The organism is Bradyrhizobium sp. 215_C5_N1_1 (assembly GCF_052075935.1).
GTDB classification, from domain to species: Bacteria; Pseudomonadota; Alphaproteobacteria; order Rhizobiales; family Xanthobacteraceae; genus Bradyrhizobium; species Bradyrhizobium barranii.
This window is the reverse complement of the sequence record NZ_CP197228.1, coordinates 563,199-678,541: the sequence shown is the minus strand read 5'-3', so window position 1 is coordinate 678,541 and position 115,343 is coordinate 563,199. Positions and strand designations below refer to the sequence as shown.

At 61.0% G+C, this 115,343-nt stretch carries 94 protein-coding genes, 1 tRNA gene and 2 pseudogenes (2 of these 97 cut by a window edge); 44 read left to right on the top strand and 53 right to left on the bottom strand.

Annotated features, from left to right (window positions below; all coding sequences use genetic code 11):
* Window positions 1-960 carry the 5' portion of an MFS transporter gene (locus tag AB7G19_RS03155; protein WP_063986014.1) on the bottom strand. The gene continues 222 nt to the left of window position 1, outside the view, so only the first 960 of its 1,182 coding nucleotides appear in the window; the start codon lies at window positions 958-960; its stop codon lies beyond the left edge, outside the window.
* Window positions 961-1,058: 98 nt separating this feature from the next.
* On the opposite strand from AB7G19_RS03155, the gene AB7G19_RS03150 reads away from it, so the two are divergent.
* Window positions 1,059-2,009, top strand: a complete 951-nt coding sequence (locus tag AB7G19_RS03150; protein WP_063980543.1) for a LysR family transcriptional regulator — start codon at window positions 1,059-1,061, stop codon at window positions 2,007-2,009.
* Between the two features lie 47 nt (window positions 2,010-2,056).
* Here AB7G19_RS03150 and AB7G19_RS03145 read toward each other — a convergent pair whose 3' ends face one another.
* From AB7G19_RS03145 to AB7G19_RS03135, 3 genes are all read right to left on the bottom strand, one after another.
* Window positions 2,057-2,491, bottom strand: a complete 435-nt coding sequence (locus tag AB7G19_RS03145; protein WP_063980542.1) for a cupin domain-containing protein — start codon at window positions 2,489-2,491, stop codon at window positions 2,057-2,059.
* Between the two features lie 186 nt (window positions 2,492-2,677).
* Complete coding sequence (locus AB7G19_RS03140; RefSeq protein WP_187387881.1) at window positions 2,678-3,643, bottom strand: LysR family transcriptional regulator; 966 nt, start codon at window positions 3,641-3,643, stop codon at window positions 2,678-2,680.
* 228 nt (window positions 3,644-3,871) lie between these two features.
* Window positions 3,872-5,281, bottom strand: coding sequence for an amidase (locus AB7G19_RS03135; RefSeq protein ID WP_283017952.1), 1,410 nt, complete (start codon window positions 5,279-5,281; stop codon window positions 3,872-3,874).
* A gap of 100 nt (window positions 5,282-5,381) precedes the next feature.
* Here AB7G19_RS03135 and AB7G19_RS03130 point away from each other — a divergent pair, with 100 nt between their 5' ends.
* Window positions 5,382-5,942: a TetR/AcrR family transcriptional regulator gene (locus tag AB7G19_RS03130; RefSeq protein ID WP_063986013.1), complete on the top strand. Its 561-nt coding sequence runs from the start codon at window positions 5,382-5,384 to the stop codon at window positions 5,940-5,942.
* A 94-nt stretch (window positions 5,943-6,036) separates the two neighbouring features.
* On the opposite strand, the gene AB7G19_RS03125 is transcribed toward AB7G19_RS03130, so the two are convergent.
* The 10 genes from AB7G19_RS03125 to AB7G19_RS03080 form a co-directional block, all read right to left on the bottom strand.
* Window positions 6,037-6,363: a hypothetical protein gene (locus AB7G19_RS03125; RefSeq protein ID WP_063980539.1), complete on the bottom strand. Its 327-nt coding sequence runs from the start codon at window positions 6,361-6,363 to the stop codon at window positions 6,037-6,039.
* Complete coding sequence (locus tag AB7G19_RS03120) at window positions 6,296-8,029, bottom strand: long-chain-fatty-acid--CoA ligase (RefSeq protein ID WP_084794930.1); 1,734 nt, start codon at window positions 8,027-8,029, stop codon at window positions 6,296-6,298. Before AB7G19_RS03120 ends, AB7G19_RS03125 begins: the two co-directional genes overlap by 68 nt.
* 360 nt (window positions 8,030-8,389) lie before the next feature.
* Window positions 8,390-9,448, bottom strand: coding sequence for an HAD family hydrolase (locus AB7G19_RS03115; protein ID WP_063980537.1), 1,059 nt, complete (start codon window positions 9,446-9,448; stop codon window positions 8,390-8,392).
* A gap of 138 nt (window positions 9,449-9,586) precedes the next feature.
* Window positions 9,587-10,810, bottom strand: a complete 1,224-nt coding sequence (locus tag AB7G19_RS03110) for a cytochrome P450 (RefSeq protein ID WP_441267718.1) — start codon at window positions 10,808-10,810, stop codon at window positions 9,587-9,589.
* 23 nt (window positions 10,811-10,833) lie between these two features.
* Window positions 10,834-12,117: a multidrug effflux MFS transporter gene (locus AB7G19_RS03105; protein ID WP_283017950.1), complete on the bottom strand. Its 1,284-nt coding sequence runs from the start codon at window positions 12,115-12,117 to the stop codon at window positions 10,834-10,836.
* A 131-nt stretch (window positions 12,118-12,248) separates the two neighbouring features.
* On the bottom strand, window positions 12,249-13,601 hold the full coding sequence (locus AB7G19_RS03100) for a glycosyltransferase (protein ID WP_063986012.1): 1,353 nt from the start codon (window positions 13,599-13,601) through the stop codon (window positions 12,249-12,251).
* Window positions 13,602-13,772: 171 nt separating this feature from the next.
* Complete coding sequence (locus AB7G19_RS03095) at window positions 13,773-14,204, bottom strand: hypothetical protein (RefSeq protein WP_231143783.1); 432 nt, start codon at window positions 14,202-14,204, stop codon at window positions 13,773-13,775.
* A gap of 77 nt (window positions 14,205-14,281) precedes the next feature.
* Window positions 14,282-14,704 (bottom strand): tautomerase family protein, encoded by a 423-nt coding sequence (locus tag AB7G19_RS03090; RefSeq protein WP_063980534.1) that lies wholly within the window; start codon window positions 14,702-14,704, stop codon window positions 14,282-14,284.
* A 96-nt stretch (window positions 14,705-14,800) separates the two neighbouring features.
* A complete protein-coding gene (locus AB7G19_RS03085; protein WP_063980533.1) occupies window positions 14,801-15,661 on the bottom strand; it encodes an SDR family oxidoreductase in 861 nt (286 codons plus the stop codon).
* A gap of 157 nt (window positions 15,662-15,818) precedes the next feature.
* Window positions 15,819-16,352, bottom strand: coding sequence for a PaaI family thioesterase (locus AB7G19_RS03080; protein ID WP_187387880.1), 534 nt, complete (start codon window positions 16,350-16,352; stop codon window positions 15,819-15,821).
* Window positions 16,353-16,652: 300 nt separating this feature from the next.
* Here AB7G19_RS03080 and AB7G19_RS03075 point away from each other — a divergent pair, with 300 nt between their 5' ends.
* A complete protein-coding gene (locus AB7G19_RS03075; protein WP_187387879.1) occupies window positions 16,653-17,615 on the top strand; it encodes a helix-turn-helix domain-containing protein in 963 nt (320 codons plus the stop codon).
* 1,129 nt (window positions 17,616-18,744) lie between these two features.
* Here AB7G19_RS03075 and AB7G19_RS03070 read toward each other — a convergent pair.
* Both AB7G19_RS03070 and AB7G19_RS03065 read right to left on the bottom strand, forming a co-directional pair.
* Window positions 18,745-22,311 carry a hypothetical protein gene (locus AB7G19_RS03070; RefSeq protein ID WP_441267717.1) on the bottom strand — a complete coding sequence of 1,189 codons (3,567 nt, stop codon included), beginning with the start codon at window positions 22,309-22,311 and terminating at the stop codon, window positions 18,745-18,747.
* A gap of 367 nt (window positions 22,312-22,678) precedes the next feature.
* Window positions 22,679-23,302, bottom strand: a complete 624-nt coding sequence (locus AB7G19_RS03065; protein ID WP_441267716.1) for a patatin-like phospholipase family protein — start codon at window positions 23,300-23,302, stop codon at window positions 22,679-22,681.
* 485 nt (window positions 23,303-23,787) lie between these two features.
* Here AB7G19_RS03065 and AB7G19_RS03060 point away from each other — a divergent pair, with 485 nt between their 5' ends.
* The 3 genes from AB7G19_RS03060 (at window position 23,788) to AB7G19_RS03050 (ending at window position 24,825) form a co-directional block, all read left to right on the top strand.
* Window positions 23,788-24,069, top strand: coding sequence for a hypothetical protein (locus tag AB7G19_RS03060; protein WP_441267715.1), 282 nt, complete (start codon window positions 23,788-23,790; stop codon window positions 24,067-24,069).
* A 47-nt stretch (window positions 24,070-24,116) separates the two neighbouring features.
* On the top strand, window positions 24,117-24,392 hold the full coding sequence (locus AB7G19_RS03055) for a hypothetical protein (protein WP_441267714.1): 276 nt from the start codon (window positions 24,117-24,119) through the stop codon (window positions 24,390-24,392).
* A 76-nt stretch (window positions 24,393-24,468) separates the two neighbouring features.
* Window positions 24,469-24,825 carry a plasmid partitioning protein RepB C-terminal domain-containing protein gene (locus AB7G19_RS03050; protein ID WP_441268815.1) on the top strand — a complete coding sequence of 119 codons (357 nt, stop codon included), beginning with the start codon at window positions 24,469-24,471 and terminating at the stop codon, window positions 24,823-24,825.
* Window positions 24,826-24,960: 135 nt separating this feature from the next.
* Here the strand turns inward: AB7G19_RS03050 and AB7G19_RS03045 are convergent.
* The 7 genes and pseudogenes from AB7G19_RS03045 to AB7G19_RS03015 form a co-directional block, all read right to left on the bottom strand.
* Window positions 24,961-25,361: pseudogene (locus AB7G19_RS03045) on the bottom strand (IS30 family transposase); the annotation flags it as partial.
* A 45-nt stretch (window positions 25,362-25,406) separates the two neighbouring features.
* Window positions 25,407-26,474, bottom strand: a complete 1,068-nt coding sequence (locus AB7G19_RS03040; protein WP_231142186.1) for an IS3 family transposase — start codon at window positions 26,472-26,474, stop codon at window positions 25,407-25,409.
* Window positions 26,441-26,593: pseudogene (locus AB7G19_RS03035) on the bottom strand (transposase); the annotation flags it as partial. The pseudogene AB7G19_RS03035 and the gene AB7G19_RS03040, both read right to left, overlap by 34 nt.
* A 307-nt stretch (window positions 26,594-26,900) precedes the next feature.
* Window positions 26,901-28,091, bottom strand: a complete 1,191-nt coding sequence (locus tag AB7G19_RS03030) for a patatin-like phospholipase family protein (protein WP_441267713.1) — start codon at window positions 28,089-28,091, stop codon at window positions 26,901-26,903.
* A 10-nt stretch (window positions 28,092-28,101) separates the two neighbouring features.
* Window positions 28,102-29,436, bottom strand: a complete 1,335-nt coding sequence (locus AB7G19_RS03025) for a tetratricopeptide repeat-containing protein (RefSeq protein ID WP_441267712.1) — start codon at window positions 29,434-29,436, stop codon at window positions 28,102-28,104.
* A gap of 1,484 nt (window positions 29,437-30,920) precedes the next feature.
* On the bottom strand, window positions 30,921-32,234 hold the full coding sequence (locus AB7G19_RS03020; RefSeq protein ID WP_441267711.1) for a toll/interleukin-1 receptor domain-containing protein: 1,314 nt from the start codon (window positions 32,232-32,234) through the stop codon (window positions 30,921-30,923).
* 43 nt (window positions 32,235-32,277) lie between these two features.
* Window positions 32,278-33,603 carry a hypothetical protein gene (locus AB7G19_RS03015; RefSeq protein ID WP_441267710.1) on the bottom strand — a complete coding sequence of 442 codons (1,326 nt, stop codon included), beginning with the start codon at window positions 33,601-33,603 and terminating at the stop codon, window positions 32,278-32,280.
* Window positions 33,604-34,014: 411 nt separating this feature from the next.
* Between AB7G19_RS03015 and AB7G19_RS03010 the strand changes: the two genes are divergently transcribed.
* On the top strand, window positions 34,015-34,425 hold the full coding sequence (locus tag AB7G19_RS03010) for a hypothetical protein (protein WP_441267709.1): 411 nt from the start codon (window positions 34,015-34,017) through the stop codon (window positions 34,423-34,425).
* Window positions 34,426-34,621: 196 nt separating this feature from the next.
* On the opposite strand, the gene AB7G19_RS03005 is transcribed toward AB7G19_RS03010, so the two are convergent.
* The 3 genes from AB7G19_RS03005 to AB7G19_RS02995 form a co-directional block, all read right to left on the bottom strand.
* Entirely contained in the window at window positions 34,622-35,278 is a 657-nt protein-coding gene (locus AB7G19_RS03005; protein WP_441267708.1) for a phosphoribosylanthranilate isomerase, read from the bottom strand.
* Between the two features lie 239 nt (window positions 35,279-35,517).
* On the bottom strand, window positions 35,518-36,276 hold the full coding sequence (locus tag AB7G19_RS03000) for a methyltransferase domain-containing protein (RefSeq protein ID WP_441268814.1): 759 nt from the start codon (window positions 36,274-36,276) through the stop codon (window positions 35,518-35,520).
* Window positions 36,277-36,624: 348 nt separating this feature from the next.
* Window positions 36,625-36,894 carry an antibiotic biosynthesis monooxygenase gene (locus AB7G19_RS02995; protein ID WP_135177051.1) on the bottom strand — a complete coding sequence of 90 codons (270 nt, stop codon included), beginning with the start codon at window positions 36,892-36,894 and terminating at the stop codon, window positions 36,625-36,627.
* Between the two features lie 605 nt (window positions 36,895-37,499).
* Between AB7G19_RS02995 and AB7G19_RS02990 the strand changes: the two genes are divergently transcribed.
* From AB7G19_RS02990 to AB7G19_RS02965, 6 genes are all read left to right on the top strand, one after another.
* Window positions 37,500-37,907 (top strand): hypothetical protein, encoded by a 408-nt coding sequence (locus AB7G19_RS02990; RefSeq protein ID WP_063980524.1) that lies wholly within the window; start codon window positions 37,500-37,502, stop codon window positions 37,905-37,907.
* A gap of 265 nt (window positions 37,908-38,172) precedes the next feature.
* A complete protein-coding gene (locus tag AB7G19_RS02985) occupies window positions 38,173-38,499 on the top strand; it encodes a DUF3303 domain-containing protein (protein ID WP_441267707.1) in 327 nt (108 codons plus the stop codon).
* A gap of 144 nt (window positions 38,500-38,643) precedes the next feature.
* Complete coding sequence (tnpA, locus tag AB7G19_RS02980) at window positions 38,644-39,069, top strand: IS66-like element accessory protein TnpA (RefSeq protein ID WP_283017312.1); 426 nt, start codon at window positions 38,644-38,646, stop codon at window positions 39,067-39,069.
* On the top strand, window positions 39,066-39,413 hold the full coding sequence (gene tnpB / locus AB7G19_RS02975) for an IS66 family insertion sequence element accessory protein TnpB (RefSeq protein WP_283017311.1): 348 nt from the start codon (window positions 39,066-39,068) through the stop codon (window positions 39,411-39,413). Before tnpA ends, tnpB begins: the two co-directional genes overlap by 4 nt.
* A 69-nt stretch (window positions 39,414-39,482) precedes the next feature.
* Window positions 39,483-41,132, top strand: coding sequence for an IS66 family transposase (gene tnpC, locus AB7G19_RS02970; protein ID WP_283017310.1), 1,650 nt, complete (start codon window positions 39,483-39,485; stop codon window positions 41,130-41,132).
* On the top strand, window positions 41,129-41,380 hold the full coding sequence (locus AB7G19_RS02965; protein ID WP_283017309.1) for a hypothetical protein: 252 nt from the start codon (window positions 41,129-41,131) through the stop codon (window positions 41,378-41,380). The genes tnpC and AB7G19_RS02965 overlap by 4 nt, the downstream gene beginning before the upstream one ends.
* Window positions 41,381-41,668: 288 nt before the next feature.
* On the opposite strand, the gene AB7G19_RS02960 is transcribed toward AB7G19_RS02965, so the two are convergent.
* The 4 genes from AB7G19_RS02960 to AB7G19_RS02945 form a co-directional block, all read right to left on the bottom strand.
* A complete protein-coding gene (locus AB7G19_RS02960; RefSeq protein ID WP_441267706.1) occupies window positions 41,669-42,178 on the bottom strand; it encodes a phasin family protein in 510 nt (169 codons plus the stop codon).
* 437 nt (window positions 42,179-42,615) lie between these two features.
* Window positions 42,616-43,806 carry an extracellular catalytic domain type 1 short-chain-length polyhydroxyalkanoate depolymerase gene (locus AB7G19_RS02955; RefSeq protein WP_063980522.1) on the bottom strand — a complete coding sequence of 397 codons (1,191 nt, stop codon included), beginning with the start codon at window positions 43,804-43,806 and terminating at the stop codon, window positions 42,616-42,618.
* A 3-nt stretch (window positions 43,807-43,809) separates the two neighbouring features.
* Entirely contained in the window at window positions 43,810-44,229 is a 420-nt protein-coding gene (locus tag AB7G19_RS02950) for a hypothetical protein (protein WP_063980521.1), read from the bottom strand.
* Window positions 44,230-45,195: 966 nt separating this feature from the next.
* Window positions 45,196-45,801: a hypothetical protein gene (locus AB7G19_RS02945; RefSeq protein WP_441267705.1), complete on the bottom strand. Its 606-nt coding sequence runs from the start codon at window positions 45,799-45,801 to the stop codon at window positions 45,196-45,198.
* Window positions 45,802-46,149: 348 nt separating this feature from the next.
* On the opposite strand from AB7G19_RS02945, the gene AB7G19_RS02940 reads away from it, so the two are divergent.
* From AB7G19_RS02940 to AB7G19_RS02920, 5 genes are all read left to right on the top strand, one after another.
* The gene (locus AB7G19_RS02940; protein WP_441267704.1) at window positions 46,150-46,875 is read left to right on the top strand and encodes a thermonuclease family protein; all 726 of its coding nucleotides are present in this window, start codon (window positions 46,150-46,152) and stop codon (window positions 46,873-46,875) included.
* Between the two features lie 12 nt (window positions 46,876-46,887).
* A complete protein-coding gene (locus tag AB7G19_RS02935; protein WP_441267703.1) occupies window positions 46,888-48,342 on the top strand; it encodes a hypothetical protein in 1,455 nt (484 codons plus the stop codon).
* A 133-nt stretch (window positions 48,343-48,475) separates the two neighbouring features.
* Entirely contained in the window at window positions 48,476-49,171 is a 696-nt protein-coding gene (locus tag AB7G19_RS02930) for a hypothetical protein (RefSeq protein ID WP_441267702.1), read from the top strand.
* A 3-nt stretch (window positions 49,172-49,174) separates the two neighbouring features.
* Entirely contained in the window at window positions 49,175-50,194 is a 1,020-nt protein-coding gene (locus tag AB7G19_RS02925; protein ID WP_441267701.1) for a hypothetical protein, read from the top strand.
* Between the two features lie 9 nt (window positions 50,195-50,203).
* The gene (locus AB7G19_RS02920) at window positions 50,204-51,436 is read left to right on the top strand and encodes a hypothetical protein (protein ID WP_441267700.1); all 1,233 of its coding nucleotides are present in this window, start codon (window positions 50,204-50,206) and stop codon (window positions 51,434-51,436) included.
* Window positions 51,437-51,749: 313 nt separating this feature from the next.
* Here AB7G19_RS02920 and AB7G19_RS02915 read toward each other — a convergent pair whose 3' ends face one another.
* The 3 genes from AB7G19_RS02915 to AB7G19_RS02905 are packed head-to-tail and all read right to left on the bottom strand — an operon-like array spanning window position 51,750 to window position 54,193.
* Window positions 51,750-52,025: a DUF6998 domain-containing protein gene (locus tag AB7G19_RS02915; RefSeq protein ID WP_441267699.1), complete on the bottom strand. Its 276-nt coding sequence runs from the start codon at window positions 52,023-52,025 to the stop codon at window positions 51,750-51,752.
* Window positions 51,982-52,167 carry a DUF6998 domain-containing protein gene (locus AB7G19_RS02910; RefSeq protein WP_441267698.1) on the bottom strand — a complete coding sequence of 62 codons (186 nt, stop codon included), beginning with the start codon at window positions 52,165-52,167 and terminating at the stop codon, window positions 51,982-51,984. The genes AB7G19_RS02915 and AB7G19_RS02910 overlap by 44 nt, the downstream gene beginning before the upstream one ends.
* Window positions 52,145-54,193 (bottom strand): DUF2075 domain-containing protein, encoded by a 2,049-nt coding sequence (locus AB7G19_RS02905; protein ID WP_441267697.1) that lies wholly within the window; start codon window positions 54,191-54,193, stop codon window positions 52,145-52,147. Before AB7G19_RS02905 ends, AB7G19_RS02910 begins: the two co-directional genes overlap by 23 nt.
* Before the next feature lie 306 nt (window positions 54,194-54,499).
* On the opposite strand from AB7G19_RS02905, the gene AB7G19_RS02900 reads away from it, so the two are divergent.
* Window positions 54,500-54,934 (top strand): exonuclease domain-containing protein, encoded by a 435-nt coding sequence (locus AB7G19_RS02900; protein WP_441268813.1) that lies wholly within the window; start codon window positions 54,500-54,502, stop codon window positions 54,932-54,934.
* The gene (locus AB7G19_RS02895; RefSeq protein WP_441267696.1) at window positions 54,886-55,116 is read left to right on the top strand and encodes a hypothetical protein; all 231 of its coding nucleotides are present in this window, start codon (window positions 54,886-54,888) and stop codon (window positions 55,114-55,116) included. The genes AB7G19_RS02900 and AB7G19_RS02895 overlap by 49 nt, the downstream gene beginning before the upstream one ends.
* 52 nt (window positions 55,117-55,168) lie before the next feature.
* Here AB7G19_RS02895 and AB7G19_RS02890 read toward each other — a convergent pair whose 3' ends face one another.
* Window positions 55,169-55,615, bottom strand: a complete 447-nt coding sequence (locus AB7G19_RS02890) for a phage terminase small subunit P27 family (RefSeq protein ID WP_441267695.1) — start codon at window positions 55,613-55,615, stop codon at window positions 55,169-55,171.
* A gap of 38 nt (window positions 55,616-55,653) precedes the next feature.
* Window positions 55,654-56,898: a site-specific DNA-methyltransferase gene (locus AB7G19_RS02885; protein WP_441268812.1), complete on the bottom strand. Its 1,245-nt coding sequence runs from the start codon at window positions 56,896-56,898 to the stop codon at window positions 55,654-55,656.
* Window positions 56,899-57,539: 641 nt separating this feature from the next.
* On the opposite strand from AB7G19_RS02885, the gene AB7G19_RS02880 reads away from it, so the two are divergent.
* The 5 genes from AB7G19_RS02880 to AB7G19_RS02860 all read left to right on the top strand — a co-directional run bounded on the left by AB7G19_RS02880 (window position 57,540) and on the right by AB7G19_RS02860 (window position 60,842).
* Window positions 57,540-58,103: a hypothetical protein gene (locus AB7G19_RS02880; RefSeq protein ID WP_441267694.1), complete on the top strand. Its 564-nt coding sequence runs from the start codon at window positions 57,540-57,542 to the stop codon at window positions 58,101-58,103.
* 52 nt (window positions 58,104-58,155) lie between these two features.
* On the top strand, window positions 58,156-58,368 hold the full coding sequence (locus AB7G19_RS02875) for a helix-turn-helix transcriptional regulator (protein ID WP_441267693.1): 213 nt from the start codon (window positions 58,156-58,158) through the stop codon (window positions 58,366-58,368).
* A gap of 202 nt (window positions 58,369-58,570) precedes the next feature.
* The gene (locus AB7G19_RS02870) at window positions 58,571-59,014 is read left to right on the top strand and encodes a DUF2924 domain-containing protein (RefSeq protein WP_441267692.1); all 444 of its coding nucleotides are present in this window, start codon (window positions 58,571-58,573) and stop codon (window positions 59,012-59,014) included.
* Window positions 59,011-60,390, top strand: a complete 1,380-nt coding sequence (locus AB7G19_RS02865; protein WP_441267691.1) for a recombinase family protein — start codon at window positions 59,011-59,013, stop codon at window positions 60,388-60,390. Before AB7G19_RS02870 ends, AB7G19_RS02865 begins: the two co-directional genes overlap by 4 nt.
* A gap of 65 nt (window positions 60,391-60,455) precedes the next feature.
* Complete coding sequence (locus AB7G19_RS02860; RefSeq protein WP_441267690.1) at window positions 60,456-60,842, top strand: hypothetical protein; 387 nt, start codon at window positions 60,456-60,458, stop codon at window positions 60,840-60,842.
* 208 nt (window positions 60,843-61,050) lie between these two features.
* Here the strand turns inward: AB7G19_RS02860 and AB7G19_RS02855 are convergent, their stop codons facing one another.
* Together AB7G19_RS02855 and AB7G19_RS02850 are read right to left on the bottom strand one after the other, a co-directional pair.
* On the bottom strand, window positions 61,051-66,354 hold the full coding sequence (locus AB7G19_RS02855) for an NACHT domain-containing protein (protein WP_441267689.1): 5,304 nt from the start codon (window positions 66,352-66,354) through the stop codon (window positions 61,051-61,053).
* A 708-nt stretch (window positions 66,355-67,062) separates the two neighbouring features.
* Window positions 67,063-67,152: transfer RNA gene (locus AB7G19_RS02850), tRNA-Ser, on the bottom strand.
* A 196-nt stretch (window positions 67,153-67,348) separates the two neighbouring features.
* Here AB7G19_RS02850 and AB7G19_RS02845 point away from each other — a divergent pair.
* On the top strand, window positions 67,349-67,690 hold the full coding sequence (locus AB7G19_RS02845; protein ID WP_063980509.1) for a hypothetical protein: 342 nt from the start codon (window positions 67,349-67,351) through the stop codon (window positions 67,688-67,690).
* A gap of 37 nt (window positions 67,691-67,727) precedes the next feature.
* Here AB7G19_RS02845 and AB7G19_RS02840 read toward each other — a convergent pair whose 3' ends face one another.
* From AB7G19_RS02840 to AB7G19_RS02820, 5 genes are all read right to left on the bottom strand, one after another.
* Complete coding sequence (locus tag AB7G19_RS02840; RefSeq protein WP_028170078.1) at window positions 67,728-69,191, bottom strand: trehalose-6-phosphate synthase; 1,464 nt, start codon at window positions 69,189-69,191, stop codon at window positions 67,728-67,730.
* A gap of 235 nt (window positions 69,192-69,426) precedes the next feature.
* The gene (gene otsB / locus AB7G19_RS02835) at window positions 69,427-70,248 is read right to left on the bottom strand and encodes a trehalose-phosphatase (protein ID WP_063980508.1); all 822 of its coding nucleotides are present in this window, start codon (window positions 70,246-70,248) and stop codon (window positions 69,427-69,429) included.
* A 3-nt stretch (window positions 70,249-70,251) separates the two neighbouring features.
* A complete protein-coding gene (locus AB7G19_RS02830) occupies window positions 70,252-71,739 on the bottom strand; it encodes an MFS transporter (protein WP_063980507.1) in 1,488 nt (495 codons plus the stop codon).
* A 502-nt stretch (window positions 71,740-72,241) separates the two neighbouring features.
* Window positions 72,242-74,275 (bottom strand): methyl-accepting chemotaxis protein, encoded by a 2,034-nt coding sequence (locus tag AB7G19_RS02825; protein ID WP_063980506.1) that lies wholly within the window; start codon window positions 74,273-74,275, stop codon window positions 72,242-72,244.
* A 234-nt stretch (window positions 74,276-74,509) separates the two neighbouring features.
* Window positions 74,510-76,549, bottom strand: a complete 2,040-nt coding sequence (locus AB7G19_RS02820) for a methyl-accepting chemotaxis protein (RefSeq protein ID WP_231143781.1) — start codon at window positions 76,547-76,549, stop codon at window positions 74,510-74,512.
* Between the two features lie 332 nt (window positions 76,550-76,881).
* Here AB7G19_RS02820 and AB7G19_RS02815 point away from each other — a divergent pair, with 332 nt between their 5' ends.
* From AB7G19_RS02815 to AB7G19_RS02800, 4 genes are all read left to right on the top strand, one after another.
* Window positions 76,882-77,367: a (2Fe-2S)-binding protein gene (locus AB7G19_RS02815; protein ID WP_063980504.1), complete on the top strand. Its 486-nt coding sequence runs from the start codon at window positions 76,882-76,884 to the stop codon at window positions 77,365-77,367.
* An 85-nt stretch (window positions 77,368-77,452) separates the two neighbouring features.
* A complete protein-coding gene (locus AB7G19_RS02810) occupies window positions 77,453-79,795 on the top strand; it encodes a xanthine dehydrogenase family protein molybdopterin-binding subunit (protein WP_063980503.1) in 2,343 nt (780 codons plus the stop codon).
* Window positions 79,796-79,808: 13 nt separating this feature from the next.
* Window positions 79,809-80,609, top strand: a complete 801-nt coding sequence (locus AB7G19_RS02805; RefSeq protein ID WP_028149283.1) for an FAD binding domain-containing protein — start codon at window positions 79,809-79,811, stop codon at window positions 80,607-80,609.
* Window positions 80,610-80,841: 232 nt separating this feature from the next.
* Window positions 80,842-81,948 (top strand): CaiB/BaiF CoA transferase family protein, encoded by a 1,107-nt coding sequence (locus AB7G19_RS02800; protein WP_063986007.1) that lies wholly within the window; start codon window positions 80,842-80,844, stop codon window positions 81,946-81,948.
* Window positions 81,949-82,084: 136 nt separating this feature from the next.
* Here AB7G19_RS02800 and hppD read toward each other — a convergent pair whose 3' ends face one another.
* The gene (hppD, locus tag AB7G19_RS02795) at window positions 82,085-83,203 is read right to left on the bottom strand and encodes a 4-hydroxyphenylpyruvate dioxygenase (protein ID WP_231143779.1); all 1,119 of its coding nucleotides are present in this window, start codon (window positions 83,201-83,203) and stop codon (window positions 82,085-82,087) included.
* Between the two features lie 119 nt (window positions 83,204-83,322).
* On the opposite strand from hppD, the gene AB7G19_RS02790 reads away from it, so the two are divergent.
* Both AB7G19_RS02790 and AB7G19_RS02785 read left to right on the top strand, forming a co-directional pair.
* Entirely contained in the window at window positions 83,323-83,802 is a 480-nt protein-coding gene (locus tag AB7G19_RS02790; protein WP_038959069.1) for an Lrp/AsnC family transcriptional regulator, read from the top strand.
* Window positions 83,803-83,875: 73 nt separating this feature from the next.
* Entirely contained in the window at window positions 83,876-84,187 is a 312-nt protein-coding gene (locus tag AB7G19_RS02785) for a DUF1272 domain-containing protein (RefSeq protein WP_063980502.1), read from the top strand.
* Between the two features lie 113 nt (window positions 84,188-84,300).
* Here the strand turns inward: AB7G19_RS02785 and fahA are convergent, their stop codons facing one another.
* The 5 genes from fahA to AB7G19_RS02760 form a co-directional block, all read right to left on the bottom strand.
* Window positions 84,301-85,572, bottom strand: coding sequence for a fumarylacetoacetase (gene fahA / locus AB7G19_RS02780; RefSeq protein WP_231143778.1), 1,272 nt, complete (start codon window positions 85,570-85,572; stop codon window positions 84,301-84,303).
* Between the two features lie 217 nt (window positions 85,573-85,789).
* Window positions 85,790-87,136, bottom strand: a complete 1,347-nt coding sequence (gene hmgA, locus AB7G19_RS02775; RefSeq protein ID WP_063980501.1) for a homogentisate 1,2-dioxygenase — start codon at window positions 87,134-87,136, stop codon at window positions 85,790-85,792.
* Window positions 87,137-87,138: 2 nt separating this feature from the next.
* The gene (locus AB7G19_RS02770) at window positions 87,139-88,095 is read right to left on the bottom strand and encodes an MBL fold metallo-hydrolase (protein WP_014490504.1); all 957 of its coding nucleotides are present in this window, start codon (window positions 88,093-88,095) and stop codon (window positions 87,139-87,141) included.
* A 23-nt stretch (window positions 88,096-88,118) separates the two neighbouring features.
* Complete coding sequence (locus AB7G19_RS02765) at window positions 88,119-88,343, bottom strand: DUF2783 domain-containing protein (protein ID WP_014490505.1); 225 nt, start codon at window positions 88,341-88,343, stop codon at window positions 88,119-88,121.
* Between the two features lie 8 nt (window positions 88,344-88,351).
* A complete protein-coding gene (locus tag AB7G19_RS02760) occupies window positions 88,352-89,968 on the bottom strand; it encodes an FAD-dependent oxidoreductase (RefSeq protein WP_063980500.1) in 1,617 nt (538 codons plus the stop codon).
* Window positions 89,969-90,078: 110 nt separating this feature from the next.
* On the opposite strand from AB7G19_RS02760, the gene AB7G19_RS02755 reads away from it, so the two are divergent.
* Both AB7G19_RS02755 and AB7G19_RS02750 read left to right on the top strand, forming a co-directional pair.
* Window positions 90,079-90,621: a MarR family winged helix-turn-helix transcriptional regulator gene (locus AB7G19_RS02755; RefSeq protein WP_063980499.1), complete on the top strand. Its 543-nt coding sequence runs from the start codon at window positions 90,079-90,081 to the stop codon at window positions 90,619-90,621.
* A 66-nt stretch (window positions 90,622-90,687) separates the two neighbouring features.
* Window positions 90,688-91,431 carry a class I SAM-dependent methyltransferase gene (locus AB7G19_RS02750; protein WP_084794927.1) on the top strand — a complete coding sequence of 248 codons (744 nt, stop codon included), beginning with the start codon at window positions 90,688-90,690 and terminating at the stop codon, window positions 91,429-91,431.
* A gap of 19 nt (window positions 91,432-91,450) precedes the next feature.
* Here AB7G19_RS02750 and AB7G19_RS02745 read toward each other — a convergent pair whose 3' ends face one another.
* Window positions 91,451-92,257, bottom strand: coding sequence for an N-acyl homoserine lactonase family protein (locus AB7G19_RS02745; RefSeq protein WP_063980498.1), 807 nt, complete (start codon window positions 92,255-92,257; stop codon window positions 91,451-91,453).
* A 367-nt stretch (window positions 92,258-92,624) separates the two neighbouring features.
* On the opposite strand from AB7G19_RS02745, the gene AB7G19_RS02740 reads away from it, so the two are divergent.
* The 4 genes from AB7G19_RS02740 (at window position 92,625) to AB7G19_RS02725 (ending at window position 99,201) form a co-directional block, all read left to right on the top strand.
* Entirely contained in the window at window positions 92,625-94,142 is a 1,518-nt protein-coding gene (locus AB7G19_RS02740) for a caspase family protein (RefSeq protein WP_283017922.1), read from the top strand.
* A 146-nt stretch (window positions 94,143-94,288) separates the two neighbouring features.
* The gene (locus tag AB7G19_RS02735; RefSeq protein WP_063980496.1) at window positions 94,289-94,960 is read left to right on the top strand and encodes an OmpA family protein; all 672 of its coding nucleotides are present in this window, start codon (window positions 94,289-94,291) and stop codon (window positions 94,958-94,960) included.
* Window positions 94,961-95,137: 177 nt separating this feature from the next.
* Complete coding sequence (locus AB7G19_RS02730) at window positions 95,138-96,067, top strand: efflux RND transporter periplasmic adaptor subunit (RefSeq protein WP_063980495.1); 930 nt, start codon at window positions 95,138-95,140, stop codon at window positions 96,065-96,067.
* Entirely contained in the window at window positions 96,067-99,201 is a 3,135-nt protein-coding gene (locus AB7G19_RS02725; protein ID WP_063980494.1) for an efflux RND transporter permease subunit, read from the top strand. The genes AB7G19_RS02730 and AB7G19_RS02725 overlap by 1 nt, the downstream gene beginning before the upstream one ends.
* A 141-nt stretch (window positions 99,202-99,342) precedes the next feature.
* On the opposite strand, the gene AB7G19_RS02720 is transcribed toward AB7G19_RS02725, so the two are convergent.
* Window positions 99,343-100,017 (bottom strand): Crp/Fnr family transcriptional regulator, encoded by a 675-nt coding sequence (locus AB7G19_RS02720; protein WP_063980493.1) that lies wholly within the window; start codon window positions 100,015-100,017, stop codon window positions 99,343-99,345.
* A gap of 247 nt (window positions 100,018-100,264) precedes the next feature.
* On the opposite strand from AB7G19_RS02720, the gene AB7G19_RS02715 reads away from it, so the two are divergent.
* The 3 genes from AB7G19_RS02715 to AB7G19_RS02705 all read left to right on the top strand — a co-directional run bounded on the left by AB7G19_RS02715 (window position 100,265) and on the right by AB7G19_RS02705 (window position 106,079).
* Window positions 100,265-102,307 (top strand): AsmA family protein, encoded by a 2,043-nt coding sequence (locus tag AB7G19_RS02715; RefSeq protein ID WP_231143776.1) that lies wholly within the window; start codon window positions 100,265-100,267, stop codon window positions 102,305-102,307.
* A 247-nt stretch (window positions 102,308-102,554) separates the two neighbouring features.
* Window positions 102,555-105,002 carry an adenylate/guanylate cyclase domain-containing protein gene (locus AB7G19_RS02710; protein ID WP_063980491.1) on the top strand — a complete coding sequence of 816 codons (2,448 nt, stop codon included), beginning with the start codon at window positions 102,555-102,557 and terminating at the stop codon, window positions 105,000-105,002.
* A 210-nt stretch (window positions 105,003-105,212) separates the two neighbouring features.
* Window positions 105,213-106,079 carry a hypothetical protein gene (locus tag AB7G19_RS02705; RefSeq protein WP_063986003.1) on the top strand — a complete coding sequence of 289 codons (867 nt, stop codon included), beginning with the start codon at window positions 105,213-105,215 and terminating at the stop codon, window positions 106,077-106,079.
* Here AB7G19_RS02705 and AB7G19_RS02700 read toward each other — a convergent pair whose 3' ends face one another.
* A complete protein-coding gene (locus AB7G19_RS02700) occupies window positions 106,080-107,348 on the bottom strand; it encodes a Spy/CpxP family protein refolding chaperone (protein ID WP_063986002.1) in 1,269 nt (422 codons plus the stop codon).
* A 142-nt stretch (window positions 107,349-107,490) separates the two neighbouring features.
* Window positions 107,491-108,516: a LysM peptidoglycan-binding domain-containing protein gene (locus AB7G19_RS02695; protein ID WP_063980490.1), complete on the bottom strand. Its 1,026-nt coding sequence runs from the start codon at window positions 108,514-108,516 to the stop codon at window positions 107,491-107,493.
* Window positions 108,517-108,703: 187 nt separating this feature from the next.
* Here AB7G19_RS02695 and AB7G19_RS02690 point away from each other — a divergent pair, with 187 nt between their 5' ends.
* The 3 genes from AB7G19_RS02690 (at window position 108,704) to AB7G19_RS02680 (ending at window position 112,896) form a co-directional block, all read left to right on the top strand.
* A complete protein-coding gene (locus tag AB7G19_RS02690) occupies window positions 108,704-109,399 on the top strand; it encodes a hypothetical protein (protein ID WP_231143775.1) in 696 nt (231 codons plus the stop codon).
* A gap of 158 nt (window positions 109,400-109,557) precedes the next feature.
* Window positions 109,558-112,221, top strand: coding sequence for a bifunctional diguanylate cyclase/phosphodiesterase (locus AB7G19_RS02685; RefSeq protein ID WP_441267688.1), 2,664 nt, complete (start codon window positions 109,558-109,560; stop codon window positions 112,219-112,221).
* 282 nt (window positions 112,222-112,503) lie between these two features.
* A complete protein-coding gene (locus AB7G19_RS02680; protein WP_283017920.1) occupies window positions 112,504-112,896 on the top strand; it encodes a hypothetical protein in 393 nt (130 codons plus the stop codon).
* 2,251 nt (window positions 112,897-115,147) lie between these two features.
* Here the strand turns inward: AB7G19_RS02680 and AB7G19_RS02675 are convergent.
* Window positions 115,148-115,343, bottom strand: partial view of a hypothetical protein gene (locus AB7G19_RS02675; RefSeq protein ID WP_354095961.1) — the 3' portion only. It continues 104 nt past the right edge of the window; only the last 196 of its 300 coding nucleotides appear in the window; the start codon falls outside the window, past its right edge; it ends in the stop codon at window positions 115,148-115,150.

Below are 115,343 nucleotides of genomic sequence, written 5' to 3'. Positions count from 1 at the left end.
CCCCGCCGCCTCCAGCACGCGAAGCTGGAGCGGCGCGACGGTCGCAAAGGCCGCAATGCCGAGCAGCAGGATCAGCGCAATGGCTGCGATCTTGACCGACAGCACGGCGGCAAGGCCAAGCAGCACGATGGCGAGCGCAGCGAGCGTGCCGATCAGGGCACGCGCGAGGCCGCGATCGGCGAGCTTGCCGCCGGCGACGTTGCCGATTGCGAGACCTGTACCGAACACCAGCAGGATCGGCGACACCGCGGCTTCCGAAAAACCGGTGAAGCGCGTCAGGATCGGCTGGATATAGGTAAAGACGACGAACAGGCCGGCAAAGCCGAACACGGTCATGGCAAGGCCGAGCAGCACCTGCGGACGGCCGAGCACCGCGACCTCCTCGGAGAGCGAGATCGGCTTGTCGCCATTGCCGACATCGCCGGGCACGAATGTGGCCACCACTGCGAAGGCGATCACGCCGATCACCGTCACCGCCCAGAATGCCGCGCGCCAGCCGAGCATCAGGCCGAACCAGGCGCCGAAGGGCACGCCCAGGAGCGTCGCGACCGTCAGGCCGATGAACATGGTCGCAATCGCCGACGCGCGCTTGTCCTCCGCGACGAGGCTGGTCGCAACGACCGACCCGACGCCGAAGAAGGTGCCGTGGGCGAGCGAGGTCAGCACCCGCGCCGCCATCAGCCATTCGTAGTTCGGCGCCAGCGCGCAAGCGGCATTGCCGAGCGTGAAGATCGCCATCAGGGCGAGAAGAACGGTTTTCCGCGGCATCCGCCGCGTCGCCAGCGTCAGGACAGGCGCGCCGACGAAGACGCCGAGCGCATAGCCGGAGATCAGCAGCCCCGCGACCGGCACGGAGACGTGCATGTCGGCGGCGACCTGGAGCAACAGGCCCATGATGATGAACTCGGTGGTGCCGATGCCGAAGGCACCGGCGGTGAGGGCGAGGACGGCGGGAGGCATGCGTGGCTCCAATGCGAGGGACGAGCCACGCAGATAGCCGCAGCGCAGCAAAACCATTAGGATGTCCGCAATCCAATCATTTGTGACGTGAATTCAACATGGCCCGTTTCGACACCAACCGCTCCGCCGAGATGGAGGTTTTCGTCCGCGTCGTCGAACTCGGCGGATTCACCCAGGCCGCGCGAAACCTGCGCCTGACGCCGTCGGGCGTCAGCAAGCTGATCTCGCGGCTGGAGACGCGCCTCGGCTCGCGGCTGATCAACCGCACCACGCGCAAGCTGACGCTGACGGAGGAGGGCCAGGCCTTCTACCAGCGCACCGTGCGCATCCTCGGAGAGATGGAGGAAGCTGAGCGCGAGGCGGCTTCAGGCGCGGCGCCGCGCGGCCACCTCACGGTCAACTGCAACATCCCTTTCGGCATGCTGCACGTCCTACCGCTGATTCCCCGCTTCCTGGAACGGCATCCCGAGATCACACTCGACCTCGTGCTGACCGACACGCTGATCGACCTGATGCAGGAACGGGCCGATATTGCCATCCGCGTCGGGCCCCTGAAAGCGTCACGCCTGGTCGCGCGAAAGCTCGGCACCAGCCGCATGGTCGTCGTCGGCACCCCGAACTATCTGGCGCGCTTCGGCACGCCGAAGACGCCGGCGGATCTCACCCAGCATCGCGGCATCGGCTGGACCTTTCCGCGCATCCGCGGCGGCTGGCCATTCCGGCGCGGCGACCACACCGAGGAAGCCATGCCGCCACCGGCCGCCCGCGCCAGTGACGGCGAAATCGCCCGCCGCCTCGCCCTCGGCGGCGTCGGCCTCGCCCGCCTCGCCCTCTTCCACATCGGCCCCGACATCGAATCGGGCCGTCTCGTTCCGGTCTTGCAGAACTACAATCCCGGCGACCGCGAAGACATCCACGCCGTCTATGTCGGCCACACCGCGCCCCTGCCCGCGCGCGTGCGCGCGTTCATCGATTTTCTCGCCGAGCATGTGCGGGTGAGCGACCCCGCGCTGAAGCGCGCGGGGGACGGGAGGTGGAGGGTGGCCTAGGGACGTCGAAATCGCGGCGATAGGTGCGTTCGGTGCTGCCCATCGTGTCATGGGAGCGGACCAACTATCCGTTGGCCGTTGCGCGCTGCGATCTTCGGCAGCATGTCCATGTGCTGCTCGCGCGGCTCGGGGATCCTGTGCAGATCGCGGAAGAATTCCTCGTGACGACGCGGCGTGGAGACGAGGATGTGTCTCGCGTCGGCCGGCCCCTCATTGGTGAAGCCGTGAACAACTCCTCTCGGCACGAGAATCCGCGAACCGGGTCCAGCGACCTCGGTCTGGTCTCCCACGAGGTATTTCACCTGGCCCTCCAGGAGGACGAACAGCTTGTCCTCCTCCTCGGAGATGTGGGCGGGTGCGCCGAAGCCCGGCTTGATGGTCATGTCCAGCACCGTGAACAGGCTTTCCTGCGGATTGATAATTTTCGTCGTGAGACCGGCAAATTCGGTCGTTTCGAACTTCGTCGTGATGACGCTCTGCATTGGCCAAGGCTCCATTGACTTCGGAGCTCGATAGATTGCATGCGGGAGGGCTGCGGATTAGTCCCCTTCCGCAAGCCACAGCGGCTGTAGTTCTGGCCAATTGGCATCGGAGTTTCCCGAAGACCAGTTCAGCTGCCCGAACGGTCCACCTCAAACTGTCGGCATGAACAACGACAACAACGAAAATCACCGCCCCGCAGCTGCAAGCTGTCGCTCGAACACACGGGTAAAATCCGCGACCTTGGCGCTCAGATCGGCCCGCGACGGATATGTGAGATGCAGGCGGATCGTCCCGGAGAACTGCTCTGGCAAAACCGGCACGACGAGCCCCGATGCGTATTCCACTCTGCAGAGGGCTTCCGGAAGCAGACCAATCCCCTGGTGATTCAGCACAAGCTCACGAGCAAGAGCGAAGGAGTCGACCGCGAGATGAAAGGCGGGCCACGTCGCCCCGCCCGGCAAGGAGCGGGATAGAAGGCGCAGCAATTCCGGCCTCGATGGCCCGATCAAGGTCGACGCGTCGCGAATATCGACGGGGATCCCGTGACGGCTCACATAGTCTGAGCTCGCATAAAGACCGAACTTCATGTCGATTGCGCCCTTGATCAGGGCTTCCTGAGGATTGGCCGCTCCGATGCGGAGCGCAATATCAATATCCCGGGAGATGAGATCGAGCACGTCGTTAGTGAGCGACACCTCAAAGCGCACATTGGGGTGATCGTTTCTGAAATCCCCGATCGCGGCTGCCACGATCCTGACCGGAAAGTCGGCCGGCAGCGTGATGCGGATTTCGCCGGCATACGGGTCGTCAGCACCGCTTACCCCCCGGAGCGCGTTGACAAGCAGGGCAAGCGCGCCAGCCGAACGCTGGTAGAGTTCTCGTCCTGCGGCCGTGAGGGCAAAAGCGCGCGTGGACCTCTTGAAGAGCCGCGCACCGAGCGCCGCCTCCAGGCTGCGGATGCGCAAGCTGACGGACGACCTCGGCGTGTTGGTTTCGCGGGCTGCCGCCGCAAATCCGCCGGCGCGCACGACAGCGACGAATGTCTGCAGGGAATTCAGGTCGATCGGCTGCGCGTCGGTGTGAGCGAGACTTGAATGTTCATTCCGATCATCCTTCTCGGCCTCTTCGAGAACGCTGCTGTGTGCCTTCATGACGTCCTGTTTCCGGTGATGGTCCGGCGCGCGCGGGAACTTCATGAGGGAAGGGAGCGGCAACCGATAGCGAACCTATGGACGGCAACAATGACCGGAGCGCACCAGGACTTGCGATGCAATTGAACGTGACCGTCGATTGATTGAGCAAGCCGCGATATCGTCAGCTCATCGTTCATGGTGGATGCTCTCAGGGGAGAGGGCGGGATGAATCCCGCCCTTTCATCGTCAAATGGTCGGATGAAGGTTGCGGACCGGGCTCACCTCCTCGAGGAGCGAGGCGACCTTGAGCACCGTCGATTCCGCCAGCCAGGAGGAGACTATTTGTACGCCGATCGGAAGGCCGTCGTGGCTCGTTCCAAACCGCATTGATAGAGCGGGCATTCCCGTCAAGCTGAACGGTGATGTGGCGCTCATGACGTGAAAGGGTGAAACCGTCACACCATCGACCACGAGGTCGTTGAGACCGTGTTTGGTCGCCGGGAACGGGGTCACCGGGCATAGCAGCGCATCGTAGCGCTGGAAGTATTCGGCGAAGCTGTCGCGAAGGCGCTCTATGGCCTGCTCGGCGGCGACGAAGTCGGCTATCGGCGTGTCAGGTGTATCGAGGACCAATTTGGCGTGCCTGAAGATCTGGGCCTCATGGCCGGCAGTGACGTTCTCGAACTCGCGCCGGGATTCCATCTGCTGGAGCTGCCAGAGGACGCTGTTGGCATCGGTCTGCTCCACCACCGGCAACCGGACCTGTTCGACGTGGTAGCCGGCATTGCTCAGCGCATGTGCCGCTGCCTTCACGATCGCGACCACTTCCGGATCGATGGGTCCGAAGAAGCCCGGAGAGGCCATCCAGCCTACGCGAAGCTCACGGGTCGATTTCGTACCTAGCCCTGTATCGAGGCTGGGCGAGCTGACCGAGAAGCCGTCGGCACCGTCAGGTCCTGCCATCAAGGAATAAGCGAGCGCCACATCGCGAACGGAACGCGCCATCGGACCGATGTGCCAGAAACGGCGCGGTACCCGAGGCCAGTGGCCCGTCATCGGCATTCGACCGTGAGTCGCTTTAAATCCGACGACACCGGTATGCGCTGCCGGGCCGCGCAACGAGATTGAGAGATCGCTGCCCACACCGAGTGGCGACATGCCCGCTGCGATGGCAGCGGATTCACCGCCGCTCGATCCGCCCGGAGTGTAATCGAGGTTCCAGGGGTTGTTCGTCTGGCCGGTCAGGAGATTGTCGGTTTCGATTGAGTAGGAAAATTCCGGGGGATTCGTTTTTGCGATGAGGATGGCGCCGGCGGCCTTCAGCCTGGCCACGACGGTGGCATCAGTATCAGGCACGCGCCCTCTGAAAATCGGCGAACCGCGCTGTGTCAGCACGCCCGCCGTGTCGATTCCATCCTTGGCCGTGAACGGAACGCCATGGAGAGGGCCGAGCTGGGCGCCCGATATCACCGCCGCTTCGGCCGTCCTGGCGCCTTCCATCGCGCCGTCGGCCAGCGTCACGATCGCATTCAGCTTGGGATTGACCGCCGCGATGCGGTCGAGATGCGCCTGCATGACCTCGACGGGCGAAAGCTCCCGTTGAGCGATCAGCTGGGCGATGCGGGTGGCGTCCATTCTAACGATGTTATCCATCATATCTGTCCTACCTGCCATTTGGTAGGCTGGACATGTCCCTCGCATTTATGGACTTCAATCCCTACCTGCCATTTGGTAGGGACACGTTGAGGTGATCACGATGAGCGAAAATGCGAAGGAAGCGATCCTGGCTGCAGCGCGCAGGACAGCGCAGGCCCACGGGTATGGCGGGTTGAACTTCCGCGACATCGGGGCTGAAGTCGGCATCAAGGCTGCGAGCATCTATCATCACTTCCCCGGCAAGGCCGAGCTGGGTGCGGCGGTGGCGAGACGCTACTGGGAGGATACGGCGGCGAACCTCGAAGCTCTTTCAAAAGCGAACGGAGATCCAAGAAAGGCGCTCCGCGCCTATCCGGGACTTTTTCGTCGATCGCTCGAGCAGGACAATCGCATGTGCCTCTGCAGCTTCATGGCGGCCGAATATGATGATCTGCCGGACGCCGTCAAAACCGAGGTGCAAGCCTTCGCCGATGTCAACGTGGCCTGGCTGACCAGGATGCTCGCTGCGGCTTCAGTTCCCGCCAGCAAGCGTGAAGCAAGGGCGCGCGCGATCTACGCGGCCGTTGCCGGCGCGCAGCTGATGGCACGGAGCCGCGCCGACCTGAAATTGTTCGATGCGCTGATCGAAAGCTATCGCGGATCAGGCTTGATCCCGACTTGAGAGCCGATCCTGCCTGCGCCGTCCAAATGGCTGGCGGAGATGTATCTGGACATCTTTGGCTCCTTGACGCCGACGCTTGCGTGCCAATTGACGGTCAATTGGAGAACGTGCTCGCCTTGCGGACGAGCAGTTCATCACCCTTTCGGCTGATTTCGAGCGCGGGTGCCTGGTATGGCGTTGAGACAACGACGCGCTGACCGGGCGCCAGTACTGTCACAAAGCGGATCGGCGTTCCCGCTGCACCCTGTGCAAGAGTCGTGACGACGCGGAATCCATCGGGCTCGACCGTGTAGTAGGCGACGCCGGATACATCGCCGAGATTGATGCTCAGGCCCTCGATCGGCCGCAGGCCGTTAGCGTGTGCGGCCCCGAGTGAGGCGAAGGTGACGGCGGCTGCGAGAAGCGAGCTGCGGACTGACATAGGAACCTCCGTTGGCTTCGGCGGCGGGCGGGTTGCCCGTCTGGCTGATCGCGGCGGAATCGCGGTTTCCGTAAAGCTCGCGCAATTTGGTCTTCAGGACTTTTCCGGTCGCCCCGTGCGGAAGCTCGTCGACGAACAGAACATCGTCCGGCATCCACCACTTCGCGATCTTGCCCTCGTAAAAGGTCAGGAGATCTTGCGCCTCGAGCCTCGCCCCCTGGCGCCGGACCGCAAGCACGAGCGGGCGTTCGTCCCATTTTGGATGCGCAATACCAATCACCGCCGCTTCGACGATTTCGGGGTGGGCCATCGCCAGGTTTTCGAGCTCGATAGACGATATCCATTCGCCTCCGGACTTGATGACGTCCTTCGAGCGATCCGTAACCTGCATATAACCGTCGCTGTCGATCGTGACGACATCACCCGTGAAAAACCAGCCATCGGCACGCTCGCTTTCCGGCATCTTGTAATAAGCGCGGGCAATCCAGGGCCCCCGAACCACGAGGTCGCCAACTGCCTTGCCATCGTGGGGGAGTTTTCTGTTGTTGCCATCGCGAATGCCGATTTCGACCCCGAAAAGCGCACGTCCTTGTTTGACCTGGCGAGACCGCCGTTCAGCTCTCGACGAGGTCATGTGCTTGCGCAGTGGCTTCGAGATCGTCGCGAGCGGGCTGGTTTCCGTCATGCCCCAGCCATGCAGAACTTCTACTCCGTATTCGTCCTGCAGCGTTTCCATCAGGGAGGCCGGACATGCCGTGCCACCGATCAGCGCGCGATTGAGCGTCGTCGGCTTCACGCCGGCGCTTTGCAGGTATCGAACATAGCCCAGCCAGACCGTCGGCACGCCGCCGGCGAAAGTCACCCCGTGGTCCTCGAACAACCTGTGCAGGCTCTCACCGTCGACGTTTTGGCCGGCCATCACCAGCTTCGAACCCGTCGCCGTTGCACAATACGGCATTCCCCAAGACATTGCGTGGAACATCGGCGAGACAAGCGCGACCGTGTCATCCAGAGAAATGCGACAAGCGTCTGGGAGCGCTGCGGCGCAGGAATGCAGCACCGCGCTGCGATGGCTATACAGCACACCCTTTGGGTTTCCTGTCGTTCCCGACGTATAGCAAAGTCCGCATGCCGTGTTCTCGTCGAACTCGGGCCATGCATAAGCTTCCGAGCACCCGGAGAGAAATCCTTCATAGGATGGGAAGCCTTTGGCTCCCACGATCTTTGCGTCGCCCGCCTCGCCCAGATATATCCACGCTTCAACAGTCGGACATTGCGGCATTAAAGAGTGTACGAGATCGATAAAAGCCAGATCGAAGAATACAACCGCATCTTCGGCGTGGTTGATGATGTATATGATCTGGTCCACGAACAGCCTTGGATTGATCGTGTGGCAAACGGCTCCCATTCCGGAAATGCCGAAGTATAGCTCCAGATGCCGATAGCTATTCCAGGCTAAGGTCGCCACGCGATCGCCTGGCTTAATGCCGATCGAGTCCAATGCATTTGCGAGCCGAGAGCTGCGCTCGAGAAGGCCGCTGTAGCTCGTGATGTGATCGGGCTTGTCGGGAGTTCGGGAGACGATCTCAACATCGGGAAAGGAGCGCGCCGCGTGCATGAGAATGGACGACAGGAGCAACGGAGTTTGCATCATTAAGCCAAGCATGGCGAATGTTCCCTCGGTTTCAACGCCTTCACTTCAGCCGCAAGCGACTGTTCGTGCGGGCAGGAGATGGTCCGCACGGGTATCCATTGCGCCCTTGGGTGCCCGGTCCCCGAACACGCGCCTTCGCGCGAGACCTGAGAAGGATGGCGAGCTTGAAGTGAACGACTAGCAGCCTGATCGCAAAGGACGTGACGAGCCATATGACTGACAGGGGCATTTGTCTTCCAAACACGATTTAGATTCGATGCTGTGAATGAAGCTAAGACTCTGGAAGCTGGATGTCGTGAGCCGCCGGCGCCCTTTCACCGGTACTGGCACGCACCGCTCACTGCCACGTCGCGCCACCAACTCAGCCATCAGCTATTGGAACGAAAAGATATTCTTCCAGTCGTTCTTCATGCTGATGATGGTCCAGTTTTTCTTCCTGGCCTCAGCGTAGAGCGCGGGGGTGAAGGAACCGATCTTGGTATAGGGTAGCCCCTGCGCCGGACCATAAGCGTACTCACGTATTCCATCGTCGTGCAGTACAAGCATCGATAGTCGCGCGCCCTCCCCGGCACCCGTATATTCCAGCATCTGCTGGTCTCCAGTCGAGTTGCCAAATGAAGCGTTCGGACGCCGACCAATCATCAAGTGAATGCCCTCCGGTTTCCCGGCAGCGCTGTCATACAGCATGAGCCTGGGTTCACTAATGAGGACCGGCTTGCCGTCCTTGTCATAATCATATTTGACGGCAAGCGCCGACCCGACCACCTGCTCCGGTGGGATGCCGTAGACCTGCTGTGAATACAGGCGCACAAAATCCTGACCGAAGCCTGTGACAATGTAGGTCTTAAAGCCATTCGCCCGCAGGTAGGTCATCACCTCCAGCATCGGTTGGTAGACGAGTTCGGTATAGGGCCGCTTCCAGCGTGGGTCCTTCGCGGAGGAAAGCCATTTCTTTCCTTCGGCCTCGAACTCGTCAGTTGTTATGCCGGCGAGCGTGGCAAGGACGATCTTTTCGAGGTCTCGCATCGAAAGCCCGGCTATCGCTTCCCGGTTTCCCGAGAGCACCGTCTTGAATGGCTCAACGTCCTTTAGCGCCGGCTCTTGCGCGACCAACACCGGGACCCGGTCGAGGCAATACACCATTTGGCTATAAATCGGCTGCTCCACCCAAAGCGTGCCATCCTGATCAAAAGTGGCAATGCGTTCCTCGGGAGGCACGAACTTCGGACTTGCCCGGTCTGTCGTGTCTCGGACGAAGTCGAGGATCGCTTGTTTGGCGGATCCGTTATTCCACGATGGCAATGGGCCGCTCGAAGCGGTCTGGGCCAACGCGGAGACGGATAAGGGCGGCGCGGATAGGGCTGGAAGCAGCGCCAACGTCGTGAGCAGGGTGCGACGGTCGATGCCGGAGCGCAGAATAGTTTCTTTCATGGTCGGCTATTCCTAGTTCAAATACATCGGGTGTGAGCATGTTCGGTGAAATGCGACGGTCCGCACTGCTGATGGGGCTTGCAAGCGCCATCAGGTCGGCCGTGGGGGACAAAGGCTCATGGTGACTGGAACGCAGTGCTAGTCCGCGCGCACCCAAAGCGCCTCTAATCCATTGAAGTTGAGCATCGTCCGGCGCTCCAAGGGGTGCTCGGCACTCAGGCGGAGCTTCGGGAACCGCTCGAAAAGCACCGAAAGAGCGATCTGTGCCTCGGCCCGGGCCAATGGCGCGCCAAGACAGAAATGAGCGCCGCCGCCAAATGAGATGTGACGCTTATCCGGCCGTTCGATGTCAAACCGCTTTGGGTCGGGATGCGCCTCTGAGTCGTGGTTCGCTGCGTAGAGCACGGCATTGATCGTCTGCCCCGCCGCGACCGGGCACCCGTCGATCTGCATCGCTTCGGTTGCGATCCGAGTGCCTTGCACGACTGGCGCGTCATAGCGCAACACTTCCTCGACGGCGCTACGAACCAGGCTCGGATTAGCGAGCAGTTTGCTGAGTTCACCGGGATGCTGTAGCAGGGCTAGTACGGCGTTACCGATAAGATCAGTCGTCGTCACGTTGCCCGCAAAGAGCAAACTATGGCAAACGTTTGTGATCTCCGCTTCGTCGAGCTGCTCGCCGTCCTCTTCGGCGTCGATCAGGCTGCTTATCAGATCGGCCCGTCGTTCCTTACGACGCTTTTGGATTACCTCAGCGAAGTAGCTGGTGAGAGCAGCATTGCAGGATGCCAGGATGGCCTCCTGCTCCGGCGTGCGTTGCGGGTTGAACATTTGTAGTTTGCCGTCAGACCACTGCTTGAAGTCGTCGCAGCGGGCGGTATCGACGCCCAACATCAGCGCGATGGCGATCGTCGGCAACGGTCGGGCATAAGCCTCCATAATATCGAAGCAGGATGGATCGTCGATGTCGTCCAGCAAGCCGCATGCGACCTCAGTGATACGCGGGCGCATCGCATCGACCGCGACCTGGTTGAACGCCTTGACGACCAGGGAGCGCAGGCGCTTATGGTCCGGGTCATCCATATGCAGTATGAGCGGCTGAAATGTCTCATCCACCTTCAGTTGCACCCGAGAGAACGAACCCGGGCGGGATTTCCATGGATCGGAGGCCAGTTCGCGATTATTCATGACGGCATCGACATCGACCGCACGGGTCAGCACCACCCGATCGAACATCCGGTCCTGGTGCACCGGCTCGCGCGACCTCAGCATATCGAGATATTCGTCTGGCCGCTCCCGAAAGACGGGATCCAAGTGGGTCAGGGAAATTCCCGTTGGCACCGCAGTCTCGTCGTTACTCATGGATCTCGTCCTTTCGCTAGGGTTTAGTTCCGATCGGCTTGGAACGAGCGAAGCCTCCGCGCATGGCAGCATCGTCGCCGAAGGTGATCGAGGCCATCCAGCGCGGGCATGACGCTAACTTGCGAAAACGCGACGCTCGGCGGGACAGAGGCCAGCGCCAGAAGCGAACACGGCGTCATGACCGCGGCCATCGATAGCGCTGATCGTCCGTCATAAAGACACGCAACGAGCCCGCTTGAGACGGCGCCTGCCATCATCTGAATGCTTCCGGACACAGCGCCTACCGCGCCGGCGATCTGCGGCAACGGATGCATCGTCGCGCGGATGGCGTTCGGTATGGTCAATCCGAAGGCAAGACCAACAGCGACCAGAAGTGAAACAACAAGGAGTAGCGGTACCCAGCCGACCAGTGTCGTGGCAAGCAATAGCCCTGAAGCCACCGCCGAGACTGTCAAACCCCTCATCAGCACATAAGCTGGTGAGACGTTCCAAGCGACGAGCCGGCGATCGAGGAAAGCCCCGGCCATGACCGATCCGGAGCACGCACTGAAAATCAGGCCATACCGATTAGGCCGTAGCCCCATGCTGTTGATGAAGAACAGGGAGGACCCGGTGACATAAGCCATAACGGTCCCGCCGGCGGCTGCACCGACCAGAATGTATGCGAACGAGATCGGATGCCTCAGGACTTGAAGATAGCTGCGGCCAATGATTGATGGTGCAAGGCGATTGGTCTGATCGATCTTTGCACTTTCGGCAAAGCCGGTGACCAATGCGATCAACAAAACCAGACCCATTACGAACTGAATCGTGTAAATCAGGCGCCAGCTGCCCAGCGCCAGTAGAGCCGCGCCAGCGGTCGGCGCGATCAATGTGACTACATTTATGGCAATGACAACGTTGGCCATCTTCGCACGCGCATTATCCCCCTCGAACAGGTCGCGGATGATTGCAAACGTCAACGTTGTGCTGGCCGCGCCGCAGCCTTGGCCGAAGCGGCACACCAGCAGCACCGGCAATGATTGGGCGAGCGCGCAAGCGAGACTGCCGACGACAAAGAGCGTGACGCCGAATACCACGACGGGCCTGCGACCGTACCGATCGGATACCGGCCCATAGACAAGCGGCGCCGTCGCCAGACTGAGCATGAAAACACTCATCGTAAAGCCGACATCCGCGGGCGGCGCGCCGAGAGCGGCGCCAGTGGCCGCCAGTGCCGGTAAGCTCATGTCAATGCCCGAATACGGAACTGAGGCAAGAAGGCCCAGCAACAGCGTGAAGGCAAACGATGCGGGTTGAATACGCATGGGTTGAATATCCGATACGTTGCTGATCCCGCGCGTCGTCAGATGCGGCGCGTGTCCGCGGAGATATCGATCGCCTCCCAGACGAAGGACGGAAGAATCAACCTTCCATCCTTCCCGGGAGCGGAAGCAAGTCACCGATTGGCGGCGACACGTCGACCTTGCTTAGCGACCGTGGTGCCGCCCGGGTCGCTTATCTCATTCGACCCTTGCGCGACTTGGTTGATGATCCGCAGGATTTCGGAGCGAGTGTCGATCGTCTTGAACTCGTCGGCCATAGCTGAGGCACCCGAACGATAGTCCGGCTTGTCGAGCACGCTCCGCACGGCCTCGCGCAACGCTTGCGGTGTCGGATTGTTGGTCGCAAGATTGATTCCGACCCCGGACCATGCCACACGCGCGTTCACGTCCGCCTTGTCTTCCGTCAACCCTGCGGTCACAAGCGGAATTCCAAAGCTCATCGCCTGGTTGACACTCCCATATCCACCGTTGGTGACGAGCACGTCGACCTTGGGCAGAAGCCACTCGAACGGCAGATAGCTGGAGAGACGCGCATTGCCGGGAATTGGGCCGGGAATGTCGCCGACCGCGCGACCGCCTGCTGTGACGACCACAAGCAAGTCAGGTTCGTTCGCGAGTCCCGCGAGCGCCGGCGCGATCAACAGGTCGAAATCGTGGTTTGCCAACGTACCCTGCGTCACCAGCACAACCTTGCGCGAGCCGTCCAGTTCGTGCGCCCACGACGGAAGCGGGACCTGGTTGGGTATAATCGGAGGGGTGCCAACAAAAGTCACCGAGGAAGGGATATCGCGTGGAAACTCAAAACGCGGCACCGTCAGCTGCATATAGGCATCTGCAAGCTCTACGACGGATTCAAAGAGAGGCTTGGTCACCGGTCCAACGCCCAGCTCCCTCAGGTACCGATTGACGCAAAGGCCGAGAGGCCCGTCGACGATCTTGTCCTGTTCTCGCGCGAAGGCGGCATATTCGTCGAGTTGCGCTCGGGTGGCTGCGGGCGGCAGACCCGCAAAAACTGGCGCTTTGTCGTCGCGTTGCCAGTGCAAGATGGATGTGCCGCAAAGAACGATGGGCGGGCGTTTCGAGCGCGGTCCGAGCAGCATCGGCAGGACGCCAAAAAACATGTCGTCGCCGATGATGACGTCGGCGGGGAATTCCCGCAGGACCTTGAGCATGCCGCTGTGCTGACCGGGAATGGGATCGACGAAGAGGCGTTCGATTACTAAGCGCCGCCATTGTGGCCCGAGTGGCGCGGCCTTTACTTCGTCGGACATGACAATTTCGTTTGCATTAATATCCGCCTCTTTGGGGAGCGGACAGAAATTTGCTTTGAACCGCGCGACACGGCTACGCAGGGGGCTCCCGGTCAAAAAGGCAAGTTCGTGGCCCTCCGCGATCAAGATGTGGCCGATCGCAAGCAGCGGATTGAGATGGCCGGTCATGGGGGTCGAAACGACGAGAATCTTCATATGATCGTCTCGTCCGATTGTCGACATAGCGATCTCCTTTGGATTGCGACGCAAAACCTGTAAGGCGTCGAGGCTGAAGAGCACTGCGGCGGGCCGGCCGGGCGGCATTGCGTTCGCCCGTCCCCTTTCCGCATTGGAATCATCGTGAGAAGGCGCCAATTCGCTCGAAATTTAGTTCGAGACCGATTTCACCTTGCGGACGAGCACGCTGTCGCCGTTCCGGCTGATTTCGAGCGCATCTGCCTGGTACGGTGTTGAGAACGCCACACGCTGACCCGGTGCAAGAACAGACACAATACGGATCGGCGTTCCCGCCATGCCTTGTGCGAGGGTCGTGACAACATGGAATCCGTCGCGCCCGACGGTGTAGTAGGCGACACCGGACACTTCGCCGAGGTCGATGCTCATACCATCAATCGGACGCAGGCCATCGGCGTGGGCGGCCTCCAGAGAGGCCAAGGCGAATGCTGCGGCTACAAACATGCTACGGATCGACATAGCGATCTCCTTTGGGTTGCGACATAAAACCTGTAAAACGTCGAGGCTGAAGAACACTGCGACGAGCCGGCCGGGCGTATTGCGTCCGCCCGCGCCTTTCGGCATTTAGGCGTTCGCGCCGCCGAAGCTTGGCGGATTGATACCCATTGCTGCGATCGGCTCGCTGAAGGCTGCGCCCACACTCAGCTATATGCTGACGGGCGGTCCTCTTTGACCCAGTGCTTTTCAGCCTCAGAATCGGGGTTAGGCGGCTTCATTCCTTGGATGGTCCAGAAATCGATTGGCGTTTCGTCAATGTGGACCTCCCAGCGATAACCCCGCTCGCGTGCGAAGGGATTGAGCGTAGTGTTGACGCGCTCCAGCCACCACGCTCGCCGCTCGGGAGCAGTTGCGCGAGCAATCTGATCAATCCAAATCCGGACAAAATCGTTCGTTGCCTTTCCGCCGACAAAGAACGAGTTCTTTGGCAATTCGTGAAAGACAATGCTTGCATAGAACCGGGGCAGGCCGACATCCGCGTAGAGGTCCGTGATACGCGTCGCAAGCGCGCGCTTGTCCTCGGCTGAGTACGCATTTTCCGGGCAGTAAATATGCCACAGAGGCATTTGAGTTCTCCTTGTTAAGCTCCTGGCAGGGCGCGCCCGCCAGCATGCTGCCGCGTGAGGACGGGTCGACGGCAGGCGCCGACCCGGAACGCTCCATCACGCGAGTTCTTCGAGATGCCCGAGGCCCAGACCGTCGACGACGGCCTTCTGGACGGGCGCGATGTCGGCATTGATCTTGTCAGCACCGAACGACGTGCCCACCACCGTCCGAGCGGCGCGACTGCCCTTCGCCTGGCCGACGAGCTTGGCGACGGCCTCGGCAATGTCGTGAGGCTTCGGAGCGTTCTTTCCCTGCAGCATTGACGTGAAGGTCTTGTAGATGGCGTCGGGAATCTGGCCGACCTCGCCGTAGGACTTCGTGATGTCGCCGTCGGCAGGCCTCTGGATGCTCGAGTACAGGCTTGTCGGGTAAGCGCCAGGTTGAACTTCCACCACGTCTACGCCGAGTTGGGAGACCTCCAGCCGAATGCTGTCGGTCAAAGCTTCGATCGCCATCTTGCTCGCGCCGTAGATGCCGACGAAGGGGAACGTCACGCGGCCGAGGACCGAGCCCATGTTGATAATGAGGCCGTCGCGCTCCCGACGCATCGAAGGCAGCACTGCCCGTGTAACGCGGAGGAGCCCGATGACGTTGGTGTCGAAGATCGCCTTCGCCTGATCCGCCGTGAAGGCTTCGGTCACGCCGACCGACGCAATGCCGGCGTTGTTGACCAGCACGTTGATCTTGCCGGCCTCGGCGAGGATAGAAGCAATGGCGCGATCGACCGAGCCGTCATCGGTAACGTCGAGTTCCACGACGCCTATTTTCTGGCTTCGTAGCGCGTCGGCGTGCCTGCGATTGCGGCTGGCGATGTCGCGCATCGCGGCGAACACGCGATAGCCGTCGCGCGCCAGCCTTTCCGCGGTTTCGCGGCCGAAGCCGCTCGATGTGCCGGTGATGAGAATAGTCCTGGTCATGGTTTGCCTCCGGTGGTGAGGGTTGCGGGTCAATGCGAGATGATCAGCCGGTATGGCTGGTCAGGAACTGGCGGAGTACCGCGACCGGGATGTCCGAGAACGAGCTTCAACAGACGTCAGGAGCGGCGGGTTGGGGTGATGAAGCCTTGGATGCGAGTCAGAAGGCGAATTCCAGGCTGGCGTGTGCAACCAACGTTCCCGTAGACGCAAACGAAACGCGGGTTTCCGTGAAGGCCGACGCTTTGCCAAAGCGCAATGCTTCCGCTCGTACATGATAGTCATCGTTGACGGCTGGACGCAGGAAGTGAGTGTGCTGATACACGGTGCCTTTAGTGATGCGCCCCGTCGTGCCCGCGGACAGTGATGCAACCGAGTCAATGGCCGCCATAATTGCCTGGCCACACACCGCACAGCTTGACAATTTGAGCGCATCATTTTGTGGAAGCATCGCGGACACGATGCCCGGGCAGACCTTGAACTCACGAAGGCCGAGCATTTTCACCCAAGGCGCGAAAACATATTCGTACAACTCAAGAACGGTGGCATCCGTCACGGGCAAACAATGAAGCGGAACCGGAATTCCAAGCCGCCCAACTCCCAAGGCAGGATCGGACTCGTTTTGCGTTGCCTGCTCGGTCACAAGAGCCCGGTTCCCCGTTAGCGTCATTGTATTCTGAACTTCTGCAATCATTGTTGCCTCCGATTCTCGTCAAAGCGTGACTACCAGGATCGGAATCTAGGCGGCTGGACCTCAGGTGTCGTGAGACGATCGCGCCCAATCGTCCGTACTGGCGCGCACCGCCTGGCGCGCCTCGCGGCGATGCTGACACGATCTCGGGGGCGTGATTTGGCGTGACGCAGAGTTGAGTGGGACTCGTCCCGGGCCACGCTAGCTTGATCGACGTCTGCCCGTGGTTTCCGGCGCAGGCCATTACAAACCGTGCGATTAGGCTTGCCAAGGCTCGTTTTACCAAGACCCGTGGAGGTGATGATGCGCCCGAACGACGATTTTCTCAGCGCTCCAGAATTGGACTATGACGGTTTCCGATCTGCAATGCGCGAGGATTGGGGATGGTTTACTCCTGCTCGCGAAACCAACATCTTCGCCAGCAAGGTGCGCACGCGGCGCGTCTTCGGATTCGCTGCAGTGGATCTCACCTGCAGCGCTACCCGCCTTGAGCGGACGGAACAGGACATTCGCCGTGATAACATGGAGTACTATTTCGTCACAGTTCAGGATACCGGCGAATCGATCATCATTCACAACGACCGAGTCGTAAATATCACTGCTGGCGATGTCATCCTGCTCGATTCCACAAAACCCGTGACATTCATCTCGCGGGCCGAAGACAGCGCGCAATGGCTTGGTGTGCAAGTGCCGCGCCAGAAGCTGGCGTCGCATCTCGGCTTCGAACCGCAGGGTGGCGTGTGCGGTCCTCGGCAGGCGCAAGCGTCACGTCTGCTCTGTCAACTCGCTCTTGACCCGATCAGCGATGCAGAACCGGCGTTCGCGTCGACTGATCAATTTATGCATCTGGTGGTCTACGATCTCCTCGGCGCACTGTTTGCACCTCCCGCCCCGCTTGGCTCGCGTCACAACGACAAGCTGTTCATGCGCGTCTGCGGCATCATAAAGGACCGCTTTGCCGATCCGGACATCTCTCCGCGGGAGGTGGCTGCCGAGGCGGGAATTTCACTGCGCTATTTGCAGAAGCTGTTCACGGCCCGTGGGTCGACATGCGGTCACCACATATGTTCGGCCCGTCTGGATCATGCGGCGCGTCTGATCGAACGACGCGCGTTGATGAAGACAGGTCAGCCTCTCAGCGATATTGCCTACGCCTGCGGCTTTCGCGACTACACGCATTTTGCGCGCGGCTTCCGCCGGCGTTTCGGCACCGCGCCGGGCGCCGTCGGAGCAGGCGCCACCGGTAACGACAGCGCACGGGTGTGAAGGCTGCAGAAACAGAGGCAAGCGCAGTTAAGCTCGGCTCTCGACCGAATTCAGAAAGGATCTCGCTTTCCAACCCCTGTCGCGCCCAGAAGCAATCCGGGGGGGCGACCGTCGAAAACAGAGATCTACCTTACATTTCGATAGGAGCTGGCGGAGGGAGAGAAACTAGAAAAAAACTTGCTCCTTCCCTGCGTCTCAGGTCCTCTCGGTCCAGCGAGAGCAAAGCGCAGAGAAGCTCTCGACGTCCACACCTTAAGCCGTTCGAGCCAGAGGCCTTCAGTCTAAGTCGTTCCGTAGGACGAGCTGACACATCGGAAGTCGGTAGCCCCAGAATGTGGACTGACGCGGCCTGCGAAGGGTCGGGGAGCATCCCGCGGGCGGTGTATGCAGGCTGCGATGGAGAACATCGAGGCGTTTGGTCGTCCTGCCAGCCCGGGGAACTCTAACGGCCAAACTTCGCTGCCTAGCAGGATGCCATAGTGCCGAGCGAAGGAACGCAATGGCAGCCTTGAGCATGAACTTCGTCAGAAGTCACGGGAGCTTGGCCCACCTCTAAGATTCCAGGATACGCCCGTAACACGACCTCCCGTAGACAATGTCCGTACATATTTCCCAGTTATCTTTGTCAATTCGAACGAACTCCCCCGGGCAATAGGCGTCCCGCCAAATTTTCTTGCCAGCATCCAAAATAGAGGGGTTTCATCAAAGCAGTATTGCTGCGCCGTGGACGCTACCGACCCGTTAAATGAATCCGGGATGAACCTCAATTCGACCTTAAACACGAAACCTCTGTTGAAAAACAACAAGAACATGCTGTAGGCCGACACGCAATATTTGTCGGGCAAGAAATCCCATCCCTTCATATAGTCATGCAAATCTCGCCGAGCAAAAACGCCATATCTTAAACTGGGATCCTTATATTCCTCAGGGACCGGCAGTTTTTCCAAAACCTCGCTTGGTACAACTTCACTGATGTGCCTGCCAAGTAGTTGATCCAATTCGTGAGGACGATCCCGCAGAAACTGCGAGAACTCAAACGGATACCCGTTAGACGCAATCGATTGAGCTCGTGCGGGTGTTATCGACAAGACCAACACGAATGCGAGAGGGTATATATGTCGAATAACCTTCATTGTCGGGCCAGCAAACGGGACGCGGCGATCGAGCGCCTCGCAGAGATGAACAATCCGCTCAGTTCTTCCGGTGGCAGCAGACGGGACAGCATCGCGCGGTGTTCGGCAACTTGTTGAGCGAACGCGAGATCCCCATCCCTCTCATACGCGGACTGAGCCTTAATGTAGTTGACAAACGCATCCTCTCTATCCTCAGAAGAGTGACCAAATCTCTCGCTGATCCATGCCAAACCCGCGAACGCATCGGCATCACCATCTTTGCTGCCATCCTCGAAATACTGCTTAGCTCGATTGATGTTGTTCGACGCGCCCCCTGCGAGCAACAACCAGCCCAACCTCGAAGCGGCGCGTGGGATCTTGTGCTCTAGAGCCCGACTGTAGTGGATACGTGCATTATCAAAATCCATTCCACTGAGGCTGTCTAGAAAGCTAAGATCACCCAGGCCAATATCAGCAGCAAACTGCCCCTGAGCAACTGCAGCTAGGAATCCTGCTTTGGCCTTTGCCGGATCTCCCGCTACTTCCGCAACCAGTCCCTCTAGGTAGGTACTTCCCTCCACCCTTTCTGAACGGAGATTGCAGGCGGCTGGAATGCTCACATGTTGGCGCGCGCGCGCGGCCCCTGAGAGATTTTGCGGAGGTAGTCCGACGTTGTGCCCCCGCAGCAACGGACAGACCTCAGAAACGTTGGGAAGCGCAGTTGCAGGCAGTCCTGTCATACCCATCAAAGCGCCGGACGTGGGCACCACGCCCCGCGCGAAACCTAGCAGAGATTCATCATTGAAAGCGAGCTCCGGCAACATTTTCCAAGAGAGAAGACGGCCAGCGTGCGTCGTTGCTGTTAACTGCAAACCACCCGGATGAAACTGCATATTCTGAGTGGGCTCGCCGGCATCTAAGATAGCCCGCAATGTTCCGTCAGGCACATGCCAGAGGTAGACGTCGCCATTCGGACTTGACCCGGCCAATAGACTGCCGCCGAGCCCGAACTGTATTTGGGCGACCGGTAACTTGTCTGAGACAAGAACGCTTTTATTTGTCTCCAGGACGATTGTCGGAGTTGAAATATTCGGATCAGGAATCTCCCACAGCCGCAGAGTCTTCTCGTTTGACGAGGTCGCAACCCACTTTCCATCTGGACTGAAGCCAGCAGTCGCAATGCGGCCGATCGGTTCAACCAACCGAACAACCTCTTTACCTGAAGAAATGCTCCAAATACGGGACGTACCATCCCAGGACGCGGTAATAACTCTAGTTGCTTTCGGATCAAATTGAATTCTCCCAACGCGGTCCGTGTGTCCCTTGAGAAAGGTCGTCTTCTTCGTATTGAGGTCGAGGATAAGAGCGTGTCCAATTTCCTTCTCGACTCCTGAGGCTGCCCCCATCCAATGGCCGTCTTCACTAAAAGCTACAGAGTAACCCCAGCCTCCAAGAGCAACCACTTCGCACTCTGGCTGAGGACCAATTTTGCAAAGCAAAGGATTTCCTTGAACACCAATGGCCGCAAGCATCTTCTGGTCCGGTGAAATCACCACGGATCCCACGACGCCAAGATCATGAAAAATGGGAGTCTGAAGAGCGGTTGGTGTACTCCATCCAAGAAGGTCACCTCTATCCGTTCCAATGAACACGTTCCGCCCGTCGTCAGAGATAGCCAAGGCCGTGGGTTGATCCTCAAGATAAATCGACTTTCCGGGGCTCCACTCCGCTCCAATCCAAATCTGAATCTTCTTGTCAGCTCCGCCGCTTACTAGATACCGTCCATTATTTGACACGGCATGGAAGGTCGTGGCTTGATGTGCTTGCGCTACACTGGGCCGTCGGGGGGGACGGCATTGCCAAATGCGCACCGTCAGGTCCGAAGAGGCGCTCGCAAGCCACATTCCGTCGGCAGTGAATACGAGATCTAGAACGGCACCCGTGTGACCGCGCATCGCATACACTTCCGAAGGCTCCGAATTGGCGTCACCCACATCCCAAACTGCAACAGCCCCGTCACCGGATCCCAACGCAATCCGATCGCCATCAGGAGAAAGCGATGCGCTACTGAGGCCGGCACCCCCTAGCCTAATTCGTTTCCATGGTTGCCGCTTCCGCAGATCCCACACCCATGCAGTCCCATCCATGCTTGTTGTTGCAGCCCATCTTTGGTTCATAGAGACGACAAGGGCAGTAACTAAGCGATCGTGTTGGCCAATATTCAAAGGCGTTTGCCACGTCGGGGCGGACGTTAGCCAAACGCGGCAATCATCCGTAACGAAGAGAAATTGACCATCCTGTGCAAAGACGCCCTTCAACATTTGCCCAGATGATCCGTGAACAACGAGAGGATCTTTTCGATCGAGTGACCAAACGAATAGATCACCGCTTGTCGTTCCGACAACTAAGCAGCCGCAACTGGAGCCGAGCGTGACAGTGCCCCCCCCAGAAACGCGGTCCGCCGGTGTCCACGAGATGCTACCCTTCATGAAGTTCCATACAGCTAACTTGCCGTCCTCGCCCAAGGCCGCGATGGACTGCCCGTCATCGCCAAAAGCAAGAGCCCTTACGCGCTCACCGAAATTGAACGGTTCGAAGATCAGGTCAGGTCTAGCGGGATTCCAGAACTTGATGTACCCATCTGGCGAGCCAGATGCGATCAAGCCGCTATGTTCTGCGATCGAAAAAATACCGCCTGCCAGCGTTGTCGATGCAGTTGGTCGAAAGGCGGAGTTCTCGCTCTTGGACCATGAAATAGCCCTTCCGTCGGCAGCGACGGTGACAGCGGAGCTCGCCCCGGCTCCTAGTGAAACCCTTAGTACTGCGTCCGTATGGTCCTGCAGCGTTGCGACAAACACTTGACTAACAAGGCTAATACCCGTTGCCGTGATTGACTCCGGAATGACCTTTTTATCTGTATCAGCCATGTCTGGAGTCTCGACCCCGGCCAACGCCGTAGCCAAAGATCGCGCCGGGTCCTTCTTCTGCAATTCCTCCGTAGCAAGCCTAACGGACATCTGCGCCTGCGTGATTCGTACATTCCTCAGAGCGGCCACTGCGTTTGCGCGCTCGACGACGCCCCAAATCGCGAGCCCGGTCGTTAGAGCTGCGATAGAAAGTCCGCCAATAGCAAAGCCGGCGATAGCCCGGTTACGTCGGAGGCGTTCCTCTCGACGCAGATCTGGAAGAAATCGGTCTGGGATATCGTATAGGCTCGCCACAAGCTTTGCGACGGCTCCATCCAGCGCCTCACTGAACCACCGGGCCCGCCAAGCAGCAAAAGTGCGAAAGTCTATCCAATCCCAGCGTGGTCTCTCGGAAAGTCTGCCCGGATAACTTCCCTCGACAGCCCCGGGACCAAACACTACGTCGATCGGCCTATCTAGCTCCTCGGCACGCGATATCGATAAGAAGCGATCGACTTCTCGTACCAGCCAATTGTCCTGAACAGTTCCGTCCCTCTCAAGGATGCGTTCTAGCGCGGCGGGCGTGCATATGACGATAAGGCGCGCCGATCTGTCGAGCGCCGGAAAGATCTTCTTCAAGAGAAAGTCGTCGCTGGACTTCTCATACGAAGAATCCAACCAAACGCGCGGTCCGCGGCGGTGGAGCTCCTGTTTATCGTGCGACAACTCCCGAAGGATCTCTGGAGGCAGGCGGAAGTGCTGAAGCTTGCTTCGCATCCACTGCGCAAGTCTGGTGGCGTCTCGACGACGATACGATAAGAACGCATCATACTCAAAGCGTTGTGGCGCAATGAGCTGTCCGGCCACTGTGGGGACGTCTGACCGCGGTGGGTCTGAGTGGTTCTCTTCGTTGACCATAGAATGTGCGACCTTGCCGCGCTAATGTTGATCAACCCGAACGTTAAACCTAATGTATTGGCTTATGTCAGTTATTCCGTGTCACCCGCGTGTGCGCAAAAACGAAATGCAGCGAACTCGACTAGGATCAACAATTGAGCAGACGACACTCAAGCTTAGTTGGATCAATTACTACGGGTTGACGACCGGTGACGCTTTTAACCTGCTGTATCATATTTTCGGTCCCACCTGGACCATCGCCAGCTTCGCCATTCCATAGAGCAACAAATGACGATCCACTTAGTCCATGCGATAGCGTAGAATAGAGCATCCATCGGTTACAGCGATCATAGTCCGAGCCAAAAGTGGTCGCCGCGCCAAACACGTTTTGTAATTTCTCGGCAAGCGGCTCGCTCTCGAACTTGTAACGAAGCCGGCGCAGGAGATTCGCTTTAACGAACATTTGGGCCCCGGCCTCCCTATAGAAGACGAGGATTTCGTCTACGGTCTTACCGAGAGCTAAACCGGCGGCGATGATGCCGCCGGTGCTTGTGTCCGATATGTAGTCGAAATAATCGGACAACCGAAAGTCACCGCGACCGCAACGCCTTTTGAGAAGATCCTCAATGCGGCGCAGAATGCCCAGTGCAAGCACACCCCGAATTCCGCCACCGTCGATTGAAAGCAGGCGCTTCTGTCCCGATCGGGCAATACGGTCAAGCCGGGGCATGAGCACCCCGCACAATTTAAACAGGAAGATATAAAATGACACTATCTTAGGAGAAGCCGCTTAACAAGCACAATGGTAGAGACTCCGTTCGCTGCAAGCGCCCTGGCAGCTTTTCTTTCAGAAACGCTATTCACGATGGCATGCACAATCGATGCACTAAACGCTGGTCGTGGCAGCTAAATAGCTTGTGTAGTCATTTGACGCTCCGAGCCTGCCGCGTCCCATTCATGACGCACTCGATAACCGTTCCCTTATGCAATCTCGTTCATTGTCTGAATAAAGGCGGTCTCAAAATGCATGCCATCGGGCCGGCTTCCAAAATGTCCGCCTTAATAGAACCCATGCCTGTTTGCGAGTGGCACCAGCTCTCGCGTCGAGCGGCGAGTGCCAACGAGCGCTGGTCGAGCGCCCAATCTATTTTCGCTCGCGTTTATGTCGAAGGCACTTCCGAACGCGTGGTTTCTTACGCGAAATGCAATGGACAAAGAAGGCTTTGTCGCTGCTAGCGGATCGGCCGTACGAAGAGCTTGAAAAAAGAATTCCAAGCCCTCGCTCAACTCGATGACACACCCGTCTGGTCAATCGGTCATTTCAGAGGGGTGATATCGAAGATCGACCTCCTTTACACGATTGCTGGGTCGATGACAGCGACGGACTTTAAGCAGCGCTACTTTTCGATGGCGCGCATGGTCTTGGGCGAGGACGATCCGTCGCTCGATCTCGCAGAAGATGAACGCTGGGCAGCATCCATTCACGGCAAGGTCCGAGAATTTCGGAGATGTTCCGTGAAGGCATCTCAGAGACGCTAGTGTTATTGGCCGTTCACGGCAACAACCTCTTCAAATCGTGACTTGGCGTGGACACCGAGATCGAAGCGACCCACGTGGTTCGCGATCTTCTGGATACGCCTTTGACCACCCGTACCGGCGTCTACAATTCGCGCGGCGTGCATTGGCGAGGTGAAGGCGGCGAAGAACGGGAGCTGGCCGCCAAATACCGTAAGTGGGGCGAAGCACTCCAATTCTCGCATCCGTTCGTATCTTCTAATCTGTCGATGAAGTTAGCTCAGACCTACGAGCACGAGGCGGGCAGCCACGATACGGAGGCTGGAATTCGGCGTCGCCTACGGTGATACTCCGCTCAAACCTGCGTCCCTCGCTGTCGACTCAGGTGTGTCATACGGCGAATGACAAACGGTATGAGCGGTAATTCACGAGGCTAATACCTCGTGCGGAGTACTACGACTGGCGCAGGCGCCAGCGGAGCTCCTCACTCGCCAGAACGTAGATGAACTACGGGACCTGTTCGACTACACGCCGCGCGCGCCGAAGGTATTGTCGGATGAGCAGCTGGCGCTGATGGAGCGGGAGTCAGCTTCCCTCGCGCGGGAATTCAAGGTGGCCGAACAGACCTATGGGACCGATCATCTCGACTTGGTGCTGGCGGTCGGCTATTTGTCGAAACTGCTGCGCAATGGCAAGGTGGTCGGCTATCTCACCAAGCATTCCCAGGAGTTGCTGTTTGAATTCCAACGGATCACGGAGTCGGAGGCGAGCGCGGCCTGACTGTCGATCTCTCCCAATTCAGGTCAATTTGACTGCGTTCGCGTATGCGTTGTTATGGCATAAGTTTGCCGACGAGCGAGCGGACCGCTTGTTGGGCCACTCGCAGTCCAAAATGTCCGTCAAGTGCCTGCCGGCTCAACCGGTCGAGGCGTTAAATCTCTCCGCTGGGGTTTCAAATTGCAAGGTCTCACGTAGTCGTTCGTTTAGCTGACGAGCCACTTTGTTCAGATAGGCTTGCGAGTGCATCGACAAGTCGGTGCCCTTTGGAAAGTACTGTCTTAGCAGGCCATTGGTGCTCACGTTCGATCCGCGTTGCCACGGGCTCGCGGATCGCAAAAATACACGTCGATGTTGGTCGCCAACGTAAAGCGACGATGATCCGTAAGTTCCTTTCCCCGGTCCCAGGTCAGAGACTTATACAGCTCCTTTGGCAGCTTCTGCGCCTGTTTGATCAGCGCGGTGACTACCGTTCGGGTGTCCTTACTGGCCACCTTGGCCAACATCACATAGCGCGTATGACGCTCGACGAAGGTTGCGGAAGTGCAGCGCAAAGCGGAAGAAGCTGACCTGCCCCTGAAGTTTCACCCAGTAGCGGTTAGAGTCTCGGCGGATGTTACGCCGTTTGGCGCGGTGTGAGCAACGTGCGATCGGCGGAGCTGGTCGGGGTTGCGCAGCCGATCGCACGTTGCGGTGAGGTAGGCGGCATAGGCCGCAGGGGTCAGATAGCCGAGCGAGGAATGCGGGCGTTGGCCGTTGTAGTCGCCGACCCAATCCGCAATCTTGGCGCGGGCGTGATCGAGGCCGAAGAACAAGGTTTCGTTGAGAAGCTCGTCCCGCATCCGGCCGTTGAAGCTTTCACAGAAGCCGTTCTGCATCGGCTTGCCCGGCGCAATGAAGTGCCAGTCGATCTTGTTCTCCTCCGACCAGGCCAGCATGGCATTGCAGGTGAACTCGGTGCCGTTGTCGGAGACGATCATGCCCGGCTTGCCGCGCTGATTGATCAGCGCCGTCAGTTCGCGTGCCACCCGCCGCCCCTGGATCGAGGTGTCGGGGATGGCCGCCAGACATTCCCGGGTCACGTCATCGACGATATTCAGGACCCGGAAGCGACGGCCGCTGGCGAACTGGTCGTGGACAAAATCCAGCGACCACCGGGCGTTCGGCCGAGCCTCGACCAGTATCGGCGCTCGGGTGCCCACGGCGCGGCGGCGGGCCCGGCGCTTGCGCACGCTGAGGCCTTCCTCTCGATACAGACGGTAGATCCGGTTCCGCCCGGACGGCTCGCCCTGCTGGCGAAGCAGCACGAACAGCCGGCGGTAGCCGAACCGCCGACGGGCATTAGCAAGCTCGCGCAAGTGGCCGCGTAGTTCGGTGTCCGGCGGTCGGCACGATCGGTACCGAACCATCTTGCGGTCAGCGCCGACGATGCCGCAGGCCCGCCGCTCCGCCAGACCCATGACGGCCTGCAGGTGCGCGACGGCTTCGCGCTTGGCGACGGGCCCTACCATTTTTTTGACAAAAGCTCGCGTAGCGCTGCAGCATCCAGCATCTGCTCGGCCAGCAGCTTCTTCAGCTTGGCGTTCTCGTCCTCGAGTTGCCGCAACCGCTTGGCATCGGAGACGTCCAGACCGCCGAACTTCGCCTTCCAATTGTACAGCGTCGCTTCAGAGACGCCATGCTTCCGCGCCAAATCGGCAGCCTTCGCACCCGCCTCATGCTCACGCAGCACGCCAATAATCTGCTCTTCCGTAAACCTGGCTCGCTTCATCTGTCCGTCCTTCAGAAGGCCGGACTCTAACTTCAACTGGAGGAAATCGGCAGGGGCAGGTCAAAGCTGAGCAGCAGCGACTAGCGGCCTTAAAGGCATTGGTGGATGGCCGGGCATTGGTTTGGCGGCGGGCCTGAGCGACCCAACCGATGGATTGGGCGCGGTGGGCGCATTTGCAGCGCTGAACAACTATACGTCCCCGAAGGGCAGCGCACTGTCTTCGCACTACCGAAGTCGTCGGGTCTTGTTATAGAATTTTGGCAAGACGATTGCGAGCACTCCCGAATTTGCAATCACGGAAGGAATTTTAATTGGGTTGTGCAGAAGGCTCGACTGGTCTGAACGTCTCGAACTTGAAATGAGATTCACTGACGCCATTATGCGCCACTTGTTGACCGATCCGCTCAAGGGCGTCGATTGAGTCTACTGCGTCCAACCGCTGAACTCGCTCCGGAACCAAATCTGAACAGCCGATCCTTGATAGGCCAGCCTCCGTTAAGTCGGCGTTGTATCGAACAAACCGAAACGCCTTATTGGAAAATGGTCCAACAGAGCCAATCATGTCACCGATCTCGCGATCCAACGGCGCGCCCGCGACGCATTGACCGAACACACGACAAAGGAAATCCTGCTCGTTCAGGGCAGCCGACATCAGTGCTGAAGGGATGTTGGTGGCATTATAAAGTATATTCATCTCCTCGGCCGTAAGGCTCAAATTTTCGCCCGCGCTGGTGCCGGTACCAACTGAAACAATTAACATCTCGTCCACCCCCGTTTTCCAACCACGTTTTTCAGGCGGAGCGAGAGGCCAATAATTGCTGACAGTTGCCATCAGGAACATCTGAAATGCGGGATTGTTGTACATCGTTACACCGCCATCGACGAAAATGAACGGCTTATCACCGCAGACTAGAGTCTCGGGTGGAAAATATATCGGCGCCGCAGTGCTTGCTCTCGCCAGCTGCCAGAGATGCATGTTGAGATTACAAGCTGGATGTCGAGGGTCGTTATACTTGGCGAAAGGATTATTACAGATAGGCCACGGTGAGTCGGTCGTGGCGTTTCGCATCACAAGGAGAAGTAAAGTCTCGATTTCTCCTGAGCCGAGGGTTGTGGTCTCACCAAACACCTCCCGCAGCTTCTCTGCTAATGGCTCACTATTGAACTGATATCGAAGTCGGCGAACGATCGACGCCTTATTAAATATGTCTTTTCCATTGTCGGTATAAAAGGAAAGTATGTCATCCACTTTCATTCCGAGAGACAGGCCTGCGGCGATGATGCCGCCCGTGCTCGTTCCTGCTATATAGTCAAAAAAGTCGGCGAGGCGGTATTGAGGGTTGTCGCTTTTTTCAATCAAAATCTGTTCAACGCGCTCCAGAATTTTGAGTGAGATGATCCCGCGAATTCCGCCCCCATCAATAGCCAGCATTTTGCGAGGGCCATCTTTCGCAAGCCGCGCAGCAAGATCGTTCTTTTTCCTGGTTAAGCTTGTCATTTTCGGTACCTCAATTTTTGAGGAGGTCCATTAGCTTGCTCGTTTGCTTCTTTGTCACGTCCACCATCCAATCAGACGGCGCGCGCGAGAAGGCGTCTTGTGAAATTGCGGCTCCCGTAGGATCACTCAGGACCGTCAAGGCTTCCCCCAAACTAGCTTGGGTCCAATACGCCTCTTCACTGAGCAGCAAGGACTTTCCGTTCTGGTTCTCCAGGAACTCGAGCCGTTGTCTGCAGATGTCCACGATACGGCGCCGCACCCTCGAAGCGAGCGTTTGGTCCGTTACAGCGTCGTCGCCTTCGCTTAGAGTCGCCCGGAAGTTCAACAGGTAGGCCAGATTGCCACCCGTATAGTAGTCGTTTCTGATCAGAAACCCCCGCTCAGCAGCCAAGATCGCAATACTTAAATTTTCTAGCTTCGATTCTCTGGTGGCGCCTGGTAGTTCCGCCTTTCGTTTGTGGATCGCACTCCACAGGCCAAGCGTCTCTGGATCCGTCGTTACATCCGGAGAGAGATCACACAACAGATGAATGGCCACATCATATTCCGAAGTAGGATCAGTCACCCCAGCACTCTGCGTAAAGACCTTATCCGCCGCCTTATAGGTCGCCAGCGCGAGTTCCTGAATTACTCTAGGGCGAGCCTGATTTGCCTTCCGCCCGGGATCCGCGCGGGTTTGCTCCGCATAAATCCGCGATAAGGTTTCTTTCGCTGCGTTGAAGTCCCCATTGTTCCGAGCATCTACCGCCCTTCGGAAGAGCGCCGCATACGTTTCCTGGTCGTCAGGAGCGGAACTATTTCCCGATGAAAAAATGCCGCCTTGATAGGTAGTGTGCGAAGAAGGGGCTCGTAAAGATGGAGCGTGTAACCCCGGGACGTAAATGTATACGGGGCTATCGCTCGTTTGGCCTTGTCCAATTGCGCCTATTAAATCTGTTAGCGCTTTCTGCATGCGGACCACCTCATCGTAACCGATGTCGGGTCCCAAGTGGGTATAACGACGTATGACGACGTGATTGACGTCGAACGGGCTTCGAAATTCTTGCTCCGCAATAACGATTGTCGATCGCGGTTTTAAAGCGTGTCTGATCCCCAGCTCGAAAATGGCATTCAGGTTAGAGGTCGACAAATCAGCGATAACGAGATCGGCCTTGAGCAATTGCTCGTACATTGGAACGTCAATTACACCAGAATGCTGAATTTCGTCGGCCCTTACGCAATCATATCCGCATGAAGCTACAGCCGGCTTGATCACGTTCTTGTAAGTTTGATCAAGGTTTAGTTTTCGACCCGTAGCAGGATCAGATTTCTCACCGAAGCCCATGATCACGAAACATGACGGCATCTTTTTGATCCCAGTTCTAACAGAACAATCTGGATCTAATTCGGCGACAGTATTTCAAATCGCTCATTCGGTCTAAGGGCAGCAATCATACTTGCTGGGCCCCCGAGCCCATCACCCTTTTCGCCGTTCCACAACGCAATCAACCGGACATGTCCGTTCGATCGCGCCAGCTGAACAAGACGCAGGTTACATTCAACATAGGACCAGTCTGTATCTGGCAAACCAAGGGCGCGTCGATCTTCGGCGCGCGTTTTGTTCCATAGATCCCAAAATCTTGAGGTCCATTGATCGTCTGGATCAATCTCGACGGAGTTTTTCACGAACTGCTCGGGTCCAAATGGCAACACGATTACGGTTCTTAGTGACAGACGCCGAGATTCCTCGTGGAATAGAATGTCGCCGCCCCGCGCCGCACTAGCGAACCCAACGATTTGAGGATCCCGCTCTTGGGTGGCGCAATCGGATGCGAAGCTGGCAATCGCACCTGAAATCCGATCTCGTGCCCTGCTCTCGAGATCAGGTGGAAATCTGGGATGAGGTCGATCTGGCTTATCGATCATGTGTCCCGTAAACAGCAAAGAGAAAGCCATGCAACCCTCTGACAACTAAAGACCGAACTTCATACATTGATTGTCGATATAAACCCGAGCACCCTGCACTCTTGCAGGAGCCTGCATCTTTTTGAATTCGCCGGGCCAGTTAGTCCCGCCGCATTGAATCGCGCTTGGCGACCCAGACATTAGATCCACTTCTTTTAGTCGATCAGGCGGTGCTAGACTGAGAAAGCAGGTTCAACATCTTCTCATAGTACATTTCTATGAGCCGCCGTCTGACAAACCAACTGACATTAACAAGATGAAACAGCTTTGTTTCCGACTTGTCTTGGGTGTCTTCTGGCAGCCAGTACGATTCTACGTCCATGGGAGCGGCCGTAAAGTAAAATCTCTGCACCTCTGAATCTAGCGCTCGCTCGAAGCGTCGAAGTGATAGTCGAAAGATCAATGGAGAATTGGGTCGTCGAAGATAACATCCCTTATCGGCGGGCATCTTGTGGCTGATGAAGATTTTCAAGGCATCCTCGCCAGGCTAGGACATTGTTCTGCGGCGCCTACTGAAGCACGAAGCCGGCTCACGAACACACATCGTGTGGCGATCTGAGATTTGATTATGTTTGAAACTAGAACGCCCCCCAACGTCCGAAACCGCGCCATAAGATCGATAACTACGAGCTCGACTCTTTGAATCATCAAAGCGACCTCAGGATAAAGCGAGTAACGACCTTGGATCAGCAATCTCGGTACTAGTTTGCCCTACCAATTCGCAAGCCACAACTTAAAAGTGCGCCTTGGCCGAAGCAGCCGTAGGTCGGATCTTCGCTTTTTTTGCACGGAGCCCCATCCGAGCGCCCATGATCTGCGGCCGGATCTGGCGCTGCGCTATCTTCGTTATCGTGGCTTCCATTCGCCGGCTCATAAGAATACCCGTCACGGACGCGGGCTTTGCGCTTTGCGGTCACCTTTCACAGAACCGAATACATCGGCCGCCATGTTAGCGAGATTGTCACGAAGCCTACCCCAGCTCTGATCGGAATTTAGTGTCATGATCTGTAGGTCTTGAAACATGAGTCGTAGGCCGTCGCTCCAAGTCACCGGATCTCGGGCGACTGGAAGAATTTTTTTGCCCAGAAGATCCGCAAACTTGAGTTCGCGGCGGCAATATTTGCTACTCTGATAATCTGTAGAGAGGCAGGCGATGAGAAGGCAGCAATTGCTGACTCTCTCTTCGAGCGCTTCGTCCCAGACCGAGCCCGGCTGGATGCCGTCATCCCACCAGAAGCTCACGCCGGCTGACGTGAGAAATTGCATGACGCCCATTGCGAAATCCCAGTTCTTATGGGCGTAGCTGAGGAAGACATAAGGCCCGGTCTGGGTTGGGACTGGTGTCCGCACGTGAGGAAACGCCAGTGGCCGACGAACAGGCTGAGACCGACTCGACGAGTTGTCGATTGCCGTTCGTACATAGTCGCGCGGCCGCAAGCCGAGTGCGAAGCTGTCGAGATCGTCGGCCTCGATCGAAACGCCGTTGCGCGGGAGCCAGCGCATGGCGATGATGTCGCGGCGCAAGATAGGTATCGCGTCGGTAACATTTTGGAGGATCGCTTCCTCGAGCCAAGCTCTGACGACGCCGTTTGTGTCTGCCGTCCCAAATGATTCTGTGGCATGCCATCCCTCCCTGCGTGCGAGTTCCAGAACATCCTGAAGTCCGGCAGCGAGGCCACGCATGCTGGTACCGCCCTGCAGAACCTCGGCGAGTGCCGGGATCAGAGGGCGGGCCCGATCCGGGTGCGGGACCGTGCGCACAAGCTCGACACGATAGCTGAAGGTCGCATCACGAACACGGGCCTGGTCTAACAACCGGCGCGCGATCGATGCCATCGGTAAATTGAACGCCAGCGGTTTGCCTGATGGTAGCCGGACGTCATGAATCTGAGGTGTCAGGTAGGACCACGCGGATCGATCCTCCCGCGCAGCCGTACCCCACAGCGCTTGGAAGCCGATCTCGCCCTCTAGGCGAATGACGGCTTTCCGAAAGGCATCTGCGCCCGGAGCCGCAGCTGGTGCGAAAGTCACTTCAAGATCGCAGGCCGTGCCAGCGTCGGGGCTTGCGCACGCCTCAAAGACCACCTTCGACGGATAAGTCTGGCTGACGAGTTCACCGACCCCGGTCAAATCCGGCTGACTTCCGGCGATACGACCTTCGTTCGGCCAGAACGAAATCTCGACTGTCTGTGGCGTCATGTCCTGCCCTTGTGCCAGCGAAGGTCAAACAACGAGAAAACATTCATATGGCCGCGGATGTCGCCGACTTCCGCTCCTTGGTCTTCTCGTTCCCCTCCGTCAGGGCCCTATTGCGATCGCCACGGATGATCTGGAAGTCGAGATCGGCTTCGATTTCCTTTTCTTTAAGGAAGGCCTTGATTTCGCGCACAATGTTACGATGGGAGGTTTCCGCCAGGGCATTGAGCTCCATGAGATCGAACTTGGTTGGGACATGGTCTCCCACGACAAGTGACTTGTACTCGATCCTATTGCCTTCCCTAATCACGGTTGAAATTGGGCTAGTCTCGCTCCACCGGGCCCAATTGAGGTAGCTGTCCCAGCCGACAAAGGCATCGCGCCCAAACGTCTGCACATGGACGTGAACGTTGCCCTGCCCTTTGGTGATGACAAGCCGTTCGCGCTCTTCAAAGCCTCTCGGCGTAAGGGACTGATATATCTCGATGCTGAACTCTAACCCCGGGTCCATTTGTTTCAGGGCGTCGGCGATCCGGCTCTTGAACGAATCGAACTCGTTCCCGGCCTCCGGAACGCTTACCTGCCAGCTATCGATCCTGAACTCACGGCGCGGGGTTCGTACCGGCTGCTTGGCCACCGCCTCGTAAACAGGCCGGCGCCGAGACAGCCATATTGCGAATCCAACGATCACAAGACCGAAGAGGCCAATGCCGATCATTTGCGCACGCCCGGTATCGTCGTAGTAGGAGTATGCGTCGGCATTGGCGAACGCTTGTCCGAAACCGGCGAGAACGGCCATCGCACCCATCCAGCCGAGCACAGTCGGACCGGTGAGGTGCTTCGGTTTGGCCTCCTCGATCAACTCGTTCTCGTACTCCTTCAGCATCGGCAGCGGCACAAACGAGGCAACGATACGGGCGATGAGGGGAACTCTCGATTTGAAATAAGCGGGTTTTTTCCCGCCCCGGACCAGATACGCCACCATCTCGTCCAGCTCGTCGTGGGGCATCGCCCAGTACGTTGCCTCGTACTTCTTTTGATGTCGAGAAAGCTCGGCAGTGTAGATGACCGGATGTACCCGATAGGGCTCCACCTGGATCGTGACCTTCAGGTGCGAGCGGTCGAATGTTCCGGTGAGGCCAGTCTCCGCGAGGTGGCGCCAGACATCGACGGCAACGTAAAGCGGATATTCCCCAGGTTGGGATTTTCGCAACCAGCCTTGCAGGCCGAGAGCTGCCAGACTCTGCTCGATGCGGGCTGCGACCTGGTCGCGGCTCTCAGCCGCCCAATTCCAGCGGGATTGATCGGAAACTGGTAGGATGGGCCGGGCGTCCTCAAGTTGCCCCGATTGTTCCGCGTAGAATGTTTGCATGGACCCCTCCGGTTGGTTCCTTGCTCTCAGTAGAAACGTCAACCATTCCTCATTCGGCCAGAAGTGTGACACCCGGTATCGGTGCGGCAATTGGAGCAGGTCGGGCGCCAACCCAAAGTAGCGTTCAGAGTCATTGCGAGGTTCGACGAACGGATACGAACCGGTCGACTTTCGCGGAAGCTCTTTGACGCTTCAGGATATCAAACGATCGGCACATCAAATGTAAGGTAGATCACATTGGTCAAGGAAATCGCGCACGATGGTACCTGATCCACGTTCGGAAGCCGACGTCTTTTGCGTAGACGCCCGCCAATATGCAGCGCCTCTCACAAGGAGAGCTCAACAATGAAACTCGAAACTCATAACTGAGCTACGCGCAGGAGACAGGCCGGGTTCGGACGGCGGCCGCCAGTGTCCGTGGCCGCCATCCTCAGCGGCCGGCATTCGAAACCTTTCACGTTAAGGGACTTCGTGCTTTTCGGCTCTCTAAAGCGCCGGGTGGCGCGAAAAGGTCTTCGAGACGATCGTCTCGATACCGCAACGAGCTTGATCCACGTAGCCATCATGCTCTCAAGACGGATGCCATTGTCCGCCGACTCGCAGAGACTCTACGAGAGCGCACTATCAATGCACGAGAAGATCTTTGAAAAGGAGCATCTAACCACAGCCTATACCCTGGTGGCTTTGACCGGCTTCTGGGAAGGCTCCGACGACCCGAGGTATGCGCAAGAGCTCTATGAGCGCCCGCTCGCCATCCGACAAGATAAGCTGGAGGTACGAACTTCAAAACGGCGATCTCGCTTCAAAGTGTCGCCAAAATGATCCGGCGACGTAGCGATTTTGGGCGCGCGATCCAATGCAAGGTGAGTGTCGCATGACTGATGCCTGGCCGGAGACAATGGCGTCATTCGCAAAACCGATGTTATGGAATGATCCAGACGAGGTCCTCCGGTGCACTCGGCGGACAAACAAAGTTGTAAATCCGACGTCTGCGTTGGGCCAAGAAGAGAAGCGCGATCTAACCGCTCGTCGCAGCGCGATAGAAGGCTTCTACCTTACCCAGGTCTTTTGAGTGTGTGCCCGCTCGATCCGTTCTTGTTTTCGAATCAACGCCGGCAGGTCGTACCGACCGAATCGCTTCTTTGACATTGTCTGGTCCGAGGCCACCAGCAAGTATGACTGGGGTGCGAACACTCTCGACTATCATTCGACTGATGCGCCAGTCATGCGTCACGCCCTGCGCGCCGATTTGCACATCACCTGTGCGATGACTGTCGAGCAAAATCCAATCGACAACCCCATCATATGCTTGCGCCACACCTACTGCCTCAGGTCCCGCGACAGGTACGCTGCGCATGAATTTGGCCTTCGGCAGGGACTTTCGCAGCTTCACGACAAGATCAGGCGTAAGCAATTCGCTTGATGCGCCAAGATGAACAATGGGCGGATCAAGCTCTCTCGCCATCCGTTCGATAAGAGCGACATCCGCCGAGAGGAACAGCGCGGAAAGTACGGACGGCGCCCGCATCATCTTCATAACGGCTAACGCCTTCTGAACCGGAAGCTCCCGAGGGAAGGCTCCATCGCCGACGAGCACGCCGACATGATCCAAGCCGATTGCCGATATCGCCGCGGCTTCCGCAGGTGTCGCGACTTCGTAAATTTGCGTCAGCATTGTCTTACACGCTGCCACCACTCAGTTGATTAGACGTCGGCGTCGAACGCGTAGTGCCCGAAGAAATAGCGCAATTCACATTCCCCCGGTCGCGCTTTGAGGCTGCTATAGCGACGCCTGACGCGAAAAGAATAGATCGGCGGCAGGGAAAATGTAAGCCGTATGTCACGCGCACTCGGTCTGACGCCGTCTTCGGACATGTTCGCGCATCGCTTCTGAGACGGGCGGCGAGCGTGGTGTCAGCGAGTGCCGGCGGGATCGCCACAGGCAACTATATCGCGGGGAGATTTTCGACCCGCTACCTCCGGCGGAGAGAATACCGCCAGGTAACCTCCGTCCCCTGCGAGCTCATATGTGGCGACCTCGCGATAGCCGACGGCGGTCAATTCGCAGCGCAAGAGCTCAATTGGCGTGCCATGCTTCGACGTCGGAAGCTCAAGGTCGACAATTCCGACCCGCGCACCCTGCTTCAAGGCGGGCGCGAGATTGTAGAGGAAGGCATAGGGTTGGGCTATCTCATGATACATGTGCGCAAGGATTGCGGCATCCAGCGAGGAAGCGGGCAGACGCGGGTCGTGTGGTTCGCCGAGCGCGAATTTCACGTTCGTCAACTTCAGAAGTTCTGTTCGCCTGGCGAGCTCCATGAGGTAATCCCGCCTGACGTCCTGGGCAACAACAGAGCCGGCGGGTCCGACGAGGTGCGAGAGTCTGACCGTGTGGTAGCCACTGCCTGCACCAATGTCGCCGACTGTCATGCCAGGCTTCAGTTCGAGAACACGCGCGATCTGACCGGCCGCATCGAGCGCGTCGCGGTGCTCTTCGGCGGAGCGGCGTGCGCTGACAATCCGTGCGACAGGGCGCTGCGGCGAGGGAAACTCGTTTGCAGCGACCCCGGGGGGAGCCAGATAACCTATGTCAGCGCCGTATGCGCGAATTGCAGCAAACGCTACAAATAGCGTCGCTGCATAAGCCAGTGCCGTCACGGGCCTACCACGCATTCTCAGCCGGTCTAGGCGCAGTCGCCCACGTTTTGTGAGCTCCAGATGTGCGCCCACCGCCATGTCAACGAGGTTCAATGTAGCAGGCAACTCCATCCGTGCGCCTCGCGTTGACGCCGACCGATCGTACCTGAGAGCAAATCCTATCAACCCAATGGATCTGCATTGGGTCAAGCCATATGTCCGTTGCGAGTCAAAAGCGCCTCTCTGGCACGCCGCCGTTCACTTCCGGTCTACTACTCCGATGATCGGACCTGCTCGGCTCACTTGCCACTTCGCTGATGGGCCAACAGGCGACACGGCATCACCACAGCAAAGAAATCCTGGCACTTGGCCGGGATCGATAACTCACGCCTTGTTCGTAAACCAAATCGTTGGAGCTCCCGCCACTCCCGCGTTCTGCATGGCATTCTTCAATTCAGCACTCTCCGCGAAGGCTTGCGCAGCTTCAATCGTGGCAAACTCGTGAGTTACTGTGATGTCATTGGGATTTTCGACTGCTCGGTAGACAGCCTCGGCTGTTACGCCCTTCGCCTTCTGAACCGGAGCAAAATCGTCGTAAACCTTCCGCCAGGTCTTGTAGTCGGAAACCGTGTGTCTAACGAACATAGTCGTCATCAGATGTTCCTCCCTGACTGTCGTAACAATCTTTCCACGAACGCTCGAAACAGCACTTCCAGTGGCACCAGTATAATACCGGCCACCGCTTGGAGCTATTTCATTTCCGGGTTGCACTGGTGCCATCGGACGTTTGCCCTTTGTCCGATTAAACTGAGGCGTGCTGCCACTTCGCTGATGGGCCAACTCCGGACGGTCTGCGGGAGCAGCATCATCGCCTCCGCACTCGACGCCAATAGGTCGTGGCCGCGCAGTTACTGCGACCAGCCGCAGGACCAGTCAGTGACACTGACTTGCGTATTCAGTTGGTCGCAGTGTGAAGTTGTTGAACGCCGGGTCCGATCTTCAGGCCTAAGCAAACTGAGGCATTATGCCTCTTGGGCGAAACGCCCATTTCTAGGGCGCGTCCGTTCTCGTAGAATGTGGTTGCCCTTGAAGCGGGATGTGCCGAAGTCACCGTTCGGGACGAACGAGCAGTACTAGCGCTGTCGGCAGGTACGCTACTCTAAGAGACCGCCCCCTTTTCGGTTTCACACCACGATTTCACATTCCACACGCGCGCAACTTTTGCGGCGGCTTGTTGCAGTAACCTAGGGAGAAAAGCGATGAGAAAGATCGATCGAAGGTCTGCATTGACATTCGGGTTGGCGGCGGCGTCGGCGGCCATGATAAAGCCCGCCGCCGCTCAAACTACGGGCTATAAGGACACAACTCCGTGGCCAGGTGTGGTGGTGCGTGAGTATGATGGCGAGACACCATCGCTGATCCCCGGTTTTAAGTCCGTCTCAATGCGCGACATCATCATGCAGCCGGGATCGAAGACCATGGGGCCCCCGATGATGAATGCCATGGTCTGCCATATCACCGAAGGAGAGCTTCGGCTTGAGCAGGACGAAAAGACCTTTGCCGGCAAGAAGAATTTTGTCTGGACCTGCAACAAGGACACAAAGGAGCAGGCGTTCAATGATGGGAACGTGGTCGCAATTATGCGGATCACGGACCTAAAGGCTTAAGGCTCGTTTCTTCGCAAGAAATCGATTGTAGGAGCGAATGGCGCACGCTACGGCGCGCCGATAGCGTCGGCTTGCCCTCTGACGTGACTTCCTGGTTACGCCGAATTCTAGATATGTCGCTGCGCCAACCGACGCGATGGGCCATGACCGGGCATCTTCTCGACCAATGAGGCCGCTCTCGCCGCTGCTAACACTTGCGCGACCGCTCGCACTTAAGATTAGATCGGTCGCGTGGCTCACTGTCCAGTTTTGAAGGAGGTGTTTCATGAAATACATGCTTGAATATACAGTCCGCGCTGCCGGCCTTTCCTTTGACCAAAACTTTGCAGGATCGCAATCACTTCTTGCTGCGTTCAGCAAGTGGAACCCGGATGAAGAGAAGGGGCTGACGATACACGCGTTCGTAGCGAACCTGGCGGGACGAGGGGGCTATGTTTTGGTCGAAGCCGACGACCCAAAAGCCATCACCGCCTTTGTGGCAAAGTACAACTTCTGGAATGACATTGATGTCGTTCCGGTCGTCGATATCAGTGACTCAGTGCCGATAAACGCAAGTTCACTCGAATGGGCGAGACAAGCGTCTAAGGGCTAGTTGGCGGACGATATGAAATCGACGAGCGCCCCGACAGTTTGGTCGGGGCGTCTCAATTCAAAGACTAGTGCAGCATGAAGAGAGAGGTATCGCTCCGGCGGGGACCGCCTTGCGCGGTTCGATGGAGGATGAAGACATAGGCGTATGACTGATCATATGCCTATGCCGAAGGTTTCCCGACTTGAAGTCGTTTCGACGGGCGCTCGACGCCGTTGGACATTGCAAGAAAAGCAGCGGATCGTCACCGAGAGCTATGGCGGGCCGCGTCTGGTGTCGGTGACGGCACGACGCAACGGGCTGTCGACAAGCCAATTGTTCACGTGGCGCCGGTTGGCGCGCGACGGCAAGTTGAGCGGGGATACCGCGCCGGCGCTTGTTCCGGTTGAGATCACGCCTGGGGCGGCTCCGCTCTCGAGTGACGTGCCACAACCAGTGTCTTCACCGCCTGCGCAGCGTCCAAGGGCCGGCATTATCGAGATCGAGCTTGGCGAGGGCTGTCGCGTGCGCGTTGACCGGGACGTGGACACGGAGGCGCTGCAGCGGGTTCTTGAGCTTCTGAGACGGCGATGATCCCGATCCCGAGCGGCGTCAGGGTCTGGATTGCCACCGGCCACACCGACATGCGCCGCGGCATGCAAAGCCTGGCGCTTGCGGTCCAGGAGAGCCTGAAGCGCAATCCTCATGCTGGTGATCTCTACATCTTCCGCGGTCGCCGCGGCGATCTGGTCAAGATCCTCTGGCATGACGGGCTTGGCATGTCGCTCTACGCCAAGCGCCTGGATCGAGGCAAGTTCATCTGGCCGTCGGCGTCGGACGGCGCGGTATCAATCTCGGCGGCGCAGATGGCCTATATGCTGGAAGGAATCGACTGGCGGAATCCGCAGCTGAGCTGGCGGCCGCGGAGCGCGGGCTGAGCGCAAAATCCGCAGCTTTTTGCATTGTGGGGAGTCCCATCGCATCCAATCTGTGATTCACTGCGTCTCATGGATGCCGACCGCGACGCTGTTCCGGATGACATTGCCGCCCTGAAGAAGGCGCTGGCAGTCGAGCGCGCGAAGGGTTTGGAGATCGCCGCCGAACTCGCGGTCGCCCGCGCGAAAGCGTCGGAAGATGAAGCGCTGATCGCGCAGCAGAAGCTGCAGATCGCCAAGCTAAGGCATCAGATCTACGGCCAGCGGTCGGAGCGTTCGTCGCGCCTGATCGAGCAGTTGGCGCTGACGTTCGAGGAGCTGGAAGCCGACGCCACCGAGGACGAGCTCGCCTCGGAGCGGGCCGTGGCGAAGACGACGACGGTGCGCGGATTTACCCGCAAGCGCGCCGAGCGCCAGACCTTCCCCGAGCATTTGCCCCGGGAACGGGTGGTGGTTGATCCGCCGACGGCGTGCGAGTGCTGCGGTTCCAATCGCCTGCGCAAGCTTGGCGAGGATGTGACGCGCACGCTGGACGTGGTGCCGCGCCAGTGGAAGGTGATCGAGACGGTTCGGGAGAAGTTCTCCTGTCGCGACTGCGAAAAGATCAGCCAGGCACCTGCACCGTTCCATGCCGTCCCCCGGGGATGGGCTGGCCCGAGCCTCTTGGCGATGATCATGTTCGAGAAGTTCGGTCAGCATCAGCCTTTGAACCGCCAAGCCGAGCGCTATGTGCTGGAAGGCGTGCCAATAGCACTGTCGAGCATGGCAGATGCCGTTGGGGCGGTCTGTGCCTCGCTGGATCCCCTGCTGCGCCTGCTGGAAGCCCATGTCATGGGGGCCGAGCGCCTTCATGCCGATGACACGACCGTGCCGGTGCTGGCCAAGGGCAAAACCGATACGGGACGATGCTGGATCTACGTTCGGGACGACCGGCCGTTTGGGGGCACGGACCCGCCGGCGGCGATGTTCTATTACTCACGCGACCGCAAGGGCGAGCATCCTCAGGGGCATCTGGCCCGGTATGCCGGCATCCTGCAGGCCGACGCCTATGACGGGTATAACCAGCTCTATCTGGCGGGACGCCAGCCTGGACCGATCCGGGAGGCTGCCTGCTGGTCGCACGGACGGCGTCCGTTCTTTGCCATGGCCGACATCGAAGAGAATGCCCGGCGCAAGGCCACCGGCAAGAAGGAGATCCCGCTCTCGCCGATTGCGATCGAGGTCGTGAGGCGGATCGATGCGTTGTTCGAGATCGAACGCTCCATCAACGGCAGGAGCCCCAAAGGCCGTCTTCAGGTGCGGCAGGCGCTGAGCCGGCCTCTGGTCGAGGAGCTTCAAGTCTACATGCGGGAGCAGCTCGCCAAGCTGTCCCGGGGACACGACCTGGCCAAGGCGTTCAACTATATCCTGAAGCGTTGGGCGAGCTTCACCCTGTTCCTCGAGGAGGGGCGGGTATGCCTGTCCAACAATGCCGCAGAACGAGGCCTAAGAGGCATCGCCCTTGGACGGAAGTCCTGGCTGTTCTGCGGCTCTGATCGCGGAGGGCGGCGCGCGGCAGCTATGTACAGCCTCATCATCACCGCGAAAATGAACGGCATCGACCCGCAAGCCTGGCTGACCGACGTCCTCGCGCGGATCGCCGCCCATCCGTCGCATCGGCTTGACGAACTGCTGCCCTGGAATTGGACGCCGGCGTCAGCGAACTCCGCTCGAGCGGCATGACCACCCGCGTCAACAAGGTCCATCACGTCACCACCATCACCCGGGTCGCGAAAGACCTCGGCGAAGATGAAGATTGGCTACGAGACGTCGCCAACGAAATGGAGATCGAGGACGGCGCCATTTGGGTGTTCGGCGTTGGCGAAGACGGCGTTCAAGCGTTCACCGACTTCGGCATCGAGCGCCTCATCGAGCTCATCCAAATCTATAAAGAAAATCCGAGGTTGCTTAAGCGCTGGCCACCAGAATAATCCAATCAGGTCGCGGCCTACGCCGGATGCTTACAGAGAGAGAGGCCGATGTCTGGATTGAGTCAAAATGCGCCGTTTTGACCCTCTGCGGTCAATTCCGGTCTACCCCAAGGAACGGACATTAGGTTGAAGTTTCGTGCCACTTCCGGACACGGCGCGACTGGTTGGCCTCGATGAGCCGGTCACCCTTTCCATGCAAGATCCTAACGCACGCAAGGCGTGGCGTCATCGCCCCGTTCGAAATCCGTGTTTGCGTCCATCCTTTGCCGCAGCGGGTACGGCTTGCAGTTATTGTCCCGGCAGAGCCGTGAGCTCTCGGGGGCGCTTGATGCGCCAGAACGGATATGCCGCCAATTCTTTCGAATGCTGCCCGAACATATCGACCCGTCTGCTTGTAAACTCCGTAATGACGCCGAAATATTCAGTTGGTGATCTGATCGTCGCAAGTCTCAGGCCGAATTCAAAAGCAAATTGCGCGTTGGCCGCGGCTATCTCAAGAAGCTTCGCCTGATACGCCTGCATGTTTGCCGTCGCTAAAGCAAAGCTTTTCGTTGGATCGCTATCCGTCATTCTCTGACTGAGGTCATCTGGTAAGGCATCCACCCGAGGCTCAATGATAGGAACCTCGTGTTTAGGATCATAAAGCTCAGGAGGCGGATCAATCGAGACTGCCGCAACAGAGCGAAGTAAATTCTCTTTCGGGCTTCTAACAATGTTCTGCTTGTTCCGTTGGGCCCGCGCGGCCATTTTCGGATTGCGGGCGCGCTTTGGCGCTGTCGCCGGTTTGCGTTTGCTCATCTGACGCTCCAAGAAAATGGGGGGGGGCGACCACAACGGTCATTTCTGAAAGGACAACAGGCTTTGTGACGTGGCGTTCCAAACCCGTGCATTGTTGGAGTCCCGCATGAACTGAGATCAATCGCACGTTCTGCGATGTCGACGATACGGCCTATCAATGGCCGCAGCCGAGGCCGCCCTCCGAAGGTTCGCTAGGAGGAAGTCTCGCGAAATTGAGGCATGAACGTTTACGTAATCGCCGCAACTTGAAGCGGTCCTTGGAGAGCACAACGAGCGGATGGCTGATTGTTCTCAGACCGACGCCGTTGAGCATAGGTCTGGAAGATCGCCAGCTAGATGTTTGTTGGTTGGAGTTGCTACCTAAACCATCGACGCCAAGCTGACCCGGAAACTGGGCGACGTGCTCGAGGACAACCTGAGCGCCCTATGAAGCCAGATTACCCACCGAGCGAATGCTCGAGGAAGAAGCGCAGCATTTCCCTCGTCGCATCCGGCCCTTGCGGATCAGTGTAGGACCCGGCGGGGCTGCCGCCTGACCACGCGTGTCCGGCGCCGTCGATGGTCCAGTGTTCGGAGATCGCCCGACCGGCCCCATCGATCAGGACGGTGCGAGTGTAGGCATGGCCGTGGGGTACGCGTCCGCGAAGTACCATCGTCGTTGGCCTCGTTGCCCTGGTGGACTGCTCGATAATCTGATCGCCATTCTTTGGATGCACCGTAGTGTCGCGATCGCCATGGAAAACGATGGTCGGCATAGAAGTTTTGTCATCCGCAATTGCCTTGGAGCCGCCTCCCTGCCGCATGGCGACGAACGCGGAGGGAAGATCGCTCGCGGCTCCACATGCGAGACCTGAATGAATACCGACGGCGGCGTACAGGTCGCTATACGTTGAGCCCATGATGGCGGCGGCGGCCCCGCCGGCCGACAGACCCGCGACGTATACGCGCTTCGGATCGATCGCATGGTCGCGCATGATCTGGCGGGTAATGCCGGCGATCATCGAGGGCTCGCCCCTGCCGCGGCGCTGGTCGCCCGTGCGAAACCAGTTCCAGCACTTCGACTGGTTGGCTCCGCTCGGCTGCTCAGGATAGACCACGAAGCAATTCTGCTCTTCCGCCAGGAAGTTCATCCGGGTGCCGGCCGCGAAATCGTCCGGCGACTGGGTGCAGCCGTGAAGCATGACGATCAGGGGAAGCCGTTGTCCCCGGCAGCGGCTTGGGATGAACAGCTTATAGGTCCGGCTTCCCGCGGCGTTACTGAAGGTACCGGCGATAAACCGTGTGCCCTCGGGCACGATGTCCGATGGCGATAGAGGAGCGCGCGTGATCGGACTTCGCAGGCCGAGCCCGGAAAAATCCCGCATGCCGTCGAGCGGTAAGGAGCGTCTGCGTCCCTGAGCAGAGCGGGCCGGCGCAATCAGCGGAGCTTCCCGCTCCTCGACGACGTTGGCCGTAGCGTCGATGGTAAGCGGATCGAGCCGCGGGAGCCGAGCCTGAGGGGCGCTGCGAGACCCCGGTCTTGGAGCGCTACCGCCCTGGAGCATGCGCTGCAGGAGCGCGGTGGCCTCGACCAGTTGGCCGGCACGCGTGAGGCGTGTTGCTTCGCGGACTATGTCTTGATTCAGCATCGTTCACCTCGTTCTGTCGGCGAGAGCGGCCTTGACCGCGGGAGTGGCGTGAAGGGCCCCCAGCACCGAGACCGACGCGATTGTGGCGCGAGCCAACGCGGGAGTGACGTCCTGGGCGATGGTGGCTAAGCCCAGAACATTAATCTGCAGCATTTCGCCGGCGCGCCGCGCCGCTTCGAGATCCTCGCGAGTGTAGTTGCGCAGCCCGAGATCCAGGTTCTTCCGGGCCGTGGACTGTCTGACGACCTCTACGTGTCGCTCGAGCTGGTTCCGGATTGCTGTCCGGATGAAATCGGTCCGGTTCGAATAGAACCCTTCCTGCACCATAAGATCGACATGACCGAGGTCGACATAGCCAAGGTTGATCGTGATCTTCTCGGTGTCGGGGACCTTGGGTCGCAACTCGCGCACATTATCGGCCATAGCTAAGCATCCATCTTTTACCATCCATTTGGATGGTGCATGGCTGTCATCTAGATGTTCCGGGGCGATTTTCAAGGGATGAGCGAATAGACCCGCGGCCAAGAGCGCGAGATCTGGATGCTGCAGCGGGTCAGCGTCTCGATGACCTCGGCGGGCGAAGGTCAACGACCTCTACCGCGACCGAGACACGCTCGGGAAAGGGACGCCTGCCGGTGAATTTGGCCGTCGCCCGCATGCGCGACATCCGGAGCTCCGCCGAGGTCATCGAGACGCCAACCCGCTGCGAGCCAGACTTTCGGCAATCCCAGTCGAACTGGGGTCGCCAGTTATCGTTACGATTGGAATACGCGATCTCAGTTTTTTGAAGATGAGTGCGCCAAGGCCACCGAGGAGAATGACGTCCGGGTTGCTGCCAACGGTTTCCGTCGCCATGGCTTCGAGGCCGGACGTGTTTTGCTCTCGGCCATAATTTTCGACTGTAAGGTTTGTCCCTGGATCTGTCCCAACCGTCGCAGCTCCGCGAAGAAGGGCTCGAGGATATCTTTTCCCGCTATGCTCGTGCCGGTCCGCGCTCAGCTCTGATGGGACGAAAATAGCAAGACGTTTCTTGTTGGTGCTCCCCGCCGCCGTAGCCAGCTGCGGCGATGTTACCGCACCACAAACGGCACGGAGAAAAGCACGCCGCCTCATGTTCGCCCCTAGTTAAGTCTAGGTCAACGCATGCTGGCGTCGCTGAGCGAGACCATTCAAAGCCCGCAGAGACCGCCGGTTCAGGCTGAAGGCGATGAATGACCTGATCTGAAGGCTGCTACCGTTCGCACATCAAACGTTATGGAAGAAATCGGCCAGTGGCCGATGTCCGCTTTGACACCATTACCGGAAGCATAGAGATTTGAGTCGGATGTCGGCGATGGGGCCACGAGCTGACATCAGTTGTCAGCGGGATTGACTCGGGATGCGTCTTCCTCACAAGGCACACAATGCATTTTGAACGATAGAAACAACGGTGTTGCCCGGCATTTGGCCGGTGGTTGGCAATCGTTCGGCTAAAGTTAGCACCGCCCGCCACACGTCGATCCTATCCATTACGGTGCACGCTTCTTTGGACCGCTCCACGAAAAGTCCCGTTATCTCTGGTTCGTTCAAGCCGATCCTTTGACAAGTCTCAATGGCCTTCTGACGGTCATCGCTGCACCCGCCGTCATACCAGACCAAGTCGAATGAGACGCCTATGAATTTTGCTTGTGCCGCTGCTCCGGCAGTAATCTCAAAAAGCCGCACGCTCGCCCATTCCAATGGATCGATGCCCATAAAGAAAAATAGCTTGCGCCATTGTTCCACCGTCGGCCAGATGCCTTCCCTGATGCCTTCGCGCTCCCCAAATTCCTTAAGCCCGGGCATGTTCAGCGGTAGCTCGAACACGGAGCAATGTGGAGTGCCCCAGTCCATTTCTATCCAACGGATAGCGTTTTCATTGGTGATCCCTACACGGCCTATCGACAGAACGCGGGCAACGGCATGACCGGCCTCATGGACGGCCGTATCTCTTCTTGCACCCCCACCGAAATTCATCTGCGCTCCTCCGATGACCACATCGCTGTATACTAAACGTGCGACAGGTATCGCTCTAGGAGGTGCCACGCATTCCGATCATGATCCACCTAACCCTCGGAGTGGCGGGGGCCGATAGCCTACCCCTCTGAACGGACATCGTCAGCCCGCCCCGGCATGTCTCACGCGGGCAAGAAGCTGAAGCAATCGTGCCAATTGGGATAGCCGGTGTCAGGTTTACGACCTGGCGCAGGTTGAAGCTTGCCGATTAACCATATCAGCAAGGCAAATGTCCTTCCCTCGCCATTCGCCTAAAAAGTGTAATAGACTGTTAACTATCGAAGATCGTTAAAAAAAGGGGGGGGATCTTTGCAGCGCTGGCTGGTTGTCGCGGCCCTATTCATCAGCGTGCACGCCGCAGACGCCGGGCAGGTACGCGGCGCGCCGCGAATCGTTGATGCGGACACTGTATACATCGGCCAGACCAAGATCCGGTTCAACGGTGTCGACGCCCCCGAGACCGATCAGGTCTGCCTTGATGCTGCGGGCAAGACATGGACGTGCGGCATCGAAGCGCGAGAGCGGCTGCGGTCCTTCAGTAAAGACCGGGAGTGGTCCTGCGAGCTGACGGGTACGGACATCTACAGGCGATCGTTGGGTTCATGCGCGGTCGGTGGCGAGAACGTATCGCGGTGGCTTGTCCAGAACGGCTGGGCTTTGGCGTTCCGCAGATACTCCACGGAATACGTCCCCGACGAAGATTTGGCGCGCGAACATCAGCGCGGACTTTGGGGCGGAGCGTTCATAGCCCCGTGGGATTGGCGCCATCGCAGCAATTCGACGGAGATCCTAGGTGCCCTCGCCGTCCCTTCCACAGCGCAGCGAGCCCTAGTCTCAAATACGGTAGCAAATTCGGCACCGCCAACTGGCGATTGTTTGATCAAAGGTAATTTGAGCAGCACGCCGCAATGCATATTTCACGTGCCGGGCGGTCGCTTTTACGACCGGCTGAGCATGCAGCCGAGTTCCTCGCGACGCTGGTTCTGCACCGAGGCGGAAGCCCAGGCTGCCGGCTGCCGTAAATCGAAGCTTTAGTTGCGAACCACGATGGACCGTTCCCAGACCCGGCTTTCCCCAATCGCGCGGCTGTGGGCCTTGCTCAACAAGCCGCAGCACGACTATCGTCCGGCCACGACCGTATTCGTTGATCTCAACGTGGACCGAGTCGCAGACGAGCTAAAGCTCACAAATCTCGGCCGAGAGCGCGGTTCACAGAACCGTCCAGGTTCCGATGACCAGACGCTGGACGACGTCGAACATCTGATTATCGAGCGGGTCGAGGCCCACAAACAAGAATCTCATTCGGTCTACCAAGACCATCTACATACCTACGACGAGCGAATGACTTCGCTAAGCTTTGAGGAGCGCTTCGCGGTCATCCAGCAAACCGCACCAGAAGCCGTTGGAGATTTCGAGGCGGAAGCGACCATGGGACGCGACGAGCTGTTCGTCCACCGCCGCCGGCTCCATGAATCGGAGCTGGAGCGTGAGGCGTTCCGCAAGCGGCACCGTCTACAGCGGCCGGCCCGGCTGGCAACACCGGGAAAGATCATCCTGAAGGTCGGGCTGCTTGCGATCCTCTTTGTCATCGAGGTCGCGGTCAACGCGGGCTTCCTGGCCAAGGCCAATATGGGCGGTTATATAGGCGCGGCGATCCAGGCGGCCACGTTTGCCGCGCTGAACATCCTTGCGAGCTTCCTGTGGGGCTTGGTCCTCATCAGGCCGATCTACCACCGCAATCTCTTGCTCAAGCTGATCGGCGCTATCTTCTTTGTCGGCTATCTGGCTTTCGCGGGTGCACTGAACCTGACCCTTGCGCACCTGCGCGAAATGAAGCCCAGCCCGGGCGGCGATGTGGGCCAGGATGTTTTGCATCGCCTTCTGACGGCGCCTTTCGATCTGACCGACGTCAATTCATGGGTGTTCATCAGCATCGGTCTGGTTTTCTCACTTGTCGCGATGGCGGACGGGCTCACGTTCTTCGATCCGTACATCGGCTATGCCGGCCTTGAGCGGCGCTGGAACGACGCCAGCAAGCAATTCACGGATCTCAAAAGCGACCTGATCGAGCGGCTCAGAGAGATCCGGCAGGATGCCACCGACGTTATGAATGCGGCGTCCACCGATCTTTCCAAGCGGCGCGCCGAATACGATTCGATCCTCCAGGGGCGCAGCCGGCTCAATCAGCGCTTCGTCCAGCAGCAAAACCAGATTGAGACGGCTGGCCGCACACTGCTCGGCCTATACCGCGAGGCGAACCGCAAGGCGCGATCAACCCCACCGCCCGCCTCCTTCGCCAGGCCGTTTGTCCTCGAACGCATCGTATATGGCAATGCCGAACCCGACTCGACCGCCCGCGATCGGCTGCGCCAGATGATCGACGAGACCCAAGGCTTGTTGAAGGACCAGATCAAAGCCATCAACGAAGCCTTCGAGCGAGCGATGCGGTCCTACCGCGAGATCGATCAGTTCTTTCCGGAGAAGGACAGCAAGAGTGGGTAGGCCAAGACCTCGGCGACGGAGCTCGCCTAGCATCGGCTGGGCAGGATACCTCGGCATCGCTCTTTTCCTGGTTGCGGTCTCCTGTGGCGCAGCACTGATATATTTCGCGTTCTTCACCGAGCGGCCCCCGACCGTGGCTGAAGATACCCTCTGTCCGCTTGACGGTGCCCGGGGTGTTACCGTCGTCTTGATCGATACGTCGGACGACCTGCCTGATGCCACCCGGCGCGAGGTTCTCGGGCTCCTGGAAGAGGTCGTCACCACGCTGCCGCCCTATCACAAGCTCGACATTCGAGTGCTCGATATCGCCGGCCTGCGCAGCCGCTCGCTGTTCGCCAAATGCAATCCCGGCAACGGGACGGGCCTTAGCGAGTGGACCAACAATATCGAGGCTGCGCGTTTGCGCTGGATCGAGAGTTTCCGCAAGCCGGCGTTGGAAGCCATCGATAAGAGCGTTACGCCGGCTCGGGCCACCGCCTCGCCGATCATGGGCGCGATCCAGGACATCGCGATCAGCGACTTTTCCGGCAGTGCCAGCCAAAACATCAAAAAGACGCTCTACGTTATCTCTGACATGATCGAGTCAACCAAAGACTACAGCCAATATCCCCGATCCGGCGACCTATCCTATCAACGCTTCAGGCAATCCCCCTCGTATCTGAAGTACCGGACCGAGCTCCATGATGCGACCGTTTTCGTACGACTAGTCAGCCGCCAGGTGAACGGCAAAGCAATTGTGGATGACAGCCAGCTGATGGGCTTCTGGCGAGAGTGGATTTCTGACAATCGCGGCCTGATCGGCAGCCTTAAGCGCCTGCAGGGAGCATGACCGATGGCGGCCGACGATAAAAACAGGCTCCTGCCGCCAGGCTTTTTAAGCGGGCTGCTATTCTTCGCCGTCGTGCTGGCTGGAAGCGGATACATTGTCTTCTCCAAGTCGCACGACTTCGCGCCTGTTTTGGTGACGGCGGTACCCGTCCTGATCATGATCGGGTACGCGCTCCTCCTCGGATTTGCTCGCCTCTTCCGCCTTCGGGATGACCAGTCCGGCGATAATCTGTACTACATGGGCTTTCTATTCACGCTGACCAGCCTTGGCGTGTCGCTCTATCAGTTTTCACCCGAAGGCGGGTCTGAGCAGATCGTCAGGAATTTCGGCATCGCCATCGCCTCCACGATTGCCGGTGTCGCCCTGCGCATCTTCTTCAACCAGATGCGCCGCGATCCGATCGAAGTTGAAGCGACCGCGCGCCTGGAGCTTGCCGAGGCCTCCCGCAAGGTGAAAGTCGAGCTGGAGAGCACTATCCTTGAGTTCAGTTCCTTTCGAAGGATGACCCAGCAGTCCTTGGGCGATGCGCTTGATGAGCTGAAGGAGACCCTCGGCGAGACCCGCAAGGAACTGGCAGGCGAGATCCGGGATTTCGCGGTCACCGCACGCCAGCCTCTTGAGGATGCGTCCAAGCGTTCGGGCGAAGCTCTCAATATGATGAACAGTCAGGCGACAAGGACGTTCGAGGCCATGTCTAAGCAGCTGGTGGAGCAAGGGGACCGGCTGACGAGAAGCACGGCAGCCATGATCAAGGCGATCGACACCGTCGTGGGCAAGTTGACGTCACTGCAGACGCCGGAGCAGATTATCGAAATCAAGCTCGCGCCGATGATCCAGGGCCTTTCGCGGGCCGTAAATTCGTTCAACAAGAGCGCCGAGACACAGGCGAAGGCAATGGACGAGAACTTGCGGCAAACGCAAGTTCTTGCAACAGCGCTAAACGGCCTGATGAACGAGATCCGCGCGGAGAATGCCCAACGGTATGCCACCGGCCCTTGGGCCGGCCGCGGACACAACACCTAGGCGGCAATCATGTCAGTCGTGAACGGCCAGATCACCAGGCAGGGCTCCTCGTACCGGCAAGGCCTGGTCCTCGGCCTAACGATGGCGGAGATCATGCTCCTCCTGGTGTTCTGCCTGCTCATCGCCATGGCCACCTTTATCCTGAAGGAGCAAGAGAAGCGCGCCGCATCGGAAAAACGCGTCGAGACGTTGCTTGCCGATAATCGACGCAGCCAAGACCTCGTCCAGGCGCTCAGCAAAAATGAGGCCCTCGTCGAAAAGCTCAAGACTATCGCGGGCAGCAGCGATCCTCAGGCAATTGATCAATACTGGCGGGAACTGGTGGAAGGCCGCGCAACCGCGGATGAGCTCCAAAAGTCCGGCATAACGCTCAAGGAGCTTCGTGACCGGATTGCACAAGTCAAGACGTTGGATGCCAATGGCATCGACATCGACAAGGCAGTCAAGGACGCAAACGCCATGGCGGCGATCAACCGTGCGTTGGCAAAACCGGGCGAGCCACCTGTATCAACACAGTCCATCATTGATGCACTTAGCCGTACCGCGCCGGCCGGAGGCTCGCCCGGCCATTTGTGGCCGCCGATCATCAGCCTCAGCGAGGCTGACGGCAATTTTTTCAAGAGCGGGAGCGCCGAGCTTTCTGCACCTTTCCGTGACAGCCTTCTGACAAAAATCCCGACCAAAGTCCTGGAATACATCAAACAATATGATGTGGATGTCGTCGAGGTGGTCGGCCACACCGATGAGCAGCCTCTCGGCGTGCACCAGTCCAACCTGGACCGAGATTTGCTACCGGTCCTGAAAGGCAAGACGGAGGTCGGAAAGCTCGTTCCGGCCGACAACGCCGGCTTGGGATTAGCTCGTGCGGTGTCGGTCGTGAGCGTCTTGAAGCAGAACACGCAGCTTGCGAACTACAAGATCATTCCATTTTCGGGCGCGCAGCTCGTGAATACGGATGAGACGCTCGCGATCGAGGGGATACCAGCGAATATCCCGGAACGGCGCCGAATTGAGATTCGGCTGCGCAAGTCGAGCGCCCATGAGGCCACCGCGAGCATTGCGCAGTCTACTCCCGCTCGCGCACCGGGCGTTACGCCTCGTGCGCCGGTCGCTCCAGTGAAGCCGCGTCCAGCGGCACCTGCGCCCATATCCCTATTACCACGGCAACCGTCCTCACCGCCCAAATCGGCAGCGCTGCCCGTGATCCGACCAACGCCGGGTACGCCCGCGATCGCGCATTGATCGATAACAGCCATGAAGTGGTGTAACCGGATTCACGATTGCATAGTTTGAACCCGTGAGGTTCGGGTTGCGCCGCGAGATGCCCTAAAATTGAGACAGGCGGCTCGCTCGCGTCCCAGCGAAAATGCCGGCCTGATTACTGGTGCGCCGTTTTGGATAGAGTCGACTGCACGAATTGCCAATGCCCGCGACGGGTCACTAACGCGCCGCGGAAACCGCGGTCGACGACACGTTCGGTTTCTTGTGAACATCTGACGTCATTCGGATATGAGATGCTATGGAAGAAGTCGGCCAATGGCCCACCACAGTGCGCTCACTTTGCCGCCAGTTGTCGCAGCTTCGAAATCGCCAGTCGACGCTGTCCATTTGATCTTATTTTGCCCGCAAGCTTAAGAGCCGAAGCACCAAGATCATCGTACACGATTTCAGCCTCTTCAGGTGAGACGAGCTTGAGTACAATGAGATGATTGCAGTCACCACGAAAGGCAACGCTGTTACCCGCCGTGATTTTTATCTCTACATCACCGCGGGCTTTACAGCGGGCGTCATGCCATAGACGGCGGGTATAATTCGAAGCCGAATGTCTCACGAGCAACGACCTCTCCAATGGAACCTATCAAGTGACCGTCCGGAGTGAATGGGCGTCCTGGATAGGCCGCCTTCAGCTCCTCGACTGCTTCATAGATCTTGGCAACTGCCTCAGGCAATTTAACTCGATCTCCCGGCTTCATGCAGCGCTCCTCCATTCTTGCCGACGTCAACGGGGCCGGAGATAAACGACAAGCCGCAAGACGACAAAAATTCGACTGTCCCATCGTAGAAGGCAGGTGGGCGCGTAGCGTCGGTAGGGTCGCCATTCGGAATATAAATGACCATTCCCTGTCGCGCCCGAGTGAGGAGCACCCGATAGGCGTTGGTCAGATAGATTTTGCGATTGCCCTCATTAACGTTCTGCCACTTCGTGCCTGTGAATCGATGAAAGGCCCACTTGCCGTTGACCGATCGAAAGTCGGCGTCCCAGCAGACCCCGACCCAATCAACCTCTAACCCCTGGATGTCAAACTCAGTCGCAGGGTCTTCTAGGTAATGAGATGAACGCACGTCATCCTTGCCATTCAAGAACCAATGCGTGGCGTCGATCTTCTCATGAACATTGAGGCCGAGCGGCTTTAATCGCGACGCACCCGATGACGCCACAAGTCCGACGCGCTCGCTTCCTCGTGCCTGCTCTCGGAGCCAAGCCCGGGCAGCGGCAAGATCGCGGGTCAATTTGATTGGATAGGTCGTCTTGATCTGCTCGTAGAGTGCCCGCGCCGCCGCGACTTCACCCGCGACGACGGCCCCGATGAATTCTGATAGTTTTTCTGCGCGAAACGACCGGATCGATACGGCCAGGTGCAGATGCTCGTAAATGGTAACGTCGAGCTTACTCAACATGGCCGGAAGATCTTGCCCCCAATGATAATCACGGTGGGCCAATTGGCGAGACGTAAACACCTTCCAGTCGGTAAATCTTGCCTGCAGAGCCGAGAACCATTCCGTTAGCCCAGCTTCGCCGGCATTGATTTCCTGACCGCCTCCGATCAAGCAAACCACTACGCACCAATCCTCGTGGCGGTCCATGACGCTAACCAGGAACGCCGGTTCCGACATATCGAAGTCTGCAAGACCCTTCTTGCGTGACATGAAATTGGCTAGGTGATCGCGATCCCAGGCTCGCTGGGCTTCATCGAATACGGCAACGCGTTCGATCGGTGCGTTCGAGCTCGCCAAACTATCATCCCGAAAATGCATGATATTTTGAATGAAGCTTTTCACTTTGCGGGCAGCGTCAGCCTTCCGAATCGTCGGCCCCGTCAGCTTGGATAGTGCGTGCTCGTCGCGCGCGAGAGCTTCCCGCAGGACATCGACGAGCGGACCATTCCCAGATAGAAACACGGCGTGTTCGTCTTCGTGAGCGCTTGTACGCTGGGTCACAAGATTGAGACCCGCTAGCGTCTTGCCGGCGCCAGGGACACCGGTCACAAAGCAAATGGCCTTGTGCCCGTTCGATTTGGCGGCCTCGATAACCTGCGCAATACATTCCGCCGTTTGGCTCAAATTGATTGCACCCGCGTCCGACCGCGTGATCTCGCCGACCTTATGCCCTTGATAGAGTGCTTGCGCGGCTTCAATGATGGTAGGCGTTGGCTTATAGCCGCTGCCTAGCCAAGCCTGGACGTCTATGTCGGCGCCAATCGTCGCCTGCTCCGAGATGTCCTTGATTAGCGCACCCAGCCCGACGCCATTACTGAGAACGGGTTTAGCAACCCTATCGTCCGCCCAGATCAGGGAATGGACGCTATCTGGAGCGCCCGTTGCGACGACGATTGGCACGATTGGTCGGTCGTGACTCCCGCTGTGAAAGTTCTTGAGGTCGAGCGCATAGTCGACCACTTGATCCAGGGCGACGCTGTCAAACAGCTCGGTTCCGACCTTGAATTCCAAGACAAAAATGACGCTGCCAACCAGAACGATATTGTCGGCCCGCTTGCCCATCCGCGGGATGGCAAACTCGAATGCTACCCAGCCCGAGGCGAGAGCTTGGAGTTCACTCTGCAAGATCGATATCTGGGCAAGCCAAGCATTGCGTTGCAGCGCCTCCAATGAAAAGGAGTTCTGTTTGGCGAGGTGACCGAGGATTGTTTCAGGTGATTGATCGACAAGATCTTTGATCGAGCTAGAATAAAAGGAGTGATTCATCCTGTTCTGCGCCAAGGCCCTATCTGATCTCATGGTCGATCTTATGCCGCCCGAAGATATCAATCTAGCCGCGATGGCCGAAACGCTTGGGAAATCGTCCGACTGCCGAGTGCTTCGCAGGCTCGTGCCGCGAACTGAGTTCGCCCCGCTTGAGGGACAACCAACCAAGATCGGCATCATGCTCGACGTCGAAACGACCGGGCTGGATACGGCCCGAGACGAGGTGATTGAGCTCGCGATGGTGAAGTTCACTTATCTGCCGGACGACCGCATTGCGCAGATTACGGACGTTTTTCGTCGTTCAACGAGCCGCAGAATCCAATTCCCGACGAAATCACTGACCTTACCGGCATTACGGATGAAATGGTGGCCGGGCATCGGATTGATCCAGAAGCCGTTGCAGCATTTGCTGTTGGCGCCGGTATCATCATCGCGCACAACGCCAACTTTGATCGCAAGTTCGCCGAACGCTATTGGCCGCTGTTCCAGCAGAAGGCATGGGCATGCTCGGCAACGGAGGTGGAATGGCGCAAGAATGGATTTGATGGGTCGCGGCTAGGATATTTGCTAGCAGGCGCGGGGCTGTTTCACCAGGCCCATCGAGCCATCGACGATTGCCGCGCCCTTGTGAATTTTTGGCTTCAAACCTCCCAAAACCGAATCGATCCGCTCTTGCGGTCCTCTTGGGGCGGGCGCGACGCAAGACGATGCGTATTTGGGCCGAGCAATCTCCCTTTGAATTCAAGGACGAATTGAAAAAGCGGGGCTATCGATGGAGCGACGGCGCTGACGGCCGACCGAGATCCTGGTACATCGATGTTGATGAAGAAAACGAACTGGCTGAAATCGACTTCCTGCGAACCACCAAATATTTGAGGGACGTCGAGCCTCGCGTACAGGCGATGAATGCGATCAACAGATTTTCGATTCGAGCCTGATGCCGCAAGTTGGTGTTTTAGACATAATGGGCCACCGCAACGCTGCAGTCACTTAAGACGGATCGGCCGCCCTTTCCTGCTCGTAGTCATCCATGGTCAGATCGAGCAACGGAAGCTGATCGAGCGGCGGCGCCGATATCCGGCTGCGGCTTGCGGGAGTAAAGCCGAACTCGGATGCAACACGCATCATGATCTCGGCCTGTCGATTTGCAATGGCAAGGAAGGGCGATTGTATCGGATAACCCGTCGGCGATTTCACCATCGTCCCGTATTTTTGAATCTGCTCCAGCGCTTCTGTCCAAAATCCGTAAGCGGCGCAATAGGTGGCGAGAGCGCCACGGTCGAGATGCGTGATCAAATTCAGCTTTGAAAGTTCTTCGCTAAGGCGAGCCCATTCCTGCCGGCCGGCCGTGCTCAGCTCAGGCGGACATTCGGGTAGCGCGGGCATCGGCCGCGGCTCGTGCGCGTTGAGAGGGCGCTTGCCGGGGTTGCCGGTCAACGCTTTGATTCTGGAGGGCTTGGGGCGCCGGCCTCGCATCACGATGTCTCCTCCACCGGCTGAGCCTCCGGCTGAAGTTCTTCGAAAAGCACGTCATCGTTTGCGCGCTTAGCTTTCTCCCCCGTGAATGCCTGCCAACGTCGGATCGCGACGTCCACGAACAGTGGGTCGATTTCAATGCCGTAGCAGAATCGCCCACACGACTGCGCAGCGATCAGGGTGGTCCCGCTACCCAGAAATGGCTCGTAGATCACCTGCCCCGGGCTTGAGTTGTTGAGCATGGGCCTGCGCATGCACTCTACCGGCTTCTGAGTCGCATGCGTGGTTTCGGCATCTTGCCCGCCGGTCGGGATGGTCCAGAGTGTGGTTTGCTTGCGGTCGCCCGCCCAATAGCCCTTCTTCCGGACGGCATACCAGCAGGGCTCGTGCTGCCAGTGGTAGTCTCCCTGACTCATCACCAGACGCTCCTTGGCCCAGATGATCTGCGCCCGGATCGCGAAGCGGCTCTTGGCGAGGCTTTCGGCAACAATGCTTGAGCGGAGCGCTCCATGCCATACATAGGCGATCTCACCCGGAAACAGATCCCAGGTTGGGGTCCAATCCGCGATCTCGTCGTTTTTGATTTTGCCCTTACGCGCGGACTTGTTGACGCCCCGGCGATGGCGCCATTGCGGATCATACTCAACGCCGTATGGCGGGTCTGTGACCATCAGATGCGGCACAACGTCTGCAAAGAGAGGCTGCACAGTTCCCGTATCCCGGCTGTCGCCGCAGGCTACACGATGAGGCCCAAGCTGCCAGATGTCACCGGGGCGCGATACCGCGACTTCAGTGAGTTCAGGGACCTCATCCTCGTCGATGAGACCGGCCTTGACTCGCGAAAGCGCTGCCGACAGTTCCTTGGTCGTAAATCCTAATACCGAAAGATCGGCACCGATCTCGGACAGATCGGCCAGCTCGAGTTTGAGCATTTTGGCATCCCAACTCGCATTCAAGGCTATCTTGTTATCGGCAAGGACCAACTGTCGGCGCTGGACATCAGACAATCCTCGAAGGACCACGACGGGGACGTCCGTTAGTTGCAGTTTCCGAGCTGCCGCTAATCGGCCGTGACCGGCAATAACGTCCGCGTCCTCGCCAACCAGGATAGGATTGGAAAAACCGAAGGCGCGAATGCTGCCGGCAATTTCGGCGACCTGAGCCGAGCTATGGGTGCGCGCGTTTCGCGCGTATGGGATCAATCGATCCAGCGGCCAGTATTCGATTTGCAATCGATGCGCCATGCTTTCCGGCTTAGCGGTGCTTTGCTCTGTCACTTGGCCTTCTTCGCTGTTTAGCTCGATCACTGCTCGACCCCTCCCCCTACCGAATTTCGCGACGTTTTTCTCGAGGCACCGCCGTTGATTTGACTCATCTTTTCGCACTGTCCGTCGGCGTCTTGCCCGATGGCCTCCGGCACCTCGACCGGAAGATCGATCGGCCACCCAGTGAAAATAAATGGTCCGTTTTTCCCGATACGAGCGGCGCGGCGCGACCGCGAAAAAGAAGGCATGAAGGGAGGCGAGAATGTGTTGCCTCTGCAAAGGCTTATCGACGAGCCCGCGGTATGCGGCCCGCCGCGCGCGCGATGCGGGCAAAGTACGTCCCGATACGCCTCAAAAAGTTCGGGTGTCAGAAAAAAAATCCCTGAATGAGAGAGTGACTGACATGCGAATCCCGTTTGCATTACGGACGCAATCAGAGGCCCCTTTGTACCGAATGGAAATTGTGAAGATCGACTACTACTACGTAAAACGATTATTCTTGCTCGCAGGCTCTCGAATATTATCGTGATGACGAATCATTACGGGGGTTTCGAGCCATGGTAGTGCATCGAACGCGCTCAGCAGCTGACCCTAGACAGCGTCAGCTCGATAGATTGCAAATGGCGACCGATGCCGGCATCGAACTCGCGCCAGCAGCCGCGCTTTTCTTCTGCGATCGCCATAAGGTACCCGTTCCCGATTGGCTGGCGAGTCATGCTGCTCGCGGATACTGCCAGCAATTGGGGCCCAGTCGACCTAAGAACCGAGGCCGCTCGTCTAGCATCGTGGACCGTTGCCGTCAGGATATGATCGATCTGATGCGTTGCGACACAGTTCGAAACGCGCGCTTTCAGCAAAGAAGCTTTAGCGAAACGCTCAAAACGGATGCGGGCGCACCTCCCAATGCGCTTGAGCATTCATTAAAGATGTCAATCTGGTACGGACACGACTGGCTAAGGGCCTACGAATGCGCATCGATGATCCTCAGAAACACGCCTGCGTTCGGCGGACCAGATGCAATGAAGGCAAGCTACTGCCGCGTCGAGCGCAATATGGAGCACCCGAAAGAGTCTTGGCGTTACTTCCTGTTCGAGCCGGAATTTCTCGAGGCCATCGGGCTCGATCATCCCAGCCGCTGGGGCCAGTCTAGCAAATGCGCGCCTTTGTATCACCTGACGCTGTAAGCGACGTCTGACAGTTTCCTTGGCACAAGACGAATCATAGTCGCCAAGGAGCATGAAGGTGCATCAAGAACAAAGCCGACGGCTGCGGGCCATTGAAGCAGCAAAGTACCTTCGCGTAAGCCGATCCACGCTCGCCAAGTGGCGCATGGCCAAGATCGGGCCGCCCCACCATCGCTGTGGGTCTCGCCTGGTTTACTATTTCGTGCATGAGATCGATGCCTGGTTAGCCACCTGCGACGCCGCAGCAAATGGTCGACCACGATGATTCAAAGGGATCGTGCAGATCCGAGGAGCAACCTCGCAAGTGAGGATCGCTTCTCCGAAATTGCTGAGATTCTGGCATGCGGTCTTGCACGCTTGATGAATCGAAAGTCCAGTCAAGTTTCGGAAGTGGCCCGGGAAAACTCGCTTTACTTCTCGGCTTTCCAGAGCGTTGGTCGACCCGTTCCGCAGAACGGAGAACGGCCATGAAATCGTCCATGCTGGCGCAATTGGCCGCCCTTAAAGGCGCCGCTGCCCCCGTACTGAAGGCCCGCTGGCGCGAACTATTTGATACCGAGCCGCCGGCCTATAACCGCCGCTTCCTTGAGAGCCGATTGGCCTACCGTATCCAAGAATTGGCCTATGGCGGCCTTTCCCGCGAAACCACCGAGCGGCTCAAAGCCATGGCCAAGCAGTATGCCGACCAAAAGCCGGCGGACCGCAAGGCTCGACCGCTTTTGCGGCCTGTCGCCGGGACGAAGTTGATCCGCGAATGGGAAGGCGTGGAACACTGCGTCACCGTTCGACACGATGATTTCGAGTATCTCGGCCGCCCCTTCAAGTCCCTGTCCTCGGTCGCCCGCCAGATCACGGGCACCAAATGGAATGGCTGGGTCTTCTTCGGCTTAAAGAACTCGGTGGGTAAATGACTTCCCGCAAAACGGCAAAGGGCCGAGCCAGCCCATTCGCGAACTCCTTTGAGCGATCAGGCTCAAGCCCCGCCTCCGTCCGAAAGGTCCGCTGTGCCGTATATACCCGCAAGTCGAGCGAGGAAGGGCTCGACATGGACTTCAATTCGCTCGACGCCCAGAGAGAGTCTTGTGAAGCTTATATCGTGAGCCAACGAGCAGAGGGGTGGACCGCAGTTTCAGATCACTATGATGATGGTGGCTTCTCGGGAGGCACCCTCGAGCGACCGGCCCTGAAACGACTCCTTGCTGCTGTCCAGGCCCGCAAGATAGATGTCATCGTGGTCTACAAGATTGACCGACTTTCACGGTCGATGCTCGACTTCCTCAACCTGGTCGAACTGTTCGAACGCCACGGGGTGACGTTCGTGTCCGTCACCCAATCCTTTAACACCAAGGATGCCATGGGCCGCATGGCATTGAACATTCTGGTGACATTCGCCCAGTTCGAGCGCGAGCTGATCGGAGAGCGGATCCGGGACAAGGTCGCCGCCTCTCGCAAGCGCGGCAAGTGGATGGGTGGTTGGACACCACTCGGTTATGAGGTCCGCGATCGCAAACTGCTGGTTCACGAAGTCGATGCCGAACGAGTCAGAACAATATTCCGGCGGTTCGTGCAGCTCAAATCCGCAACCCGGCTGGCTCGCGAGCTTGTCTCAGCCAACGAACGCACCCGGTACGGCCATCTCCTAGACAAGGGCGTGCTGTACAAGATCCTCAACAACCGGGTCTACCTTGGGGAGGCGGTTCACAAGGGTACCTCATATCCCGGCGAGCACCAGCCGATCATCGATCGCAAGCTGTGGGATCAGGTTCGCACCATTCTCAAGGAAAGCCCGCGCAAGCGTGCCGGTAATGCTCGCGCTCAGACCCCTGCCCTCTTGAAAGGGCTCCTCTTCGGCCCTGACGGCGCGGCGATGTCGCCAACTCACACCCGAAAGTCTGGTCGTCTCTATCGCTACTACATCAGTCAGACCGCGATGAAGCAGGGCAGATCGGACTGCCCCGTCAAGCTGGTGCCCGCCGCCGAGCTAGAGCGAATCATCATCGATCAGGTCCGTCTGCTCCTGCAAACTCCTGAAGTCATCGTTCAAACCTGGCGCGCTCTACGTAAGCTGTCCGATCAGGTTAGCGAGGCGGAGGTGCGGAGCGCGCTGCTCGGCTTTGAAGAGCTCTGGGATGAGCTATTTCCGGCGGAACAGGCGCGCATTATCGAGCTACTGGTCGAGCGCATCGACATGCATGCCGAGCGAATGGACATCACCTTGAAGATCCAGGGCCTAAGCTCGCTCTCCTCGGAATTGCAACCGAAGCCATTCCAGCAGGCCCCCGAATGAACCGACCGACCACCCTCACTCTCGGCCCCATTGGTCGACCGAAGCTCAGTCGGGACGGCCGAGCTATGGTCGTGAGCATCTCGATTTCATTCCGCCGGCAGGGTGGGCGCAAGCGTGTGGTGACCCCCGCAGACACCGATGCGTGGTCGCCGCCGAAGCCTCAGGTCGACAACACATTGGTCAAGGCGGTAGTTCGGGCACATCGCTGGCGCAATATGCTCGAATCCAACCTGTTTAGTTCGGTGCGAGAACTCGCCAAGGCCGAGAAGATCAACGAGTCCTATCTCTGCCGGGTGCTTCGGCTCACCCTGCTGTCGCCGGCCATCACCGAAGCGATCTTGAATGGGTTGCAGCCTGACGGACTTGAGCTGGCGCAGCTGTTGAAATCTATCCCAGCCGGATGGGATGAGCAGAGGGCGCTATTCTCGGCGGGACAGGTCCAAGGATCCTGAATGAGCAAAGAATTGTTCCGAATGCGAACAATTCTTCCGGGCGGGGCTTCGCAAATCGAATGCTATGGAACATGCCTCCCTCATGAAGTCGCCGCCCAACCTGAACAGGGCCGGGCGAGACGAGCGACGCGCACCATTCAGACGATCCAGAGCTGCGGACTCAATTGTCCGGACTCTAGACGTTATACCGCGCCTAAGGATAGGCGGCTCAACGAGCGGACCCTTGAACACGACGAAATGCCTCGTCTTGTTCAAGCGCCGCGCTACGCCGGTCGCCAAGGTCAATCAGCGCGTCGAGAAGCCTTAAGAGGCCGCGTGCACGATTAACTTCGAGGGGGTAATTCGCTTCTGCGAGGCGCTGAATGATTGCCGCGAGCCGCGCAGGCAGTGATGTCCCGACCCAACTGCCTTTTGCGTATTCAATAGAGTCCAATGCCGCCCCGGACTGATCGATAAACGCATCAAGGGCGTATGATGCCCCGGCTTTCTCGCACAGGGTCAGGTAGTTTTGCATGACGAAGGTTGACCAGCCGGTCGCTTTCATGAGCTCCGTGACGAGCGGGACGATGACCGCGATGTCACTCCAATCGCCGTTGACGAACCGCGCTGCGCCCGGACATTCGGCTTCGATGTTCACAAACAGAAGTGCCTTGATCAGGCTCGGCATGTCATAGCCGTGCACTTCCCCCGCACGGTAACCGTTCGGGCTAAACGTTCTGTCGTCGATCACGCGCTGAACACAGTCGTGGAGGACGGGCAGTGCGTTGGCGGGAATGTCTTTGGTATCCAAGACATGCCGTCTGACAGTGCTGTCCGCGAACTCTGCAAGCACGCGCAACGCCTCTTCGTCGTCCCGCGAGAACAGTTTAAGAAAGTGCTCGCGAATCCATTGCAGTTCGAAAAACGGTAAGACGCGGGCGAAGATGGTGCCTAACGCGTGGTCCCATTCGAACAAATTCGTTTGTTTGTCGCGGCGCTTCTTATCGTCCCACGATGGCATCAGCCGGTCGGCCGTCCAGCGCGCAAGATCAACGAGGAGCGGTCCGATTTTCGCGCGGTAAACATCTGACCGGCACCACTCTTCAAGCGGAAAGTGAGCGAAGAGCTTGGCGGCATATTGCCCGTCAAACGAGCGCTTGGGGTCGGTCCAATAATCTCCTTCACGTCTGTTGCGCTTCGGTGCCTTCACCCATGCCGGCGGCAACTGCTCGAAGCCCGACTCGGCTTCAAGACCAAGGGCATTCAATGCCTTCGTCACGGCGGCCTTGCGTGCGTCGCGATCTTCCGTGTCATCGCGCCCAAAGGTCGTCTCGTTCTGAATGGGATCGATGTAATGTGCGAGGTCGAACGCGAAGTGCGCGGCTACCCACTTTACATGCGGGTCCGGGTCCAAATAGAGGGCTTGGAAAGCCATGAGCTGAACATCTTCATTCGCATGGCTCGCAAGCTCAATGAGGCTGGCTGACGATTGCGAACGGGGCGCGCCACTCTTGCGGTCGTGGAACAGCGCGGAAATAAGATGAAAGGATGGATGCCACGGAATCTTCGACCCCCGATAATCCCCTGGCTCGCGCATCTTCAGAACGCGGTCCATCACATTCCAAGCCCATGGCCGATCCGCCGAATCTTTATCGCCATATCGGATAACGCACGCGGCGATAGCGGAGACGCCGCTTTGGACCGCGTGGGGCCCAACATCGGCGCGCTCGTCGAAGAGGTCGTTGCGGTCGTGCTTCTTGGCGTATTCGATTGCCTTATCTAACGACCAGCCCTCGGCAGGCTTGCCTTCATTCAAGGATTTCATGGCCCAATTCAGCACACGCGTTTGGCCCAAGGACTCTGAGGCCTTGGCGGCCTTCTGTTGTGTGGCTTCGGGCAGCGGTTTCGGCGGCTCATAGCCGATGGCAACTTGATCGCCTTGCATTTCGTAGCGCCGATAATTCGCGATATTGCCAAGGCCGGACCAAAGCTCAGCCTTCTCCTTCAATTGATGCGCCAGATTCGGGTGTTCGCGTTCTTCTTCGAGCTCGAACGGTAGGTTTTCCGGGAACGTCGCCAGCGCCTTCTTGAAGCGATCCCGCAGGCTCGTGTCGCCGCTGATGGCAAAATGCATCGCCAGTTCACGCACATCGTGTTTGCGGTATTCGCGGCTTGCGAGGAACGCTTTCGCCTTCGCTTTTTCACCCGTCAATTTCGCGAGGAAACCGAACCCGAAAAGGTCGACGTCCTTCTGCGGCTCTTGAATGAGCCGCGCCATATCATGCTGCCACAAGCGCTGGCACGTGACGATGGGCAGCGTCGTTTCAGAAACTTCGAACGTCTCGATGGCAAGGCGCAGGCAAAGGCCCAGCGTGGCATAGCACTCGCTGCCTTCGAGGATTTCCTTGATCACGTCGCTGGTGGAGCGGCCTTTCTCGATCTCCTTGAAGGCCCAATAGGCGAGCGACAGATAGGCACACTGGAGCGATTCGGAGCCCAGCATGCCAAGGCCCCAGCCGAAGACGTGCCAGTCACCCCAGAACTCCTGCTTGCCCCACGGGAAGTCCAGGACGATAGAAATCGGCGTGCCGTGTTTGCGGCGGTCGAGTTTATGAATTTGACGCCAGCCGGTGGTCGCGTGGTTCGTAAATTTCTTGATGAAGCGAAGGCCAACGGCGGGGCTCTTCGCGAGCAGGCTGCCGAACGGCTCTTGCAACGCCGATGAAGGGTGGAAATAATGATTGTAGGCGTCGAGGCCGACGTCATCCAATCGGAAGTCGGACATGCTCGTCGGAAAGTGGACCGACGGCAACGCCATCTGTTGATGGCGCGTGCGCTTCTCCTCCGGAATTGCCCTAATCTCTTCGCGCCACTTTGCTTGTTCAGCTTCTTCGCGGCGGAGCCGGTCATACTTGTCCTGCGGCAATTCTCGCAAGAGCTTGGCTTCAGCGACCTTTTCAACCGCCTCCGGCGCAACTTCCGCCATGACCGGGGTAAAGCCCATCAGATCGTCGAATGCGAGCCGCAGCATGTGCTCATTGTTGGCGGCGCGTAAAAAAAGGGCGACCGCGAACTCAGGATAGCTTCGGGCGGATCGGAGAAGCATGTTACGCAACCCGATCGCGAGACTCTTCTGCGCTTCGTGGCCGAGGACGTCCCATTTGCCGCGCGCGCGCGCATAGCCTTCGGCGTAGATTTCCGCTTCGAGATCGACGAGCCACGAACTGCACGTCGTCAGAATGTCCTTCGAGCGTTTGTTCTTAATGTCCGATAGCGCGTTCTGCCAAACCGCTAAGACCTCGAGCGCTTGCGGGAAAAGACGCGGTGGGAGCCTGTCATGACGCGCGATGATCCAGTCAATAAGGCGTCCCCATGCTTCACCGTCAGAAGGCCATCCAAGTAGATCGGCCAAGCGAATGGAGTCCATGCCTTCAATCTTGATCGCCCCTTGCATGATCATGGGGCTCGGCACGGTGTGCTGCGCCTGAAACCACACGAACAGCTTTTCGCACAAAGCGAAGTCGTCAGCCTCGACACGCTGCGTGAACTCGTCGATGGCACTCTCGAATGTGTTCGTGAAAGGTGGCGCCGTGAGCCATTCGCGCTTCCACTGGGCGCGCAAAGAAGAGCTTTCCAGCTGGGCCAATCCGGCGGTCCAACATCCGGGTTCGGTGAGCGCGTCTTGAGCCAGCAAACCCACCACGCGACCGAGCAATGGCGGTTCGCCGGCGGCGGAAAGCGCCGAAGGCCATGTGTCGCCGAGCTCGATGAGCAGCCGGAAGAAAACCCACTCAAAGAAGATGTCGTGCGTGAATGCAACCATCGCGCCTGCGCGCTCAAGGCGAATGATGTTATCCGCCTCCAACGCAGTCAGTTGAGCGACGGTCTCCGGCTTGAGATCGCGGACCAAGATCTCCTTGCCGAGATTACGCACGCCTTTTTCAGCAAGGTCGATGAGCGCGCGCTGGCGTTGCGGCACCGTTTCGGCCATAGCATCATGTCCGGCGCGCAGCCACCACGCGTTGATCAGATCGGCTTCGGTTTTCGGTTCGGCGCCTTGCGGAATGGCTTTGGCAAGCACGGACGCAAAAAACGGACGGCGCGCAATCTGTTCCACGGCTTGGCTGGGACTGAACAGAAGGCGGCCCAGATTGGGTTTCGATTTAGCTAGTCGTTCCGCCTCGTCTTCGGAGAACCCCTTCACCGAAACGCTGCCCATGCCGTTCGCGGTGTAAAACTGCCGGGGAAACCAATTCCGGTAGGCTTCGAGACCTTGATCGCGCGAGCTCGCGAGAACCTTCCAGTGCTGGAGGTTCGGGTCGGCCTCCATGGCGCGGATGAGATCGGTGATGATGTGTTGCTGGTCTGGCCGGATACGATCGATGCCATCGATAAACAGGATGGGCGTACCTGAAGAACCGATTTCGGCGAGAAGATCGGACGCGCTGGCGTGGCGCAGACCGAGCGCTGTCGCGAATGTTGTCCAGCTCGTTCCAAGTAGCCGGTCATTCTTGAGAAAGAGGATCGGGCCCCACTTCGCGGCGTTGGCTGCGAAGTGCTTCAGAACGGCAGATTTGCCGCAACCCGGCAGGCCGCCGATGGAAACAACGCGATGCTTCTCCAGCTGCTTTGCGACTTTCTCTTGCAAGCCGTCGCGCGCGACATGAACGTCATCGACCGTTTCGGACACATCGTTGAGCGCATCGAGCGAGGCGGCATTCAGCCGCTTGATATCGTCGCTGAAGTTCGGTGTAATTTTCAGCCGCACCGAGCCCTTCAGTTGGGCGAGCAGGGACGAGCGCGTCCATTTGGCGGCGTTCGCCGCGCCTTCGCGCGCGATGCGGCAGAGGCGGTCAAAAAGAAGAATGTCCTGACCGTCGACATTATCCGCGACGATTTCTTGCAGACGATTGACGATCTCTAGGCGGAGTGCACCGCCATCTTCCAGCCCAGCCAGGTGGATTGCGGCGAAATTCCGGTAAAAATTGACTTCCTCCTCCGAATTGGCCGCGCCGGTAAGCGGCAACAACGCTTCGCGCAGTCCCTCGTCGTCAGCACCCGCCGTGCCGCCCGGCGCGAAATACTGTTCGAAGTCTTTGGCGTCCGGGCTCGCCTTTGCTCTGGCGATCAGCCGTGAAAGGCTGCGGAAGGTCGAGTCCGTGACATGCTCGACGACAAATCCGCTCGCGTCCGAGTTTTTGATGAAGGTAGCGGTAGCTTGCGTCTTCAGAGCCGCCGCGACGATCTCTTTGAATTTCTGATCGGCGCCGCTGATGGTGATGGAGCGCTTAACCTGAAGTTCGAGCGATTTATTCGTACCGGCATGGTCTAGACCAACGATGACATCATCCATGGGATGGCCGTGGCCTTGCCGCTGAACAGCGACGCTGGTGACAATGCCAGGCTGGCCTGCCGCGCGCTCGAGCCGGAGCAGATGCGCGAGGTAATAGGCGACGACCGTGTCTTCGTATGTAAACCCTGCGCCGCCGGTCAGTTCGGTAGAGGCCGGTTTTTGTTCAAGTGTGTCGGTCAAGGCATCCCACCCCGGGAATCGATTTTCTGAATTGGTTGTTGTGCGCACGAGCAATATTCGCGGCGGAAGGCCTTGTATTTAGGCGGCAGTTGGGGCGCGGCAAGGGATTGGTTGCGGGCATAGGATTTGAACCTATGACCTTCAGGTTATGAGCCTGACGAGTTGTCGCAACCTAGCATCATTCCACTATCGGGCTTATAAGCTTTTGTAGAAGCTCATCATTCCGAGAACGGATTGCGTCGATCAGCACGCATGGCTGATCGAACCGAAGTCTCCGGCCTAAGTCTGCCAAAACGGGAATTTTCGCGGAATTGGTCGGAGACTTTCGGCAATTCACGCTCCCGGCCACGCGAATTGGGGGTGCGGAGACGGAACGAATTCGCGAAACCCGCAGTTTTTCCGGGTGTCGGGGCCAAGACTAAACGCGGGAGTGGATGGCTGCGCAAACAGGTATCGAACGCAGACGGCGGATTTGAGTTGGTTGAGCAAGAGAGATCCAAAACTGCTTGCTCGACGAGCCCTTAGTTTGCCGGAAAATGCCGTACTGGACCGTTTTGCAGGGTTCTAAGATTCGGAGAAAATTCGGTTCTCCGGACCTGTAGAAGGCCAGTTGGGCCACGATGGGATTTCTCTGGCGGGGAAAACGCAGCAAAATGGCCGGATTTCCGGCCTCTCCCGACGGCGAAGTACGAAGTGGCTTTGGGTGGCTGGCGGAGAGAGTGGGATTCGAACCCACGGTACGGTTTCCCGCACACACGCTTTCCAAGCGTGCGCCTTAAGCCACTCGGCCATCTCTCCGGAGCGCCCTCTCTTGAAGGGGAGCCGATGATTTTGCAAGAGATCGCGGGGAAATCGGGTGAATTTTCCGTAAGATATTGTATTTGAAAGACAATATCTGGCGCCAGCTGGCGCTTCGGAACCGCTCAAAGGCTGAACCGGAAGCGGGTTTGGCGCGACGATTCACTCAAGACCGCCAAACACGACCGGGGACGCCATGACCATCCAAAAGACCATCGTCGCGCTGGGCCTGATTTCGGCCCTTGGCTCCGCCTTTGCCGCGTCGGCCGCCGCGCAGGTCTGCACCCGGCAGGGCGTCGACGTGAGTTGCGACGACGGGCGGCGCGGGGTGCTTTCGGGCGATGCCATCATCTGGCCGGACGGGACGCGCTCGAACGCCTCGCCGCATCCGAGCGTGATCATCGGCAACAAGAGCTCGGTGCATGTCGGACCCGGCGTGTTCGTCGGCCAGGGCAAGGGCATGGTGCCGCTGGACGATCCCAACGCGCCGAACAAGCGGCAATGCGCGATTTTGGACGGGGTGTCGTATTGTTATTGAGCGCCTCTCCCCGCGAGAACGGGGAGAGCAAGCGAGCTTAAATCAGCCGCACACCTGATATCGCCGACTTCAGCCAGCGCAGTGCCTGCGGCGGCTGGGTCTCGAGCGGCGCGACGACGGCCTTTTCGGTCCGGCACTTCTCCAGCTCGGCGACGAAGTCGGCGGACCATTGCTGGATGGTGTGGCCGCGCAGCTTCTTCATCATCGCGTCCCAGCGCATCTTGCGCTCGGCGAGCGGCATCGCGGCCGCAACCGCGATCGCGCGCGCCATGCCGTCGATGTCGTGCGGATTGACCAGCAGCGCCGTTTCGAGCTCGTTGGCGGCGCCGGCGAACTTCGACAGCACCAGCACGCCGGGATCGGCCGGGTTCTGCGCGGCGACATATTCCTTGGCGACGAGGTTCATGCCGTCATGCAGCGGCGTCACCACGCCGATCTGCGCGGTGCGGTAGAGACCCGCGAGCACGGTCTGGCTGAAGCCCTTGTTGAGGTAGCGAATCGGCGTCCAGTCGACCTCGCCGTGGCGGCCGTTGACGTCGGTGACGAGACGCGCGACCTCGTTCTGGAGATTGCCATAGGCCTCGATCGCGCCGCGCGAGGGGTTGGCGATCTGGAGCAGCGAGATGCTGCGCGCGAACTGCGGATGCTCGGTCCAGAGCCGGTCGAACGCGCTGATGCGATTGACGAGACCCTTGGAATAGTCGAGCCGGTCGACGCCGATGGCGAGCCGCTCGCCGTTGAGGCTGCGGCGCAGCCGCGACACGTCAGGATGCGAGGCCGACTTCGCGGCGTAAGCTGCGAACTTCTCCGCATCGATGCCGATCGGAAAGACCTCGCAACGCGTACGGCCATGCTGCGAGATCGCAACGCCGTCTTCGACGGCGAGGCCGAGTTCGCCCGCGACATAGCCGAGGAAATTCTGGCAATCCTCATTGGTCTGGAAGCCGAGCAGATCGTAGGCCAGCATCGCCGTGATCAGCTCGCGATGATTGGGCACGCCCTGCATCACCGCGGCGACCGGCCACGGCGTGTGCAGGAAGAAGCCGATCGGATCATCGACGCCGAGATCGCGCAGCTCCGCGCCGAGCGCGAGGAAATGATAATCCTGCACCCAGAAAGCCGTTTTCGCTTTCCGGAAGCGCATCAAGGCGCGCGCCATGAAGGCGTTGACCTCGCGATAGCTGACATAGTCGTCGCGCGAGACGCGGATCAGATCGCTGCGCGAATGCAGCGCCGGCCACAGCGCCGAATTGGCAAAGCCTTCGTAATAGCCGCCGTAGTGCGCCGCCGGCAGATCCAGCGTCGCAATCGCACCCGAGCCAAGCGCTTCGATCTCGGCGAACGGTTCCTTCTGATGGCCGTCGCGCACACGGCCCGACGAACCCACCCAGATAGCACCCGAATGTTCCACCACGGGAAGCAATGCCGCAGCCAAGCCGCCCGTCATCGGCTCGTTGGGTTTACCGCGCGCAACTCGATTTGAAACGACGACTAAATTCACAGGTCGTCCCCTCCTTCATTCCAACCCGTTTAACTGCTGTTCATCAATATGGTTCCTGTCCATCATTTGTACGAAATGAAACCAAAATCAGGCACATGCGTTGGAACCAGTTTTTCTGCTGGGAACCCGGCGGTTTCGCTCAACAAAGTCAGTTTTCGTGACTGTGTTGCCCAGCATGAATTGCGCGCGCAAGCGAACCACGCGAGCGACAATGTGGCCCCGAGGTGTCGGTGCCTTATTCCAACCTTGTGTCGTCGAGCAGACGCGCGAGGAACGCGCGCACATCCTTCGGCTCATCGAAATGGCCGTTGACGCCGATGGCGCGGCGACCGACCGAGAAGGACAGCCCGTTCATGTCGGGCATGATCGCGAACACGGTCTCATCGGTAACGTCGTCGCCAATGAAGATCGGACGGCGCCCTTTGAAGGGCTCATGCTTCATCAATTCGCGCACGCCGGTGGCCTTGGTGAAGCCGGAATGCTTGATCTCGCAAACGAACTTGCCGGGCAGCACCTCGATCGGCGCATTGGGCAGATCGGCGCGGATCAGCGAGACGGCTTCGAAGATCGCCTTCTCCGCATGCGGCGCGAGACGATAATGCAGCGCCAGCGAATAGCCCTTGTCCTCGAGCAGAATGCCGGGGCTGAGCTTGGCGATCGCAGCCAGGCGCCGCTTCAGCTCCTTGTCCATCGGCGGCGCGTGCACGTCGTCGGCCTCATTGCCCACCGACAGGCGCATTTCCGCGCCGTGACCGGCGACCGCGCGAAACACGTCGGGTGCGAAGATCAGGTCGATGTCGTTGAGCGAACGGCCGCTGACCATCGCCAGCGCGCCGGACGTGCGCTCGGTCAACAGGTTCAGCGTTTCCGACAGGCCCGGCGGCACCCACACCTCGCGCGGCGTCGGCATCAGGTCGAGCAGCGTGCCGTCGATGTCGAGCAGGATCGCGGTCTCCCCCAGATGCGGCACGAGCGCATGCGGCACCGGCACCGCGTCGGGCGCTTCTTCGTCAACCATGGGGCGCTTCTGATCCAATTCCGCGAGTTCCGATTTCATAGTCTACTCCATAAAGGCAAGCGGCCGCGCGATTTGTTCGAGCGATTTGCGTTCCGCGGCGACGGCGTAGCGCCAGGCCACGATCGCAGCCACGATCATCAGGAAGGCCCCCAGCAAATAGCCCGCGAACACGCTGGTGCGTGATCCCGTGTCGATCAGCGCGCCGAACAGCGCGGGCCCGATCACGCCGCCGATGCCGGTGCCGACCGCGTAGAACACTGCAATCGCCAACGCGCGCACTTCCAGAGGGAACGTCTCGCTGACGGTCAGGTAGGCCGCGCTCGCGGCGGGCGAGGCAAAGAAGAAGATCACCATCCAGGCAATGGTCTGCCCCTGCGCGCTCAGCGCGCCGATCGAGAACAGATAGCCCGAGAGCGCCAGCAGCACGCCCGATACGCCGTAGGTAAACGTGATCATGACGCGGCGGCCGAGCGTGTCGAACAGGCGGCCGAGCAGCAGCGGCCCGAGGAAGTTGCCGGCGGCGAACGGCAGGAGATACCAGCCGACATGCTCGGCGCTGATGCCGTAGAAGTCGGTCAGCACCAGCGCGAAGGTGAAGAAGATCGCGTTGTAGAAGAACGCCTGCGCGCTCATCAGCACGAGGCCGACCAGGGAGCGCTGACGATAGACGAAGAACAGCGTGTGCACGACCTCCCTGATCGGAGTGTGGTCGCGCATCTTCAGGCGTATTTTCGTGAAGCGGCCATCGCTCGCATGCCGGTCATGCCCGATCACAGAGCGCTCGATCTCGTCCACGATGGCGTGGGCCTGGTCGGGCCGGCCGTGGATCATCAGCCAGCGCGGGCTCTCCGGAATCCACATCCGCATCAACAGCACGACGAGGCCAAGGGTCGCGCCGATGAGATAGGCGAGGCGCCAGCCGAGATCGGGACCGATCAATGCGGGATCGAGCAGCACGATGGCCGCCACCGCGCCCATCGCCGCGCCGATCCAGAAACTGCCGTTGATGACGAGGTCGGTCCAGCCGCGATAGCGCGCCGGCACCAGTTCCTGGATCGTCGAGTTGATCGCAGTGTATTCGCCGCCGATGCCGGCGCCGGTGAGAAAACGAAACAGCGCGTAACTCGCGACATTCCACGACAAGGCGGTCGCGGCGGTCGCGGAGAGATAAAGCGCCAGTGTGATGAAGAACAGCTTCTTGCGGCCGATGCGGTCGGTGAGCCAGCCGAAGCCGAGCGCGCCGAGCACCGCACCGGCAAGATACGCGGAATTGGCGATACCGAGATCGAGATTGGAGAATTGCAGCGACGGACTCTGCTTCAACGCGCCGGAGAGCGCGCCGGCCAGCGTCACCTCGAGCCCGTCGAGGATCCAGGTGATCCCGAGCGCCAGCACGACGCGGGTATGAAAGCCGCTCCACGGCAGCGCATCGAGCCGCGCGGGAATGCTGGTCTCGATGATGCGGTCAGCCGCGACCGCCGCAGAGACTGCAGGTCCATAATTCAGCGCTGGGCTTTGCTGCAATTCCATCGCGTTGCTGGGTCTAACCAATGGAAGCGGCCCCGGTTCACATGGTGTGGACAGGGGCGTTCCGATCATGGAGGTGCGGCATTCCGCCTGCCACCTGCGACAACGCCTGCGGCAAAGGCGGGTTCCCGCGGGAACAGCGCTTGGGATCGTCCGTTTCCGATGGAGCCGCTGGGAGTTGACGCATGGCTCACGTCAGAAAGACGACACATTCGCGCAAAACCTGGAGCGCGCGAAGGTGGAGTTGAAGCGGACGTTCGGGAGGGAGTGAGACTCGCGCTCTTTACCCCCCGTCGTCCCGGACAAGCGAAGCGCAGATCCGGGACCATAACCACAGGGAGTGGTTTGGCGAAGACTTGGAGTTACCACCGTCCGTCTCAACTATCCGCTGGGAGTATGGATCCCGGATCGGCGCGCGCCTAAGGGCGCGCTTGTCCGGGACGACAGCGGAGTATGAGGCGATAGCGAGGTCTTCAAGCGCCAAGCGCCTGACGCGCGGCGAGCCTTACGCGGCCCTGATATTGCCCATAAAGCGATCGAGCTCGGCGCGCAGGCGCGTGCTTTCGGATGACAGCGTCTTGGCCGAGTTCAGCACCTCTTCCGAGGCCGAACCGGTTTCGGCGGCGCCGCGATTGACCTGACCGATGTCGGTGGCTGCGGTCTGTGTGCCCTGCGCAACGGTCTGGACGCTGCGGGCGATTTCCTGCGTCGCGGCGCCCTGCTGCTCGACGGCGCTCGCAATCGACGTCGAGATCGACGAGATCTGGCCGATGGTCGCGCCGATCTCCTTGATCGCGGCGACCGACTCGGCGGTCGCGCCCTGCATCCCCGTAATGTGGGAGGAGATTTCGTCGGTCGCCTTCGCGGTCTGGCTCGCCAGCGACTTCACTTCGCTGGCGACCACGGCGAAGCCGCGGCCGGCCTCGCCGGCGCGCGCCGCCTCGATGGTGGCGTTGAGCGCAAGAAGATTGGTCTGCTCGGCGATCGCCGTGATCAGCTTGACCACTTCGCCGATCTGCTGCGCGGCATGGGAGAGTTTTCCGATGCGGCCGTCGGTTTCCTTCGCCTGCACCACGGCAGCTTCCGCAATACGACTGGAGTCGCGCACCTGGCGGCCGATCTCCTCGACGGAGGCCGAGAGCTCTTCCGTCGCGGTTGCCACCGACTGCATGTTGCTGGAGGCCTGCTCGGAGACACCGGCGACCTGGCTCGACAGGCTCTGCGTGGTCTCGGCGGTGCGGGTCAGCGTGGAGGCCGCCGATTCCAGCTGCACGGCCGAGGCCGAGACGTTGGAGACGATGGCGCCGACGGCGCTCTCGAAATCGTCGGCAAAGCGAATCAGCTCGGAGCGGCGGCTTGCGGCCTGCTCGCGGTTCTGGGCTTCGCTGGCGGCGGCGTCGCGCTCGGCTTTCGCGACAGCCTGAACCTTGAATTCCTCGACCGCGCCAGCCATCTCGCCGATCTCGTCCTTGCGGCCCAGGCCCGGCAGCACGACGTCGAAATTGCCGGACGCAAGCTCGCGCATCGCCTTGCACATCGCGATCATCGGACGCGAGATGCCGTTGCCGAGCATCAGGGCCAGCACGGCGCCAATGGCGAGGCCGCCGAGCGCCATCATCAGCATCAGCCGTTCGGTCTCGGTGATGGTGGAGTTGGCGCTCGCTTCGATGCGCTGCTGATCCGAGGTCAGATCGGACCGCAACTCGGCCGAGAGCTTGAGAATGCCCGCCGCCGTCTTGGTCATCTCGCCGTTCAACTTGACGATGATCTTCACGTTCTCGGTCAGCTTCGAGAAAGAGGTGCGGTACTGCTTCAGCAGGTTGCCGATCTCGGTGACGCGGTCGGTGATCTTCTGGTCATTGGCATAGATCGAGACCAGCAGGGTCTCCAAAAACTTGATGCGGGCGATCACGCCGTCGGCGGTCTTCGGCTCCGGCTTGGCGACGAAGGCGCTGACCGAGGTGGAGACCGCGAGATATTGCGAGGTGACGTCCTTGGCGGTGGTCTGAACCGAGTTCAGGCCCGCCAGCGCGGCCGTATCGGCGAGATCGTCGAACTTGAAGCGGATCTTGTTGCCGACGCTGTTGAGCTCGTCGGCGGCGATCTTGTTGTTCTCGCGGGTCAACGTGATGATCTCACCGAACACCTTGGTGAAGCGCTGGAATTCGGCCTCGAGCTTGCCGACCTGCTCGCGGCGCGCCGCGCCGGTCGTGGCCGCCACCGACTTGGCGATCGCGCCCTTCAGATTCTCTTCGGCGGCCTTGGCCGCGGTCTCGTCATCGGTCGCGCCCGTTAGCGTATAGGCCCGCGCCAGTCCCTGATAGGCGATCAGCTCGCGGTCCACGGTCCGCGCGAGGTCCGCTTCCGACACGCTGGCCCGGTAGGAGGCGACGGCGGCCTGGATCCGCTCGAAGCCGAAATAGGCGAAAGCCATGCTGACGGCGAGGATGGCCAGCACCGCCACGAAGCCGAGGATGATTTTTGCACGAAAACGCAGGGTGAAGAGCTTCGATGTGTTCGGCGTCGACTTGACGGGCATTCCCCACCCCATTCCATTCGCGGAAAACCAGGCGCAGCCCGGAAGCAGCCCGCTTCCTGACTCGTGAGCACGGTAGAGTGCAAAGGATAAGCGGCGGTAAATTTATGGCGTCGCAACTTGCGGTTAGGTGACGCGGGGAGATGCGCACTCGGCTGTCGTCCCCGCGCTCACGCGCCTTCGCGGGACGACAGCCGAGAGTGACGCGACGGCAGCGGCTTCGGACGCGGCCGAGCCTTATGCCGCCCGGATATTCCCCATGAACCGGTCGAGCTCGGCGCGCAGGCGGGTGCTTTCGCTGGACAGGGTTTTGGCCGAATTCAGGACCTCCTCCGAGGCCGAGCCGGTTTCGGCGGCGCCACGGTTGACCTGGCCGATGTCGGTGGCGGCGGTCTGGGTGCCCTGCGCGACGGTCTGGACGCTGCGGGCAATCTCCTGCGTCGCGGCGCCCTGCTCTTCCACGGCGCTCGCGATCGAGGTCGAGATCGACGAAATCTTGCCGATGGTGGCGCCGATCTCCTTGATCGCGGCGACCGACTCGGCCGTCGCGCCCTGCATGCCCGCGATGTGCGAGGAAATCTCGTCGGTGGCCTTCGCGGTCTGGCTGGCCAGCGACTTCACTTCGCTGGCGACCACGGCAAAGCCGCGGCCGGCCTCGCCGGCACGCGCCGCCTCGATGGTGGCGTTGAGCGCCAGAAGGTTGGTCTGCTCGGCGATCGCGGTGATCAATTTGACCACCTCGCCGATCTGCTGGGCGGCGTGCGACAGCTTGCCGATCCGGCCGTCGGTTTCCTTGGCCTGAACCACCGCATCTTCCGCGATGCGGCTGGAATCGCGGACCTGGCGGCCGATCTCCTCGACGGAGGCCGAAAGCTCTTCCGTCGCGGTTGCGACCGACTGCATGTTGCTCGAGGCCTGCTCGGAGACACCGGCGACCTGGCTCGACAGGGTCTGCGTGGTTTCGGCGGTTCGGGTCAGTGTGGACGCCGCCGATTCGAGCTGCACAGCGGAAGCCGACACGTTCGACACGATGGCACCGACCGCGCTTTCAAAGTCATCGGCGAAGCGAATCAGCTCGGAACGACGTGCGGTGGCCAGTTCCTTGTTCTGGGCTTCGCTGGCGGCGGCGTCGCGCTCGGCCTTGGCCACGGCCTGAACCTTGAATTCCTCGACCGCGCCGGCCATCTCGCCGATCTCGTCCCTGCGGCCGAGGCCCGGCAGCACGACGTCGAAATTGCCCGACGCGAGCTCGCGCATCGCCTTGCACATCGCGATCATCGGACGCGAGATGCCGGTGCCGAGCAGAAAGGCGAGGATCGCGCCGAGCAGCGTGCCGCCGACGGCCAGCATCAGCACCAGTTGCTCGGTCCGTCCGATGGTCGCTTCCGACTCCGAATCCAGCCGCTGCTGTTCGGCGACGAGGTCCGCCTTCATGGCGGTGGCGCCTTGCAGGATCGCACCGGCAGAACCGCTCATCTCGGTGACGAGCTCATCCACCATCTTGGCGTTGGCGATCAGCTTCTCCAGCGCTTCGCGATAGGCCACGAGGATGGTCTTGGCGTCCTTCAGGCCGGCGACGATCTTGTCGTCCATGGAATAGACCGCGCCGAGCGAATTCTCGACGAATTTCAGCCGCGCCAGCGCGCTGGTCGCGATCGCCTGGTCGGACGTCAGCACGAAATTGGTCGCCGCCGCGCTCGCGGTCTGGAACTGGGCGTTGACCTGCTTGGTGCCGAACTCGATCGACTGCGCCTCGGAATCGGAGGCATTGTTGCCGATATCGTCAAGCTTGTATTTCAGGAGATTGGCTTGGCGCGTCAGCTGGTTCTGCACCAGCAGCGCGCTGTCGCGCTTGGCCTGGAGGACCTTTGCGAAGGTTGCGGAGAAGTTGGAGAATTCCTTGGCGAGCTTGTTGAGGCCCTCCTGCCGCGCCGGCTTCTGGGCACTCTTGACCGCCTGGTCGATGGCGCTCTTCAGGCCGGTCTCGGCGTCCAGCGCTGCCTTGGCATCGTCCTCCTTGCCGGTGACGACGAAATAACGGACTGCCGAGCGGTAGGCGAGCAGCTCGCGGTCGATGTTGCGGGCGAGATCGGCCTCGGTGACGCTGCTGCGGTAGGACCCGACCCCGGCCGAGACCCGCTCGAAACCGAAATAAGAGAAAGCCATGCTGCCGGCGGAGATCACCAGCACCGCGGCGAAGCCGAGGATGATCTTGGCGCGGAACCGGAGGGTCGGAAATATTGTACGCTTCGACGGCGACGCGATACGCCCGGACATTCCAACCCCCATTTTCTATTCAGCCGTGATCCGGAGGCGCCCCGCCGGATGCGCAAAACTAGGGCAGAATGGATAAAGGGCGGTAAATTCGCCGCACCTGCGCAATTTCCGGCTTTGTCGGCCAAAAGCCGACCGGATGGGATGACGGCTGGCATCCCACATGGGCCGACCATTTTGCGGCGGTCGACCCGCTTCGCCGGCCCAAGTCATTGCCCGCTCGTCAGGATCGATAACTTTTCCATGACCGGCGTGACCAAAATCCTAGTTGCAATGTCAGGGGGCGGCGGTCTCTAATTAGAAACAATCAAAATCAATCCGGGGAGGTATATTCCGTGTCTACAGTCAAACTGACGGTGAACGGCAAGGCCGTTGCCGTCGACGTCGAGGACCGCACGCTGCTGGTCCAACTCCTGCGGGATCACCTCAACCTCACCGGGACCCATGTCGGCTGCGACACCAGCCAGTGCGGCGCCTGCGTCGTACACGTGGACGGCAAGGCGGTGAAATCCTGCACCATGCTGGCCGGCCAGGCCGACGGCGCCAGCGTCACCACCATCGAAGGCATCGCCAAGGGCGATGAGCTGCATCCGATGCAGGCCGCCTTCCGCGACAATCACGGCCTGCAATGCGGCTATTGCACGCCGGGCATGATCATGTCGGCGATCGACATCGTGCACCGCCATGGCGGCCAGCTCGACGAGCCCACCGTGCGCCAAGAGCTCGAAGGCAATATCTGCCGCTGCACCGGCTACCACAACATCGTCAAGGCCGTGCTGGACGCAGCCGGGCGCATGAAGGTCTCGCAGGCGGCCGAGTAAATCGGCGCGCCTCGAATAAAGAACCACCGCTGCCGCTTTCGAGGGAAAGCGCAGTCAAAGAAACTTCCGGTCGGGAGGACCAGACATGGGTGTTGAAGGCATCGGCGCGCGCGTCGTGCGCAAGGAAGACAAGCGTTTCATTACCGGCAAAGGCCGTTACGTCGACGACATCAAATTGCAGGGCATGACCCATGCCCATTTCATCAGAAGCCCGCATGCGCATGCCAAGGTGAAGAAGATCGATTCATCCGCCGCGCTCAACATGCCGGGCGTGGTCGCCGTGCTCACGGGACAGCAGATCGTCGACGACAAGGTCGGCAATCTCATCTGCGGCTGGGCCATCACCTCCAAGGACGGCAGCCCGATGAAGATGGGCGCATGGCCGGCGATGGCGCCGGAAACCGTGCGCTTCGTCGGTCAGGCCGTCGCGGTCGTGATCGCCGACAGCAAGAACCTCGCGCGCGACGCGGCCGAAGCCGTGGTCGTGGATTATGAAGAGCTGCCGGCAGTCGCCGATATCCATGCCGCGATCAAGGCCGGCGCAGCCCAGCTTCACCCCGAAGCCCCCGGCAACCAGGTCTATGACTGGGTGATCGGCGACGAGGGCGCGACGGATGCCGCCTTCGCCAAGGCCGCCAATGTGGTCAAGCTCGACGTCACCAACAACCGCCTCGCCCCGAACGCGATGGAGCCGCGCGCGGCGATCGCCGACTATGACGCGGCGGAAGAGCACTTCACGCTCTATACGACCTCGCAGAACCCGCACGTCGCCCGCCTCGTGCTCTCGGCGTTCTACAACATCGCCCCCGAGCACAAGCTGCGCGTGATCGCCCCCGACGTCGGCGGCGGCTTCGGCTCAAAAATCTTCATCTATCCCGAGGAGATGGTGGCGCTGTGGGCCTCGAAGAAGGTCGGCCGTCCAGTAAAATGGACCGGCGACCGCACCGAGGCCTTCCTCACCGATGCGCATGGCCGTGACCATGTGACCCATGCCGAAATGGCGTTCGATGCCAACAACAAGATCACCGGCTTGAAGGTGAAGACCTACGCCAATTTCGGCGCCTACATGTCGCTGTTCTCCTCGTCGGTCCCGACCTATCTCTACGCGACGCTGCTGTCGGGCCAGTACAACATCCCGGCGATCCATGCCGAGGTGGTCGGGGTCTACACCAACACCACGCCGGTCGACGCCTATCGCGGCGCAGGCCGCCCCGAGGCGAGCTATTTGATCGAGCGGCTGATGGAGACGGCGGCGCGGCAGCTCAAGGTCGATCCGGCAGCACTGCGCCGGAGCAACTTCATCACCCAGTTCCCGCACCAGACGCCTGTGATCATGGCCTATGACACCGGTGATTTTAATGCCTCGCTCGATGCCGCGATGAAGGCGATCGACTATGCCGGCTTCGCAGCCCGCAAGGCCAAGGCGAAGGCGGACGGCAAGCTGCGCGGCATCGGCGTGTCCTGCTACATCGAGGCCTGCGGCATCGCGCCGTCGAAGGCCGTCGGTAGCCTCGGCGCCGGCGTTGGTCTGTGGGAATCCGCCGAAGTGCGGGTCAACCCGGTCGGCACCATCGAGATCCTGACGGGCTCGCACAGCCACGGCCAGGGTCACGAGACCACGTTCTGCCAGCTCGTTGCGGAACGCTTGGGCGTTCCCATCAGCCAGGTCTCGATCGTCCATGGCGACACCGACAAGGTGCAGTTCGGCATGGGCACCTACGGCTCGCGCTCGGCGGCCGTCGGTCTCACCGCGATCCTGAAGGCCATGGAGAAGATGGAGTCCAAGGCCAAGAAGATCGCGGCGCATGCGCTCGAAGCGTCCGAGGGCGACATCGTCATCGAGAACGGCGAGTTCAAGGTGGCCGGCACGGACAAGGCGATCGCCTTCCCGATGGTCGCGCTCGCGGCCTACACCGCGCACAATCTGCCTGACGGGATGGAGCCGGGCCTGAAGGAAAGCGCCTTCTACGATCCGACCAACTTCACCTTCCCGGCCGGCGCCTACATCTGCGAGCTCGAGGTCGATCCCGGCACCGGCAAGACCTCCTTCGTCAACTTCGTCGCGGCCGACGATTTCGGCCGGCTGATCAACCCGATGATCGTCGAGGGACAGGTCCATGGCGGCCTTGCCCAGGGCATCGGGCAGGCGCTGCTCGAGCACGCCATCTACGATGCCAACGGCCAGCCCGTCACGGCCTCGTTCATGGACTACTCCATGCCGCGCGCCGACGACCTGCCCTCGTTCAACCTCTCCCACACCACGACGCTGTGCCCGGGCAATCCCCTGGGCATCAAGGGCTGCGGTGAGGCCGGCGCGATCGGCGCCTCTGCGGCCGTGATCAACGCGATCACGGATGCGATCGGCAAGAACAATCTGGAAATGCCCGCAACCCCGGACCGGGTGTGGCGCACGATCCACGCGGCCTGAGAGGAGCAACAAGATGTACCAGACCACTTATCATCGCCCCTCCTCGGTCGACGAGGCCGTCGCCCTGTTCGGCAAGAGCAGTGAGGCGAAATTCCTCGCCGGCGGCCAGACCTTGCTGCCGGTCATGAAGCAGCGGCTCGCCAGCCCGTCCGACGTGATCGATCTCGGCAAGATCAAGGAGCTGCAGGGCGTCGAGCTCTCGGGCGACGTGCTGACCATCAAGGCCGGCACGACCTATTTCGACATCATGCAGAATGCCGACGTGAAGAAGGCGATCCCCGCGATCGCCTATCTCACCTCGGTGCTCGGCGATCCCGCCGTGCGTTATCGCGGCACGATCGGCGGCTCGATTGCCAACAACGATCCCGCCGCGGATTATCCGGCCGCGCTGCTGGCGCTCGGTGCCACCGTCAAGACCAACAAGCGGTCGATCTCGGCCGAGGACTTCTTCCAGGGCCTGTTCACGACGGCGCTGGAAGACGGCGAGATCATCACCGCGGTGTCGTTCCCGGTGCCGGCGAAGGCAGGCTACGAAAAAATGCGGCACCCGGCCTCACGCTTCGCGCTGACTGCCGTGTTCGTCGCGCAGACGAAGTCGGGCGAGATCCGTGTTGCCGCCACCGGCGCCTCGCAGAGCGGCGTGATGCGGGTGCCCGCGATCGAAGCCGCGCTGAAGGCGAACTGGTCGCCGTCGGCGCTCGACAATGTCAGCATTCCGGCGAGCGGATTGCTGGCCGATATCCACGGGACCGCGGAATACCGCGCCAACCTCGTCAAGGTGATGGCGCAGCGCGCGGTGGCCGCCGCGGGCTGACCGAGTCGCTAAAGCGCGACAGCGCGTCGCGCCTTAGCGCCTCAACACAAATCTTCCGCGGCGCGCAGCAATGCGCGCCGCTTTTTATTATGCGCCCATGCATGAAAACCGCTTGCCACGCGGACATGAAGGCGAGAAAAGTTAATCAGCCAATTAACTCGTCCCCAAAGAGGAACGTCTAAGGCGATTGCCGGACCACCGGCATTCGCCGGTGACCCGAGGAAACAACAGCGTGCTCGATAAACCAGCGCCCACCTCCTCCGTCCGCACCTCCGGCCCGCTTTCGGGCTTCCGTGTCGTCGAATTCGCCGGCATCGGACCCGGCCCATTCGCCTGCATGATGCTGGCTGACATGGGCGCCGATGTCGTCACGCTCGATCGCGTCGGTGCGAAGAAGAGCATGAAGTCGGTCGCGGGCCGCGGCCGCAAGGTGATCGAGCTCGACCTCAAGGACAAGGCGGCGATCGCAGAGGTGCTCGACCTGCTTGCCAGCGCCGACGCGCTGGTCGAGGGCTTTCGTCCCGGCGTGATGGAACGGCTTGGGCTCGGGCCCGACGTCGTGCTCGCGCGCAATCCCAAACTCGTCTACGGCCGCATGACCGGCTGGGGCCAGGAAGGCCCGCTGGCCAACGCCGCCGGCCATGACATCAATTACATCTCGATCACCGGCGCGCTGGCCGCGATCGGCACCAAGGAAGCCCCGGTGCCGCCGCTCAATTTGGTCGGCGATTTCGGCGGCGGTGCACTCTATCTCGTCGTCGGCGTGCTCGCCGCCCTCCTCGAAGCGCAAAGGTCCGGCAAGGGCCAGGTCGTGGACGCCGCGATGTGCGACGGCGCGGCATCGCTGATGTCGTTCTTCTTCGACATGAAGACGATCGGCCGCTGGAGCGAGGGGCGCAACCAGAACTTCCTCGACGGCGGCGCACATTTCTACGGCGTCTATGAATGTGCCTGCGGGCACTTCGTCTCGATCGGCTCGATCGAACCGCAGTTCTACGCGCTGCTGCGCGAGCACGCGGGCCTGACCGATGCCGACTTCGACGCGCAGATGAACCCCAAGGCCTGGCCCGCGCTGAAGCAGAAGTTGCAGGCCGTGTTTAGGAGCAAGACCCGCGAGGACTGGTGCAAGATCATGGAAGGCACCGACATCTGCTTCGCGCCGGTGCTCACCATGTCGGAAGCGACCGAGCATCCGCACATGGTCGCCCGCAACGTCTTCCTCGAGCGCCACGGCGTGAAGCAGCCCGCGCCCGCGCCGCGGTTCTCACGCACGCCGTCGGCGGTGCGGGAGCCGGAGGGCGCGGAGATTGGTGCGGTGATGGCTGCGTGGAAGAGGTAGATCTAGCCTCGGCAAAGATCGCGTAGGGTGGGCAAAGGCGCGAAGCGCCGAGCCCACCACCGCTCCGCAATTCTGATAGAAGTAGTGGGCACGCTTGCGCTTTGCCCACCACGGCAGTGTGCCCGAACGCAGCGACCTACGCCGCCGTATCCACCTTCAACACGCCGCGCCGGATCTGGTCCTCCTCGATCGACTCGAACAGGGCCTTGAAGTTGCCCTCGCCAAAGCCGTCGTCGCCTTTGCGCTGGATGAACTCGAAGAAGATCGGGCCGATCGCGTTGGCGGAGAAGATCTGCAGCAGCACCTTGGTCTGGCCGCCATCGACCACGCCCTCACCATCGATCAGAATGCCGTTGGTCTGGAGCCGCGCGACGTCCTCGCCGTGCTTCGGCAGGCGCGCGTCGATCCGCTCGAAATAGGTCTCGGGCGGCGACGGCATGAACGGCAGGCCGGCTTCGCGCAGGCCTTCGATGGTGGCGTGGATATCGCGGCAGCCGCAGGCGATGTGCTGGATGCCCTCGCCGCGATAGATATTGAGATATTCCTCGATCTGGCCGGAATCGCCGGCGTCCTCGTTGATCGGAATCCGGATCTTGCCGTCGGGGCTGGTCAGCGCGCGCGAGAACAGGCCGGAGGCGCGACCCTCGATGTCGAAGAAGCGGATCTGGCGGAAGTTGAACAGCTTTTGGTAGAAGCCCGTCCACACATCCATGCGGCCGCGATGGACGTTGTGGGTGAGGTGATCGAGATAGAACAGGCCGGCACCGACCGGCTTGGGATCGCGTGCCCCCAACCACTCGAACTCGGCATCGTAAGCCGAGCCCTTGGCGCCGTAGCAATCGACGAAATAGAGCAGGCTGCCGCCGATGCCCTTGATCGCGGGCACATCAAGCGTCTTCTGCACCGACGACACATCGGCAGGTTCGGCGCCGAGCGCGATCGCACGGTCATAGGCCGCCTTCGCATCGACCACGCGAAACGCCATCGACGGCGCGCAGGGGCCGTGCGCGGCGACGAAGTCGAAGCCGTGGGTGCCGGGCTCCTCGTTGACGAGATAGTTGATGTCGCCCTGGCGGTAGACCGTGATCTTCTTGCTCTTGTGGCGGGCGACGGGCGCATAACCCATCAGCTTGAACAACGCGTGCAGCTCTTCCGGATTGGGATGCGCATATTCGACGAACTCGAACCCGTCGGTGCCCATCGGATTGTCGGCGGTGACGGTGGCCGGCGGTGCATCGTGCGGAAACGGACCCATGGTGCTCTCCAATTGCTGCTGCCATGAACTATCCTTCACCGGGCGTGCAATGAGCGTGCAAACGGGACGCGTTTTGGCTATCATATGCACGATCCGTGCATGAAATGGATAAATGACGCATGATCTCCGTAGACGCCTTCGACCTCAAGATCCTGGGCGCGCTCCAGGACGACGGCCGCCTCACCAACCAGGAGCTCGCCGATCTCGCGGGTCTCTCGGCCTCGCAATGCTCGCGGCGGCGGATGCGGCTGGAGGAGGAGAAGGTGATCTCGGGCTATCACGCCGATCTCTCCAGCGAAGCGCTGGGCTTCGGCGTGATCGCCTTTATCCAGGTGGGGCTCGCGACCCACTCGCCGGACAATTCGAAACGCTTCCGCGCCTTGGTCAACCGCATCGACGAGATCCAGGAAGCTTATTCGCTGACGGGCGACGCCGATTACGTGCTCAAAGCCGTGCTGCGCGACCTCAAGGGTCTCTCCAATCTCGTCAACGACGTGCTGATGCCGCACCAGAGCGTGGCGCATGTGCGCTCCTCGATCGTGCTCGACAGGCTCAAGGAAAGCTCGCGGCTGCCGCTGAAGGATTTGAAGGCTGGCTGAAATCGAGGGAACTACGGCATTCGCGCTTCACGCGCCGTCTGCGATGATCAAGCCAATCTGCGGAGATTCTGCCATGGCCCTCCAGCTTCGACCGAACTGCGAATATTGCGACCGCGACCTGCCGCCTGATGCAACGGACGCGCGGATCTGCTCCTATGAATGCACGTTCTGTGCGGATTGCGTGGAGACGAAACTCTCCAACGTCTGCCCGAATTGCGGCGGCGGCTTTGCGCCGCGCCCGATCAGGCCGACGCAGGAATGGCGGCCGGGCGTGTGCGTCACCAAACACGTGCCGTCCGACAAGCGGGTGCATTTGAAGTACAGCGTGGAGGATGTCGCGGCGCATTGCGCGCGGGTCAGGGACGTGCCGCCGGAGAGGCGGTGACTTCGTAGGGTGGGCAAAGGCGCCCTTGCGCCGTGCCCACCACGTCTCCGCAAGCGCGATCGTGATGGTGGGCACGCTTCGCTTTGCCCACCCTACGACACCGGAACGCGCGGCTACTCCGCCGCCAAAATCGTCCCCTCGACCTCTCCGAACCCGACCCGGTAGCCATTGCCCTGGCACCAGCCGCGCATGACGAGGCTGTCGCCGTCTTCCAAAAACGACCGCTTGATGCCGCCGGGCAATTCCACCGGCTCGGTGCCGTTCCAGCTGATCTCCAATAGGCTGCCGCGCTGGTTCTTCTCCGGGCCGGAGATGGTGCCGGACCCAAGGAGATCGCCCACATTCATCGCACAGCCACTGGAGGCGTGATGCATGAGCTGCTGCACCGAGGACCAGTACATGTATTTGAAATTGGTGCGGCTGATGCCGGCGGGCGCATTGGCGCCGGCCGCGCGCAAGGAGACGTCGAGCTCGAGATCATAGTTCTGCGGCTTCGCCTGCTTGAGATAGTCCAGCGGCACCGGCTCCTGCTCCGGCCCCTTCAGCCGGAACGGCTCCAGCGCCTCGCGCGTCACCACCCACGGGCTGATCGAGGTCGCGAACGCTTTTGCCAGGAACGGCCCGAGCGGCACATATTCCCATTGCTGGATGTCGCGCGCGCTCCAGTCGTTGAGCAGCACGAAACCGAAGATCATCTCCTCGGCCTGTTGCTCGGTCAGCATGCCGCCCATGGCAGAGGGCTGGCCGACCACGACGCCCATCTCCAGCTCGAAATCGAGCCGCTTGCACGGCCCGAAGCTCGGCACCTCGACATTCGGCGGCTTCAGCTGGCCGCGCGGCCGCTTCACCTTCGTTCCGGAGACCACGACGGTCGAGGCGCGACCATTATAGGCGATCGGCATGTGCAGCCAGTTCGGCTGCAGCGCGTTGTCCTTGCCGCGGAACATCACGCCGACATTGGTGGCGTGCTCCTTCGACGAATAGAAATCGGTATAGCCGGACACTGCGAACGGCAGATGCAATTTTGCATCGCGCATCGGCACCAGGGCCTGCTTGCGCAGCTCCTCATTGTCACGCAGCTCCGGATGATCATGACGCAGCAGCTCGCTGATCCGCGCGCGTGTCTTCGTCCAGACCTTCGGTCCGAGCGCCATGAACGGATTGAGCGAGGGCGCGGAGAATACGCCGAGCGGCCCGACATCAAGCCGGCAATCCTGCTCGAGCGCCCAGAGATCGAACACGTAGTTGCCGATCGCGACACCGACGCGCGGCGTCGGATTGGCCGAGGTCGAGAACACGCCATAGGGCAGGTTCTGGATCGGGAAGTCGGAGGCGGGATCGACCTCGATGAAGGATCGGAGGCTGGGGTCGTTGGGGTGGGGCATGTTTCCTGCCATACGAATTCTGGTGCTGAACTTCTGTCACCCTCCCCTGGAGGGGGAGGGTCGGCTCATATTGAGCGCAGCGAAATATGAGACGGGGAGGGGTGATCTCTCAACACGGGCAGTGTTCCTTGCGGAGAGACCATCACCCCACCCCGCTACGCATTCCGCTTCGCTGCATGCGTAGCGACCCTCCCCCTCCAGGGGAGGGTAAGCAAGACTACGGCTTGTTCGGATCGAATCGCTTCTCCAGGCCCGTCCAGCAGTCCGCGTAATTGTCCTGCAGCGTCGACGACTTCGCGGCATGCGCTGTCACGCGCTGCGGGTAGCGGGTCTCGAACATGAAGGCCATGGTGCCGGTCAGCTTGACCGGTTTCAGCTCGCCGTTGCTGGCGTGCTCGAAGGCATCGCGGTCGGGACCGTGCGGCAGCATGCAATTGTGGAGTGAGATGCCGCCCGGGACAAAACCCTGCGGCTTGGCGTCGTAGACGCCGTAGATCAGGCCCATGAACTCGCTCATGATGTTCATGTGGTACCACGGCGGACGGAAGGTGTTGTCGGCCACCATCCAGCGCTCGGGGAAGATCACGAAGTCGATGTTCGCGGTGCCCGCGGTCTCCGACGGCGAGGTCAGCACCGTGAAGATCGAGGGATCGGGGTGATCGAACCCGATCGCGCCTACGGGAGAGAAGGTGCGCAGATCGTATTTATAGGGCGCGTAATTGCCGTGCCAGGCGACAACGTCGATTGGCGAATGCGGCAGCGTGGTCTTGAACAGCGAGCCGCCCCATTTCACGTAGAGCTCGGTCGGCGTGTCCTTGTCCTCGTAATACGCGACCGGGGTGAGGAAGTCGCGCGCGTTGGCGAGGCAATTGGCGCCGATCGGCCCGCGCTCCGGCAGCGTGAAGGCGCCGCCGTAGTTTTCGCAGAGATAGCCGCGCGCAGGACCGTTCGGAATCTCGACGCGGAATTTGACGCCGCGCGGGATCACCACGATCTCGCCGGGCTCGGCGTCGATACGGCCGAATTCGGTGACGACGCGCAGATTGCCCTGCTGGAGCACGAACATCAGTTCGCCGTCGGCATTGTAGAAATGCTGATCCACCATCGACTTGGTGATGAGATAGACATGCGCGGCCATGCCGGCCTGCGTGTTGACATCACCAGCCGTCGTCATGGTCTGCACGCCCTGGAGGAAGGTCATGTCCTCCTTCGGGATCGGCGCCGGGTCCCAGCGCAGCTGCGCGATCGGCAGATCGTATTCATGGCAGGGCGCCGAGCGCCACAGGCCGGCATCGGCCTTCTCGAAGCGGCCGGAATGCTTCACCGAGGGGCGGATGCGATAGAGCCAGGAGCGCTCATTGGTGCCACGCGGCGCGGTGAAGGGTGAGCCGGAGAGCTGCTCGGCGTAGAGCCCGTAAGCGCAGCGCTGCGGCGAGTTGCGCCCGATCGGCAGCGCGCCCGGCAGCGCCTCGGTCTCGAAGCTGTTGCCGAAGCCGGACATGTAGCCCGGCGTGACCTGCGCCGAGCTCCGGATGATCTGATCAGGCGAGGTGTTGACGTTCATGACTATCCTCCTCCTTGCAGGGCGGCCCACATTTCCTGGTCGCGCTTGTCGGTCCAGATCACGGGGTCGTCGATCCCCGACGCCTCGTCATAGGCGCGCGACACGTTGAACGGCAGGCAGTGCTCGTAGATGGCGAAGCTGTGGAACTTCGGATCCATGACTTCGCGCGTCGCCGCCATCGATTCCTTCAGCGTACGCCCCCTGGCGACCGAAATTTCGGCCGCGCCATAGAGCGAGGTAACGAAGTCACGCGTCATCGCGATGGCTTCGCGCACCGTGGCCGTGCCCTTCAGCGCATCGCCGCGGCCCGGCGCGATCGCCTTGGGATTGAAGTTGCGGATCTCGTTCAGCGTCAGCGGCCATTCGCGCAAATGCGCGTCACCGCAATAGCAGGCCGAGTGATATTCGATGAGGTCGCCGGAGAACATCACTTCGGCATCCGGCACCCAGGCGACGATGTCGCCGGAGGTGTGGCCTGCGCCCAACTGCATCAGGCGCACCTCGCGCTTGCCCAGATAGATCGACATCTCGCCTTCGAACGTGAGCGTCGGCCAGGTCAGGCCTGGAATGCTCGCGGCATCCTGGAACAGCCGCGGGAAGCGGCCATATTCGGAATCCCAATCCTGCTGGCCGCGTTCCTCGATGAGGCGATAGGTCTCCTGCGAGGCCACGATGCCCTGCGCCTTGTAGGCGGAGGCGCCCAGCACGCGCACGGCGTGATAGTGCGACAGCACGACATATTTGATCGGCTTGTCGGTGACGGTGCGGACGCGCTCGATCACCTTGTTGGCCATCGCCGGCGTCGACTGCGCGTCGAACACCAGGCAGCCGTCGTCACCGACGATGATCGCGGTGTTCGGATCGCCCTCCGCGGTGAAGGCATAGAGATCGGTGCCGATCTCTGAGAAGGTGATCTTCTTCTCGGAGAGATCGCCGGTGGATGCGAAGTTCTTCGCCATCAATTCGTCCTCAGGTCTTGGGGTTATTGTTGTTGCTGTTGTTGCTGCTGGCCGTCGGTCATGCGCCGCTTCGCGAGCACGATCGCTTCCCGCAACACGTCGATGTCGCCGATATGGTTGGCGAGGATCAGGACCAGTGCCGCGTCGAAATCGGCGCTCTGCTCGTCCGTGAAGCCGCGGTGCGCCTCGACGATGGCACGAAAGGCATCGTCGGGCCGCGCGAAGTTGGAGCTGGTTGAAAGCGGCATGCGAATCCTCAATTCAAGCCTTGGGCCCGCGACAACGCGGCCGCGATCGCCGCACGCGTCGGATGGCGGAAGCGGGCCGCAACGTAGCCGTCGGGCCTGAGCAGATAGGCTGTATCAGGCGCGGCGTCATAGCGCTTTGCGACAAGGCCCGAGGGATCGGCAAGCCCGCCCTCGCCACCAATGCGGATATCCTTGACACCATCGGGCGCATCGACCGCCGCGCCATTGCTGAACGACAGCAAGGTGAAGTCCGTTCCACCCCGGCGGAATGCATCGGTCAGATAGGCCTGCTCGCCAACGGGCGCGTCGAGCATGGAACAGCCGGGCAACGGTCCGCCGCGCCACGCCTCCGCGTCGGGCGATGACAGCGGCGAGTCGTAGCTGCACGGCACCGAGAGCCGCCCGCCATTGACCATGCGCTTGCCGAATTCGGTCTCCTTAGCCAGCGACAGCACTGCCTTGCGCAGCCGCGCCTCCTGGTGCGAGTTCGGCGCCATGAAATCGGTCGAGCGGGTCGATTCGCGGATGTTCTCGTCGGCCGCGAGACTCCGCTCGACATGGTAGCTCTCGAGCAGGCTCGCCGGCGAGGTGCCGCGCAACACACGATCGAGCTTCCAGGACAGATTCTCGGCGTCCTCTAGCCCGGAATTGGCACCGCGCGCACCGAAGGGCGAGACCTGATGCGCGGAATCGCCCGCAAAAATCACCCGGCCGTGGAGGAAGCGATCCATCCTCCGGCACTGGAATTTGTAGAGCGAGATCCACTCGAACTCGAACTTGTCGTGACCGAGCATGCGCGCGATCCGCGGCCGCACGTTCTCCGGCTTCTTCTCGACGACGGGATCGGCATAGCGATTGAGCTGGAGATCGATGCGCCAGACGTCGTCGGGCTGACGGTGCAGCAGCGCGGAGCGGCCGGCATGAAACGGCGGATCGAACCAGAACCAGCGCTCGGTCGGGAACTCCGCGGTCATCTTGACGTCGGCGATCAGGAACTGGTCCTCGAACACCTGTCCCGCGAACTCGGCGCCGACCATCTGCCGCAGCGACGAGCGCGCGCCGTCGCAGGCGACGACATATTGCGCGTGCAGGCGATAGGCGCCCTCCGGCGTCTCGATCGTCAGCGCGACGGAATCGTTGCGCTGTTCAAGCGCCGTCACCTTGTTGCGCCAGCGCAGATCGATCTCAGAGAGATCGCTGATGCGATCGACCAGATAGGCCTCGGCGTAATATTGCTGGAGATTGATGAAGGCCGGCCGCTTGTGACCGTCCTCGGGCAACAGGTTGAACTGGTAAAGCTGCGACTCGCCATGGAAGATGCGGCCGACGCTCCACACCACGCCCTTCTCGACCATGCGGTCGCCGACGCCGAGCCGATCCCAATATTCGAGCGACCGCTTGGAGAAGCAGATCGCGCGCGAGCCTTCGCCGATCCGGTCGGCATCATCCAGAAGGACGACGCGCTGGCCGCGCTGGGCAAGGTCGATCGCGAGCGACAGCCCCACCGGCCCCGCGCCGACGACCACCACGGGATGCTCGGCCGCACTCTGGCCGGGACGATCCTGGTCGGGATGGCGGCGATAGCCGAACTGGGTTTTGGCCTGCTGCGTATTGGCCTGCGCCATGCGCTAACCTCGGCTCTGGTCAAGAGAGGACTGATCTGCTAGATAGTCTCACGTGCAACTATTTTGGACCGGAGCCGGCCGGCCGTCAACTGGAATTCGGAGCGCAAGCCTTGGCGAGGACATCCAGCGACATCGCGCTGAAGGCACGTGAGGCCGACGAGGCTTCATTGCGGCCGAATGCGCGGCTCGATTTGTTCAAATTCGTGCCGTTCCGCCTCAACCGGCTGGCCGCCGAGGTGAGTTCCGCGCTTGCGGTCGAATATCAGGAGCGTCACGGCCTCGACATTCCGGCCTGGCGCGTGATCGCCACGCTCGGCTTCCGCAACGATGCCTGTAGCGCGCAGTACATCTCGCAATGCACCCGCACGCACAAATCCACCATCAGCCGCGCCGTGACCGCGCTGCTGCACCAGGGGCTGATCGAGCGGGTCGAGAACGAAGCCGACCGCCGCGAATTCCGCCTGCAACTGACGAAGAAGGGTCGCGCGCTGTACGAAGAGCTGTTCCCGCAATTGCTGCGGCGGGAAGACGAGATCCTCGCCTGCCTCTCTGCGCAGGAGCGCAAGCAACTGTCGGCCCTGCTCGGCAAGATCGAACAGAGCCTCGACCTGATCCAGACCAGCGAAGAGGCCGACGCGAAAGAGGCGTATTAGGGCGCGTACTCATAGAGGTGCAGACGTCGGCTTTTGGGAGGCCGATTGAGAAAGCTTGGCAGGTCCGTGACGGCACTGGCTTATATAACGGCGCTACTTGCGGCGTTTGCCGTAACTCGCGCATACGCCGCTGACATAGGTTATCTGGCTTCCCCCGGAGTCGCTGCAAACGAGTTTCCCTCACCACAGCGCCCTGTTGCACGGATCGTCAGCCCGCGCCGTGCCGCCGAAGAGCGCCGAGACGCCCTCAATGAGGCCGGTCAAATCGCACGTGCTCTTGAACTGAAACCAGGTATGACAGTGGGCGACATTGGAGCAGGCAGCGGCTACCACACGGTCAGGCTCTCGCACGTCGTCGGCCCCGCCGGTTCTGTCGTTGCCCAGGACGTCACGCGGGATTACCTCATCGAGCTCGCCAGGCGAACAGAACGTCTGAAGTTGACGAACGTGCAATTCGCGCTCGGCGAACCACACGACCCGCGTCTGCCCGCTTCCTCGCTGGATGCTGCAATCCTCGTGCACATGTATCACGAGATAGCCCAACCCTATGCCTTCCTCTACAATCTCGCGGCCGCTCTAAAGCAGGATGCGCGGGTCGGAATTGTCGATCTTGAGCTTCCGACGTCGAAGCATGGCACGCCAATTGAGCTCTTGCGCTGCGAATTGACCGCCGTCGGCTATCGCGACGTTGCCACATATGAGCTCGCAGGGGACGGAGGATACCTGGCGGTATTCTCTCCGCCGGAGGTAGCGGCTCGAAAATCTCCCCGCGACATCGTTGCTTGTGCGGATCCTGCCGGCACTCGCTGACACCACGCCCCGGATTCCGTCATTTCGCAAACGACCGCGACGGCGGCAAATGCAGCGCCCAGGCATCGACCTTGTCGCTGGCACGCGGATAGATCTCCGTCACGATCGGATCATGGCCGGGAATGAACCTGTCAGGATGTCCGGCGAGGCGTTCGATCGTCTCCCAGCCCTGCGCCATGTCACCGATATTGTAGACGATGGGGAACGGGCTCTTGCGCTGCAGATTGGCGTAGTAATGCGCGGCATCGGACGCCAGCACCACCGGCCCGCGCGCGGTCTCGACCTTGACCACCTGCAAGCCGTCGGAATGGCCGCCGACACGGTGCACGGTGACGCCGGGCGCGATCTCGCCGTCGCCGGAATAGAAATTGACGCGCTCGCCATAGACATGGCGCACCATCTGCGTGACGTGCTCGACCGAGAACGGATGTCGCAGCAGTCCGTTGCACATGCAGCGTCCCGTCGCGTAAGCCATCTCGCGCTCCTGGAGATGGAAGCGCGCGTTCGAGAAGCGATCGAGATTGCCGGCGTGGTCGTAATGCAGATGCGTCACGATAATGTCGCGAACGCTCGACGCCGCGACGCCAAAGCGCTCCAGCGCATCGACCGGATTGAGCGTCAGCTTGCGCGCCCGCGCGCTCGCCTCCTCGGCGTTGAAACCGGTGTCCACCAGGATCTCGCGGCCCTGCCCTCGGATCAGCCAGACGAAATAGTCGAGATCCTGCGCCGCGCTGTCATGCGGGTCGGGCTGAAGGAAGTTCATGTTGGGGGTGCGTGGCGACATCGTCGCATAACGCAGGGCGTAGATTTCGTAGGCGTTTCCCATGGTTTTCTTTTCTGAGTTGGACCTTCGGGGACGATCGAGCGCACCAAGCCATTGTCCGCAGCAAAGGTCAAACACCGGAGGGCTGCGACAGCGTCCAGCCTGCTATGTGAGACCCCTCACATCTTCTTTGTCGCGGCCGCTCCAGCATCCTGCCGCAGAGTCGAACCAGATGGCGCCGAGCACAACCGTGACAGTCCGTTTATTCCCCTCCCGGCGCGCCCATGCATCGCGGTCAATTGTCGCGATAATGCCGAATCTCCAAGCGGTTGACGCCCCCCTTCCGCGGTTTGATAATGCACATTGCGTAAGTTAAGGTCGCCGCGGCGCAAGCTGGTAACGGCGCCTTTTTGGCTGGACCGCGCTGATTATGAAAATTCGCTTCCTTTTTCTTCTGCCCTTGCTCGTTTCGCTCGTCCCGGTTGCGCCATCCCTGGCCGCCGGCGACCGTTATGCGTTGGTCATTGGCAACGCCAAATATCCAGACGCGGACGCCCCGCTGAAGGAACCGCTCAACGACGCGCGCGACGTCGCCGACGAGCTCAAGCGCGACGGCTTTTCCGTTGAAATCGGCGAGAACCTGACCGGCGACGGCATGCGCCGCGCGTTCGACAAGCTCTATGGCAAGATCAAGCCGGGCTCGGTGGCGCTGATCTTCTTCAGCGGTTTCGGCATCCAGTCGGCGCGCCAGAGCTACATGCTGCCGATCGACGCGCAGATCTGGACCGAATCCGACGTCCGCCGCGACGGTTTCAGCCTGGAGACCGTGCTCGGCGAGCTCAATACCCGTGGCGCGGGCGTCAAGATCGCGCTGGTCGACGCCTCCAGGCGCAATCCCTTCGAGCGCCGGTTCCGCAGCTTCTCGGCCGGCCTGACGCCGGTCATCGCGCCGAACGGCACGCTGGTGATGTACTCGGCGGCACTGGCCTCGGTGGTCTCGGACGCGGGCGGCGATCACAGCCTGTTCGTCCAGGAGCTCCTGAAGGAGATCCGCGTCCCCGACCTGATGGCCGAGGAGACGCTGAACCGCACCAAGATGGGCGTCACCCGCGCCTCGCGCGGCGAACAGGTGCCGTGGATCTCCTCTTCCCTCGCCGAGGATTTTTCGTTCATTCCAGGCGCCGGCGGATCGCGCCCGTCGATGACGGCACCGCCGCCATCGCCGCCGCCGGTCGTCGCCAACAATCCGCCGCCGGCTCCGCCCGCACCGCCTCCGCCGCCGAAGCCGGCGGACACGGCAGCGGCACCTGCTCCAGCACCTGCTCCTGCACCGGCGCCCTCACCGAAACCGCAGGTCGAGGCCGCCTTGCCGCCGGCGCCACCGCCGGTGAAACCAGCCGAGACCACCCCCGCACCGAGCATGGATAGCGGGCCGAGCGCGGCCGCGCTGGCGGAGGATCCGACCATCAAGGGCCTGACGGCCAAGATCGCCGCCAATCCTGATGACGTGAATGCGCTGTACCGGCGCGGTCAGGTCTATGCCAGCAAGGGCGCCTACAATTTGGCCATCAAGGATTTCGACGAGACGCTTCGGATCAACGCGAAGGACGTCGAGGCGCTGAACAACCGCTGCTGGACCCGCACCGTGGTCGGCGACCTCCAGGGCGCGCTGAAGGATTGCAACGAGGCGCTGCGGCTGCGGCCGAATTTCGTCGATGCGCTGGACAGCCGGGGGCTCGTCAATCTGAAATCGGGAGCGGTCAAGAACGCCATCGCCGATTTCGACGCAGCCCTGAAGATCAACCCGCGCCTGACCTCCTCGCTCTTTGGCCGCGGGATTGCCAAGCAGCGCAACGGCTCGGCGCAGGAAGGCGCGCTCGACATCGCCAATGCCAAGGCGATGGACCCGAACATTGTTCAGGAGTTCGCAAGCTACGGAGTACGCTAGTATTTTTTTGAGTTGAGGCGGCAGACGCCTCGAACCCTCGGCGGCTCAGGGAAGACTAACGGACGGATGCCGCAGGCGGCCTTTCCCGGGGGGGCCATTGCAGGAATTTTGGAACCGCGCGGTCAGCTGCGCAGGAGGGACTGGCAATGAGATTGGCTGCAAAGGGATTTAGCGCGATGCTGTCCATCATCACGGTCGGCGTCGCTCTGTCGCTGACGACCCCGCTCGCATTCGCGGGCGACGACGGCAACAGCAAGAACGTCACCGAGGACGAGATCGTCCGCGCACTGGCGCCGCCGCCGAAGAAGCCGTTGACCCGCGGCCTCTCGATCGCCCCGCAGGCCGATCCCGCACCCAGTGCGACGGAAACCAAGCTGATCCAGTCCGTGCGCGGCCGCTCGACGCGCTCACTTTCGTCGACCGAGCGCGAAGAAATCGCCTCAGTGGCCAAGGACAAGCCGAACATCGATCTTGAAATCACGTTCGACTACAACTCGGCCAATATCAGCGCCAAGTCGCTCGCCTCGGTACAGGCGCTCGGTCGCGCGCTGACCAGCCCCGACCTGAAGGGCTCGACCTTCGTGGTGGCCGGCCACACCGACGCCGCCGGCGGCGAGGGCTATAATCAGGACCTGTCGGAGCGCCGCGCGGATTCGATCAAGCGCTACCTCGTCGACAAGTACAGCATCTCCGCGACCGATCTCGTCACCGTCGGCTACGGCAAGAGCAAGCTGAAGGACCCGGCCCAGCCGATGGCGGAGGTCAATCGTCGCGTCCAGGTCGTCAACATGGAAAACAAGACCACCGCATCGAAGTGAGAGCACGACGTAATCCTTTGAAGTGCCAAATCCTTTGAAGTGCCAAGTCGTGATGTGGTGTAAAGTCTTGCTTCAAAAGCGCGTCCCGCAGCCTTGTGGGACGCCGCTTTATTTCAGGGAAACGCTCTCAGCAGGCCTCGTGCGGATGGCCGTGAGCCAGGCCAGGACAATCCGGCGATGAACGCCTCCGAATATCTCAAGCCTGCCGGAACCGTGGTGTTCGTCGTTGCGCTCGGCGTCGGCTATTATCTGTTCGAGCATCGGCATCGCCCCGAGGCGAAGGAAACGCCGAGCGAGGCGCTCGTCATCGTGACGAAGTCGACCAACGCCTGCTTCTCCGACCTCGTGCGGGTGACCGGCTTCTTCGTGCCGCGCCGCGAGGCCGTGGTCGTCGCCGACCAGGAAGGCTCCAGGGTCACCGACCTCTTCGTCACCGAAGGCGCCATGGTCACCGACAATCAGGAGCTGGCGCGCCTGACGGCGCCGCCGCAGATCCCCGGCCAGCCGCAAAGACCCGGCCCGCAAGGCCCGATCTCGCTGAAGGCGCCCGCGCCGGGCCTCGTCACCGAAGTGCGTACCGTCGTCGGCGCGCCCGCCTCGCCGCAGGCCGGCCCGATGTTCCGCATCGCCGTCAACAACGAGATCGAGCTCGACGCCCAGGTCCCGGCGGTGCACATGCCCAAGCTCAATCCCGGCGCGACCGTGCGCATCAGCCGCGATGACGCGCCCGATTTGATCGGCCGGGTCCGGCTGGTCGCGCCCGAAATCGACCGCACCACGCAGCTCGGCCGCGTCCGCATCAGCGTCACCAACAATCCATCGCTCAAGGTCGGCGTGTTTGCCCGCGCCTCGATCGACGCCAAGCGAAGCTGCGGCGTCTCGATCCCCAAGACCGCGATCGACCATCTCACCATTCAGGTCGTCAAAAACAATATTGTCGAGACGCGCAAGGTACGGGTCGGGCTGTCGTCCGACAGCGCGACGGAAATCCTGGAAGGCCTCGAGGTCGGCGAAATCGTCGTGGCCGACGCCGGGTCTTCGCTCCATGACGGCGACCAGATCAAGACCATGTTCGCCGATGAACTCGATCGCACGCGGGTACGCTGATGGCTCTCAATATCTCGGCTTGGTCGATCCGCAATCCGCTGCCGTCGGTCGTCTTCTCGATCATCCTCCTGGTCCTCGGCTGGGTGTCCTTCACCAAGCTCGCCGTGACGCGGCTGCCTTCGGCCGACATTCCCGTGATCTCGGTCGTGGTGTCGCAGTTCGGCGCCGCACCCGCAGAACTCGAATCCCAGGTCACCAAGACGGTTGAAGACGCCGTCTCCGGCGTCGAGGGTGTCAGGCACATCACCTCCTCGATCACCGACGGCGTGTCAGTGACCACCATCCAGTTCGCGCTGGAAACCAACACCGACCGCGCGCTCAACGACGTCAAGGACGCGGTGACGCGGGTACGATCGAACCTGCCGCAGAACGTCACCGAGCCGCTGATCCAGCGCGTCGACGTCATCGGCCTGCCGATCGTCACCTATGCCGCGATCTCGCCCGGCAAGACGCCGGAGCAGCTCTCCTATTTCGTTGACGACGTGGTCAAGCGCGCGCTGCAGGGCGTGCGCGGCGTCGCCCAGGTCGAGCGCATCGGCGGTGTCGAGCGCGAGATCCTGGTCTCGCTCGATCCGGACCGGATGCAGGCGATGGGGCTGACCGCGGTCAATGTCAGCCAAAGCCTGCGCGGCACCAATGTCGACGTCGCCGGCGGCCGCGCCGAGATCGGCAAGAACGACCAGGCGATCCGCACGCTTGCGGGCGCGAAGACACTGGGCGATCTCGCCGGCACCATGATCCCGCTGTTCGGCGGCGGTGAGGTCCGGCTCGACGATCTCGGCACCGTCACCGACACCATCGCCGACCGCCGCACCTTCGCCCGCTTCAACGGCGAGCCGGTGGTCGCGCTCGGCATCAAGCGATCCAAGGGCGCCAGCGATGTGAAAGTGGCCGAGGCCGTGCAGAAGCGCATCGACGCGCTGAAGGCCGCCTATCCCGACGTCGACCTGAAGGTGATCGACACCTCGGTCGAATATACCAACGGCAATTACCACGCGGCGATCTCGACCCTGTTCGAAGGCGCCATCCTTGCCGTCATCATCGTGCTCCTGTTCCTGCGGGACTTGCGCGCCACCATCATTGCCGCGATCTCGCTCCCGCTGTCGATCTTCCCGGCGTTCTGGGCGATGGACCTTCTCGGCTTCTCGCTGAACCTCGTCAGCTTCCTCGCCATCACGCTGTCGACAGGTATTCTCGTCGACGACGCCATCGTCGAGATCGAGAACATCGTCCGGCACATGAACATGGGCAAATCGCCCTACCGTGCCGCGCTCGAGGCCGCCGACGAAATCGGCCTCGCGGTGATCGCGATCTCGCTGACGATCATTGCGATCTTCGCGCCAGCGAGCTTCATGTCGGGCATCGCCGGACAGTTCTTCAAGCAGTTCGGCATCACCGTCTCGGTGCAAGTGTTCTTCTCGCTGCTCGCGGCGCGCTTCGTCACGCCGGTGCTGGCCGCCTACTTCCTCAAGCACCATGCGCACGAAGAGCCGCCGCCCGGCCGCGTGCTGCGGGCCTATCACAGGATCGTGGCCTGGTCGGTGAAGCACCATTTCATCACCGTGCTGATCGGCTTCGGGGTGTTCGCCGCCTCAATCTGGAGCATCACGCTGCTGCCGCAGGGCTTCCTGCCGGCGCAGGACAGCGCGCGCTCGCTGCTGGCGCTCGAGCTGCCGCCGGGCACCCAGCTTGCCTACACCGAGAAGGTCACCGAGGACATCGTCGCACGCCTGCGCAAGCGGCCGGAGGTGAAGAGCATCTTCGTCGATGGCGGGCGCGTCCCGCCGGGCACCCAGGAAGTCCGGCGCGCCTCTCTGATCATCAACTACACGCCCAAGGACAGCCGCGACATCACCCAGCGCGAGCTCGAATTCTCGATCAGCCAGGAGCTGGAGAACGTTCCCGACATCCGCTTCTGGTTCCTCGACGAGAACGGCCTGCGCGCCATCTCGCTGGTCGTGACCGGCGTCGACGCCAACATCGTCAACAACGTCGCCAGCGAGCTCGCGACGCAGATGAAGCGGATTCCGACGATCTCCAACGTGATCTCGGAAACCACGCTCGAGCGGCCCGAGCTGCGCATCGAGCCGCGCGCAGATCTCGCCGCGCGCCTCGGCGTCTCCACGGAAAGCCTGTCGCAGACCATCCGCGTCGCCACCATCGGCGATGTCGGGCCCGCGCTCGCCAAGTTCGACGTCGGCGACCGCCTGGTGCCGATCCGCGTTCAGCTCGAGGACGCCGCGCGCGGTAATCTGAGGACGCTCGAACAGCTGCGCGTGCCGCTCGGCGAGCGCGGCGAGAAGGGCGGCGTGCCGCTCTCGGTCATCGCCGACGTCAAGCTCGACCAGGGTCCGACCAGCATCAACCGCTACGATCGTGAGCGGCAGGCAACCGTCGCCGCCGACCTCGTCGGCTCCGCCGCGCTCGGCGACGCGACCAAGAAGATCTACGACCTGCCGGTGATGAAGAGCCGGCCGAAGGGCGTGAAGGTCTCGCCCTCCGGCGACGCCGAAAGCCTGAACGAGCTGTCCGACGGCTTCGCCACTGCAATCACCGCGGGCCTGATGATGGTCTACGCCGTGCTGGTGCTGCTGTTCGGCACCTTCCTGCAGCCGATCACCATCCTGTTCTCGCTGCCGCTCTCGATCGGCGGCGCCATCGCCGCACTGCTCATCACCGGTAAGCAGCTCACCACGCCGGTCTGGATCGGCATCCTGATGCTGATGGGTATCGTCACCAAGAACGCGATCATGCTGGTGGAATTCGCCATCGAGGCGATCCGCGCCGGCAAGCCGCGCGAGGAAGCGATGATCGACGCCGGCATGAAGCGCGCGCGCCCGATCGTGATGACCACGATCGCGATGGCCGCGGGCATGACGCCGAGCGCGCTCGCGGTCGGCGCCGGCGGCGAGTTCCGCTCGCCGATGGCGCTCGCGGTGATCGGCGGCCTGATCTTCTCGACCATCCTGTCGCTGGTGTTCGTGCCCGCGATGTTCATGGTGATGGACGATCTCGGCGCCCTGATCTGGCGATTCGCAAAGCGCCTGATCGTGCACAGCGAGGATGCCGACACCGCCGATCATCACGGCACGGCGCCGGATAAAAAGGGCATGGTACACCCCGCGGCGGAGTAGCCGTGATACGGACGTCGACAGCTCAAGCTGGTTCAGCGAGCGGCGTCAGCGAACCCGACGTCGCAGGAGATCGTCTCCGCTACGAAGCGTTCAAGCGCACCGGTCGCGCCGTCCGAACGACGAAGCGGTTTAGCCGATCCCCTACTCGTTCCGCGCGATGGCCGTCAGCTTGGTCATGTTCCGCAGCAGGATGCGGCCGCGCTGGAGATCGAGGATCGCCTCCTTGCGCCACGCCTGAAGCTGGCGGTTGACGCTCTCGCGGGCCGCGCCGACGAAGATGCCGAGCTGCTCCTGCGAGATGTGGACCTCCGAGCCGAAATCGGCGGCGAGCGCGCAGAGCCGCCGCGCCAGCCGCACCGGCAGCGGTTGCAGCATGGATTCTTCCATGCGCTCGCTCTGCCAGCGGATGCGCTGGCACAGCAGCGCGATGATTTTGATTGCGACCTTCGGCTCGCGTTCGAGGAAGCTGAGAAAATCTTCGCGCCGCAGCACGAACAATTCACTGGCTTCGCCTGCGGTCGCATCCGCAGTCCGGCTCTGGCCGTCCAGCACCGCGACCTCGCCGAACAGGTCGCCCGACCCCATGAAGTTCAGGGTCAGACGGCTGCCGTCGGAGACGCCGGTCTCGATACGGACCTGGCCCCGGCGCACGCCGAACAGCGCGTCCCCCGCATCGCCCTTCTGGAACAGCACCTCGCCGTTCCCCAGATGCTGGGTGTGGCAGAGATTCGACAGCCGCTGGAGCTCGTCTGCGCCGAGATCGGCGAACATCGCGTTCATCTTCAGGATGACCGCAAATTCGGCCTGCTTGCTCATTTCAATGTCCTTGTGAATTTCCTTAGCCAGTTTCCCTGGCAAATCGCTTGGAACCATCAAATCAGGATCGCGTAATACCGCGCCGGGGAAGTGTGTCATAAGTCACATAACTTTGCAGCACCCCCTGACTATTTTTACGTGCTTGGAGCCGCTTCCCGTCCGGGGATAAACTCAGGCGCAAAGGACGGATGCATAGGACGGTCATCTGCGGGATTCGCCGCCGATTGTCCGTCGTTGGAAAGTCGACATGAGAGCAGTGAAATTCGCCGGCGCGGCGATAGCCGCCGTCATCATCGTGATCGGGCTTCTCCTCGTGATCGGGATTCCCTCGGGATTCCTGACCACGACGATTGCCTCGCGGGTCGAGAGCGCGACCGGCTACCGCCTGTCCATCGACGGCACCACGAAGATCAGCCTGTGGCCGACGCTGAACGTCACACTCAACGATCTCACGCTTCAGGACCCGAAGGACCGCAGCGGCATCACGCGCCTGACGGTCGACAGCGTGCAGGCCGACATGTCGCTCTCGAGCGTATGGTCGGGCAGCCCGAAGATCAGCGAACTCGTCGTCACCCATCCCGTGCTCCACCAGCCGCTGCTGCGTGAGCGACTGCCGAATGCCGGCACCGCGTCGAAGCCGCTGGCGCTCGACACCGGTGGTGCGACCATCGACCGCGTCAAGGTCGTCGACGGCGAAGTCGCGTTCGCGCGCGTGCGCGACCGTGTCGAGGGCCGCATCAGCGCCATCAACGCCGACGCCGTCGTTGGCCGCGACCGCAAGGTCGACATCGCCGGCACCGCGCGGGTCGGCGATCACCCGACCAAGTTCGACATCAAGGCGTCGACGCCGGCGCCGCCGGCCGACCGGCCGACCATTCCGGTGGATTTCGCCATCGACATGCCTGATGTGCTGAAGTCCCAGCTCACCGGTCATGCCGAGATGCGGCTGAGCGGCGATGTCGTGATGATCAACGGCGTGAACGGCAGGCTCGGCGACGGCGCCTTCAACGGCTGGGCCTCGGTCGATATTGCGAGCAAGCCCCTGGTCAAGGTCGATCTCGACTTCCAGCGGCTCGCGATTCCGGTGGCGAAATCGCCGGAGGGCACGTCGGGACAGCCCTGGAGCAATGCACCGATCGACGTGTCCGGGCTCAATTATGTCGACGCACAAATCAGGATCTCCGCGAACGAGGCCGTGATCGGCGATGCGCGCCTCGCGCCGCTGGCGCTCGATGCGAAGCTCGCCGGCGGCGTGCTGAAGGCCGGCACCGCCAATCTCGGCGCCTATGACGGCCAGGTCTCGGGCGAGGTGATCCTGGATGCCACAAGCGGCGCACCGAGCTTTGCCATGCATTCCGATCTCGTCGGCGTGCGCGCACTGCCGCTGCTCCAGGGCCTTGCCGAGTTCGACCGGATCGACGGCAAGCTGCAAGCCAAGCTCGCGCTGCGCAGCGCCGGCACCAGCCAGCGCGCGCTGATGGCGAACATGCAGGGCACGGCCTTCGTCAATTTCCAGGACGGCGCCATCCGCGGCATCAATATCGCGCAGATGATCCGCTCGCTGACGTCGGGCACGCTGTCGGGCTGGCAGGACAGTGAGGCCCAGAGCACGGATCTGTCGCAGCTCTCGGCGTCCTTCCGCATCGACAAGGGGCAGGCGGTGACGACCGATCTCAATCTGATCGGACCGCTGGTGCGCGTGACCGGCGCCGGCACCATCGCCCTCGACACCAAGATGATGGGTTTTCGCGTCGAGCCGAAGCTCGTGATGACGACCGAAGGCCAGGGCCGCACGTCGGAGCCGGTCGGCTTCGGCATTCCCGTGATGATCCAGGGCAGCTGGTCGCAGCCGCGGATCTACCCTGACATGGCCGGCATGCTGGACAATCCGGATGCCGCCTATGCCAAGCTGCGCGAGATGGGCAAGGGCCTGTTCGGCCCTGATGGCGCAGGGCTCGGCAATCTCCTGGGCAGCCTCGGGTTGGGCGGCGCCGCAGCGCCGGGCGGCGGCAACGCGGCCGGCAATGCCAATCCGCAAACCCAGCAGCCGGGACAGAACAACCCGCTCGGCGGCCCGCTGGGCGAGGCGATCGGCAATTTGATCCAGCAGGGGCTCTCCAGCGGTGCGGGGACCAGCACTGGCACCGGCCGCAGCCGCGGCCTGCCGGCGACACCGTCCACCCCCGCTCCGCAGGCCTCTCCCGCGCCCCCGGCCCAGGACGACCCGGCGGTGGTGCAGCAGGACAGCCAGCCGATGAACGACGTGCTGCGACAGCTCTTTAATCGATGATTGGCCGACCAACGCACTGGACTCCACGCCAATCCCTACATCGGCCTCCCCGTCCGCCGCTTCATCCAAAGGGATGAGGCCGCGACAATTCACGACCCCTTCGGCCGAGCCCCGGCCTCGACAGCGGTAACCACGCCGGCCGGTCCACAGGTCGCTGGACGGCCCGCTGGCCCGAATTGTGGTAGAAGGGCGCCTGGACCGGTACGGCCCGTAGCGTCGGCGTCGATGACGGCGCGAGAGGATCTGGATGGCGGGAGCGAAAGACAAGACACGGTTTCTGCGCGAGGGCCTGTTCGCCAAATACGTCGTCTCCCTCGTCGGCCTCGTCGTGTTTGTCCTCGCCGTCAACGGCGCGATGGAGACCTGGATCTCCTATCGCGCCACCAAGACCCAGCTGACCGACGGGCTCGACGACAAGGCGCAAGGAGCCGCCCGGCGGATCGAGCAGTCGATCTCCGAGCTCGAGCGCCAGATCAGCTGGGTGACGCGGGCAAGCCAGGACACGCTCGAGAAGCGCCGCGCCGACTACGCATCGCTCCTGCACCAGGTCTCGGTCGTCAATCAGCTGTTCCAGCTCAACGGCGAGGGACGCGAGGTGCTGCGCGTCTCGCGCCAGTCGACCACGACCGGCGGCAATGCCGACCTCTCCCGCGACATGCGCTTCACCGACACGGTTGCCCGCGGCGTCAGCTACGCGCCGGCCTGGTTCTCCGACCGGACGCCGATGATGTCGATCTCGCTGGCGCATTCCGGTTTCAATGCCGGCGTCACCGTGGCCGAGATCGACCTCAGCTTCCTCTCCGACTTCCTGTCCGACGCCCAGGTCGGCAAGGCCGCGTTCGCCTATGTGGTCGATCCGCGCGGCCGCGTGCTGGCGACGTCGTCGAAAGGGCCCGATGTCGGCAAGGACCTGTCGAAGCTGCCGCAGGTGGCGGCGGCGATTGCGCCCGGCCGCGAGCCGGACACCTCGGGCACCGACTTCAACGGCCATGCGGTGATGAGCGCCGCGAGCACCGTGCCGAAGCTCGGCTGGAACGTGATGTTCGAGCAGCCGACCACGCAGGCGTTGATGCCGATCCGCGACCAGCTCGTGCGCATCGCGCTCTTGATCGGCATGGGCCTGATGGTCGCGATCCTCGCCGGCACGCTGCTCGCCCGCCGCATGATCATCCCGATCACGGCGCTGCGCGACGGCGCGCACAAGCTCGGCGAAGGCGATTTCAGCCACCGCATCGACGTCCACACCTCCGACGAGCTGGAAGACCTCGCCGGCCAGTTCAACCGCATGGCCGGCCAGCTCCAGGAAACCTATTCGGACCTGGAGACCAAGGTCGAGGAGCGCACCCGCGATCTCGCGCAGTCGATCAACGAGCTCAAGGCGCTGGAAGAGGTCGGCCGTGCGGTCGCCTCCTCGCTCGATCTCAACGCCGTGCTGCCGACCATCGCGGCGCGCGCGATCGAGATCACCCATGCCGATGCGGTGCTGATCTATGGCTTCGATGCCGAGACGCGCCGCTTCAACCTGATCGAATCCAACGGCATCGACAAATCGGCCGACGGCGCGCATGTCACGATCCAGCAGGGCGCCAACATCCTGAGCGATGCCGCCGATAGCGGCGAGCCGATCGCGATCGCCGATCTCGACCGGGCCTCCGAGCAGCCGCTGCGCGACGTCGCGGTCGATGCCGGCTTCCACTCGGTGCTGGTGGTGCCGCTGGTGGACCAGCAGGGCACGCTCGGCTCGCTGGTGGTGCTGCGCCGGGCCGGCGGCGAGTTCGGCGGAAGCCTCACCGGCCTGATGCGCACCTTTGCCAACCAGGCCGTGCTGGCGATGCGCAACGCGCGGCTGTTCACCGAGGTCGATCACAAGGGCCGCGAGCTCGCCGCGGCACATAACACCGTGCAGCAGCAGGCGGCCAAGCTCCAGGAGCAGACCGAGCAGCTTCGCAACTGGAACCGCTCACTGGAAGAGCGCGTCGAGAAGCAGCTCGGCGAGATCAGCCGCATCAAACGGCTCGAACGATTTCTCGCGCCGCAGGTCGCCCAGCTCATCGCTTCGTCGGATGGTCATGACTCGCTGCTCGACAGCCATCGCCGCGAGGTCACCGTGCTGTTCTGCGATTTGCGCGGCTTCACCGCCTTCACCGAGGCGACCGAGCCGGAAGAGGCGATGAACGTGCTGCGCGAATATCACGCAGCGCTCGGCAAGCTGATCTTCAAATACGAGGGCACGCTCGACAAATATGCCGGCGATGGCGTGATGATCCTGTTCAACGCGCCGATCCAGTTCGAGGACCACACGCGGCGCGCGGTCCAGATGGCGGTGGAGATGCGCGACACGATCGGCCCGCTGACCGAGAAGTGGCGCAACCGCGGGCACACGCTCGGCTTCGGCATCGGCATCGCGCTCGGCTATGCCACGCTCGGCCAGGTCGGCTTCGAGCAGCGGCTGGAATATGCCGCGATCGGCAGCGTCACCAACCTCGCCTCGCGTCTCTGCGACGAAGCCAAGGCCAACCAGATCGTGGTCAGCCGCCGCGTCTACGGCATCGTCGAGCCCTGGGTCGAAGCCCGCGCGCTCGACGACCTCGTGCTCAAGGGGTTCAATCACCCGGTGCTGGCGATGGAGATTTTGTCCTGGCGCGAGCAGGTGGAGAACGTGGTGGATGCGTCCGCAGCGCGGCGGAGAGGGTAGCCAACAACAAAAAAGTCGAAAACAACCCCATGCACAGTAGACGGGGTCCGCAAGATCAATGACTTACGCGGGTGCGGGAGTGGTTTGACACGTCGGGCAAAACACCGGCGGAATGGTATCATCTCCCACACCCTCCCACGAACCACATCCCTCCTCCCTGCGACTAACGATCGCCTCGGGGTCGAGGCTCGATTTCGGATGGAGACGATCGTGGCGTTTGCCTTGCCTTCGCGCGCGTATGATTTGCAGATGCTGGACCGTCCCGCTGATCGTGCGCGCGATCACGGTTGGGTCTATGGCCTGCCGCCGGGCATCAGCAGCGAGCAATGGCCGCTCGATCTCGTCACCGGCTTTCCGCTGATGCACGGCTTCACCTTGAAGCTGCCGGAAGACTATCGCGTGCATGGCGAGGACATCGTTGCGGTCTCGTTCTTCGCCACCGCGCCCGACCACAATGACGGCGGTGCGCCCGATGATCCCGAGATTCGCGAGGCCGTGGCGGCGCGACCAGCGCATCCGCGGCTTTCGCGCATGACCGATATTCTCGACTACGAATATGCAGCGTTGCTGCTGACCAAGGCCGAATATGAGGGCGCATTCGCGGCGCCGCCGGCACCGCTTCCGCTTGCGACAGCCGATCGGCCGCGCTGGCTCGACGTCGGCGGCGCCAGTGCCTTCTTCGAGGCCGCCGCGCCTTACGCAAAAAAGATGTTTGCCGCGCAGCTGCGCGCCGATCTCAGCGAGACCCGCGCGATCGCGCTTGTGCCACGCGCGACCGATCCCAATGCCGGCAAGGGCCCGCAGGACGAGCACACCCGACAAAACCCGCCGACTGGTTATCAGCCCTACTATTACTATGTCGGCGGCGTGCCGAGCCGCGACAATTTCCGCCTGCATGACTGGGGCAAGGATCACGCGCACAACCATCTCGGCGGCACCATGCGGCCGTGCCAGGCGGTGCCGGAGATGAGCCCGTTCTACATCGAGTTCGAGGAATATTTCGGCGGCTACAATTTCGGCGGCGGCAACGCGCAGCTCGACTTCAAGGACATGAAGTTCGACTGGGCGTGCGGCTGATCACGCCCCGCGCTTCGGCCCGATCGCCTCGAAGCCGACCTTCTGCTCGTCGCTCAAGTCTGCCTCGAAATCGTCGAGCGCGTCGCCGACGCCCTTCACTGCCTGCAGCATCGTCTCCAGCCGCGCCTTCACGGCCGTGAGGCGGGCCTGCGGCGTTGCGGCCGCATGGGTCGGGCAGGCGCTGAGCGTCTCCATGGTGCGCAGCGTAGTGTCCTGGAGCACCTCAAGCCGGGCGCGAGCGGTGTCGTCGAGCCTCAGCGTGGACGCGATCTCGCCGGCGGGCCATTGCTGCTGCACGAGCTGCTCGTATTGCCGCTGCGCCTGCACATCATAGCGGGGATCGTAGCCGGCCTCGCACGCGGCTGGCGTCTGCGCATCCTTGCGCTGGCCGGCCGCAAGCGCGGCACGGCGCTCGTTGGCCAGCGCGTCGAGCTTTGCCTTCTGGCCGGCATCGAGGAGATCGACGAATTTTGCGAGCGGCGGCGCGATTGCGTCCGTCGCCTTGATCATGGCCGCGAGGCGCGTCTGCATCAGGCCGAGGCGCTCCGCGGCGGTCGCGGGGACCTGCGTCAGGCAGGCCGTGCGAATGGTGTCGCGCGCAGCGACCCAGGCGGTCGCGAGCTCATCGAGCGCTGTGCGCTGCAATTCGTTCGGCTGCACCAGGGCGACGATACGGTCGACCGGCAGGCCGCCGGTGTCGCTGGCATCGCAAACGGCCTCGACCGAAGGGACCTTTCGCGCGCGCCTGCCTTGCGGCGCTGTGTAGGCGGCGAACTCCGTGGCCGCATAGGGCGCGAAGATCGCGGCGTAGATGTCGCCATAGCCATAGAGCGAGAGGCTGGTCGTATCGCCCAGGATGATCGCGGTGGTGAGGTCGTCATGCGCGAACGGCCAGAACACCGGGCCCGCCCAGCCATAGCTGCCATCGGGGTGGCGCCACCAGCCCTGCGGGCGACGGCCACCGTGCCAGCCCGACAGCGCAGCTTGCGCCGTAAGCGCCGCACGCAGGATGTAGGGGTTGGCCGGCTGGCCGCGTTCGGCGCCGCGAGGATCCTGCGACCTCAGCGCGGCGGAGCGGTATCGGCCGCCCCGTACCGCCATGCGCGCATGGCGCAGGCGAGTCATGCCGATCACGTGGCCGACGGCAAAGCGCGCGACACCGAGCGGACCACCGCGCAATCCGAACTGTGCCTCGGCCTTATTCGGCAGCAGCACTGCCGCAATCACAAGAGTAGCGCCCGCCAGCGCCAGTCCCATGCGTCCGGACATGAAAGCGGACCTGACCACCTTGGCCTCCTCCCAGCGGCAAGCGCGCACTACGACGCATCACAATGACGCGCTGGGGAACCGAATGTTCCGGAGAGACGGAGGGCAAAGCGTCGCAACGCGCACCGGCGTTGCCGATGCGGTCTCACTCCGCCTTCCGCGGCACCACAAAAGTCTGGCCGGGATAGATCAGGTTGGGGTTGTGGATCTTGCCCCGGTTGGCGTTGTAGATCACCGCGTAGCGGGCGCCGTCACCGTAAGCGAGCCTGCTGAGCGCCCACAGGCTGTCGCCGCGGGAGATGACCCGGTTGCCGCCTGCTTCGGCCGGTGCGCCGCTGATGGCGTCCGCCGGCGACGCCGATGCAACGGTCGTGGCCGCGGGCGCTCGCGCCATCACCCTGGGTTTCGGTGCACCGATAAATCTCGGCTGAACCGTGGGCCTGTCATGCGCCGATGCCTGGCGCGCCGATGCCGACGGCAGGGATGCCACGACATCAGACTTGTCGTCGGACTTCTCGGCCTGCTTCAGCTCCAGCTTCGCGGCCGGTGCCGGGCGCGCGGGCGGCGGCGCGGCTTCGGCGATGGTCACCGGCATGCTGCGGCCCGACTGCGTCACGGTACCGTCAGGCGCTTTCGCCCGCAGGGTCAGCTCATAGGAGCCGGCGGGAAGCTGCGGCGGGGTCATCACGAACTGGCCCGAGGCATCGGCGACAACCGTATCGAGCGGCTTGCCGTCGCGCAGCAGCTCGACCTGTGCACCCGGCGCGGCCCGACCCGCGATCACCGCCGCCTCGCCGTGATCGTCGACGCGCGCGACGTCGAACCGCGGGCCGGCATCGGTCGTGGCCGCCGGCGGCTTGGCCGGCACGAGATCGGCCAGCGCCATGGCCTGCTTCTGCGTCTCGGCCAGCGCATCGACCTTCGGCGCGGAGGCTGGGGGCGCCGATGGTGCAGGCGGCGCGGCGGCGGCGAGCTTTGGCTCGTCCGGCTTCGGCTCTGGCTTGGTCTCGGCCTTGGCTTCGGGCGTTGCCTCCGGCTTGGCGGCGACGGCGATCTCGGTCTGCGCGCCGCCCGGCAGCAGGCGGCGCAGCTCGGTGGGACCGATCACCAGCAGGGTGCCGCCCACCGCGAGCAGGCAGAATGCAATGAAGGCCTTGGAAGCGGTGATCATCAGACAATGAACCCTTGGATCGCAAATCAACCGAAGCCGGCAAATTGCGCCGATTTGGCTGCGTCAGCAAGTCGATCATTGGGATGATGCACCTTTCGTTCCGGCACGCCCGGCATGAACCGGCGGGGCACCGACGGCGTCAAATCACCGAGGCCGCATCGCGGTCATTTCTTGAGGATTTTTTTCCGTGACCGCATTTTGCCGTCCTGCACCATGGCTGGCGCTTGTCTTGACACTGGCCGCCTCTCCGGCGCTCGCCGCATCCGGCCCGCCGCCGGACTACATCCTCACCAACAATGCCGGCCTCGCCTTCACCTCGCCCGATGGCGCCACCAGGATCGAGCAGTACATGAAGGACGGCGGGGATTGGGACGTCAAATGGCAGGTCTGGGCTCGCCGCGGCGAGCAGATGACGGAGCTGAAGCCCGAGCAGGGCTACGGGGCCGGCTTCCGCTTCACCGGCGACTCGCAATGGCTGGTGCGGATGCAGAAGACCGGCTCGGGCGAGCAGGACCTCTATCTCTACCATGTCGAGAAGGGCGCCTTCGCGAGCGCGACGAAGAAGCCGCTCAGCGATCTCGCCTGGGCCTATTTCTACGGCCGGCCGGAGACGAAGAGGTTCGCCAAGCTCGACTTCCACATCTCGGCCAATCTCATGGAGGGTACGGAAGAGGCCTATCGCTCGCTCGGCATGGACTGGCCCAACAACCGCTACCTCGTGATCTCGCTGTCGGGCGAATATGACAATCATCCCAAGAACGTCGCCATGAAGGGACTGGGCGGCTGGCATTGCCGCTATGATCTCGAGACCGGAAAGTTCGACGTGCCCGAGACGTTCGCCAAGAAGAATGCGGAAGCCTTGAGGTGGGAAATCCGCCGGTGATCCCCCGGAATCGCGTCACCGTAAATCCAGCCAGCGGAGCTCCCGCCGATCGAGGGAAATCAACCCTCTGATTCCGTTCCGATTCATGTTTTCCTAACCCTTACTGGTAACGGGCTCTTGTCGGTTTTGCTGCATCTTGCATCCCACGGGAGGGCTGGATGGGCACATCAATCCGATGGACCACGCGCATGCGCGCGTTGCTCCGCCGTTGGCAGGGCGCGCCGCTGACGTGGCTGATCGCCGGCGGCTTCGTGCTGATGGTCGCGATGGCCATCGGCACCGCGCTCACCGTCGATCGTTTCCGGCAAAATGCAATCGAGAGCGGCCGCGACAGCCTGGAAAACTCCGTGCGCATGCTCGCCCGGCATTTCGACCGCGAATTCGCCGACTTTGCGGTGCTCCAGAAGAGCGTCATCGCCGAGCTTGAAAGTCACGGCATCGCATCCGCCGATCTCTTCCGCAGCGAGATGGCCACGCTGGCCATGCACGAGGTGCTGCGCGCAAAGGCCAGCGGCTGGTCCGACGTCGCCGGCGCCAACGTGTTCGATTCCAACGGCGTGCTGATCAACTCGTCGCGGCGCTGGCCGGTCGCCGATATTTCGGTCGCCGACCGCGGCTACTTCAATCGCCTCAGGAACGATCCGGCCTCGCAGGAAGAGATCGAGGTCGTGCCCGGCCGGCTCGGCAACGGAGCTGCGATCGTGTTCGCGCGGCGTGTCTCCGGTCCCCACGGCGAATTCCTCGGCATGGTGTCGCGGGCCATTTCGCCGGAGCAGCTCGAATCCTTCTTCGCCTCGGCCGGGCTCGGCGAGGAATCCTCGATCGCGATGCACCACCAGAATGGCCAGCTGCTCGCGCGCGTTCCGCATGTCGACACGATGATCGGACAGAATTTTCGCAACGGCACGCGCGAGCAGATGGCGGTGTTCGAGCGCACCTTCGTCACGACGCAGCTCGCCAGCCCGATCGACGGCAAGGACCGCATCGTCGCCGCGCGCCTCCTGACCGGTGAGCCGCTGGTCGTGGTCGCGACCAAATCGCTGGACGCGACGCTGGCCACCTGGCGGACGCAGACAAAATTCTTCGTCGCCGTCGCCGTGCTGTCGATCGGCCTGCTCGTGCTCACGCTGTTCCTGATCTTCCGCCAGATGACGCGCAGGCTCGCCGCGGAGAAGCAGCAGCTCGACACCGCGATGAACACCATGACGCAAGGCCTGTTGATGTTCGACCAGGACGAGCGCCTGATCGTCTGCAACCGGCGCTACATCGAGATGTACGGACTGTCGGCCGACGTGGTGAAGCCCGGTGCCTATTTCCGCGACGTGATCCAGCATCGCTATGACACCGGATCGTTCCACGGTGACGTCGCGTCCTATTGCGACGACATTCTGAGCAATACCGGGCGAACCCAGAGCGCCGTCGTCGAGACCGCGGACGGCCGCCTGATCGAGATCAAGAACCAGCCCGGCGCCGCCGGCGGCTGGCTCGCGACCCACGACGACGTCACCGAACGCATCCGCGCCGACGAGCGCATCGCGCATATGGCGCATTACGACGCGCTGACCGACTTGCCCAACCGCGTGCTGATGCGCGGCCATCTGGAGCGCCGCATCGCGGAGCTTGCCCAGGGCCAGCCGTTCGCGATCCTCTACATCGACGTCGACGAATTCAAGGGCGTTAACGATTCGCTCGGCCACGAGGTCGGCGACGAGCTGCTCCGCCAGGTCGCCAACCGCCTGCGCGCCTGCGTCAGCGGCAACGACCTCGTTGCGCGCCTGGGCGGTGACGAATTCGCCATCGTCAAGGCCGGCACCAGCGACCGGACCGAGCTGACGGCGCTGGCGGAAAATATCCTGAAAGCGCTGCGTACGCCCGTGGACTGCAAGGGCCAGGAGATCCCGACCGATGCCAGCATCGGCATCGCGATCGCGCCCGATCACGGCGACAATCTCGACGATCTGCTCAAGCGCGCCGATCTCGCGATGTATGCCGCGAAGTCCGAGGGCCGCCGCACCTTCCGCCTCTTCGTGCCCGAATACGACGCCAAGGCGCGGCTGCGCCGCCAGCTCGAGCTCGACCTGCGCCAGGCCCTCGCCCGCGGCGAGTTCGAGGTGCATTACCAGCCGCTGGTCGATCTCGCGGCCAATGTGGTCAACGGCTGCGAGGCGCTGCTGCGCTGGCGCCATCCCGAGCGCGGCATGATCTCGCCCGTCGATTTCATTCCGGTCGCGGAAGAGACCGGACTGATCGGCGAGATCGGCGAATGGGTGCTGAAGCAGGCCTGCACCGAGGCCGCGAGCTGGCCCGGCGATATCCACATCGCGGTCAACGTCTCGCCAGTGCAGTTCCGCGCCAGGACGCTGGCGCTCAAGGTTGCAGCCGCGCTCGCGGAGTCAGGACTTGCGCCCGGACGGCTCGAGCTCGAGGTCACCGAGACCGTGCTCATCCGCGACGACGAGGAGGCGCTGACGATCCTCCAGCAACTGCGCGAGCTCGGCGTACGCATCGCGCTCGACGATTTCGGCACCAGCTATTCGTCGCTGAGCTATCTGCACCGCTTCCCGTTCGACAAGATCAAGATCGACCGCAGCTTCATCAGCGACATCGGCCAGTCCGAGGATTCCTCTCCGATCGTGCAGGCGGTGGTGCACATGGCGGCCGCCCGCCACATGGCGACGACGGCCGAAGGCGTCGAGACCGAAGCCCAGCGCGAGGTGCTGCGGCAGCTCGGATGCAGCCAGATGCAGGGCTGGCTGTTCAGCCCCGCCGTGCCGGCGGCGAAGCTGAGGCAGCTGTTGTCGGCGCAGGCGGTGGCGGCTTAGATCGGCGATATTGTTCGGGTGCGGCACGATTTCGCAACAAACCCTGTCGTGCCTGAAGCGATCCGCCAACCCACCTCAGCCTCGACGTAACACCGAGCAAACACACCAGAGAGCGCGGCGCATCAACATCTCTCGGCTGCCCCTTGCGCACGATTGCGTGCACAAATCCTTCAAGACGCAATTTAAGGTTCAGTCACGAGGCAGACCAAATTGATCCTCGTCATGTCGGCGTCAACCGACAGGCTTCTTATGCAAAGGGGACGACAGTATAGGAGCAAAACGATGAAGCAGACAGCTTTCAGAACTTTTGCAATTGCAACTTCGACTATCGCCTTTGCAGCACTGTTCACCGTTGACTGGTCTGAGCAGCGCGGGATTTCGCTCTCAGTTGAGAGTGCCCAGGCGAGGCGACTCTATGTCAGCCCGTATCCCTACAGTCACTACATACCCGATCAAACCGGTCTGCCCTGGTACGCAGTGCGAACCTACTATGCTGGCGGCCCCTGGTGTGGGGCCGGCGGCGGGACCGGGTACGGCACGACGGTTGGAGTCTTTGGCCGTGCTTCCTATACCTGCTACGACGGTTGGGATAGCTATGCGAGGCTCAACGGCATTGGTTGCACGCCCGGCACATTGATCAAGGGCGGTGACGGAATCATGTACGTCTGCCAGTAAGCACGCGGACTGCAACGAGAGGCGGCGCGAGCGCCGCCTCTTTCAATTCGAAAACGCTGTGCGTTCTTGCCGTCACGGGCTCGCGCACCATCGAAGAAAAGTCGTTGGTAGCGTCAGAGTCTCTGCCTCATCCGAGGCTCGCAAGCTCCCTCGTCCAACTTTGATCTAGCGCAATGCCGACCCGACGGTGAGGCAGCATCTTTTCAGCATGGGGCAAGCCAGTAATGGAGCAAGTTCATGAGACAGATGCTTCTAACAAAACTTGCAATTGCGGGCTCAACTGTCGCATGCGCGGCACTGTTCTCGTTTAGCTGGTCTGAACAACACGGCGTCTCCTTGTCGATGGAGAGTGCCCAAGCACGGGTCGGTCGACCGCTGACCCCAATGAGCGTTGCAGGTGTTGCTCGCCGGCAAAATCGGCGGGCTGCGTACGGGTATGGTGCCGGGGTGGTCGGCGCCGGCGTCGCCGGCGCGGCCGCCGTAGGCACAGCCGCTGCAGTGGCGGCCACATCCCCCAACTGGGGATGGGGAGGCAGCCCTTACGACACAGGTGTCGACAACTATGGAGTTACGGGCGTGAGTCCCGCCAGAGGTGGGCCTTCCTACGGTGGTGGAGCCTTGGGAGCTAATGCCTACTATCCTGCGTCCACAGCCGGCGACAGCAGTGGCTGGTACATAACGCCCGCCGGCATGGCCTGCACATCGGGGACTTTGGTCACAGGCGCCAACGGCTTGCCGTTCCGCTGTCCGTAAAACACAGACGAAGGCCGGTGAAGCGGACAAGGACTTCGGCCCGTCAGGGTATCAGCGACGTTATGGCATCCTGATCTAAAGGGTCGCGCTAACAAGTGATTGTGCGCAAAGCAACGGAATTTGTTGCACGCCCGGCACACTGATCAAGGGCGGCGACGGAACCATGTACGTCGGCCAGCAAGGAAACACGCAGCGACCAGGAGGCGGTCCAAACGGCCGCCTCCAGATAAAACTCTTCCTGGTCCTGCATGCGGATTGATGTTGCCTTCGAAGGGCACCAACCTTGCTTTGCGTGATTTCAAAAGGAGAGTGACGATGATCAGGCTATTTGCTGTTGCAGGTTTTGCGTTGGCCATCGCGTCATCGACGCAGGCAATGCCACGCGCGCCGATTCAGTCGGACGATCTCATCACGCAAGTCGCTGCCGGCTGCGGGCCGGGTAGGACGATGGTCAACGGCGTGTGCGTAGCCAGAACCACAATCCGCCAGACCCGCCGGGACGTCCGCAGATGCGTACGATGGAATGCAGGCGTTTGCGCGCTGTACCAGTGAACCACCATCGAGCTAGCATCTGATCGGCCTCGCGCAGTTCAATCGCGAGAAAACGTACTTCCCCGCGCCTGCTTCGCGTCGGGAGAGCTAACACTTGCGAAGCTACGCAGGCATCGCCTGTTACCGCTGCTTCCCTTTCGGACAATGGTGCGAGCGGCAATTTCAAGCTCCAAATCAGCGGCCGACCTCAGGAGCAAGTGTGCACCCGTAGGTCAGCTTGGAGCGCTCCAGAGCGGTACAAGGTCAATCATGCTTGTCCGGGGATGGCGACAATTGTGTTCTCTGCGGGGTGAGCGTCCGCGCACCAGTGTGCGCGCGTGGCTCACGGCGGACCAGCGATCTCGTTCGTCAAAGGAGTGTTCTCTTGATCCGCTCACGTCCCCAATCGTCATGGGTTGGATGAAGAGCAGTTTGCATCCGCCTGAGGACGATCGGCACGGCGTCAAGGCTGTTCTCAAAACAACGATCGGTCTTGATGGAGAGGCGATGCTGTAAGCCAGTCATGCCTGGCATCTGCAGGCTTCGAGCCCGCCCTTGAGGCTCGCGAAGGGCTGAGATGGCGACGGCATCGTCACTCCACTGTAATTAGAAAGGAGGTGACGGCAATTTGGTACGTGACCTTTGAAGTTCGCAGAAGTGGCCTGCTTCCGAAACCGCGAAGTCCCCATGAAACGAGGACGTTTGCAACCGAGGCCGAGGCCAAGGCGTTCGCTCGCTCAAAGCTTGAGGACGGCTTGGTGCTGTTGGCTGGCACCATCAATCCGCATTCTCCCAAGCAACTCATTCCGGCGTCCCGCATCCAGTCCTGGCTGGCTGACGATCAGGAAGGAGGCCCCACTAATGCCGCCTGTCCCGACTAGGCGCGCAAACGGCTCGCACAGCATTCTGCCGGGGAAAGCCATTAAGACGATGTATCGCACCGGCAGAGCCGAAGGCCATGCGAGCGTTAAGCCATGAGATGCTTGCCCACGAAGTTCATGAGCAACATGACGATTATCAGGACACCCATCACCACCACCGCGACGTTTGCGACTCGTCGCAACGGCCCGCCAAGGGGGTTCAACTCGATCAGGAAGCGCAATAGCCAGATCACGAGACCGACGACAACGACGTTGATGACTAGATAGATCAGACCTTCGAGC

Coding starts and splice junctions, on each gene's coding strand:
- AB7G19_RS02735 (WP_063980496.1), top strand. CDS start 94,289: ATGAGATTGGCTGCAAAGGGATTTAGCGCGATGCTGTCCATCATCACG.
- tnpA (WP_283017312.1), top strand. CDS start 38,644: ATGACTGATCATATGCCTATGCCGAAGGTTTCCCGACTTGAAGTCGTT.
- AB7G19_RS02820 (WP_231143781.1), bottom strand. CDS start 76,549: ATGTCCGGGCGTATCGCGTCGCCGTCGAAGCGTACAATATTTCCGACC.
- AB7G19_RS02790 (WP_038959069.1), top strand. CDS start 83,323: ATGATCTCCGTAGACGCCTTCGACCTCAAGATCCTGGGCGCGCTCCAG.
- AB7G19_RS02910 (WP_441267698.1), bottom strand. CDS start 52,167: ATGAAGCCGGGAGATCGAGTTAAATTGCCTGAGGCAGTTGCCAAGATC.
- AB7G19_RS03075 (WP_187387879.1), top strand. CDS start 16,653: ATGCGCCCGAACGACGATTTTCTCAGCGCTCCAGAATTGGACTATGAC.
- AB7G19_RS02715 (WP_231143776.1), top strand. CDS start 100,265: ATGAGAGCAGTGAAATTCGCCGGCGCGGCGATAGCCGCCGTCATCATC.
- AB7G19_RS02680 (WP_283017920.1), top strand. CDS start 112,504: ATGAAGCAGACAGCTTTCAGAACTTTTGCAATTGCAACTTCGACTATC.
- AB7G19_RS02965 (WP_283017309.1), top strand. CDS start 41,129: ATGACCACCCGCGTCAACAAGGTCCATCACGTCACCACCATCACCCGG.
- AB7G19_RS02990 (WP_063980524.1), top strand. CDS start 37,500: ATGAGAAAGATCGATCGAAGGTCTGCATTGACATTCGGGTTGGCGGCG.
- fahA (WP_231143778.1), bottom strand. CDS start 85,572: ATGCCCCACCCCAACGACCCCAGCCTCCGATCCTTCATCGAGGTCGAT.
- AB7G19_RS03105 (WP_283017950.1), bottom strand. CDS start 12,117: ATGCGTATTCAACCCGCATCGTTTGCCTTCACGCTGTTGCTGGGCCTT.
- AB7G19_RS02950 (WP_063980521.1), bottom strand. CDS start 44,229: ATGGCCGATAATGTGCGCGAGTTGCGACCCAAGGTCCCCGACACCGAG.
- AB7G19_RS03000 (WP_441268814.1), bottom strand. CDS start 36,276: ATGCGTGGTAGGCCCGTGACGGCACTGGCTTATGCAGCGACGCTATTT.
- AB7G19_RS02785 (WP_063980502.1), top strand. CDS start 83,876: ATGGCCCTCCAGCTTCGACCGAACTGCGAATATTGCGACCGCGACCTG.
- hmgA (WP_063980501.1), bottom strand. CDS start 87,136: ATGAACGTCAACACCTCGCCTGATCAGATCATCCGGAGCTCGGCGCAG.
- AB7G19_RS02860 (WP_441267690.1), top strand. CDS start 60,456: ATGGTCGTGAGCATCTCGATTTCATTCCGCCGGCAGGGTGGGCGCAAG.
- otsB (WP_063980508.1), bottom strand. CDS start 70,248: ATGAAATCGGAACTCGCGGAATTGGATCAGAAGCGCCCCATGGTTGAC.
- AB7G19_RS03150 (WP_063980543.1), top strand. CDS start 1,059: ATGGCCCGTTTCGACACCAACCGCTCCGCCGAGATGGAGGTTTTCGTC.
- AB7G19_RS02700 (WP_063986002.1), bottom strand. CDS start 107,348: ATGTCCGGACGCATGGGACTGGCGCTGGCGGGCGCTACTCTTGTGATT.
- AB7G19_RS02925 (WP_441267701.1), top strand. CDS start 49,175: ATGGCGGCCGACGATAAAAACAGGCTCCTGCCGCCAGGCTTTTTAAGC.
- hppD (WP_231143779.1), bottom strand. CDS start 83,203: ATGGGTCCGTTTCCGCACGATGCACCGCCGGCCACCGTCACCGCCGAC.
- AB7G19_RS02765 (WP_014490505.1), bottom strand. CDS start 88,343: ATGCCGCTTTCAACCAGCTCCAACTTCGCGCGGCCCGACGATGCCTTT.
- AB7G19_RS03095 (WP_231143783.1), bottom strand. CDS start 14,204: ATGCCGAAAGGCGCGGGCGGACGCAATACGCCCGGCCGGCTCGTCGCA.
- AB7G19_RS03120 (WP_084794930.1), bottom strand. CDS start 8,029: ATGCTTGGCTTAATGATGCAAACTCCGTTGCTCCTGTCGTCCATTCTC.
- AB7G19_RS02985 (WP_441267707.1), top strand. CDS start 38,173: ATGAAATACATGCTTGAATATACAGTCCGCGCTGCCGGCCTTTCCTTT.
- AB7G19_RS02865 (WP_441267691.1), top strand. CDS start 59,011: ATGACTTCCCGCAAAACGGCAAAGGGCCGAGCCAGCCCATTCGCGAAC.
- AB7G19_RS03030 (WP_441267713.1), bottom strand. CDS start 28,091: ATGACAAGCTTAACCAGGAAAAAGAACGATCTTGCTGCGCGGCTTGCG.
- AB7G19_RS02805 (WP_028149283.1), top strand. CDS start 79,809: ATGTACCAGACCACTTATCATCGCCCCTCCTCGGTCGACGAGGCCGTC.
- AB7G19_RS02740 (WP_283017922.1), top strand. CDS start 92,625: ATGAAAATTCGCTTCCTTTTTCTTCTGCCCTTGCTCGTTTCGCTCGTC.
- AB7G19_RS02870 (WP_441267692.1), top strand. CDS start 58,571: ATGAAATCGTCCATGCTGGCGCAATTGGCCGCCCTTAAAGGCGCCGCT.
- AB7G19_RS02945 (WP_441267705.1), bottom strand. CDS start 45,801: ATGAATTTCGGTGGGGGTGCAAGAAGAGATACGGCCGTCCATGAGGCC.
- AB7G19_RS02995 (WP_135177051.1), bottom strand. CDS start 36,894: ATGACGACTATGTTCGTTAGACACACGGTTTCCGACTACAAGACCTGG.
- AB7G19_RS02770 (WP_014490504.1), bottom strand. CDS start 88,095: ATGGCGAAGAACTTCGCATCCACCGGCGATCTCTCCGAGAAGAAGATC.
- AB7G19_RS03135 (WP_283017952.1), bottom strand. CDS start 5,281: ATGATGGATAACATCGTTAGAATGGACGCCACCCGCATCGCCCAGCTG.
- AB7G19_RS03005 (WP_441267708.1), bottom strand. CDS start 35,278: ATGCTGACGCAAATTTACGAAGTCGCGACACCTGCGGAAGCCGCGGCG.
- AB7G19_RS02875 (WP_441267693.1), top strand. CDS start 58,156: ATGAAGGTGCATCAAGAACAAAGCCGACGGCTGCGGGCCATTGAAGCA.
- AB7G19_RS02745 (WP_063980498.1), bottom strand. CDS start 92,257: ATGGGAAACGCCTACGAAATCTACGCCCTGCGTTATGCGACGATGTCG.
- AB7G19_RS02730 (WP_063980495.1), top strand. CDS start 95,138: ATGAACGCCTCCGAATATCTCAAGCCTGCCGGAACCGTGGTGTTCGTC.
- AB7G19_RS02810 (WP_063980503.1), top strand. CDS start 77,453: ATGGGTGTTGAAGGCATCGGCGCGCGCGTCGTGCGCAAGGAAGACAAG.
- AB7G19_RS02825 (WP_063980506.1), bottom strand. CDS start 74,275: ATGCCCGTCAAGTCGACGCCGAACACATCGAAGCTCTTCACCCTGCGT.
- AB7G19_RS03130 (WP_063986013.1), top strand. CDS start 5,382: ATGAGCGAAAATGCGAAGGAAGCGATCCTGGCTGCAGCGCGCAGGACA.
- AB7G19_RS02880 (WP_441267694.1), top strand. CDS start 57,540: ATGGCGACCGATGCCGGCATCGAACTCGCGCCAGCAGCCGCGCTTTTC.
- AB7G19_RS03140 (WP_187387881.1), bottom strand. CDS start 3,643: ATGAAGGCACACAGCAGCGTTCTCGAAGAGGCCGAGAAGGATGATCGG.
- AB7G19_RS03015 (WP_441267710.1), bottom strand. CDS start 33,603: ATGCAAACATTCTACGCGGAACAATCGGGGCAACTTGAGGACGCCCGG.
- AB7G19_RS02960 (WP_441267706.1), bottom strand. CDS start 42,178: ATGAGCAAACGCAAACCGGCGACAGCGCCAAAGCGCGCCCGCAATCCG.
- AB7G19_RS02685 (WP_441267688.1), top strand. CDS start 109,558: ATGGGCACATCAATCCGATGGACCACGCGCATGCGCGCGTTGCTCCGC.
- AB7G19_RS03085 (WP_063980533.1), bottom strand. CDS start 15,661: ATGACCAGGACTATTCTCATCACCGGCACATCGAGCGGCTTCGGCCGC.
- AB7G19_RS02885 (WP_441268812.1), bottom strand. CDS start 56,898: ATGGCGCATCGATTGCAAATCGAATACTGGCCGCTGGATCGATTGATC.
- AB7G19_RS02760 (WP_063980500.1), bottom strand. CDS start 89,968: ATGGCGCAGGCCAATACGCAGCAGGCCAAAACCCAGTTCGGCTATCGC.
- tnpC (WP_283017310.1), top strand. CDS start 39,483: ATGGATGCCGACCGCGACGCTGTTCCGGATGACATTGCCGCCCTGAAG.
- AB7G19_RS03020 (WP_441267711.1), bottom strand. CDS start 32,234: ATGACGCCACAGACAGTCGAGATTTCGTTCTGGCCGAACGAAGGTCGT.
- AB7G19_RS03080 (WP_187387880.1), bottom strand. CDS start 16,352: ATGATTGCAGAAGTTCAGAATACAATGACGCTAACGGGGAACCGGGCT.
- tnpB (WP_283017311.1), top strand. CDS start 39,066: ATGATCCCGATCCCGAGCGGCGTCAGGGTCTGGATTGCCACCGGCCAC.
- AB7G19_RS02725 (WP_063980494.1), top strand. CDS start 96,067: ATGGCTCTCAATATCTCGGCTTGGTCGATCCGCAATCCGCTGCCGTCG.
- AB7G19_RS03100 (WP_063986012.1), bottom strand. CDS start 13,601: ATGAAGATTCTCGTCGTTTCGACCCCCATGACCGGCCATCTCAATCCG.
- AB7G19_RS03110 (WP_441267718.1), bottom strand. CDS start 10,810: ATGAGTAACGACGAGACTGCGGTGCCAACGGGAATTTCCCTGACCCAC.
- AB7G19_RS02695 (WP_063980490.1), bottom strand. CDS start 108,516: ATGATCACCGCTTCCAAGGCCTTCATTGCATTCTGCCTGCTCGCGGTG.
- AB7G19_RS02935 (WP_441267703.1), top strand. CDS start 46,888: ATGGACCGTTCCCAGACCCGGCTTTCCCCAATCGCGCGGCTGTGGGCC.
- AB7G19_RS02895 (WP_441267696.1), top strand. CDS start 54,886: ATGCGTATTTGGGCCGAGCAATCTCCCTTTGAATTCAAGGACGAATTG.
- AB7G19_RS03090 (WP_063980534.1), bottom strand. CDS start 14,704: ATGCCTCTGTGGCATATTTACTGCCCGGAAAATGCGTACTCAGCCGAG.
- AB7G19_RS03115 (WP_063980537.1), bottom strand. CDS start 9,448: ATGAAAGAAACTATTCTGCGCTCCGGCATCGACCGTCGCACCCTGCTC.
- AB7G19_RS03125 (WP_063980539.1), bottom strand. CDS start 6,363: ATGTCAGTCCGCAGCTCGCTTCTCGCAGCCGCCGTCACCTTCGCCTCA.
- AB7G19_RS03025 (WP_441267712.1), bottom strand. CDS start 29,436: ATGCCGTCATGTTTCGTGATCATGGGCTTCGGTGAGAAATCTGATCCT.
- AB7G19_RS02710 (WP_063980491.1), top strand. CDS start 102,555: ATGGCGGGAGCGAAAGACAAGACACGGTTTCTGCGCGAGGGCCTGTTC.
- AB7G19_RS02955 (WP_063980522.1), bottom strand. CDS start 43,806: ATGCTGAATCAAGACATAGTCCGCGAAGCAACACGCCTCACGCGTGCC.
- AB7G19_RS02920 (WP_441267700.1), top strand. CDS start 50,204: ATGTCAGTCGTGAACGGCCAGATCACCAGGCAGGGCTCCTCGTACCGG.
- AB7G19_RS02720 (WP_063980493.1), bottom strand. CDS start 100,017: ATGAGCAAGCAGGCCGAATTTGCGGTCATCCTGAAGATGAACGCGATG.
- AB7G19_RS02845 (WP_063980509.1), top strand. CDS start 67,349: ATGACCATCCAAAAGACCATCGTCGCGCTGGGCCTGATTTCGGCCCTT.
- AB7G19_RS02830 (WP_063980507.1), bottom strand. CDS start 71,739: ATGGAATTGCAGCAAAGCCCAGCGCTGAATTATGGACCTGCAGTCTCT.
- AB7G19_RS03145 (WP_063980542.1), bottom strand. CDS start 2,491: ATGCAGAGCGTCATCACGACGAAGTTCGAAACGACCGAATTTGCCGGT.